The organism is Mycobacterium sp. Dal123C01, from assembly GCF_052566995.1.
Window position 1 is genome coordinate 2386997 of record NZ_CP199580.1, and the last position, 115343, is coordinate 2502339.

Here is a 115343-nt window from a genome sequence, read left to right on the forward strand (position 1 = left end):
AACCCTTCCTGCACCGGGTCGAGAGAACCGTCCGACCCCGCTAGCCCTTCTACGGTCCGCACGCTGTGCCCGGATGCCATCACCGCGAGCATCGTGCAGGACTTGACCGGCACGCCGTCGACATCGACCACGCACGTTCCGCAGTTGCTGGTGTCACAGCCCCAGTGAGTACCGGTGAGCCGCAACTGATCCCGTAGAAAGTGCACCAGCAGCATCCGTGGTTCGACTTCGCCGGTCACCTGTTCGCCGTTGACGGTCATATTCACTTGCATGGGCGCTCAATTCCTTTCTTGTGGCGACCCGCTGTGCCCGGCTACGCCGCGCTTGCGATCGCCACTAACTCCTTTGGTCGCGCACCCGCTGGGCAGCGGTGCGCAGCGTGCGGATTGTCAGTTCGCTGGCCAGATGTCGCTTGTACTCGGCGGTGCCGCGGACGTCGGTGACGGGTTCGCAGGCTTCACCGGCCCGGCGGCCCGCCTCGGCGAAGACCTCTTCGGTGGCCGGCTGTCCGACCAGGTCCGCGGCGAGCTCGGCCAGTGCCGCCGGGTCGGGATTGACCGCGGTCAGGCCCACCCGGGCGGCCGCTATCGCGTCACCGTCGAGGGTGATCGCTGCGCCCGCCGCCGTGACCGCCCAGTCGCCAACTCGCCGTTCTACTTTCGCGTAGGCGCTAGAGGTATGGTGCCGCAAGGGTATTCGGACTTCGATGAGCATCTCGTTGTAGGCAAGGGTGGTCTCGTACGGCCCAGCGAGGAAGTCGTCGATCGGTATCTCGCGCTCACCTGATGGCCCCCGTGCCAGGCACACCGCATCGAGCACAAGGCACACGGTCGTCAGATCCTCGGCCGGATCCGCTTGGCAGAGTGAACCGCCCAGGGTGCCGCGATTGCGCACCACCGGGTCGGCGATCACCCGCTCGGCGTCAGGGAAGATGGGGCACACCGCGGCCAGCGTGTCCGACTCCAGCAGCTCGCGGTGGCGGGTCATGGCGCCGATTCGAACCAGGGTCGGATCAGTGATCACGTATCCGAGCTCGAGCTCGAGGTCGTTGATGTCGACGAGGTATTCAGGGTTGGCGATCCGCAGCTTCATCATCGGCAGCAGGCTGTGCCCGCCGGCGACTACCCGCGCGCCGTCCCCCAACCGATCCAATAATCCGATCGCATGATCGACGCTCGTCGCGCGTTCGTATTCGAAGGGCCCGGGCACCTGCATGTGATGCACCTCACTAGCGAAGGGGAGCCCAGTGTGGGCCGTCGCGAGCCCCGGCGTCAATATCGAGTTAAGTGATCCTTTAACTCGCCCTCTACCTGCGCTTCATGGTGGATTCGCCCCACGATTTCGGCCAGCGGGCGGCCTCCGCCGCCCCACCGCCGGGCGATGATGTCGGCCGCGATGGAGACCGCCGTTTCCTCCGGGGTGCGGGCACCGAGGTCGAGTCCGATCGGGCTGGACAATCTGCTCAGCTCGGCCTCGGTCAGCCCCGCTGCTCGCAACCGGCCCATCCGGTCGTCGTGAGTCCGGCGCGACCCCATCGCCCCCACATATCCGATGTGCGGCAAGCGCAGCGCCAGCTCGAGCACCGGGACGTCGAACTTCGGATCATGGGTGAGCACACAGACCACCGTGGTCTCGTCGACGGTGCCCGATTCCGCCTGAGCAGCCAGATACCGGTGCGGCCAGTCGACGACGACCTCGTCGGCGGTCGGAAAACGTGTTCGGGTGGCGAACACCGGGCGGGCGTCGCAGACGGTGACTCGATAGCCAAGGAATGATCCCTGCTGGGCGAGGGCGGCTGCGAAGTCGATGGCGCCGAACACCAGCATCCGCGGGCGCGGTGCATAGCTGGACACGAAGACCTCCATGCCGTCGCCCAGCCGCTGGCCGTCGGATCCGTAGTTGAGGACGTCGCTGCGGCCTACCGCGAGCAATCCGCGCGCGTCGTCGGTGACCGCGGCGTCGGCGCGGGCCGAACCCAGCGATCCCGCCACCGCCTCCGGCCGGATGACCAGCCTGCGGCCAATCCACTGCGCATCAGGGTGGGCGATGACGGTCGCGACAGCTACCGCACGGTGGTTGCTGACGTCGTCGGCTACTTCATCAAGGTCGGGGAAGGTCGCCCGCGATACCGATTCGACGAAGATGTCGATGATGCCGCCGCAGGTTAGCCCGACCGCGAACGCATCGCCGTCGCTGACCCCATAGCGTTCCAGTCGTCGCGTCCCGGTTTGCGCCACCTCGGTGGCCACTTCGTAGACGGCGCCTTCGACACAGCCACCCGAAACTGATCCGCTCACGGAACCGTCCGGAGCTACCAGCATCGAGGCTCCGGGTGGCCGAGGCGCCGAGTGGAAGGTCCGCACCACCGTTCCGAGGCCCGCGGTGTCACCGGCGCGCCAGATAGACATCAGCTCGGCAAGCACGTCACGCACGTATCCCAAAGTAGGCTCATATTCATGACTCCGGCTCAACTTCGGGCCTATTCGGCGGTGGTCCGTTTGGGTTCGGTTCGGGGCGCCGCCGCGGAACTGGGCGTATCCGATGCCGGAGTCTCGATGCACGTGGCAGCGCTGCGCAAGGAGCTTGACGACCCGTTGTTCACCAAGACGGGTGCCGGACTGGCGTTCACGCCCGGCGGACTCCGGCTGGCAAGCCGCGCAGTCGAGATCCTGGGACTGCAACAGCAAACGGCGATAGAGGTCACCGAGGCCGCCCACGGGCGTCGGCTGCTGCGGATCGCGGCATCCAGTGCCTTCGCCGAACACGCCGCGCCGGGCCTGATCGAGCTCTTCTCGTCGCGGGCCGACGACCTGTCTGTTGAGTTGAGCGTGCACCCGACGAGCCGATTCCGCGACCTGATTAGTTCGCGCGCCGTTGACATCGCGATCGGCCCGGCAAGTGAAAGCTCTTTCGTGTCTGACGATTCGATCTTCGTGCGGCCCTTTCTGAAATATCAGGTCATCACCGTCGCGGCTCCGAATAGCCCACTGGTCGTGGGTGTTCCAACGCCCGGGCTGCTGCGACAGCAGCAGTGGATGCTCGGACCGTCAGCCGGCAGCGTGGGCGGCGAGATCGCAACCATGTTGCGTGGCTTGGCAATTCCGGAATCACAGCAGCGAATCTTTCAAAGCGAGGCCGCCGCGCTCGAGGAGGTTCAGCGGGTTGGGGGCGTCACGTTGACCATCGGTTTCGCGATCGCCAAAGACCTGGCCGCCGGGCGGTTGACGCACGTTTCGGGGCCCGGGCTGGACAAGTCGGGCGAGTGGTGTGTCGCGACTCTGCCACCGTCGGCCCGTCAGCCTGCCGTGTCCGAACTGGTCAGGTTCATCACCACTCCGAGGTGTATCCAGGCGATGATCCGGGGCAGCGGGGTCGGGGTGACGAGGTTTCGCCCCAAGATTCACGTCACGCTCTGGAGTTAGCGCCACAAGCGCACACGGGATGCCCAGGCGCGTTCAGCTGCGCGAACCCGAGCTGAGCCGTAACTTGTCGGGTATGACCGGCGATCCGCAGTCCGATAGCCGTGCGGCTGCCCACACTCGCCCGGAGTCGTTGCTCGACCAGCGTGGCCGCCCACCCGTCCTGAAGCGCTCCGTCGATCTCGAGGACTGGGCCGGCGGGATAATCCAGGAGCACGCGAGGGTGCCGGCGATTCGGGTCAACCGGCGCTGGGTCAATACGCTGTGGCTGATCCCTATCGGTGTGGCCGGGCTCGTTGTCGCGATCGCGCTGGCGCAGCAGCTCCGTCAGTACGGCTGGATGCAGAACTTCATCGAGACCTATCCGGGAACCTCGACAGCGTATGCGCCGCCGGTCACCTCCGGATTTCCGGCATGGCTGCGTTGGCAGCATCTGTTCAACATCATTTTCATGATGTTCATCATTCGGGCGGGGATGCAGATTCTCGCGGATCATCCACGGCTGTATCTCAATTCAGGCTGCCGCCCCGGAACTGAATGGTTCAGAATGCGCGATCCGGTTCCGGCGGACCGCATGGACCAAGAGGATGCCGCGCGCGTGTGGACGGCGAAGGATGATGCGGTTGCCCTGCCGAAATGGCTTGGCATTCCTGGCATTCGGCACACGATCGGGCTGGCGCGGTGGTGGCACTTCAGCTTCGATCTCTTATGGCTGGTGAATGGCCTTGTCTTTTACGTTCTCCTGTTCGCGACTGGCCAGTGGCGCCGGATTGTCCCCCGATCTTGGGATGTCTTCCCCAATGCGCTCTCCACAGCTGTTCAGTACGCATCGCTTGATTTCCCGTCAAACGCGGGTTTCACGAATTACAACGGGATGCAGATCACCGCCTACTTCACCACCGTCTTCGTCGCCGCGCCGTTGGCATTCCTCACGGGACTATTGCAGGCGCCGGCGATTGCCGCGCGGTTCGGTTTCGGGCGGGGCGTTTTCAATCGCCAGGTCGCGCGGACCGCTCATTTCGCGATTCTGGTGTGGATGGTGTTCTTCATCTTTGTCCACACATTGATGGTGTTCACCACCGGACTCGTTCCGAACCTGAACCACATCGTGTTGGGTACCGACACAAAATCCTACTGGCCCTTGCTGATCTACATCGTGGCGATGGTCGTCATCACCGGCATGTGGTTAAGTGCGTCTCCCCTCACGCTGCGTTACCCCGGTGTCGTCCAGATAGTCGGTCGCTGGACCGTGGGATGGCTGAAGGACATCCTGGAACGACTCCACCCCAACGCCACCTATTCTGAGAAAGACATTTCGCCCTACCTCTGGCCCAACGGCACGCTGCCGACCTCCGGTGATTATCGGCGTTTGCAAGCCGATCACTGGAAGGGCTATTCACTGAGAATCGAAGGGCTCGTGGAGAATTCAGTCACGCTGACCTACGACGAACTTCGTGCCCTGCCCAAACACGAAAAAATCACCCAGCACTACTGCATTCAAGGGTGGTCCGGTGTCGCCAAATGGGGAGGCGTCCGCATGTCGGACATTCTCGAGATGGTGCACCCCCAGCCGTCGGCTCGCTGGGTGGTGTTCTACTCCTTCGCCGACGGTGCCGGCGGGACACAAGAAGGCCGGTACTACGACTGCCACAAGATCCAGCACATGAGTGAACCGACGTGTCTGCTTGCCTACGAGATGAATGGCGAGCCGCTCAACGAAGCCCATGGTGCGCCGCTGCGGCTGCGAAATGAGCGCGAGATCGGCTTCAAACAGGTCAAGTGGATCGAAGCAATCGAGTTCGTGGACAGTTTCGCCCACCTCGGGTTCGGGCAAGGCGGGTACAACGAAGACCACGAGTTCTACGGCTATCGGATGCCGATCTGACCTTCCCGCGCCGCTACGCGGCGCTGGGGTTTTCCAGCACGACGGAGACGCCCTGGCCGGATCCGATGCATACTCCGATGACGCCGTAGCGGGCGCCGCGCTCACGCAGTTCGGTGGCCAACGTGAGCACGTAGCGGGTTCCGGTGGCGCCGAACGGATGTCCTATCGCGACGGCGCCGCCGTTGGGCGTCAGCTTGTCGTCGGGAATCACGAAACCGTCGAGCTGGTTGGGGAGTTCGCGCAAGACACCGAGGGCCTGGGCGCTGAATGCTTCATGGACTTCCCATACGTCGATCTGCTCAGGGGTCAGACCTGCTCGGCGGATCGCCATCGGAATGGCCCACGCGGGCGCCAGTCCCATCACAAGTGGGTCGATCCCGTAGACGGCGCTGGACACCACCCGGGCCAGTGGTTTCACTCCGAGTTCGGCTGCTCTTTCGCCGGAGGCGACGACGACCGCGCTCGCGCCGTCGGTCAGCGGAGTGGAGTTGGCTGCGGTCATCTGGGTGGTGCCCGGTTGGACGGGCAGCGCGGCAAGTGTTTCGGCAGTGGTGTCATCGCGGATGAATTCGTCATGCTCAGCCAGCCGTGCGGGGGTCTTTTTCGTCGCCGGGATGGGCACGCTCATGATCTCTTTGGCGAACCGGCCGCGGTCGCGTGCGGCTTTGGCATGCTGCTGGGACCGTAGCGCGAAAGCGTCTATCTCCTCGCGGGTCAGCGAGTAACGGTCGGCGACGTTTTGTGCCGTCTCGATCATGCCGATGTAAGCGTTGCGGGCGAGCAGGGCCGGGTTGGGTGGTCCCCCTCCGCCGGCCCACATGGTGTCGAGCATGAGCACCGGGCCCCGTGGGCTGAACGGTGCGTCGCCTTTCATCAGCGCCCACCCCGACCGTGACATCGATTCGACACCGCAGGCGATTCCTACGCCCAGATCGCCGGCTTTGATGGAATGACTGATGCTCGCCAAGGCACTGAGCGACGAGCCGCAGTACCGATTAAGCGTTGCTCCGGCGACGCTGTCGGGGAATCCCACCGCCAATGCGGCCCAGCGGGCGATGTCACCCATTCCTTCGTGCGCGGGGTTCACGCAGCCGGCGACGATGTCTTCCACGGCGTCCATAGGCACTCCGACGCGTTCGCAGGCGCCTTTCATGGTCATGCCCAGCAGCTCGTCGGTGCGGATACCCGATAACGTGCCGCCGTAGCGGGTGAACGGTGTGCGCACTCCACCTAGGACGTAAGCCTCAGTCATCATTGACCTTTCAGATAATCCGGCGGCACCTGATCCGTGAAGGATAGGCGCTCTGGAGGCGCGTTTCGCCTGCGGGCTGGCCGGGACGGGCCAGTAGTCGTAACGTCGCGTCCGTGACCCTTCCCGAAGTCGAGCGTTTGATGCGCTGCGGGAACTTTGCGTCGGCAGTCGAGGTGCTGCAGCAGATCGTCGAGCAGGAGCCTACTTTTGAAGCGCTGTGCCTGCTTGCTTCGTCGTATCTCGAACTCGGAGAACATGAGTCAGCACTTCGCCACGTTTCGGTCGCGGTGCAATCGGAACCATCCTCGGCACCGGCCAGGGCGCTGCTTGCGCGGGTCAATGTGGCTTTGGCGCGTTACCCCGCCGCCCTATCAGATTTCGTCGCCGCGGCCGAGCTACGTCGTCAAGAGCATCCGCCGGAGGAGTATTCGATTCCAGCGCACTTCGCCTTGCACAATATTGAACAACTTGACCACCTGCTGGCCATCGGTTCTGACGACGTGCACGCATTCCCAGACATCTCAGCCCAGGAAATTCATGGCCTTCGCCGTCAGCTCACGGACATCATCGACCGAGCAAAAACCAAACCGTCGTCGGTGTCCGTCCGGGGCAGCAACGGTCGGATTCTCGCCGACCTGCCGTACGTACGGGTTGCTGAGCAGAAGCTGGCACGCTACCTGAACCCGGATGTCAATTACGGACAGATACAAGAAGCCTTCTTGACCGGCGGACAGAAGATACAGGTCATCGACGACTTCCTTACCCCATCCGCGTTAGATCAAGTGCAGAAGTTCTGCCTGGAGTCCACGGTGTGGCGCCACCCATACCAATTCGGTTATATGGGCGCGTTTCCCGAAGATGGATTCGCCAGCATCTCGCTTTTCGCCATCGCTGAGGAACTTCAAACAACCCTCGGCGAATTACTGGATGGCCATCGCTTATCGCAATGGTGGGGATTTGCCTACGATGCGAAGCTGCCAGGAACCGATATCCACGCTGATGATGCCGACGTCACCTTGAACCTGTGGATCACCCCCGATTCCGCGAACCTCGACCCGACTACGGGCGGCATCAAAGTGTGGAACCAACGGGCGCCGAAGGATTGGAGCTTCGACGACTACAACTCCGGAGGAGACCGAGTCAGGCAGTTCCTCCGGGATCAACAGGCTGAGCCGACGGTCGTTCCCTATCGTGCGAACCGGGCGGTCCTGTTCGAAGGACACCTCTTTCACCAAACTGACGGCTTCACCTTCGCAAGCGGATTCACTAATCGGCGACGCAACTTGACTTTTCTATTTCAACGCCACAACCGCTGACGATGGACCACCATGCCGTGCTCGATCGTGAAAGCGATTGTGCCTGAACGCAACTAGCGGGTCTCAATTGCTTTGCCTTGCTTTGTGAGTCCAGAGATGATGCTTGCAGAGCTGCCCCGGCAGCGGGACGTCTTCCCATTGCCCCAGCTCTACCCAATCCCGAAGGGCCGCCGCGTCAACGCTGTTGGTGATAGGGCCGATCCACCAGGGCCGTCCGCAAGCCACCTGATTGTCTGTGCAAGGTTGCAGCAGGGCCATCACGCCGCATCCCGTCGGCCGAGCGGCGCAGCTCAGCGGCCCGAGCATGCATGCCGCGGAAACGAGCATGGCACGCGCGCAGCGTCGGATGGTCGGACGTAGTTCGTCGACGATCGACAGGTCACGCTCGGCCGCACACGCGGTACAGACGAAGATCGCGAACGGACGATCGGTGGCGCCGTGCGGGGAAGTCAAAGCCAATTCCCTGTCTACGTGGTGGTCTGGGGCACAACATGTTTCGCGGCCTGGTCGCCTGCGCCGCAGCCGTTATTGAAAATGATTGTCGACAACGCTTGGGGGAGACGGTACCGTATGGATCGCTCTAATGAAAACGATTATCAAGAAGAAGGCTGGAGGAGACCGCGGATGAAGCCCGGTATTCACCCCGACTACCACCCCGTGGTCTTCCAGGACGCCACAACTGGCGCGACGTTCCTCACCCGATCCACCGTCACAAGTTCACGCACGATCGAGTGGCAGACGCCGCAGGGCGTGCAGACGTATCCACTTGTGGTTGTCGAGGTCTCCTCGGATTCACACCCGTTTTGGACCGGGGGGCGTCGAATCCTCGACACCGCAGGGCAAGTGGAAAAATTCCACCGCCGCTACGGCAAACGGCGCTGAATCGAGCATCAGGGACGTCAATAGGGTCTTACCCGCCACCGGGGGGCCTGAGCAGCGCATTCCAGTGCGCTATCGCCTCGGCGGCCGATGGCGTGGGATCGTCGCTGATGACGTCGAGCAACGCGCGCGAAACTCCTCCCAGCCCGACCCCAGTTGTCCGGGTGGCACACACCAGCGCCTCCGATGCCTCTTGTTGCGAACAACGCCGAACGCCCATGAGAACGCCGATTGCCATATCGATTTCGCGTCGGGACCGGTGGTCCGCGGGCCGGTAGCTGTGCGGGTGGGCCATCGTTGTCTGCGGCTGTCGTCTAATGGGCATGAGCGACGCTCCACGGTGGAAGCGGATCGGTGTACGCGACCCATCGCTGCGGGCCTTCGGCCAGCTCACTGTCGGTCAGCAGCGCCGAGGTCATCAGGCCCAACACTTGGTCGCGGTCGAGCTTGACCCCGATGAACACGATTTCTTGGCCGGGGCGGATGTCGGTGCTGAGCCAGTATTGCGCCGGCTCGATCACCAAGTTGGGTCCGGACTGCGACCAAATCGCTGCCAGGTCGGGCCGGCTGGCGATCCAGCAGAAACCCTTGCTGCGCAACAATCCTCGCAACTGCTCGAGCGCCGCATCCAGACGCTGCGGGTGAAACGGGCGCTGCGCGCGGAACGTCACACTGCTGATGCCGTATTCCTCGGTTTCGGGCGTGTGACCGCCACTGATCTCCTGATCCCAGCCGGGCGCCTCCGCGGCGAGATCGGGGTCGAACATGCCCGTGCCCAGCACTTCGGAGAGTGGCACCCGGCCCTGGTGGGTGGGCACGATGCGCGCCGACGGATTCAGCCGCCGTACCACCGCGGCTACCCTCGCGCAGGCCTGCTCGCTGACCAGGTCGGTTTTGTTGAGCAATATGACGTCGGCGAATTCCACCTGGTCAACGAGCAGATCGGCGATCGTGCGGATGTCGCTCGCCAGCGGCGAGGTCGCGCGCCGCTAACGCGTCGCCACGCACAAGGTCGCGCAGGAACGTCTGCGCATCGACCACCGTGACCATGGTGTCGAGCCGCGCGACGCTACCAAGACTGAATCCGCTCTCGAATTCCCAACTGAAGCTCGCCGCGACCGGCATCGGTTCGGAGATGCCGGTCGACTCGATCAGGAGGTAATCGAAACGACCCGTCGATGCCAGACGAGCTACCGACTCGATCAGGTCTTCGCGCAACGTGCAGCAAATGCAGCCGTTGGTCAGCTCGACCAGCTTCTCCTCGGTGCGGTCCAGATAGCCCGTTCCCGCGACCAGCGCGGCGTCGATGTTCACCTCGCTCATGTCGTTGACGATCACCGCTACCCGTAGGCCTTCCCGGTTCGCCAGAACATGATTCAGCAGCGTGGTTTTTCCGGCTCCGAGAAAGCCGGACAGGACGGTTACCGGAAGCAGATCCGAGCGATGCGGCGTCATGTCTTAATGATAATGATTTTCATTAAGTGGGCAAAGGGTGACGTCAAGCCGCCGCGCGGCCGTGAGTCTGATGTGGTCCCAAAATTTAGCTGAACATTTGATAAGACAGCGTGGCGGCGTCGGATTAGATACGGTCTCGGCTCTAAAGTCAGCTGGATGAGTACCAACTACTACCTGCAGAGGGTTCCCGTCGAATCCGTCCGACCAGGCTTCTCGCTGGCCGTTCACGAAGCCGGCGACTACCGGTTGTTCCAAGTCGAGTGCACGCAGATGTCGCAGCGGGCGGGTTTGCCAGTGATGTTCAAGCTCACCTCCGAGCCCGTCAACGGCGGTGATCCGTGGGAACTGGAGTGCGAAGAAGGCACGCCGGTCGTTCGGATCCTCGCCGTGGCCAAGGCGGCGTCCTAGCGCCTCAGCCAGGCTTTCCGGCGACAACGAATTGCACCGCGCGCTGCGTCTGTTGTTCGATGTCGCCCAGCCCGGCCGACGAGAACAGGTCGACGAAGTCGCGTCGGCCGAACATCGTGAGTCCGATGGTGCGCGCGCTCGCGGTCATCAGCTGCCGCAGCGGCTCCGCTTCGGAGGCATAGCTGGTCAGGATCGCGACCCGGCCCCCAGGCTGCAGCACCCGCACCATCTCGGCGGCCACCCGGAACGGCTCGGGCATCAGGTACAGCGCACCGAAACAACAGACAGCGTCGAAGGTTTCGTCATCGAACGGCAACATCCGGGCATCCCCGCGGACATAGCACGTTCGGGGCCCGCTGTTGTCGGCGACGGCGCGCGTCAGCATCGACTCGGAGATATCGAATCCGACCGCCAGGCCGCCGTCCGGCAGTTGCGCGGCCAACGGACTGGTGAAATTGCCGGGGCCACAGGCAACGTCGAGCAACCGCCCCGCGGTCGACAGATGCAGGGCCGCGGCCGCGCGCCGCTGTTCGGCCCGGTGGGTGAGCCCGCTGGCCGCGTAGAAGGCGGTCGGACGCCACAGCCGCTCGTAGACCGTCGCGACGAACGGGCTATTCATGGCACGCTGCGCGACCGTCGGAACCGGCGCGCTCGTCGATTCCCCCAACACGTCGAGAAAACCGTGCCGCAGCTCGGCGGTCTGGCTCATCAGGCCGCGGGTCAGCTCGACCGGATCCTGGCTCATCGCGTTGCAGGCTAGTTGACCGCGCCGCGATGGCGGTGGCCCGGGTGCGGACGCCGGCCCACCCCAGTGATAATCATTTTCATCAACTGTCATCAGATTCCAGGCCGGGTGGATTAATGAGGGCCGAGCGTCGACCGCGTTTCGGCTCGATGGAAGTCCTCGTCTTCGGTTTGGTGGGCTTCGCGATCGCGGGGACGTGGCTGCGCGCCGTGGTCGCGAACACCGCCGCGCTGGCCACCGCGGGCACCGTGTTCTGTGGAGTCTTCGTCCAGGCCCTGCCCTTCCTGGGGTTAGGGGTGGTGGTCAGCGGATTGATCGCGGTGTTCGTGTCGCCCGAGCGGCTGGTGCGCTGGCTGCCCCGCCGGCCCGTGGCGGCGGTCCTTGCCGCCGGCGTCGCCGGGGCGGCGCTGCCGGGATGTGAGTGCGGCTCGGTGCCGGTGGCGCGCCGGCTTTTTGGCGACGGCGGGGTGGCCGGGGCGGCGGCTTTGACGTTCATGCTCGCCGCGCCCGCCATCAATCCGGTGGTGGTCGTCGCGACGGCCGTCGCCTTCCCGGGTCAGCCGAAGATGGTCATCGCCCGGGTCGCCGCGTCGCTGCTCACCGCAGTGGTGATGGGCTGGGCGTGGTCACGGTGGGGCCGCACCGAGTGGATCACCCGCCGACTCCCGCCGCACTCCGCGCACCAATCCGCGAACGGGTCGGCATCGAAGTGGCTGGTGTTCTGCGAAGTGGCCCGGCACGACTTTCTGCAGGCAGCGGCCTACCTCGTGGTGGGAGCCGCGGCGGCGGCGGCGTTGCACGTTCTGGTGCCGCCGTGGATCTTCGAACACGTGGGCGCGCACTTGGTTCTCGGTGTCATCGTGATGGCGGCGCTGGCGGTCACCCTGGCGGTGTGCTCGGAGGCCGATGCATTCGTGGCGTCCAGCCTGACGATGGTTCCGTTGGTCCCGCGGCTGGTGTTCCTGGTGGTCGGGCCCGCCGTCGACGTCAAGCTGCTGGCGATGCAATCGGGCTTGTTCGGGCGGCCGTTCGCCACCCGGTTCGCCCCCGCAACGTTGGTCGTTTCCACCGCGGCGGCGACCCTGATCGGCGTGCTACTGCTGGGCGGGTCTCGATGAAGCGCGAAACCGAGAACACGATCCTGCTGCTGGTGGGGCTGAGCGTTGGGCTGATCGTGGCGACCGGCGTGTTCACCCGCTACGTGAAACCCGCGCTGTTGCCGTGGCTGGTGCTCACCGCTGCGCTACTGATCGGGCTCGCGCTGATGGGCATGGTCTCCGACATCCGCCGGGAGAAGGCGGGCCATGATGCCGACGACGGGCATTCCCACCGCGGCGGCGTGGTGTGGTTGCTGGCCGTGCCGATCGTGGTGCTGATCTTTGTCACGCCCCCGGCGTTGAGGCCGCAGGCCGCCACTGGGTCGGTGGCCAATGTCTCCAACGACGCGCTGCGAGAGGCGTTTCCGCCGTTGCCGCCGGGGCGGGCTCCGGAGGTCTCGCTACCGGAGGTGGTGATGCGGGCGGCCAACGACTCCTCGGGGTCGCTGACCAACCGGCTGATCTCGGCGACCGGTTTCGTCCTCAACGAACCCGGTGGCATCGACCTGGCCCGCATCGTCATCATCTGTTGTGCCGCCGACGCCCAACTGGCCCGCATTCATCTGCGCGACCATGACGGCGCCAGCAGCTTGCATTTCCCCGACAACACCTGGCTGCGGGTGGAGGGGGTCGTGACTCCCGCCGAGCGGCAACCCCATACGCCCCCGATCCCGACGCTGCGGGCCATCTCGGTCACGCCCGTCGCGACCCCGGCAAACCCCTACGCGTAGGGCCCAGGAGTCCGGGCCGAAGAGAGACAAACCTGCTGGTTAGCCTGTTAGGCTCGCGTCGGCCGGCGAGCGAATCACGATCTCGACGGCAAAGATTGGATGGTAAATGTCGAACTGGTTGCGGGACGTCGCGACGGACGTCAACTCGGAGCGGTCGTTGTCCGGACGTGCCCGCGCTCGACGATGGCAGCACCTGATCGAGGCTTTCCCGTCGTTCTCGGACATGAGAGTGCTGGACCTCGGTGGGACGCCGGAGTCGTGGCAACTCGCTCCCGTGCGTCCGAAGGCACTCACCACGGTGAACCTAGAGCCGCTGGAGTCGTGGAGTCCTCAGATCACCGCAATCCAAGGGAATGCCTGCGACTTGCCGAATTCAGTTGCGCGCGATCACTTTGACCTTGTCTTCTCTAATTCAGTGCTCGAGCATGTCGGCGGTCATGTAGGGCGTCAACGATTGGTCGATAACGTTCACTCGCTCGCCGACCGCCATTGGGTGCAAACGCCCTACCGATATTTCCCGATTGAGCCGCACTGGCTTTTCCCCGGCTTGCAATGGTTGCCCTACGAGGCGCGGGTACAGGTATCGCTGCGCTGGAACCGCGGACACATTCGGACGCACACTCGCGCGGAGGCGCAGGATCAGGTCGACGAGATTGATCTGCTCGGTATTTCGCAGATGCGGCGATACTTCCCGGCATCGGTGATCTGGTACGAACGGTTCGCCGGATTAATAAAATCGCTTGTCGCCATCCAGACCTGACTCGACGTCAGGGGGAGGCTTCTCAAATCTCGTCGACCCGTCGTTATTGCCGCGTCAGCAGCGGACGCCATAACCTAAGCGAGGTCGGACCGCAAGATGGGCAGTGAGCCTGTCGCGGGTGGGACGAGAGCAGGGCGGCGAGTTCATGGCTGTGCGGGCACCGCGAGTCCCGTGCCGAAACTCCGGGATCCGCGGGAAATCGCCGTGGCCGAATTGATCGGTGCGCGGGCGGGGGAACTCGCCGCGATGGACATCTTCGAGGGATGCGCCATCGAAGACTTGGAGCCGCTGGCGGCCTGTGTCCAGCCGCTGCGCGCCGTGGCGGGTCAGGTTCTGATGCAACAGGGCGAGCAGGCCGTTTCGTTTCTCCTCATCTCCTCGGGCACCGCCGAGATCAAACACGTCGGCGCCGACGGCGCGGTGTACATCGGAGAGACGTCGGCCGGCACGATCATCGGAGAGATCGCCCTGCTACGCGACAGCCCCCGGATCGCGACGGTCACCACGACCGAACCGCTGACCGGCTGGATCGGAGACAACGACGCGTTCACCCGGCTGGTGCACATCCCCGACATCATGCCCCGGCTGCTGCGGATGGTGCGCCAGCGTCTTGCCGCCTTCGTCACGCCCATCCCGATACGGATGCGCGACGGCACCCACCTGCTGCTGCGGCCGGTGCTGCCCGGCGACGATGTGCGGACCGTACACGGTCATATCCAATTCTCCAGCGAGACGCTCTATCGGCGGTTCATGACGGCGCGGCTGCCCTCCCCGGCATTGATGCACTACCTGTCCGAGGTCGACTACGTCGACCACTTCGTGTGGGTGGTGACCGACGGGAGCGACCCGGTGGCCGACGCGCGATTTGTCCGCGACGAAAGCGATCCCACGGTCGCCGAGATCGCGTTCACCGTTGCCGACGCCTACCAGGGCCGGGGGGTCGGGAGCTTTCTGATCGGTGCGCTGTCGATCGCCGCCGAGGTCGACGGAATCGAAAGATTCTCCGCGCGAATGCTTTCCGACAACCTACCGATGCGCACGATCATGGACCGCTACGGCGCGGTCTGGCAGCGCGAAGACATCGGGGTCATCACCACCGTCATCGATGTGCCGCGCCGGCGCGACCTGCCGATCGGGCGTGAGATGGCCGACCAGATCAAGCGCGTTGCCCGCCAGGTGATCGAAGCGCTCGGCTGACTCGGTGTCTCGTGATATCAACGGGCATGCGGCCGTTCTGGATTGGCCCGGTGCTCATGGTGTTGGTGGCGGCATGTGCACATTCGCCGGCGCACCGACCGTCGGCTTCGCCGTCGCCGTCGGCACATGGCACCGCCGTAAACCCCGCCAATATCAAGCGAGTTGTGCGTGACCTGCCGTCCAACTATGAGGCCACCAGTGGCATCCCCAGCGGGGCCTCGCCCCGGGTGATCTGGGGTCTTGACGCCGACGTGACGTCCAAGCCCGCGCTCTGCGCCGCCCTGGCCGATCCCGGCAAGGGACGCGACCAATCGGCGCAGGGTCTGTCCGCCTCGGGTCCGGGCGGCATCATCAACGTCGTGGTGGTGGCTTTGCCAGACCCCGTGGACCTGGACCCGAACGTCGTCGACGCATGTGGCCAGTGGACGATGACCGCCGAGCACACCACGGCCACTGTCCGGCTCACCGACCCGCCGCATGTCGATGATGCGGAAACCATCGGTATGGTCGTCGACATCAAGTCCACCGTCGAGTCAGGCACCGAAATCGATTCGCGGGCATACGCATTCATCGCTTACCTGGGCAGCTACTACGCATTCACCACACTGGCCACCGATCCGGGTTCGGCGCAGCCGACACTGCCGGCGCAATTCGCCGCCGATCTGTTGGTCAAAACGGTGTCCACGTTGCGCAGCTGAACGTCTAGCTTTGGGTAGATTAGCCACGATGTCCAAGCTGGTATGCGCGTTCGCAGCGGTGTGCGTGCTGGCCGGTTGCTCGTCAAATACCGATACCGCCGCGACGAGTACCGACATCGCCAAGGTCGTCGGGGTGAAGTCGAGCTTCGGGCCAGAGTTCAAAGTCACCGACGTCTCGGAGCGGGCGGTCGATCCCAAGCTGCTGTCCGCCCGCAAGCTGCCCGAGGGGCTGACTTTCGATCCCGCGAACTGTGCGAAATTGGCGTCGGGGCCGGACATGCCGCCGGATGTGCAGGGCAACATGGCCGCGGTGTCCGCCGAGGGTAATGGCGACCGGTACGTCGTCATCGCGCTGGAGACCTCCAAGCCGCTGCCGGTCAACGACCCGGGGAAGGACTGCAACAAGGTCGCATTCGCCGGGGCCCAGGTGCGGGGCGGCCTCGAGGTCGTCGACGCGCCGCGCATCGACGGGACACACACGCTGGGCGTGCACCGCGTCCTGCAGGCGATCCTGGCCGGCGGCACCCGCACCGGCGAGCTCTACGACTACTCGGCGCAGTTCGGCGACTATCAGGTGATTGTGATTGCCAATCCGCTCGTGGTGCCCGACCAGCCGGTCGCCAAGGTCGACACGCAGCGTGCCCGCGACTTGCTCGTCAAAGCGGTGGCGGCGATCCGCCCCTGACCTATCAGCGCACGTCGCGCGGCCGGAACTGAATGCTGACGCGTGGGCCGGTCCGCGACGTCGTCTTGGGGACCGCGTGTTCCCAGGTGCGCTGGCACGATCCGCCCATCACCAGCAGGTCGCCGTGCGACTGCGGCAACCGCAACGACGGGCCGCCGCCGCGCGGCCGCATCGCGAAGGTGCGGGTGGCGCCGAGGCTGAGGATCGCCACCATGGTGTCCTCGGCGCTGCTGCGGCCAATCGTGTCGCCGTGCCAGGCGACGCTGTCGGAGCCGTCGCGATAACAGCACAACCCGATCGTGGTGAAGGGCTCGCCGAGCTCGCCCGCGTAGATGTCGTTGAGCCGTCGCCGCAGCCGTCCCAGCAGCGGGTGCGGAGGGTCCTCGACGGTCAGGTCGTGAAAGCTCACCAGCCGCGGCACGTCGACCACCCGGTCGTACATCTGGCGGCGCTCGGCCCGCCACGGGACGGTCGACAACAGCGCGTCGAGCAGGTCACCGTCGTCGTCGAGCCAACCTGCGCGAATCTCGATAAAGGCACCGTCACCGAGGTGCCGGCGTTGCGTGTGCTCGAACAGCGAGCCCTGTACCGCGGTCCCCACGGCGCCAAGTCTATCGCACACCCGTTCGATTGATCGGGACGCGCCGGGCTACCAGGACGCCACCGGTGTGACGCGACGACCACGATCGGCGCGGCTACGGTTTAGCTGTGGGTGTTATTGAGCTGAGCACCAATTCCGAGGTAGGCACGCTACGGATCGCGATCCTGCACCGGCCCGGCGCCGAGCTGCGGCGACTCAACCCGGGCAACAATGACCAGCTGCTTTTCGACGGGCTGCCATGGGTCGATGGCGCGCAGGAAGAGCACGACCAGTTCGCCGGGCTGCTGCGTTCGCGCGGGGTGGAAGTGCTGCTGCTGTCCGACCTGCTGACCGAGGCACTCACCCACAGCGGGGCCGCCCGGATGCAGGGCGTTGCCGCCGCCGTCGACGCGCGCCGGCTCGGAGTGCCGCTGGCGCAGGAGCTTTCGGCATACCTGCGTGGCCTGGACCCGGCCAGGCTGGCGCATGTGCTGATGGCCGGCATGACGTTCAACGAGTTGCCGCCCGACGCCCGGACCGACGTGTCGCTGGTGCTTCGGATGCACCACGGCGCGGATTTCGCCATCGAGCCATTGCCGAATCTGGTGTTCACCCGGGACTCGTCGATATGGATCGGCCCGCGGGTGGTGATCCCGTCGCTGGCGCTGCGGGCCCGGATTCGCGAGGCGTCGTTGACCGACCTCATCTATGCGCACCACCCGCGGTTCACCGGGGTGCGGCGTGCCTACGAATCACGCACCGCTCCCGTGGAGGGTGGCGACGTGCTGTTGCTTTCCCCCAGCGTGGTTGCGGTCGGGGTGGGGGAGCGAACCACCCCCGCCGGTGCGGAAGCGTTGGCGCGCAGCCTTTTCGACGACGGTCTGGCGCACACGGTGCTGGCCGTGCCGATCGCGCAGCGGCGCGCGCAGATGCACCTTGACACCGTGTGCACGATGGTCGACACCGACACCGTGGTGATGTACGCCAACATCGTCGACAAGCTTTCGGCCTTCACGATCCAGCGCACAGAAGACGGTGTGAGCATCAGCGATGAAGCCCCGTTCTTAGAGGCGGCAGCCAAGGCGATGGGGATCGACAAGCTGCGCGTCATCGACACCGGTCTCGATCCCGTCATCGCCGAACGCGAACAGTGGGACGACGGCAACAACACGCTGGCGTTGGCGCCCGGCGTCGTCGTCGCCTATGAGCGCAACGTGCAGACCAACACTCGCCTGCAGGACGCCGGCATCGAAGTCTTGACGATCGCGGGGTCCGAATTGGGCACCGGCCGTGGCGGTCCGCGGTGCATGTCCTGCCCGGTCGCCCGCGACGCGCTTTAAGATTGCCGTGAAACTGTAACTAGCAACGCGTTTCACGAGTAGAGCCGTCGTTAGTTGCAGTCTCGCGGCGGCGAGGCCAGGGCCATACCAGCAATCTCGGCGTCGGCAGGTGCAATCAGCGCCAGCTGGGCAGCCAGATCTCCATGTCCCAGGTCTGCTGTGAGATGGGCAGGCCGGTGAGCACCGGGAACAGCCAGGCGAAGTTGGTCACCACTAACGCGACATAAAAGCTCACGATGATGAGTCCCAGCGTCCGGCGTTCCGGCGTTTGGCCCGGGCGATAGAGAATGTCGCCGCCGATCAATGCGATCGCCATCACCAGGAACGGCGCCATCGTCGCCGCGTAGAAGAAGTACATCTGCCGGTCGATGTCGGCGAACCACGGCAGCCAGCCGGCGCAGTAGCCGACCAGGACCACGGCGTAGCGCCAGTCCCGACGGATCGCCGATCGCCAGAGGGCGTAGAGCAGCACCGGCACCGCCAGCCACCACAGCGCGGGCGTGCCGACCAGCATCTCGGCCTTCACGCATGACTGCGCGCCGCATCCGCCGACGTTCTGCTGATCGATGGCATACAGCACCGGCCGCAACGACATCGGCCAGCTCCACGGTTTGGACTCCCACGGGTGGTAGTTGCCCGCGGAGTTGGTCAGGCCCGCATGGAATTGCAGAGCCTTCGCGCTGTAGTGCCACAGCGAACGCAGCGCATCGGGCAGTGGGATATCGCTGTGCGGGCCGATCGTCTGGCCCACCTCATGGCGTTCGATCGCGGTCTCGGACGCAAACCAGGGCGCATAGCTGGCCAGGTACACCGCGATCGGGATCAGTCCCAGCGCGTATCCGGTGGGCAGCACGTCACGCCACAACGTTCCGACCCAGGGCCTCGTCACCTGGTACTGCCGCCGGGCGGCCACGTCGAACGCCAGTGACATCGCTGCGAAGAACACCACGAAGTAAAGGCCGGACCACTTTGTGCCGCACGCCAATCCGAGGAGCACCCCCGCGCCGAAGCGCCACCAGCGCACACCCAGCCGCGGACCCCAGGTGGTTTCGGCGCTGCGGCCTTCCAGCAGCGCGACGTGCATTCGCCGGCGAACCTCGTCGCGGTCGACGATCAGCGCGCCGAACGCGGCCACCACGAAGAAGGTGAGTAAGCCGTCGAGCAACGCGGTGCGCGCGGCGACGAAGCTGACGCCGTCGCAGATGCACAGCGCGCCGGCGATCGCGCCCACCAGCGTCGAGCGGCTGATCCGCCGCACGATCCGCATCACCAGCAGCACCATCACGACGCCGAGCAGCGCGCCGGTGAACCGCCAGCCCACTCCGTCGTAGCCGAAGATCGCCTCGCCGAGCGCGATCAGTTGCTTGCCGACCGGCGGGTGGACCACCAGACCGAACCCGGGGTTGTCCTCCACCCCGTGGTTGTGCAGCGTCTGCCAGGCCTGCGGCGCGTAATGCTTCTCGTCGAAGATGGGGGTGCCGGCATCGGTTGGCGAGCCCAGGTTGACGAACCGGGTCACGGCCGCCAGCAGGGTGATGATGCCGGTGACCACCCAGCCGCGGATGTGGTCGGTGGGCCCGAAATCCGCGACCGGAACCAGCGGCCCCGGGCTGACGACGGGGACGACGCGCTCCGGGACGGCACTATCCACGGTCAGGGAGGCTTCGCTGGGCGGGGCGGACATCGGTGTCGATCGTAGGCTGTCCGTCATGACCTACGGTCGCCTGTTGCTCGGTGCGACCCCGCTGGGCCAGCCGTCGGATGCCTCGCCGCGGCTGATCAAGGCGCTGGGCGATGTCGAGGTGGTGGCGGCCGAGGACACCCGGCGGGTTCGAACTCTGGCGAAAGCCCTCGGCGTTGCCATCACCGGACGGGTGGTCAGCATGTTCGACCAAGTCGAGGCCGCGCGAGTGCCGGCGCTGGTCGACGAGATCAAAGCCGGTGCGACGGTGTTGCTGGTCAGCGACGCCGGGATGCCGCTGATCAGCGACCCCGGCTACCGGATGGTGGTGGCGTGTGTCGAGGCCGGGATTCCGGTGACGTGTTTACCCGGACCGTCCGCGGTGACCACCGCGCTGGCCGTGTCCGGTCTGCCGTCGGAGAAGTTCTGCTTCGAGGGTTTCGCCCCGCGCAAGAGTGGGGCGCGCAAAACGTGGCTGGCCTCGCTGGCCGACGAGCGGCGCACCTGCGTGTTCTTCGAGTCGCCGCGCCGGTTGGCGGCGTGCCTGCTCGACGCCGTCGAGCAGCTCGGCGGTGCGCGTCCCGCCGTGATCTGCCGGGAGCTGACCAAGGTGCACGAGGAAGTGGTGCGGGGGTCGCTCGAGGAGCTGGCGGCGTGGGCGGCCGACGGCGTGCTCGGCGAAGTCACGGTCGTGCTGGCGGGCGCGAGCCCGGCCGCCGACTTCCCGTCCCTGGTGGCACGAGTGCAGGACCTCGTCGCCGAGGGGGCGCGTGTCAAGGACGCCTGCACGGAGGTGGCCGCGGCCCATCCCGGAGTGCGGTCGCGCCAGCTGTACGACGCGGTCCTGCAGTCGCGCCGCGAGGGCTAACCGACCGAAGCTGCCGCCGCGGGACGCGGCAGTCCGACGACGGGAGCGGCCTTGTGCAGGCACTCCTCCCATTCGGCGTCGGGGACGGAATCGGCGGTGATCCCGCCGCCGACGCCCAGCACGGCGGTGCCTGCAGCGTCGAACTCGACGGTGCGGATCGCGACGTTGAGCTCGCACCCGGCAATCGGCGATGCCAAACCGACTGTGCCGCAATAGACTCCGCGATGATGCGGCTCCCACTGCGAAATCAGTTGGCGGGCACGATGTTTGGGGGTGCCGGTGACCGAGGCCGGCGGGAAGGCGGCGTCCAGCAGCGCCGACGTGGGTAGCTCGACGGGGATCTGCGCCGACACCGTCGACACCAAGTGCCACACGCCCGGCGCGCGTCGCACGACCAGCAGCTCGGGTACCTTGACCGTGCCGGTGACCGCCACCCGGCCCAGGTCATTGCGCACCAGATCCACGATCATGATGTTCTCGGCCACCTCTTTTGGCGAGGCGCGCAGCGCCGACGGCCAGGCGTCCAGGGGCAGGGTCCCCTTGATCGGGCTCGACACCACGAGGTCACCGCGGCGGCAGAGGAACAGTTCGGGAGACAGCGACGCGACCGCACCCCACGGACCGGCGACATAGGCCGCGCGGGCCGGTGACGTGCGCGCGACGCCGTCGATGAAGAAGTCCAGCGGGGCCCCGGTGACCGTCCCGGTAAAGCGGGTGCACACGCACGCCTGATACACCTCGCCCGCGCGAATCGCCTCCAGGCAGGCCAGCACCGCGCCGCGGTGTGCCTCCCGGTCGGCCACGTCCCAGTTGATCCGGCAATCGCGGGCCGGGCCCGGGGCCGCGGTCAGCGCGGCGGTCAGCCACTCGGGCATCGCCGCACCGGAGAGGCTTTCGTACCACCACTGTCCGTCCCGATCGCGGCGCAGCACGCAGTCGGTCCAGCCACCGGCGGCCTCGGGGATCCGGTGTCCCCGCCCGTCGGCGCCGGCGTCGGGATAGGACAGATAGCCGAACCAGCCACCGCCTACCGCGGGGGACTGCGGGGCGCCGAGCTGGACCTCGAAGGCGTCGGCGACATCGACCGGCCGCACCGCCAGACTCGGTGCGATAACCGCCAGCGCACCGAACCATTCGCCGGTCAGCGCCGCGGGCGGTGGCAGATCGAGCCGGCTGGCGGCGTCACCGATCGCGCGCAGCACACGGTGTGCCTCGCCGAGGTTACCGAGCCCGTCAATTCGCACTGCCCTAGCTTGACAGAAGGGTGGATTTTCGCACCCCATGCCTCTGCCGCTCAGCTGCGGCTGATGTCGCGGGCGCTCGCCAGGGCGGCCAGCTTGTCGGGGTTTCGCATCACGTAGAAGTTGGTGATCTTGTCGCCGGCGATCTCGAGTGTGACCACCATCGCGAGCTCGTCGTCGAGGTAGAACAACACCGCCGGGGCACTGTTGCAGGTAACCAGCTCGACGCGCGTTCCGGTTCCGGCCTTGCGCATCAGCCCGGTGATGGCCCTGGCCACCTTGCCGGCACCGACCACGGGCCGCCGCGCTGCCGACACCTTGCCGCCGCTGTCGGCCATCCAGGTGGCGTCCGGAGCGAGCATCGCCATCAGCGCTTCCACGTCGCCGCTGGCCGCGGTCGCCAGGAACTGCGTGGTGATCGCGGCGTTGCGCTCCGGGTCCACGTTGTCGAAGCGCTTACGGCGCGCCCGCACGTGTTCACGTGCCCGGTGCGCGACCTGGCGAACCGTCGGCGCCGGCTTGCCCACCGCGTCGGCGATCTCGCCGTAGTCGAATCCGAACACCTCGCGCAGGACGAACACCGCCCGTTCGTCGGGACTCAGCGTTTCCAGCAGGACCAGCATTGCCATCGAAACCGATTCCGCCAGAACGACATCGGTTGCCGGGTCCTGATCGTCGAGCAACAGCGGCTCGGGCAGCCAGGGCCCGACGTACTCCTCACGGCGACGGGCGCCGGCCCGCAACGTGTTCAGCGCCTGACGGGTCACCAGCTGGGCCAAGTACGACTTGGTGTCGTGCACCGTCGACAGGTCGACGTCGGCCCACCGCAGATAGCTGTCCTGCAACACGTCGTCCGCCTCGGTGGCCGAGCCGAGGATTTCGTAGGCGATCGTGAACAACAATGGGCGCAGCAGGGTGAACCGTTCCGCATGCTCACCGGCCGCGATCATGGGATCGCGATCTGCTGATCTGTCGGTTGCTCGGCCGGTTGAGCCGGCCGGCTGCCGCCCTTGAGCCAGAAGTACGAGCCGGGTTTTGCGGCCTCGCGCCGGATGGCCCACATCGTGCCCTTGCAGATCGTTTCCTTGATCGCGGCGGTGGGTCGACCGCCGATGGCCAGGTTCACCGGGCTGTCGTCGGTGTGCGCGAACTGCAGCGTGGCGTGCGTGCGGCCGATGCTGATGCACTGCCCCGTGAACGCCTGGTTGAGCGCCGCGGGGGTGTCCCCGGCGATCCGGGCGAGCACGGTCTCCGCGGCCTGGGCGCCCAACGGCTCGGCGGCCTGGCAGCTCATCCGCAAGGGCTCACCCGACGGCGCGGCGGCATCACCCGCGGCGACGATGCGATCGTCGTCGATGCTGGTGAGCGTCTCGTCGGTGAGCAGTCGGCCCACCTCGTCGGTGCGCAGTCCGCTGCGGGCGGCCAGATCCGGCACGGTGAACCCCGCCGTCCACACTGTTGTCGCGCTGGGCAGCACCGCGCCGTCGCTGAGCACCACGGTCTCCCAGCGGACCTCGCTCACGGCGACGGACTCCAGAATGTTGACCTCGAGTTGGCGCAGTTGCTTGGCCACCGAGCGCCGGCCCCGCTTGCTCAGCGACGTCCCGAGCGTGCCGCCGCACACCAGGGTCACCGGGCGGCCCTGCTCGGCCAGCTCGGAGGCCGTTTCGATGCCGGTCAATCCGCCGCCGACCACGGTGACGGGTGCGCCCAGCGGCAGGTCGGCCAGCGCGTAGCGCAGCCGCTGCGCGCTTTCCAGGTCGGAGATCGAATGCGCGAATTCGGCGGCACCGGGCACCGATAGCGGGGTGGGCACCGCGCCCGTGCTGCCGACGGCATAGATGAGGTAGTCGTAATCCAGCGCGGTGCCGGAGGTCAGCACGAGGCGCCGGGCGCCGGCGTCGATCCGCTCGACGGCGTCGACGACCAACTGGATTCCCTCACCCAGCAGCGTGCCGTAATCGGCTGTCGCGGCGCCGGAGTCGGCGACCAGCTGGTGCAAGCGGATTCGCTCGACGAAGACCGGACGGGGATTCACCAGGGTGATGTCGATGTCCGGCCGCTGCCGCAGGCGATTGGCCGCCAGGGTGCCGGCGTATCCGCCGCCGACAATGACGACGTGCATGTTCTCGGTCATTGCTGTCTCCTATTCTCGTGGGGCTTGTGCCCTGGAGACACCGCAGGACGGCCAGGCGTGACAGTTCGTCCGCCGAATGTGAGCTGAATCACTCGAGGCCGAACCGGACGCTCAACCGCCCTTGGGGAAGAAAGCGAAGTTGTTGACGTAGACGCCATCGGTCACGCAGCCGTCTTCGAGGCTGGCGATGGCCGCCGGGTTCTGATGTTGGGCTGGGTCGAACTCAGCTATCGGTCGCTGAGTGTCATCGAGTTCGAAGTAGCCTGCGTAGCCGAGCCCAGCCAGCAATTCGGCGATTTCGGTGACGGCATTGGGGTGATGGCGTTCTTCGGCCTCCACCACCAGCACTGGTTGGTTGCGCGCGAGTGTGTCTGTGGCGCCGAGCAACACGGCCAGTTCGTGGCCCTCCACGTCGACCTTGATCAGGCCGACGCCGTCCAGGTTCAGATCGTCGAGGCGCTTGACCGGCACGTCGATGCTCTGGACGACGCCGCCGTCCACGTCGCTCAGGACGTTGTCGGTGTCAATCGTGCTGCGGCCCGGCTCCGACTCCACCACTCGCATGGTCGTCACACCGGGCTTGTCCGACAGCGCAACCGCTTCCACCCTGACCGGGACGCCGACCGCGTCGAACATCGACGCCAAATCGTGCGCTTGGGCCGGCCGTGGTTCGAACGCGATCACCGATCGCGACGACGCGAGCATCGCGATCGTGAATTCGCCGACGTCGGCCCCGATGTCCAGGGAGACGCGGTTGGGATCGCACAGCGACGCAACCAGCCGCACGTCCGGACGGGTTTGGCCCAGACGTTGCAGGATGCGGTATTTCCGCCGCCAGAACAAGCGCGGTGCGACAGCCTTCGCCGTCGGGGCGAGCCAGTGTCTGGCCGAGCGTGCGACCGGCATCTTCGGTGCCTCCAGCAGTGTGCTTCCTGGCGATCGCAAGCTCGGCAGAGCCGGGTGCAGCGGGTCGCTGATAGTGCGCGTCAAGAGCACTCAGCGTAGTTGACGCACCCAGGCACGAAAGTTTGCGGGACTCAGGTCTCGGCTGCGTTGCGATCAGGTCGACAACCGGCCCGGGCCGGCCGCTGCGTGATACCCTGCGCTAACGCCAACTCGTGGCCTGTCACCGGCCAAAACACCACCAAGACAAGCCGCGAAGTACGGCGCCCAGCTGGGACATGTGCCCCGTATCGGAGGAGCCCGTGCCACGCAGCAGCCTGGACCTGGTCGTCACCTCCGTTGCCGCTCAGTTGATGGAAGTCACAGCGTCTACGGCGACCGAGGTGAGTCAAAAGGTTCTCGCGCAGCTGGTCGAGCAATTCGATGTGGACGCCAGCTTCTTGCGGCACCGCGACGAGATTTCCCGCGCCTCCGTGCTGGTTGCGGAGTGGCCACCGCGAATCGAAGTTCCGGATTCGGATCCGACGGCCGTTGTGCACTACACCGGCGCCGACTCGCTGCTCACTCGATGCGAGCAGGGCAGGAAACCGATCGTGATATCGCCGGACCAGCCCCGCCGTTCGTGGTGGCGGTGGCTGGGGGGACCCAAGCAGCCCACCGCTCCTTCGGTGGCAGCCGCACCGCTGGTCTCGGGCGAGGTGACGACCGGCGTGCTTGGATTCGTCAAGTTCGGCGCCCGCAAGTGGAAGCAAGCCGAGATCAACGCTCTCGAGGCGGTCGCCGCCCTGTTCGCGCAGCTGCAAGCTCGTATTTCGGCCGAGGAGAAGCTTCGCTATCTGGCCGAGCACGACGATCTGACCGGCCTGTACAACCGCCGCGCGCTTGTCGCGCACTTGTCCGAGCGGCTTGCCGCCGGAAAGCCGGGGCCCGTCGCAGTGCTGTACCTCGACCTCGACCGGTTGAAGCCGATCAACGACTATCTGGGCCATACCGCGGGCGACTGGTTCATCCGGGTGTTCGCGCAACGCATTCAGGCCTGCGCCGGAAGCCAAGCCATGATCGCCCGGCTCGGCGGTGACGAGTTCGTCGTCGTGCCCGAGCAGTCGATGTCGCCGGAGACCGCGGAGTCGTTCGGCCGCCGCTTGTCGACCATGCTGTGCGAACGGCTGGCCATCGGCGGCCACATGATCAGCCGCACCGTCAGCATCGGGCTGGCGGTCGGGATGCCGGAGCGCGACAACTGCACCGCTCTGCTGCGTCGTGCCGACGAGGCCGTGCTGACCGCCAAGCGCGCCGGCGGCAACCAGATCGCGGTATTCACCGACGACATGTCGCTGAAAAGCGCGTTCCGCAACGACATTGAGATGCATCTCCAAGGCGACATCGGCAGCGAGGCGCTGCTGCTGCACTATCTGCCCGAGGTCGACTTGTGGACCGGGGCGGTGGTGGCGGCCGAGGCGCTGGTCCGCTGGCGGCACCCGATCTGGGGCCTGTTGCTGCCGGACTCGTTCATCGGGGTGGCCGAGTCGACCAACCTGGCCGGCGAGCTGGGCCACTGGGTAATGCGCACCGCCTGCGCCGAATTCAGCCGGTGGCGCGCCAACGGCGTGGGGTTGGGTGCCGTCCTGCGCATCAATGTCTCACCCGTCCAACTGATCACCCGCGGCTTCGTTCGCAGCGTCGCCGAGACCATCGAAGAGTTCGGCATCGATGCCGCATCGATATGTCTGGAAATCACCGAGCGCGCCGTCGTACACGACCTCGAAACCACGTGCGAGACCCTCGCGGAGCTCAAAGAGGTCGGGGTGCAGCTGGCCATCGACGACTTCGGTACCGGTTATGCGGTGCTGTCACACCTGAAGTCGCTGCCGGTCGACATGCTGAAGATCGACGCCGGATTCGTGCGCGACTTGGGGTCGAACGCCGGCGACCTGGCCATCGTTCGTGCCATCATCGGGCTCGCCGAGGCATTCGGTCTGCAAGTCGTCGCCGAGGGCGTTGAGACACCTGCTGCCGCACTGACTTTGATGCAGCACGGATGTCACCGGGCGCAAGGGTTCTTGTTGTCGAAACCCGTACCCGGAGATGCCATGGAGGCGTTACTGTCAGCGCGCTGGATGCCGATGCCATTCCTCGCTGATCGTGAGGCGTTGTCACTCGGCACGATCTAACTGAAGAAGAGAATGGTCCGCAAAATTAGCAAGAAAGCACTTGCCGTTGCCGTGTTCGCAATGTTGGTACTCAGCGGATGTGGCGGTCAGAAGCCGACCAGTCCGCTGAGCGCGATGGTCAGTCCGGTCATCCCGTCGAACACGCTGGAGATTCCCAACCCGCTGCGCGGCCAGTACGAAGATCTCCTGCAACCCCTTTTCCCACAAGGCGATCCCGCGCAGCAGCGATATCAGCCGTGGCCGGCGTCCTACGATGCCCATCTGCGTATCTCATGGCGGCAAATACAGCCGGCCGACCCGCGCACGTTGCCACCCGACGCTCCTGACGATCGCAAGTTCGACTTCAGTGTGATCGACGATGCGCTGGCGAAACTGGCCGACCGCAATATGCGGCTGACACTTCGCGTCTTCGCCTACAACTCCTGCTGCGACGATACCTACCCGAACAACACGAACAGTGGGGTTCCCGACTGGGTGCGTGCCACTCCTGGTGCCACCACCAACTATGCCGATCCATCAACCGGGCCCGCAGCCGGTGTGACGCAGGTGGTGCCGAACTGGAACGATCCCAATTACCTGCACGCATTCGAGCAGCTGCTTGGTGCGCTCGGTCGTCGATATGACCGCGATGAGCGGCTCAGCGTGTTCGAGTTCTCCGGCTACGGCGATTTCAGCGAGAACCACATATCGTATTTGCGCGACACGCTGGGCGCCCCGGGTCCGGCGCCTGACGATAGCGTCGCAAAGCTGGGGTATTACAGCCAGTTTCGTGACCAGAGCATCACCACCGCGTCCGTTCGGGAGCTGGTGGCAGCGAATGTCAACGCCTTCCCTCATACGCAATTGGTGACTGCGCCGGACAACCCGGAAATCGTGCGCCAACTGCTCGCGGACGACGTCACGAAAAAACTGTCCGCGCCGGTGGGCATCCGTGCCGATTGCCTCGGGGTGTACTCGCCGTTGCCGACGTGGGTCGAGTCCAACGACTCTCAATACGTGCGGTCCAACGATGCGGTCGTTGCCGCGATCAAGCAACGGTTGTCCTCGGCGCCGCTGATCACGGAATGGTGCCAACTGCCCACCGGAACCGATCCTCGGACGTACTACGAAAAAGGTCTGCACGACGTCGTCAGATACCACGTGTCGATGACGTCGAGCTTCAATTTCCCAGACCGGGAATCGAATTCGGCGATGGACCCCAAGCTGTACGTACTGTGGGCCCAGGCTAACGCGTCGGCCGGCTATCGTTATTCGGTCGAGGCGCGGAGCGGATCGCAATCGCTACAGGGCAACACGGCAACGATTTTGACGGTGTGGACGAACTACGGATCCGCGGCCATGACCGAGAATTGGTCGCCCGGCTACAAGCTGGTGGATTTCTCCGGAGCCGTGGTGCGGACGATACCGGCAACGGTCAACCTCAAATCGCTCGTCTCCGACGACACCAGCCAATCACGCGAGCAAGCGGTGCCGACGTCGGCCACCGAGACGGTTCGCGTCGACCTGGCGGGCTTGGCGCCGGGACACTACACGCTGCGCGCGTCCGTCGACTGGCAACAGCACAAGCCGGGTGCCACGCATGTGGTGAACTACGCGCCCATGCAGTTGGCACGCGATGGCCGTGACAACTCCGGGTTGTATCCGATTGCGACACTTGATATTCCGCGCGAAACCCTGATCTCCCCCAGCGGTAAATAGCGTGTCGGATCCCGCACACACAGGCCTTCGGGTGCTGTGGCTCTCGCCCTGGATGCGGCCGCTGGCGCGTGTTCAGGTGGAGGCGCTGCAGCGGCGTGGCGCCGACGTGTTGCTGGTGACCTGCGACCTGCACCCGGAGTCCGACGGGCCCCGCGATTACGAGCTGGTGCTCGATCCGCGGTTTCGCACGGCCGCGACCTGGCCCGCCAGCATCGCGGCGTGGCGGCGCATTCGCGAGTATCGGCCGCACGTCGTCGTCGCCGAGCTGGTCCGCGATCCGCGGTGGATCGCGTTGGCCGGACGGGTCCCGCGCGTTCAGCTGGTACACGACGACCGTCCCCATGACGCGATCGAAGAACGGCCGGCATACGAGCGCGCGGTGTTCGACCGGTGGGGCGCCCACTCGGCGGCCACGATCGTCTACAGCGACTATGTCGCCGCGACGATCGCCGGCCGGCGCGATGTGCGCGGTACCCGCGTACACGTGTTGCCGCTCACGAGCGACTTGGACCCGAATCTGGTTCCCCCGTTGGTGGGCCCCGAAGAGCGTCGTGACTTTGTGATGGTGGGCCGGCTCCATCCTTACAAGAACATCGAGCTGGTGCTCGAGGCGTGGCATCAGCACGTGGCCGGCGGCGGGTGGCGCGGTGACGATCTGGTGATCATCGGCGACGGCTCCTGTGATGTGCGCGCCCTGCCCGAACATGCTCGGCGGCGCACCGGCAGCTATCGATACGACGACATCGTCGGGAACCTGGCCGCCGCGAAGGGTTCGATCGCCCATTACCGGCGTGCTTCGCAAAGCGGGGTGCAAGTGCTGTCGATGCAGCTGGGCGTCACACCGATCGTGTCCACGGCCGGCGGCCTACCGGAATACCAACCGCCGGGCTGCCCGCCGGTCGGTATCGATGACGTAGCCGGCCTGCTGAGCGCATTCGACGAGCTGGCCGACCCGGCCATCGCGGCGCAGCGCGGAGCCGCGGCGGCGCGTCACTACGCGCAGCGATGCACCGTCGACTACGTTGCGGATCGCTTGTTGGGTGTGCTCACCGAAGTGGTGGCGAGTCGGCGCTGACCGGGGCCATCGCCCGGCACGTCTCCTGCGTCGGTGCGACGCAGGATCAAACGGCCAGGTCTTCGCGCTCTAGATCCGCTTCGAGATCCAGCACCGGGACAAAGGTTCTGCGGATGCGGCTGAACCGGCTCAGGAATACCAGATTTCCGGCCGTGTACCGGTGGAACAGCCGCTTCGGCTCATTCAGCAGACGGAAGACCCATTCCAAGTGAACTTGGCGCATCCACAGCGGTGCCCGTTTGGCCTTGCCGCCGATGAAATCGATCAGCGCACCTGCGTTGATGAGTAGCGGGTTGTAGCTGACATTCTCTCTCAGGTATGCGGCAACCAGTTCCTGCTTGGGCATGCCCATGCCGAGGATGATGATCTTCGGTCGGTGCCGTTCGATGAGCGCCAGATACGTCGTCTGGTCCTGAAATCCGTCTTCGGTCACGACCACGTTGTGACCGGCCTGCTTGAACTGGTCAGCGGCACTGGACAGATACGGTTCCGCGGTGCCCAGGATGCCGAGCGACTGGCCTTTCGCGCTGTCCAGCAAGCGGGGGATGAGGTCGGTGCCATTCATATTCAGCCCGCCATCGATCTTCAACGCCTTGAAGAGCAGCTGCATGCCGATGCCGTCACGCAAGATGATGTCCGACTGCAACATGGCGTCGGCAAACGCTCGATTGCGGTTGCACATGTTGAATGCATGCGCGTTGACGAAAGAGATGATCCGACTCGATCGGGAAGCAAGGCAGTCGTCGATCAATGCGTCGACGTCGTCGTCATTCTTCACCAAGGTCATGCTGTTGATGATTCTGTTCGGCATCTGGTCATCCGTCCGGACTTGTGGCGGCGCGATCGTCGCAACTGCGCCACCAGCCTCACGTCGAGGACGCGGAAGGCTGTGAAGTTCTGTGGACCATCCGCCGACGACGTCGCTGCTAAGGGGTTCGAGGCAGAGAGTCGAAGACGAACTGGAAGCCTGCATAACAGAGATAATACATGCGATAGGTATGTACTGACTACAGAAACAAACTGTGAGTTAGCTAATAACTGACCGCCGCGGCCCCGGGCGCAGCGATACGTACTTTCGGGTCGGCGTCAGCGCGACTGCGATGAATGCCTGGACGTCCCGGACGCAACGGCCGTACCGCCGACCAGCACAGCCGGACCGCTGACCAGCACCGGGATCGGTTCGGTCGTCACGCGGTCCGCAGCCATCCCGTCATCGAGGCCCGCACCGCTGGGGTCACCCGGCCGCTTGCGTGCCAAGTTGGCGAATCCCATCGTCGCTCCGAGGACCATGCCGAACACCACGGAGTCGGGGGTGTCTTCGATATTCGGACCGACAATGTTCAACACCAGCAAGCCGGCGCTGACGGCGGCGGCGATCTTCGCCGGCGTCGACGCGCAACGCAGCGCACGGATCACCGGCCTGAGGGCAAACCACGCGAAGACGGCCATCCCCACCGCCCCGGCTTTGACGAGCCACCACAGGTAAAAGTTGTGCGCGTAGGTAGTTCCCAGCAGCACGGTGAAACTGTCAAACCCGAACGCATCGTCGGATCCCTCGTCGCCAAACGGCAGTCGATAGGCGTATCCAATTCCGTGGCCGAACAACGGCGCGTTGGAAATCCCGCGAATCAGGTTGCCATTTTCGACCAGCCTGTACTGGGTCGAGTCGTCCACGGCGAGCGAACTGGCCGTGACGCCGCCGAGCACCCGGTGATTGAAGCCGGCGAACTGGTGTCCCAGCCAATCTCCAGCCGACGAGTGCTGCAACAGGAACAGTGCGCCCGGCACCATCACGGCTAATAGCGCCGCGCTGGTGACGGCAAACGTGGCTGAGCGTCGCAGCGCTTGCCAGCCCGGGCTGGCAAAGAACGCAACGACAGCGGCGACCGCGATCGCGATCAACGTGCCCCGGGAAAACGCCAGCAGCGAAATGATCAACGCGGGCATGCCCATTGCGAAGAACGTCGCGGGTCGAACCCGGCCAAGGACCTGAGCGGCGACAAGTGCGGCCAGCACCGCGAGAGCCGGCGCGGTGGTGGGGATGATCAAGCGGGTCACCGAGCCGCCGGACGTCGACTCGCCGATGCTCTCGAAACGGCCGGTCAGGCGCATGCCCAACGACGAGCTGACGATGGCCATCGCCGCCGAAAACCACAGCGTCACGATCAGTGTCTGCGTCGCTCCCTTGATGTAGTCGCCGTAGACGATCAACAGGGCCAGCATGTACCCGGCGACCATTTCGAACAGGCAGGCCACTTCGTGGAGGATCGCCTCGGGGGCATGTCCAGCCGAGAATCCGACCGCGGCAAAGAACACGACGGTCAAGACGAACAAGGCCGGCGCCAGGTAATCGGAGAACCGCGGCCGCACCAATTGGATCAGGTAGAAGATCGCCAACAACACCACGACATGCCAGACGTAGATCGTGGTCGGGCCGATCACCTTGCCGATATACAAACCGATGGGCAGCGCGCCGAAGGTGTAGAACAAAGCCATCCACACCATGGCCTCGGGTCTCGCCCAGTACACGACCAGGCTGAACATCGCGCCGACGAGCACCGCACCTTCGTAAGGGTCACGCACCGACGCCACACCGAAGGCCCAGCATCCCAACAGGTACACCGTCACGACCATCGCGGCCACCGCCAAGCGGTAGCGAGTCCGCAGGTAGCGGATCACGCCGATCCGCCGAGCTTCGCCCGGTAGGTCCGGGCCGCGGCCCGGGTATGCCGGGACACGCGGGCGTCGGTCAGCACCGTCCCGACGACGCGGGCCCCGGCCGCGTGTAGCGCGGTCAAAGCGTCGGTGAGTTCTTCCTCCGTGGTGCGCCGCGCTCGGACAACCAAGACGGTGGCGTGTGCGGCGCCGGCCAGCAGGCCGGAGTCGGCCGTCGCCAGCACCGGCGGGCCGTCGATCACCGTGCGGGTAAAGGTGGCGGACAGCTCCTGCATCACGTTGTCCAACACCTCCGGCAGGTATGCGCTGCAAGGCAGGGTGTCACGGCGGGCGGCGCGCGGCGCAAGCATGAAGAGCTTGGCGATCGGCGTGGGCTTGACAACTTCGACCGCGATTTCGGGGTTGGCCAGCGCACTGGCCAGTCCTTCTCCCGATTCGACTTTCAGCAAGCTGGCGATCACCGGCCGACGTGTATCGCCCTCGACGAGCAGAACATCCTCGCCGGCTTCGGCGGATGCCTTCGCCAGATTCAGCGCCGTGGTCGTGGTTCCCTCGCCGCCGAGCGGTGCCGTCACCACCACGCGGCTCGCTCCGGGTCCGCCCGCCCGGAGTAGACGTGCCCGCAAACCTCGGACGGCGTCGTCGAATGAGATGTCGGTGCCGAATCGCGGCGCGGTGCCGCGCTTTCCCGGCAGCTCAGCCAATGTCGGCAGCTTGGAAAGCAGTTCCAGCTTCTCGCGATCCCGCACGGTGTGGTCGGTGGCCTCGCGGGTCAACGCCACACCGACGCCGAGGAGCACCCCGGCAACCAGTCCCAACGCCATGTTCCGGATGGGCACCGGACTGGTCGGATAGCGCGGCACGGCGGCCGGCTCCACCACCGTCGCCCGAGCCACGATCGTCTCGGGTTGCTGGGTTTGCGCAGGAGGCTGGTCGCCGCTCTGCTGCGGGGGCGGTGCTCCCTTGGGAGCCCCGCCCAGAGACGCGACCACCGTGACGAACTCGTCGGCGATGGCTTTCGTCAGTACCGCACTGCGATTCGCGTCGGTGTCGGTGACGGTGATGGTGAACAGCAGTGATTTCGGCGTGTACTGGACGTGAGTCTTGCTTGCCAGGGCATCGGCACTGATCGGGAGGTCAAAGTGTGCGACCGCGCGCTCGGCCACCGCGCGTCCGCCGGCGATCGCCGCGTACGACGAGAGCCGATCTTGTACCGCCTGCGTCCCGTAGTACAGCTGGGACGGGTCGGTCTGGCCGGGGAAGGAGATAAGCACGGTGGCCGACGACTCGTAGGTCTTCGTTTGAAACGCCGTGACAGCCGCGGCGCCGGCCAGACAGGCCAAAAATGCACCGGCGATCAGCTTCCAGTGGACGTTAAGCGTCCTGGCAAAGGTACGGAAATCCATCGGGTGATACCTCTCTATGCCCTACGCGGGCACTCTCTATCTAAAGCGCGCCTGAATCCGTCGTCGCTGCTCATCGCCGATTCGCTGATTCAGACCGAGTTTCTGCGGGCCCGGTACAGGAGCACGCCCCCGCCGACCGCGGCAATCGCCACCCAGGCGCCGCCGACCCACCACGCCCACGTGTAGTCGTCCTCGTGCTTCGACGCTTGCGCAGCGACATCGGAGGGCGGATTGGCAACCGTGATGGGTTCACTGCCCGGGACGGAGATGATCATTCGGCCGTCCAGTCCGAACCACCGGCCCTGCTCTGCGGACAACCACCGCAGCAATTCGTCGAGCTGCCCGGGTGCCCCGTTGGAGGTTGCGATCAGAATCGAGCGGTGACCATCGAACACGGTCTGCAGCGAGCCGAAGTGGATCGATGGATCCAGCGTCAGCGTGGTGGACTCGCCCCCGGCATCCAAACCCTCGATCGTAATGCTGCCCTGTTCCGCGTTGAAGGGCAGCGCGATTGCCTGCACCGGCCAGGCGCCGGCCGAAATCAGGACCGCAGGGTCGTGGCTGTCGATCGCCTGCTTGAGGCTGGTCACCTTGGTCGGCAACGGCACCGCGCTCAGCTGTTGCAGGCCCACCGCGATCGACACCGCCCGTGCGGTGTCGTTGAATACGTCGTCGCTGATGCCGAATTGAATGCGTGGCATCAATGACTGCGGGATGGACGGAAAGCCTTTAGGGATAGGCGGATTGGCGCGACCAGTCTGGACCTCGGTCTTGGGGTCGATCTTCAGGCTGATCGGAAGGTACTCGCCGCAATGTCCGGCGTCCCCGGTGGTGCGCACCTTGATCGAGAGGCTGGTGGCACGGGTGAGCAACTTGTCCGGAATGTCCACCCAATGATCGATCGTGCCGTTGGCCTCGGCCGGCCAGCGGTTGATCGTCTGCCCGGCGACCGAGGCGAGCACCTCACCGCCGAAATTGTTGGGAAGCGGTGTGTGCGAACCGAGCACATGCACTCGGATGTGGTCGAGCGAATGACCCCAGCGGGTCTGCTCCAGGCTGATTCCCACGTCGGGCCACAGGTCGTCTGCACTGAGCCCGGTCTGATTCAGTTGTTCAAGCGTGGTGGTGTCGCCGACCAGCTTCTGCTTGTTCGGCAGCTGCCCGGCAACAGCGGAGGGACCCTGGGCGAATTTCAACGAGGGATCCGACAGCAGGCGCGTCTGGTTGGTCAGCTCGTCACCGGCCCCCGAGATGAGCAGCGCGGGAACGCCTGTGGTGCCCTGCAGCGAAAGGCCCTTATCCGGGCCCTCTTTGATGATGATCTGCCGTTCCAGGGGGAGCGACGGGTCTACCACCGTGGTGCCGCGATCGTAGAGGGCTTCGACGGCCACTTGCGGATTTTGCCCGCCGTAGCGATCCTCCATTGCCGCTGCTAACTGCACCGCCGCGTCGGACTCCTGTTGCGTCGGCTTCGGCGGCAGGAAGATGGTCAGTTTGCGGAGCACCGGAGGCAGGAAGTCGGCGATGGTCTTCGGGGCGACTTCGCCGCCGGCAAACGTAATTGATCCGTTGACGAGTCGTATCGGGGTCTGCGGATCCCAGCAATAGTTGTCGAGCGGGAGCACCGTCGACGTCAGGGTGAGGCTGACCGAATTGCCGGTGACCTTCGTTCCGGCCAGCGGAATGACCATCGGGGTCTGGTCCTTGGGCGGTAACTCCATCCGGCTGATCGTGCGATCGTCCTGGGTGACCGTCAGGTTGCCGAACCGGAGATTGACCGGGATTTCGAGCGTCGCGTTCAGCGACACCGGATTCAGTCCCTCGGGCACCGCAAACGTCAGACCGGTGATGGAGAGCTCGCGGTGCGGATAGAACTCGATCGTGTTCTGCGCGCCAAGATTGGCCAGCGGGATGGTCGGAGCTTCGATGACGGCCCCGCCACTGGCAGCCGGGTCCGCCGCCGCGGGCGGCGACGCCAGGATAAGCATCGCGATCACACCGGCAAGTGCTCCGAGGCGGCGCGGCAGACTCCGTTTCATCGCTGCATTGTAGGCAGTCGGGCCGGCTCGAACCCCGCGCTTACGCCGTATTTCCGCGCGCCGTGGCAGCGAGGAATGACCCCGGGCCGGAAGCTCGCGAATCTGCTTGTGGCTGATCTTAATTCCCTTCGGGTACTCGGTCGGCACGAGGCGAAACCGGTTCGTTCACAGTATTGCGTCGATCGCGTCGAGGTATGCGTCGGTCATCGCTTCGACGGTGTAGTGCTTGCGCATGCGCTCGAAGCCACGCAGTCCAACCGACGGCAATGTGGCGGGGTCCGCCAGGATCTCGGCCAAGTGTTCTCGCCATCCCTGCACCGACACTGGCTCGACGAGGTAGCCGGCCTTTCCGAAGTCCAGCATTTCCGGGACGGCGCAGATCGCCGACGCGGCAACGGGTATCGCCCGCGCCATCGCCTCGAGAATTACCAACGGAAATGCCTCGGAGCGGCTGGGCAGGCATAACAGGTCGGCTTCGGCCAGCGCGTGCTCGGGACCGGGCGACCAGCCGCGCCAATGCACTCGGTCGCGTAACGCGGCGGGCGTACGGGCCTCGAGTTTCGCCCGGTCCGGGCCGTCGCCGAATATCGATAGCGTCCACGGGAATTCCGTTAGGCCACTGAGCGCGTCGACCAGCACATGGGGGTTTTTGTGCTCGACGATCCGTGAAAGGACCACCAAATGCACCGGAGCGCCGTCGGGGCGGATCCGCTGGCTCGGCTGGCCCTCCATCGTGACGCCGTTGGGTGCCACGAAGCGCCGTCCAGTCAGCCGATGGTGGGCGGCCAGCATTTCCCAATGCCGTTGTGCCAGAACAACGAAGCCATCCGCCCGGGACATTGCGGCGGCGAGTGGCCGCGAGTAGATCGGGCCATCCTCCTCCGGCGGGGTGTGCGGGGCGACCAGCCAGCGTCGGTCGCGGCCGGCGGCCCGCCAGAGCGTGCCAAACCCCGTCTCGGTGTTGGTGTCGCCGCTGATCAATACCGCCGGACCTGCGGGCCGATCGACGGCCGGCGCCCACCATGGTTGTCGCACCACCCGCACGCTGCGTGGGATCTCGTCGATCATCGGGCCGAACCGTTGCACGCAGACGATGGTCACCGGATAGCCGCGGCGGGCCAATTCGGCTGCCAGCAACGCCTTCTGCCGCTCGGCTCCTCCGTACACCAGGCGGTTGGTGGCGATCACGATCGCCGGTAGACCGTTGCTTCGGTTGCGCTGCGCCCCACGGCGGGCGGCACGCTTGCGCGGCTGTATCCGGTCCAAAAGCGTTGTGCCGACGAGATATACGTCCGCGTGGTGAACGCTGGTCTGATGCTCGAGGACCAGGGCGGTATTGGCGCGCAGCATATCGCGATCGCGACGGAGTTCGTCGGCCGAAACGTCGCCGTCGGGCAGTGCGTCGGCTCCGAGCGCACCGAAGTCGGCCACCGGACTGCCGTGACCGAAGCCAACTTCGTCGGCGAGCAGAATGCGCCATCCCGCCGCGCTGGCGCGGGTCTGCCAGTCGACGGCCACCCCGTAGCCGAAGAACTCCTCGTCGAAGCCGCCGACGGTGTTCCAGGCCGCGCGGCTGATCGCTAGGCAGCCACCGTCGACATAGCCGTCGATGCCCTGCGATTCGGCGGGCTGGTGGGTGTACCGGGGCGAAATCGGGGTTCGCCGTAGCGAATTCGAGTGGCCGGTGGCCGCCACCAGCGCACGGAGCAGGGTGGGGCGGCGCATCGCGAGGTCCCACGGGGCCGGGTCAGATGCGGCATCGCCACGCGCCATCGGCGATACCGCCGCCACCGTGGGCTGACGAAGTAACTCTCTGGTGCGCGTCAACGGTCCCCGCAGCTCTGCGGTGGGATTCACCAGCAGCAGATCGGAGTTGGGCGGCGCGTGCTCCACCAACGCGTTGAACGCCGCGCCGACGCCGAGGTGTACCAGCCCCAGCACCCAATGGGCCGACGGATACCGGGCGGCTAGTTCCTCGCGATCGGGATATCCGGCGCCGCTGTTCTCATAGACATAGACGGGCAGCTCAGGCAGCTGCTCGGCAACGCTGGCCAGACATTTCTCTACCAGGACGTGGTTCTTGTCGGCCACGATCAGCACCGCGAGCGGTCGCGCCGACGGCAACGCGGCCGCCTCACCCGTCGGGCGTTTCAGATATGCCCGGTCCCTTTCGCGGCTCATGCCGGCATCTTTTTCCGGGTGAGCGAGGTCAACATCGACCAGTTGACGGGCCCGATCGCCATGTTGAGCGCGAGGTAGACAACGGCCGCAATGGCCAGCACCAATACCACGTGGACGCCGGGGAGCAACAGCACGACCGCGACGCTGGCCGCGGTCGGCAGCAGCACCCGCAGCAAGAACTTCACCGGCGTGCGGTAGCCGCACCGGCGTCGCAGCTGCCAGCTCGCGACCAGCATGCCCAACAGTTCCGTGCACACCAACGTGACACCAGCACCGACAGCGCCGAACCGGCCGGCCAGAACGACGTTCAGCACGATGTTGAGCACCAGCGTGACGACCCAGACCCGGAACAGGAATCGCTGTTGATGAGAGGCGAACAAACCCTGGCCGAGGGTGCTGGTGATGCACCGCAGCGCGGCAGCGACCAACAGCAATGTCAGCGTGGGGGTTCCGCGAGCGACGAAGGCCTGGTCGCCGAGCAACCCGATCAACGGCCCGGCCAGTAGCGCGCCGATGACGGCGACGGGCACCATCAGGAAATACATGAGTTCGACGCTGCGGCGCAGGAAGTCGGCGAAAGCGCCGACATCGCGGGAGAACAACTCCGTCGCGGTCGACAGCGACGACCTGAGGAAGAAAAGTGCCAGCACCTCGGTATTGAACGCGAGGGTGTAGGCCAACCCGTATACGCCGACCTCGGATTGGGTGCTCAGCAAGGACAGGATCACGCCGTCCGCGCGCCAGTACACGAGTGCGACCACCATGACGCCCATCAGCGGCAGGCTCTCCCGCAACAAATCAGCGGTCTCCCGCCACGCGAAGATGGGCCGCAGCGAGACCTGTCGCGCCGCGGCGGTGCCCTGGATCAGTAGTTGTAGAGCCGGCGGGATGAGCTGGACTACCGCGAACCAGATCACGTCTGCGTGGCTCGTCACCAGCCAGGCGACCGCGCCCAGCACGGCTAGCCTGCTGACAACGTCGGAGATGGCTACCGCGGAGAACTTGACGGTGGCCATGAATACCGGCTCGAACCGCGTGGTCATCGTCATCATCAGCAGCTGCCCGGACAACACCACGAGCATCACGCGCACGTCGGCATCGTGATAGACGAGCAGCCCGGAGATTGCTGCCGCGGCAGCCAGCGGCACGCAATACAGCAGGGACAGGCCGCTATTGACACGAACGAGTCGCTCCAGCTCGCCGCGGCCGGACGTCACGCGTCGCACGATGACGGTTCCAATGCCGAGATCGGCCAGGCTGGACCACATCCCGATGAAGACGACCGCGATCGTGAGCAGTCCATAGAGACCGGGACCCAGGTAGTGGGCGGTCATCGCCACCGAAACGACCGACGCCAGCATCCCCAGTGCACGGCAGACCAGCTGGATAGCGTAAGCGTGAGCGATCTGCGACAGCGGCACCGTCGGTACAACCGCAGGGTCGGTTACCGGTTCTGTCATCGCCGTTTCATCAGTAGGCCCCATCGCCTACCAGGACGACCTTCAATGTTTTGGCGACGATCATCAGATCCCCCGCCATTGACCAGTTATCGACATAGGACAGATCCAAGCGGACGGACTCTTCCCATGAAAGGTCTGAACGGCCACTTACTTGCCACAATCCGGTGACTCCCGGCTTGACCAGCAGCCGGCGTTTGGCTTCAACGTCGTAATTCTCCACCTCACGTCGCAGCGGCGGCCGTGGCCCGACGACGCTCATATCCTGCTTCAGCACATTGATGAATTGCGGCAACTCGTCGATGCTGAGCTTGCGGAGCACCCTCCCGATGGGTGTGACGCGGGGGTCTCGGCGAATCTTGAACAGCATGCCCCCGGCAGAGTCATTGTGCGTTAGCAGACGCGCGATTTGGTTGTCGGCGCCTTCCACCATGGTGCGGAATTTGAGCATCGTGAAGGGCTTGCCTTCGAGCCCAATGCGTTCGGCCCGGTAAAACACCGGTCCCTTGCTTGTCAGCTTGATTGCGATGGCGCATGCGATCATGACCGGCGTTATCGCAATGAGTGCGGCCAGTGCGAAACAGAAGTCGAAGGCCCGTTTCTGAAAGCGGTTGGTCTCTTCGTATTGGGGCTTTTCCACGTGCAGCAGCGGGAAACCCGCGTACGGCCGCAGGGCCAGTCGGGCGTTAGCGACGTCCATAACCCCGGGGGACACCACCAGGTCGATGTCCGTGGTTTCCAGCTGCCACATCAGCTCTCGGATGCCCTGTACCCCCAAGTGCTCAGTCCGGGCCACCGCCACGGTGTCCGCATCGCAGCCCCCGATCGCGGGCGCCGCATAGCTCTCGTCACCAAGAATCGGGATCGCGTGCCCATTAACCTCTAGCGTCTCGCCGCGGGGCAGTCCGTATCCCGGAATGCAGACACCGACCACGACGTAGCCGTTTTTGGGGTTGCGCTCCAGTTCGTGCGCAAGATGTGAGACACCAGAGCGGTCTCCGATCGCCAATACCTTGGTCTGGTATTCGCCCTGGGCTCGCTTCCGGCCGACATACCGGCGCCACATGTTGCGGCTCGTCAGCAATCCCATGGTGCCGACGGGAAGCGCGACCGCCAGGTAGCCCCGGGCCAGATCGATCTTGGCGAGCAGCGTGATGATCGCGATGATCCCGAAAGTCTGGAACGACGCGTGGGCGATGCGCCGGTACTCGTCGATTCCCGCTCCGATGACTCGCGTCGACCGGGTTTGGAATATCGCCAGCGACGACAGCCAGAGCGCCGCGAAGAGAGCCGAGAACATCGTCATCACGTCGCCGGCATAACCGGAGGCGGATGGCGAATCTCCGAACCGGGCAAACTGTGCCAGCGTCACCGATCCGGCCACGATTGCCGTGTCGGTGATGCGTACGCGGTTCGCATACTTCCTTTGCCAGCGCCGGTGCTGAGAGCCGCCGGTGGTTGGCAGGGGAAGCGCCGTCGCTGGCGCGCGGATTGCTGGGATGTACTGCAAGGCGGTGATACTTACCCGCTCTCTTGCTGGCACGCGCGCTCGTCGGTGCTGAACCTCGTCCCGGATGGCGTGGCGTATTCGCTGAGATGGACTGGCCGGCGTGCCGGTGCGATACGCGCCGGGACAGCGGATGAGTCGTGGGTTGATCGTTCGGGCAACTGTCGGTCGACGCCCAGCATCATGATGACGTCGCCGTCGACGCTGTCCGACTTCGGCCAGGTGGCGTCCTCTTCGGAAATGACCGTCACCGGCAGCGGCCATTTAATTCCGAATTCCGGTTCGTTGAACCGGAATCCCTCTTCGCCGGCAGGCGTCGGGGAACCGCTGACCTGAGAGCTGACTTCGGTGTTGTCCCTGAGGGTTTGGAAGCCGTGGGCGACATAAGGCGGCACGAACAGCGCCCGGTGGTTGTCTTCGCTCAACTCCACCATGACGTGGCTGCCGTAGGTCGGCGACTCGGGGCGGACGTCCACCACGACGTCGGCAATTGCGCCGCGGGTGCAGCGAATGAGCTTGGCCTCGGCGTGCGGCGGCGCCTGACGGTGCAAGCCTCGCACCGTGCCCCGGGTGTAGTTGAAGGAGATATTCGTCTGCACGATATCGGCGAACAGCCCGATTTCGGCGAACTCCTGGGCGGAGAAGGACTGTGAGACGAAGCCGCGATGGTCGCGGGTGGGCTCGATGTCGATGATCGTCAGCCCCGCGATAGTCGTGGGCGTGTACTTCACTTACGTCTCCTTCCAGAACGGACGCTCGTCGGGACCAGGTAGTCGTCGCTAAAGATTCGTCCGGTTATCCGTATCCGGCGGACGGCGGCTGTGACATGACGGTGGGGACCAGGCCATATCGCGGACCGGCGGTGGGCCCGGCCCCGGACGTCGGCGCCCGTAATGGGACTCCGCCCAACATGCTTGGTGGAGCCGCACCTGCAGCGCCGTTGGGCAGTGCCGAAACGGCGCCGCCTAACGGTGACGGCGGAACCACGCTGGTCCAGCCCTGCGGCACCGACATCGGCCCCAACGAGGCAGCCGAGCCCATGCTGCCGAGCACTCCGCCCCCCGCGTTTCCGAGCCCGGCCGCGCCGGCCTCGGCCGCACCCGCCGCGGCCGCCGCTCCGAGGTCGGCGCCGACGGCGCCGGTGGCCGCGCCCATGGATTGGGCGCTCTGGGCGATGCCAAAAAGGCTGGACAGCGCGTACAGCGGGGTGGGCAGCGCCATGATCCAGATGGCCGAGATGTTGCTGAGCGCGGAAATGGTGTCCGAGTCGAACAAGCTTCCCAACCCAGTGGACGTGTCCGCGACAAGACTCGACGACATGACTCCGGTGGGCGTTGACATCGCGTCCAATGTCGGCGAAACCTGTGCGACCAGACTCTGCAGCGCCGCTTGCTGTCCGCCCGAGAGGCCGGTGGCCTTGGCAACCGCGATCTCCTGCGAGGACACCCCGCCCTCATCGGTCACGTCTGGCGCCGGGGTGAATGGCGTCACGTCGGTCGCGACCGACGAATTCGCGGCGTACGCGTACATCGCCGCGGCGTCCTGCGCCCACATCTCGCCGTATTGGGCCTCGTTTACCGCGATCGCCGGCGAATTCTGCCCGAAGAAGTTGCTGGCGGTCAGCGAGGCGAGTTGGGCCCGGTTGGCGAAAACCATCGGTGGCGGGACGGTCATCATGAAGGCGGCCTCATAGGCCTCCACGGCAAGCCTGGCTTGACCCGCCGACTCGGCGGCTCGCGCGGCCGCCCCCGTCGTCCACGCCACATAGGGGCCGAACGCGGACGCCATGGACAGCGACGAGGGCCCCAGCCACCGCCCGGTGGTCAATCCCGCGATCACTGTTCGGTAAGCACTTGACACAAAATGCAGCTCGGCGGCCAGATGGTCCCAGGCTGTCGCGGCGGCCGACAGGGATAGCGGGCCGGGCCCGGCATACATCCGCGTGGAGTTGATCTCCGGTGGTAACGCGCCAAAATCGATCACTTCAGTACCTGCGCGTCAGTGGGCCGTGGCCGCGTTGGCGGCGCGTGAGCTGGACACGATTCCGTCGGTACAAGCCGTCGCTGGCGAGCCTCCGCGGTTCATCGCGGAGTCGGTACCCCACGATGTGCAGGCCAACGCGGTCAGGCCACCTGGCCGCGTGGTGACCAGCGACATGTATTCCCCCTCAACCGACGTATCAAACTGACAACCTCATAATAGCGTATAAAACATACTTTTAGTTCACATAACTAGGGTGAGCCTTACTACAGGTATCTCGCCTCGTCGGCTTGCGGACACGAAGGTGGGCTCTGCGGCGGCTGCTAACCTCAGTAGTGGTCAAATGTCGCTTGAGACACTCGTTCGCTCTGGACCGCTGAAGAAGCGAGGTGCGTGCCCTGCTTGACGACGGCATCAATACCGTGGAGGCGATCGACCCCTCGGACGCTGGCCCGGCCAACGGCGATCGCCGATGCGCGGCACCGCGAAGGTGAGTTCTGCGACCCGATGAATTCTCAATCCCACGATGGCCGCGCGGATGCGACGCGCCGACAGATTTTGCGAGCTGCCTCACATCAGTTCGCGCGACGGGCCTACCACGACGTTGGTCTCGACGACATTCTCGCGGACGCCGAACTGACCAAGGGCGCGATGTATTTCCATTTCAAGTCGAAGCACGCGTTGGCGGTCGCGATCATCGACAAGCAGACCGCCGCGGGCTCGAACGCAGTGCAAGACCTGAAGAAGCGGGGACTTTCGGGCCTCGAGACCCTGATCGACTTCTCGTATCTCATAGCCGTCGGGGACATCCAGACGGATGCCGTACGTGCGGGACTTAACCTCATCGAGTCGGTTGGTCGGACGCAAGGGCTGCAGGAGAGGTTGTTGGGCAGCTGGGCCGAAGCTTTAGCCGGCGTCGTTGAGCAAGCCATCGCCGAAGGTGACATCGATAAACGGTGTGATCCCCTGGATGTGGGCCGCATGTTGGTGTCGCTGCATATGGGACTGCGACAAGCCAGCAGTCTGGATCACTCGGAACAGTTCCTGCTCGATGTGGAAAAATCCTGGACCTTCCTCCTGACGGGGATACTGCAACCGGACCGGTTCGAGTACTTCGGCCAATTCCTCAAGCGCCGTGCCGCGCTCGCGATCAACTCCATTGCCAGTAGCGCGGAGTCGCCGCAATAAGAACGACTCGGTCTAACCGATCGGCATAGCGGTTAACGGCTGTTAATCTGCTTGCGAGGCAAGGTGAGACGGGATCAAGGAATCGGCGCACCGATGAGAGTCCGGAGGCATGAGGGCAATGGCGCGCCAGGTTCGATCTGAAGCGACTCGGCGAAGGATTCTCACCGCCGCGATCGAGGTGTTCGGCGAGGTCGGGTATGCAGCCGCTGGATGGAGCGCGATCATCGAGCGGACGGGAATGACCAAGGGCGCCCTCTATCACCACTTTGATTCGAAAGAAGCGTTGGCCTCAGCCATCATTGAGGAAGGTTCAGACAAGCTCCTTAGCGCCTTCCGGAATGTGTGCGGGTCATCATCGCCGGCGCTGGAGAACTTGCTGCATGGCACCTTCACGATCGTCAAGGTGCTGAGTTCCAACGAAATTGCCAACGCCGCTGAGCATTTGATCGCTGCGCTGGGTGGCTTTAACACGGCTGCCGGACGCTTCTGCACGGACCTCGTTGCGTTGGTGGCTGCCGAGGCCCAGCGGGCAATCTCCCAAGGAGACCTACGCGGCGACGTTGATCCAGAAGTGATCGGCGAGTCGATCGTCGGCGCCATCTTCGGAATGCGCTTGCTATCCAACACAATATCCGGGCTCGACGGAAACGGCGTCGTTGTCGGCGATGGCATCGAGCGCCTGACTCGGATCTGGGAACTTTTTCTCCCCGGGATCGTCTCGGAAGCGTCACGGGCCTATTTCGGGCAATTCCTTGGCCGCGAAGCAATGCGCCATGCTCGGACCGCCGCAACGACGACGGCGGTGCAGCCGCCGGAAACGGGCTAACTCAGGCTAGTGCTCTTCTCCCCACAACTGCTCGGTCAGATCCTGGAACGTCGCGAGGGCGAATTGGTCGTCGACCCGCATTCCGACTGACTTGCTCATCAGCGCGCGCACGACCGAGCCGTCCTTGTGTGCCAATTCGACGACCATGTTCGCGAGGGCATGAACGACCGGCAGCAGGGATTCCGAGTCGGCGGTCTGATGGAAAATCTCACGGAATCGCAGCGCCAAGACTTCGTCCGGCTCGTAGCCCACCATTTCCGCAAATGCCGTGTTGGTGAACAAGATCGTGCCGTCGTCGCCGACTGCCAGCACCGGAACCGGAATCCGTTCCAGCACCACCAAGGCAGGGAGCTGCTTCAAGGTGGTCATCGGCGATTGGATGTTCTGGTGCCGGTTCTGTCGTCGTTCCACAGGCCGATTATGGTCTATGTCAGAGGTCACGTTGGCCACTATTTCCTAACGCACTCGCTGACGGCCGTTTGCTTTCACTTCTTCTCATCTTCGGAAGCCGGATTCTCGTCTCGTTCCCGTCACTCACTGCGTTCGTTCCGCTCACTCGTCTTCGGAAGCCGGATTCTCGTCTCGTTCCCGTCACTCACTGCGTTCGTTCCGCTCACTCGTCTTCGGAAGCCGGATTCTCGTCTCGTTCCCGTCACTCACTGCGTTCGTTCCGCTCACTCGTCTTCGGAAGCCGACTGGTATCGCGGGAACACGCCGGTGGGCGGCGGCAATACCGTGCCAGGGGTCAGCCGCGTGGCGATGGCGGTAAACGTTCGTTGGTCTTCGGCCTGTCCGAGCAAGTCCAGCAGCTTGCCGGCCGATTCCGGCATGACCGGCGCAACCAGCAGGGCCGCGATCCGGACCGCCTCGCAGGTGACGTAGAGGACGGTGCGGAACCGCACCTGATCCGCGTCGGACTCGCTCTTGCGCAGCACCCACGGCTGCTGGGCCGAAAAGTACTTGTTGGCCTCGCCGAGCATCAGCCAGATCGCCTCCAGGGCCAAGTGCATTGCCTGTTCGTCGAACCTGGCGCGCACCCGCTCCAGCAAGGCGTCGGCAATCGTGAGCAGCTCGGAGTCGGCGGCGGTGAGCTCGCCGGGTTCGGGCAGCACCCCGTCGAGGTTTTTGGCAATCATCGACAACGACCGCTGCGCCAGGTTCCCCAACTCGTTGGCCAGATCGGTGTTGATCCGGTTGATGATGGCCTCTTCGCTGTAGCTGCCGTCCTGGCCGAACGGCACCTCGCGCAGCAGGAAGTAGCGCAGCTGGTCGACGCCGAACGCGTCCGCCAGCGCCACCGGGTCGATGGTGTTGCCGACCGACTTGCTCATCTTCTCGCCGCGGTTGTGCAAGAACCCGTGTGCGAAAACCCTTCGCGGCAGCTCGATTCCGGCTGACATCAAAAACGCCGGCCAGTAGACCGCGTGAAACCTGATGATGTCCTTGCCGATCATGTGCAAATCGGCGGGCCAGTAGCGGCGGAACGACTCCGAGTCCATGTCGGGGAAGCCGGCGCCGGTGAGGTAATTGGTCAGCGCGTCGACCCAGACGTACATGACGTGGTCGGGATGCCCGGGCACCTGCACACCCCAGTCGAACGTGGTTCGCGAAATCGAGAAATCGGTCAGGCCGCCAGAGACGAAGCTGACCACCTCATTGCGACGGACCTCGGGTCCGATGAAATCGGGGTTGGCGTCGTAGTGCGCCAGCAGCTTGTCGGTGTATGCCGAGAGCCGGAAGAAGTAGGTCTGCTCCTTCTCGCTCCAGGTCACCGGTGCGCCGGTTTCGGCGGCGATGCGGGTGCCGTTGACCACCTCGGTCTCGGAGTCGGTGAAGTACCGCTCGTCGCGCACCGAGTACCACCCGGAATAGGTAGCCGAATAGATGTCTCCGGCGGCCTCCATGCGCCGCCAGATCTCCTTGGACGCCTCGTGGTGGTCGGGATCGGTGGTGCGGATAAAACGGTCGAACGAGATGTTCAACGCCTCCTGCATGCGCTGGAACACATCGGAATTACGCCGCGCCAGCTCGGCGGTCGGCAGCCCCGCGGCCGCCGCGGTCTCGGCGACCTTCTGGCCGTGCTCGTCGGTTCCGGTCAGGAAGCGCACGTCGAAACCGTCGAGCCGCTTGAATCGGGCGATCGCGTCGGTGGCGATGTATTCGTAGGCGTGACCCACGTGCGGCGCACCGTTTGGATACGCGATCGCAGTGGTGACGTAATAGGGCCTCATTGAGATTCACCCTATTGTGTGCGCGTGAGCTCCAGCCGACCCGGTAAACGAGAAGCGCCGCCCGCCCCGGAGCCGTTGGCTCCCCTGATCGATGCCCACACTCACCTCGACGCATGCGGTGCCCACGACGCCGACGGGGTGGTGGCCGTCATGGAGCGTGCCGCCGCGGTCGGAGTGGGCGCGGTCGTCACCATCGCCGACGATCTGGAGTCGGCGCGCTGGGTCACCCGGGCCGCCGACTGGGACCCCCGGGTGTACGCGGCGGCGGCGTTGCACCCGACGCGCGCGAATGCCCTCGACGACGAGGCCCGCGCCGAGATCGAGCGGCTGGTTGCCCACCCCCGAGTGGTGGCCGTCGGTGAGACGGGTATGGATCTCTACTGGCCCGGTCGGCTGGACGGCTGCGCTGAGCCCGACGTGCAGCGGGAAGCCTTCGCGTGGCATATCGACCTGGCCAAGCGGTGCGGTAAACCGCTGATGATTCACAACCGGGAGGCCGACGCCGAGGTGCTCGACGTGTTGCAGGCCGAGGGTGCTCCCGACGCCGTGATCTTCCACTGCTTTTCGTCCGACAGCGCAATGGCCCGCCGTTGCGTGGACGCCGGGTGGTTTCTCAGCCTGTCCGGGACGGTCAGCTTCCGTAATGCGCGCGCGCTGCGGGAGGCCGTGCCGTTGATGCCGGCCGAGCAGCTGCTGGTGGAGACCGACGCGCCGTTTTTGACGCCGCATCCTTATCGTGGCGCGGCCAATGAGCCGTATTGCCTTCCTTATACTGTTCGGGCGATCGCTGAACTCGTCGATCGCCCGGCAGAAGAACTGGCGCGAATCACCACCGACAACGCCCGGCGCGTCTACCGACTGGCCGCGCCGACCAGGTGATTTCAATAACACCTTCGCGCCAGAGTTGCCCCACATTGGCCGGTTCGTTACCGTCTTGTGATCGAATCGTTGGTTTATTGCACTGTTGTCAATTGCTGCTGGATAGGTCGTTAAGTGCTTACTGAGGTCGGGGTAGACGCGCGTTGACTGTATTGAGAAAACTTCATCAGACCCCATCACCGATGTTGCGGCTCGTAGTCGGAGGGCTGCTTTTAGTACTCGTCTTCGCCGGCGGCTTCGCGGTCTCGGTGTCCAAGACCCTGACGTTGACCGTCGACGGCATCGCGATGCGGGTGACGACGATGAAGTCGCGAGTGATCGACATCGTCGAAGAAAACGGCTACGTCATCGATCAGCGCGACGATCTGTATCCCGCCGCTGATGTCCAGATTCACAATGCCGACAAGATCGTGCTGCGGCGCAGCCGGCCGTTGGAGATCTCGCTGGACGGCCGCGACACCAAGCAGGTGTGGACGACGGCATCCACCGTGGACGAGGCGCTGGCCCAGCTCGCGATGACCGACACCGCCCCCGCCGCGGCCTCGCGCGGCAGCCGAGTTCCGCTGGCCGGAATGGCACTGCCGGTGGTCAGCGCTAAGACCGTCCAGATCAGCGACGGCGGCACGATACGCATGGTGCACCTGCCGGCGCCCAACGTGGCGGGACTGCTCAACGCCGCCGGCGTGCCGCTGCAAGACAGCGACCAGGTGGTGCCCAGCGCGACGTCGCCGATCGCCGACGGCATGCAGATCCAGGTGACGCGTAACCGCATCGAGAAGGTCACCGAGCGGATTCCGTTGGCGCCCAACGCGCGCCGGGTCGAGGACCCCGACATGAACATGAGCCGCCAGGTGGTCGAAGACCCGGGTAGCCCGGGCACGCAGGACGTGACCTACGCGGTGGCCAAGGTCAACGGTTTGGAGACCGGTCGGCTGCCGATCGCCAACATCGTGATCGCGCCGGCCCGTGATTCCGTGGTCCGCGTGGGCACCAAACCCGGTACCGAGGTGCCCCCGGTGACCGACGGGTCCATCTGGGATGCCATCGCGGGCTGCGAGGCCGGTGGCAACTGGGCGATCAACACGGGTAACGGGTATTACGGTGGCGTGCAATTCGACCAAAGCACTTGGGAGCGCAACGGCGGGTTGCGGTTTGCGTCCCGTGCCGACCTTGCCAGCCGGGATGAACAGATCACCGTCGCCGAGGTGACGAGGGAGCGCCAGGGATGGGGCGCCTGGCCGGTGTGCAGCGGAAGAGCTGGTGCCCGCTGACCATCCGGCTGCTCGGGCGCACCGATATCAGGCGGCTGGCCAAAGAACTTGAGTTTCGGCCACGAAAATCGTTGGGCCAGAATTTCGTCCACGATGGCAACACAGTCCGGCGGATAGTTTCGACTTCTGGAATCGGCCGCACCGACCATGTCCTGGAGGTTGGCCCGGGCCTCGGCTCGCTCACGTTGGCGCTGCTCGACCGCGGCGCCACGGTCACCGCCGTCGAGATCGACCCGGTGCTGGCCGAGCGGCTGCCGCAGACCGTCGGTGAGCAGTCGCACAGCGAAATCCAGCGGCTGACGGTGCTCAACCGCGACGTCCTGACGCTGAGGCGCGACGAGCTGGCCGTTGAACATGGCCAAGCGCCCACCGCGGTCGTCGCCAACCTGCCCTACAACATCGCGGTCCCGGCGTTGCTGCATCTGCTTGCCGAATTTCCGTCCATCCAGGTCGTGACCGTGATGGTGCAGGCAGAGGTCGCGGAGCGGCTTGCCGCCGAGCCGGGTGGCAAGGAATACGGCGTGCCCAGCGTCAAGGCGCGCTTCTTCGGACGGGTTCGCCGGTGCGGCATGGTGTCGCCGACGGTGTTCTGGCCCGTGCCCCGCGTCTACTCCGGGCTGGTTCGCATCGACCGGTACGACACGTCGCCGTGGCAAACCGACGACGCCTTCCGGCGGCAGGTATTCCAGCTGATCGATATCGCCTTCGCGCAGCGGCGCAAGACATCCCGTAACGCATTCCTGGAATGGGCGGGCTCCGGCAATGAGTCGGCGAATCGATTGCTGGCAGCCAGCATCGATCCGGCCCGGCGCGGAGAGACGCTGTCCATCGAAGACTTCGTCCGATTGCTGCGTCGTTCCGGCGATCCGGCGCAACCGAAAGCTTCCGGTAGCTGAGCCCGGCGTTTGTCAGGCGTCGCCGGGCGGCGTTGCGTGTAGTTGGCTGCCGGCAGCGATAGTCTGCTGCGGTGGCGGTGGTTTGCAATGTCTGACGGCAACACCGCTACGCAATGGGAGCCCACCGGGTCGATCACCGTTCGCGTGCCCGGCAAGGTCAACCTGTACCTCGCGGTCGGCGATCGCCGTGACGACGGTTATCACGAGCTGACGACGGTGTTTCACGCCGTCTCGCTGCTCGACGAGGTGACGGTGCGCAACGCCGACGTCCTGTCGCTCGAACTCGTCGGCGAGGGTGCCGACAAGCTGCCCACCGACGAAGGCAACCTGGCCTGGCAGGCCGCCGAGCTGATGGCCGAACATGTGGGCCGCGCCCCCGATGTCTCGATCATGATCGACAAATCCATTCCGGTGGCCGGCGGGATGGCGGGTGGCAGCGCGGACGCGGCGGCGGTGCTGGTCGCGATGAACTCGCTGTGGGAACTCAACATGCCGCGCCGCGATCTGCGCATGCTGGCCGCGCGGCTGGGCAGCGATGTGCCTTTCGCGCTGCACGGTGGCACCGCGCTGGGCACCGGGCGCGGCGAGGAGTTGGCCACGGTGTTGTCCCGGAACACCTTCCACTGGGTGCTGGCCTTCGCCGAGGGCGAGCTGCTCACTCCGTCGGTGTTCAGCGAGCTCGACCGGCTCAGGGATGCCGCGGACCCGCCCCGGCTCGCTGACCCCGGCCCGGTGCTGGGCGCGTTGGCCGCCGGTGATCCACAGCAGCTGGCGCCGCTGCTGGGCAATGAATTGCAGGCGGCGGCGGTCAGCCTGGATCCGGCGCTGCGGCGTGCTCTGCGCGCCGGTAAGGAGGCGGGTGCGCTGGCCGGCATTGTGTCCGGCTCGGGCCCGACGTGCGCGTTTTTGTGCACTTCAGCGGCCTCGGCGGTCGATGTCGGCACTGACCTGTCGGGGGCGGGCGTCTGCCGCACGGTGCGGGTCGCGAGCGGTCCGGTGCCCGGCGCCCGCGTGGTCCCAACACCCATGACCGAAGCCTGAACAAACTGTGAAATCCAACTCAAATCGCCGAATTGTTGGGTTGTTACTTAAGAGGAGTTTAAGATAACTCGCGGTGACGACTATTGATCAGGAAGAGCATTCGGCTTGGCCGTCCGCCCGGAGCCACGGCGGACGGTCGATTGGTGGACGCCGGACGCGTCCGGCGCGCCGGGCTCATGCTGATCAGGCAACCGGACACGGGGTTGCTGTTCCATCACTATTTCGAGATCTAACCGCTTCCCAACTGTGCTCGCGCGCCTGCTGCAAACTGCTGCCCAGCGAGCGGAACATGAAAACCCGGGTCTTGGGGACCACACCGGAACCGAGGAGGTTTGCGTGAGCAGGTTTACCGAGAAGATGTTCCATAACGCCCGCATTTCGAAGAAGGGCATGGTCACCGGTGATCCTCACGCACCCGTCCGCCACACCTGGGCCGAGGTCCACGAGCGCTCTCGCCGCATCGCGGGCGGCCTGGCCGCCGCCGGCATCGGCCTCGGCGACGCCGTCGGTGTGCTTGCCGGCTTCCCGGTGGAGATCGCCCCGACGGCGCAGGGCCTGTGGATACGCGGGGCCAGCCTGACCATGCTGCACCAGCCCACCCCGCGCACGGACCTGGCGGTGTGGGCCGAGGACACCATGAACGTCATCGGCATGATCGAGGCCAAGGTCGTCATCGTCTCCGAGCCGTTCCTGATCGCCATCCCGGTGCTGGAAGAGAAGGGCATCAAAGTCCTCACGGTCGCCGACCTGCTGGCCTCGGAGCCGATCGACCCTATTGAGGTCGGCGAAGACGATCTGGCGCTGATGCAGCTGACGTCCGGTTCCACCGGCTCGCCCAAGGCCGTGCAGATCACTCACCGCAACATCTACTCCAACGCCGAGGCGATGTTCATCGGCGCCCAGTACGACATCGACAAAGACGTGATGGTCAGCTGGCTGCCCTGCTTCCACGACATGGGCATGGTCGGCTTCCTCACCATCCCGATGTACTTCGGCGCGGAGCTGGTCAAGGTCACGCCGATGGACTTCCTGCGCGACGCGCTGCTGTGGGCCAAGCTGATCGACAAGTACAAGGGCACCATGACCGCGGCGCCCAACTTCGCCTACGCGCTGCTGGCCAAGCGGCTGCGCCGGCAAGCCAAGCCCGGCGACTTCGACCTGTCGACCCTGCGCTTCGCGCTGTCCGGCGCGGAGCCCGTCGAGCCCGCCGACGTCGAGGACCTGCTCGACGCGGGCAAGCCGTTCGGCCTGAATTCCTCCGCGATCCTGCCGGCGTACGGCATGGCCGAGACGACGCTGGCCGTGTCGTTCTCGGAGTGCAACGCCGGTCTTGTCGTCGACGAGGTGGACGCCGACCTGCTGGCTGCCCTGCGCCGGGCCGTACCCGCGACCAAGGGCAACACCCGCCGGCTGGCCACCCTCGGTCCACTGCTGAAGGACCTCGAGGCCCGCATCATCGACGAGCAGGGCAATCTGATGCCCCCGCGCGGCGTCGGCGTCATCGAGCTGCGCGGCGAGTCGCTGACGCCGGGCTACCTGACCATGGGCGGCTTCATCTCGGCCCAGGACGAGCACGGCTGGTACGACACCGGTGACCTCGGCTACATCAACGAAGACGGCCACATCGTGGTCTGCGGCCGCGTCAAGGACGTCATCATCATGGCGGGCCGCAATATCTACCCCACCGACATCGAGCGGGCCGCGTGCCGCGTCAACGGTGTCCGGCCCGGGTGCGCCGTGGCGGTCCGTCTTGACGCCGGCCACTCCCGCGAGACGTTCGCCGTCGCGGTCGAGTCCAACGCCTTCCAGGACCCGGTCGAGGTGCGCCGGATGGAACACGAGGTCGCTCGCGAGGTGCTCAAAGAGGTCGACATGCGGCCCCGCAACGTCGTGGTGCTCGGTCCCGGGACCATCCCGAAGACGCCGTCGGGCAAGCTGCGGCGGTCCAACTCCGTCACCCTGGTCACCGGGTAACGGTTTTTCCGCGAATTACCAGGCGTGCACGCGGTTTTGCGCGGGCTCTAGCCCCAGTTCGATGAGCAACTCGGTCGCGTCGGCGGCCTGCTCACAGATCGTGGGAATTTCGGGGCGCTCGCTGGCGGCGAAATTTTCCAGCACGAAGGCGGCCGGGTCCTTGCGGCCGGGTGGACGCCCGATCCCGATGCGCACCCGCTGAAAGTCTTTGGTGCCCAGCGCCGAGGCCACCGAGCGCAGCCCGTTGTGGCCGCCTTCGCCGCCACCGATCTTGAGCCGGACGCGACCGAATTCGAGATCGAGGTCGTCGTGGATGACAATCATGTCGGCCGGCGGCACGGAGTAGAACTTCGCCAGCGGACCGACCTGGCGGCCGGACTCGTTCATGTAGCAGCGCGGCTTGGCCACCAGCACCGAGTGCCCGGCGAGTCGGCCGCTGACCACTTCGGCGCCAGAACGCTTGTGCACCTTGAACTTTGAGCCCAGCCGGGCGGCAAGCAGGTCGGCAACCATGAACCCGACGTTGTGCCGGGTGCGGGCGTAGTTGTCTCCGGGATTGCCCAGGCCGACCACCAAGAGGGGTTCGGCCACGTCGACGCTCGCCTACTCGGACTCTTCTTCGGAGGCCTCGGCGTCGCCGGCCTCTTCGTCTGCCGGAGCTTCCTCGCCCTCGGTGGTCTCGCCGGCGCCCTCTTCCTCCAGGTCCTCGGCGGTCGGCGCGTTCACCACGTTGACCACCAGCAGTTCCGGGTCGGAAATCAGGCTGACGCCCGACGGCAGCGTGATCTGTCCGGCGGTGAACTGGGTGCCGGGCACGGCGCCTTCGACCGACACCGTCAACTGCTCGGGAATCGACAGGGCCTCGGCCTCGATCTCGATGGTGCTGGTCTCCTGGGTGACCAGGGTGTCAGGTCCGGCCTCGCCCTCGACGATGACCGAGACCTCGACGACGACCTTCTCGCCGCGACGAACGACCAAGAGGTCGGCGTGCTGAATGTTGCGCCGGATCGGGTGGATGTCGAGCGCTTTGGTCAGTGCGAACTGTTCCTTGCCGGCGATGTTCAGGGTCAGCACGGCGTTGGTGCCCGAGTGCCGCAGGACGGCCGCGAAGTCGCGTCCGGGCAATTCCAGGTGCTGGGGGTCGGCGCCGTGGCCGTAGAGAACGGCGGGAATCTTGCCCTCGCGCCGGGCCCGCCGGGACGCGCCCTTGCCCGTCTCGGTTCGGACGATGGCCGTGAGTTGGTTGGCTGCAGACTTAGCCATTTGTGTCGCTCCTGTGTGCTCGGTACCTAGGTTTCAAGGCACGGCCAGGATCGCGACATGTGTCGGTCTCCGTCGATAACGGTGCTGGCTAAACGCCGGCTACCCTCGCCGTGACGCCCGGCCAGGGTAGCGCATGATCTCCTCAGAGCGGAAATTTGGTGGCGGTGAGCTGCTCGGATACGTCCCACAACGCGGTGGCGGTCGTCGGATCTTGGGCCCGTCGGCTGCGACTGACCGGTTGGGTCCGGCCGATCCAGCCGAATCTGGGGCCGATGAACGTGTCGCCCGGCAAGTCCTGCGACGCGGCGTACAGCGTTTGCTGTGCGCCGAAGTCGGCGCTGGTGGCAACCACCCGGGTGGCGGCCGACATCAGTGCGTCGCCCATCTTGCGGCCGGAGGCTCCTTGCAGGTTGGTGTGTGAGTAGCCGGGGTGGGCCGCCACTGAGCGCAGCGGAGAACCGGCCAAGTTGAGGCGTCGCTGCAGCTCGCTGGTGAACAACAGGTTGGCCAGCTTCGCCTGGCTGTAGGCCAGCCAGGCCGAATATCGCCGGGTCTTCCAGTTGAGGTCGTCGAAGTCGATCCGACCCGGCCAGTGCGCCATCGATGTCAGCGTCACCACCCGGTCGGTGAGTTTGGGGAGCAACTGGTTGGTCAGCGCGAAATGACCGAAATGGTTGGTGCCGATCTGGCTCTCGAAGCCGTCAGCGGTCAGCGCGAAGGGGGCGGCCATGATGCCGGCGTTGTTGATCAGTAGGTCGGCTTTGTCGACCCCGTCGGCGAATTGGCGTACTGACGACAGATCCTGCAGATCCAGCTGGCGCACCTCGATGTCGCCGGTCATCTGGCGGGCGGCGGCCTCACCTTTGCTTGGGGTGCGGACGGCCAGGATGACTTTGGCGCCTTTGCGGGCCAACTCGCGGGCGGTGATCGCGCCCAGCCCACTGTTGGCGCCGGTGATGATGACGGTGCGCCCGGCGAATGACGGCAGATCGGCGGCGGTCCAGTCGGTCATGCCCTCAATGTCTACTAGTGCCCGGGGTCGAACTCCAGCGGCAAGGTGGTGGGGCCGGTGATTCCGGCCATGCCTTTCCATGGGCTCGGTCCGGTCTGGCGGGCGTTGGGCATGCGTTGGGTGATGATCCGAAGGCCCTCAGTCAGTTCCAGCCGCGCCAGGTGAGCGCCCAGGCAGTAGTGCACGCCACCGCCGAAGTTCAGGATCGGCGCCGCGCTTTGACGGGTGATGTTGAGTCGGTCCGGATCGTCGTAGACGCACGCGTCGCGGTTGGCAGCGGCAGTGTTGGCGGCCACCAGGGTGCCGCCCGGGATGCGGATGCCAGCCAGGTCGACGTCTTCGGCGGCTCGCCGGATGGTGCCGAAAATGATTGGGCGGTAACGCATGAGCTCGTCGACCGCGGCGGGCGCCAATTCCGGATGCTCTGCGAGCAGGGCCCATTGGTCGGGGTGGGCGCAGAGCGCCCCCACGGCCGCGGCCAGCTGGTTGCGGGTGGTGTCGGTGCCGGCGCCGAGGAGGGTGGCGCACAGCATCAGCAGTTCGTCGTGGGTAAGCCGGTTGCCGTCGTCTTCGGCGCGGATCAGTTCGGAAATCAGATCGTCGGTTAAAGACGTTCGGCGTTGGGAGATCAGGTCTTCGAGGTAGGCGTCGAGTTGGTCCCACGCCGCGAGGATCGCGGGCGTGTCATTGACGACGTCCCACTCCAAGAGTTTCTTGATGTCGTCGGTCCAGTCGGAGAAGAGCTGCCAGTCTTCGGCTGGGGCGCCCAGTAACGCGCAGATGACCGGCGTCGGGTAGCCGCGGGCGATGTCGGAAACCACGTCGCAGTGTCCGACCGTGGTGAGCGGTTCGACTAGCCCGCTGATGATTTCGACGGCGACGGTTCGCAGTCGCTCGGCGGCGCGAGGCGCGAAAGCCTTTGACACCAGCCGACGCAGGCGATGATGCGCGGCGCCGTCGAGGCCGAGGATGTTGGCGGTCGCCCGGTCCCACAGCGGACCCGAAGTGATGCCCTGCGCATCAAGTCCCAGGCCCTGGGCGGTGACGAACCGGTTGTCGCGCAGCACGGTGCGGACCGCCTCGAAGCTCAACACCTCGGGTCCGTAACGGCCGATCGCGATGGGGGCCCGACTTCGGGCGTCGGCCAGGATGCGGTGTGCCTCCTCGGGATCGGCGAGGTGGTCGTAGGCAATTGCGGGCAATCCCGCGTCGAAAACGCTCGGGCGGTCGCTGATGAGAGTGGTCATGGCAGTCGACTATCCGGCGCCAGAGGATCAAGACCATCCGCCAGAGCGCGCAGATCTACGCGCTCCCGGTCGTAGATCCGCTCGGCCGCCCATGCGCATCTACGCGTTCTGGCCGATGTTTTGCCTCGGCGAGGCCGCGATGCTGGCTACCATGAGGCAGAATGCGGAGACACCGTCGCTGACTTGGAGCGATTTGGGCGTGAGCGAGTTGCTGCCGACCGGAACGGTGACGTTGCTGCTGGCCGATGTCGAGGGTTCGACGCGGCTGTGGGAAACCGAGCCGGAGAAGATGACGGCGGCGCTCGCATTGCTGAATCGCACCGTGAACGAAACCGTCGCCGCGCACGACGGCGTGCGACCGTTGGAGCAGGGCGAGGGTGACAGCTTCGTGGCCGCGTTCGCCCGCGCCAGTGACGCGGTCGCGTGCGCGTTGGCGTTGCAGCGCGCTCCGCTGGCGCCGATCCGGATCCGTATCGGCATCCACACCGGCGAGATCCAGCTACGCGACGAATCCAACTACGCCGGCCCCACCATCAACCGCACCGCACGCGTCCGCGATCTGGCCCACGGCGGCCAAACCGTCATGTCAGGGGTGACCGAGTCGCTGGTCGTCGACCGCCTGCCCGACGGAGTGTGGCTGACCGAGTTGGGCAGCTACCCGTTACGCGGTGTGCCGCGCCCCGAACGTGTGGTCCAGTTGTGTCATCCCGATCTGCGCAACGAGTTCCCACCACTTCGGGTGGGTCAATCGGTGGCGTCGCACAACCTGCCGGCACAGTTGACGAGTTTCGTTGGGCGCCAGGCCCAGCTGGCCGAGTTGGGCCAGACGGTCACCGCCAGCCGGTTGGTCACGTTGACCGGCGCCGGCGGGGCGGGCAAGACCCGACTCGCCGTCGAAGTCGCCTCCCAAGTTGCCACCGAATTCGGTGACGGGATCTGGTACGTCGATCTGGCACCCATCACCAATCCGGTGGTGGCTGCACTGACGGTCGCGCGCACGCTTGGCCTGCCCGATCAGACCGGCCGCTCCACCCTTGAACTGCTGGTGCGGTTCTTCAGCGACAAAACCATGTTGCTGGTGCTCGACAACTGCGAGCACCTGCTCGACGCCTGCGGAAGCATGGTCACCGAACTACTCAGCGCCTGCCCGAACCTAACGATTCTGACCACCAGCCGAGAGCCACTCGCCGTGCCCGGCGAATTGAGTTGGCGGGTACCGTCATTGCCTCTCGCCGATGAGGCCATCCAACTCTTTACCGACCGCGCCCGCCTCGTCCGCGCCGAATTCATTGCGGGCGAAGACAATAAAGCGTTGGTTCAAGAGATCTGCGAGCGCCTCGACGGCATGCCGTTGGCGATCGAGCTTGCCGCAGCACGCGTTCGAGCCCTGTCACTGACCCAAATCCTGGACAGCTTGCATGACCGGTTCCGGCTACTGACCGGCGGCGCACGCACCGCGGTACGTCGCCAGCAGACCTTGCGCGCCTCGGTGGATTGGTCGCATGCGTTGTTGACCGAGCCCGAGCAGGTGTTGTTCCGCCGGCTGGCGGTCTTCGCCGGCGGCTTTGATCTCGACGCCGCCCAAGCCGTCGGCGCCAGCAGCAACGTCGAAACCTACCAGCTGCTGGACCAATTGAGCCTGCTGGTCGATAAATCGTTGGTGGTTGCTGACGACGCCGGTGACGGCATGCGCTACCGGCTGCTGGAAACGGTGCGCCAATACGCGCAAGAAAAACTCGGCGAATCCGGTGAAGCCGACGATGTGCGCACCCGCCACCGCGACTACTACACGGACACGGTCGCGGAGTTGCATTCCCGACGGCTGGCCGGCGTTGAGACTCTGATGCGGTGGGTGGGCGTCGAGATCGCCAACCTGCGCGCCGCATTCACTTGGAGCCGGGAGAATTCCGACCTCGAGGCGGCGTTGCGGCTCCTGTGCTCGTTGCAGCAGTTCTGGGTGCGCGATGGAAGTTTCCGCGAAGCACTCGCCGGATTCGACGCGATATTGACCGACCAGCGTCCTGAGACGGTAGCACCGGATGTGTGGGCATGTGGGGTGGCCGACCACACCACCATCGCGGCGTGGATTGCGATGCCCGCGAACCTGGATCGAACAGAAAACGCCCTGGCGATCGCGCGCCAGCTCGACGACCCGGAACTGCTCGTCCGACTGTTGCTTTCGTGCGGGATGATCGCTTTTTACAACGCCGAGGTTGCTGGGGAGTACTTGGCCGAGGCGATCGATGTGGCCCGTGCGTCAGGCAATGACTGGATCCTGGGCCAACTCTTCAGCTACCTGGCGGCCACAATGGGCGTCGCCGGTGAGCCAGTCGCCGCACGGGCGTCCGCCGAAGCGGGACGTGACCTTGCGGACGCGCTCGGCGACCAGTTCGTATCCAGGGGCTGTCGAGCGTGGCTGGGTGTAGCGCTATCGATAATGGGCGATCTCGATCAGGCCGCGGAAGCCACGCGTCGCGCGGCCGACGATGCGGAGGCGGCCGGGGACGTGCCTATGCAGGCCTTCAGTTACTGCGGCTACGGCTTCACGATGGCACATCAGGGGCAGCCGGCCGCCGCGCTTGCCGCCGCGCAATCCGCACGCCAAGCCGCAGAAGCGATGGGTTGGGTCTACGAGGATGCGGTGCATGCGATGTTGGCCATCGCCGCGCTCGCGGGTGGCGAGGCCGCGGCGGCCAGACAGGCAGCCGAAGAAGCGTTTCAGCACACCGTTCCGGAACGCTTTCTCTTCACCAGCAGCTTCACCCCCACGGCCGAAGCCGCATTGGCGTGCGGCGATCTCACCGCGGCTCGGCAGTGGGCCGACCAAGCCGTCGCGGTGGTACCTGGCGCGCACCAAGTAGGCGCGCTAACGGTTCGTGCGTTTGTCGCGATGGCGCAGGGCGAACCGGAGCAGGCCGAGCGCGACGCCCACGACGCCCTCGCCGTCGCCGCCCGCACCCAGGGATACCTGCGCGTCCCCTACGCCTTGGAGTGCCTGGCCCAATTGGCGGCCGACGACGGCAACCACCCGTATGCGGCGCGACTGTTGGGTGCGGCGGATGCTATCCGGCAGCACACGGGGCATGTCCGCTTCCCGATGTATCAGGCCCGCTACGACGCGACTGTCGCTGCAGTCCGGGAGGCATTGGGGCAGAAGGGCTTTGATGACGCATGGGCCGAAGGCGCTGCCCTGAAGACGGAGGAAGCGATCGCCTACGCGCAACGCGGTCGCGGCGAGCGTAAACGCCCCGCCAGTGGCTGGGGCTCGCTGACGCCGATGGAGAACGACGTGGTGCGGCTGGTCACCGAAGGATTGGGTAACAAGGAGATCGGCGGGCGGCTTTTCATCTCACCGCGCACCGTGCAGACCCACCTCACCCACGTCTACGCCAAGCTCGGTTTGACGTCGCGCGTTCAGCTCGTCCAAGAGGCCGGCCGCCACGCTTGATTACTTTGCGGCGACGACGAATCCGTGGATTATCGTGTCGATATCGGTCGATTGCGCGGCAGCCTGGTCGGCCAGACCGGTGATCGTGAGCTGAACGAAGTAGCGCTGTTTGGCCGGCGGCGACCCGGTCGGCAGCACTATCCGGTTCCAGCTGTGTAGCCGGGTGCCGTTTTCACTGTTGTAGCTGCCCTGGATCATCGACGAGGGATAGCCGTTGTAGGGCGCCATCGAGGCGTCCAGTTGTTTGAAGTTGTCGAACAATTGGGCATCGTCGTTGCCGTGCTTGATGACTTGCGCCGGGTCGAAGTCCCCGTTCAGGGCGAACACCACGAGCCGCGCGGTCGGGTACTTCTTGTCCTTGGCCAGTATCACGGTCTGCGGCGCGATGTGTGGATCGGTGAACGGCGTCCAGCCCGGCGGCGTCGGTATCGATACCCTCAGATCGGTCAGGGAACTCGGCGCCACCTGCTTGCCACTCACGCCGATGCTGTTCAGGTACTGCGACAGGGGGACGGGTTTGTCGATGGTCGTGGTGGTCGTGGCCGTCGCACTCGTCGTCCAAACCGAGGAGTAGTCAGGAGTTTTGGGTCCACAAGCGACCGCAGCCAGCGTCAGTGCGGCGATCGTGACAGCGGCCGCGAGCCGTCTCACAGAATCTCGCGGACCGCGTCGATCGGACGGGCCAGCCGGGTGCCCTTCGCGGTGACGACGAACGGCCGTTCGATCAGAATGGGATGTTCGGCCATCGCGTCGAGCAGTTGATCATCCGTCGCGTCGGCGAGATTGAGTTCGGTATAGAGCGATTCGCGCTTACGCACCGCGGTGCGCACATCGACGTCCGCGTCGCGAATCATTTTCACCAACTGGGCGCGCGACGGTGGCGTCTTCAGATACTCGACGATCTCGGGTTCTGAACCGTTGTCCCGCAACAAGTCCAGCGTCTTACGGGAGGTAGTGCAACGTGGATTGTGATAGATGATTGCTTTGTCTGGCTTGCCAGCCATCTAGGCGTCTCCGTCGAATAGCCCTGTGACTGAGCCATTTTCGAATACGGCGCGAATGGTGCTGGCCAGCAGCGGCGCGATCGACAACACCGTGAGTTGCGGGAAGCGCTTGTCCTCGCCGACCGGCAGCGTGTTGGTGACGATCACTTCCCGGGCGCCACAGGCGGCCAGCCGCTCGGCGGCCGGCTCCGACAGCACGCCATGGGTCGCCGCGATAACGACGTCGCTGGCGCCGTCTTCGCGCAGCAGCTTCACCGCACCGGCAATGGTGCCGCCGGTGTCGATCATGTCGTCGATCAACACACAGGTGCGGCCTTCGACCTCGCCGACGACGCGGTTGGACACCACCTGGTTGGGCACCCGTGGGTCACGGGTCTTGTGAATGAAGGCCAGCGGAACGCCACCCAATGCGTCGGCCCACTTCTCGGCGATGCGCACCCGGCCGGAGTCGGGGGAGACCACGACCATATTGCCGTCCTGATAGTTGTCCTTGATGTAGGTGGTCAGGAGGTTCTGGCCGCGCATGTGGTCGACGGGCCCGTCGAAGAAACCCTGGATCTGATCGGTGTGCAGGTCGACGGTCACGATCCGGTCGGCTCCGGCGGTCTTTAGCAGGTCGGCGACCAGCCGTGCCGAGATCGGCTCGCGGCCGCGGTGCTTCTTGTCCTGGCGGGCGTAGGGGTAGAACGGCATGACGGCGGTGATCCGTTTCGCGCTGCCTCGCTTGAGGGCGTCGATCATGATCAGCGCTTCCATCAGCCAGTTGTTCACCGGGTCCGGGCAGGATTGCAGGACGAAGGCGTCGCAGCCACGTACCGACTCGTCGAAGCGCACGAAGATCTCGCCGTTGGCGAACTCCCGCGCCGTCTGCGCGGTGACGTGGACGTCGAGTTCCTTGGCGACCTGCTCGGCCAGCTCGGGATGTGCCCGGCCAGAGAACAGCATCAAATTTTTGCGATTATCGGTCCAGTCGTGGCTCACCGTGCTGCCCTCGCCGTTTCGGGGTCGAGATCTGGAATGGAAATGCCCATCGTACGTAGCGAATGGTACGGAATGATTGCCGGGTTGCCAGAGACCAAATTCATGGTGTCTATTCGGATTCCGACTGTGGAGTGGCCGTCGGGGCTTGCTGGGCGGCCTTCTCCGCGGCCTGCGCGGCGGCGCTGCCTGGACGTTTGCGCTGCACCCAGTTCTCGATATTGCGTTGCGGGCCGGCGGAAACCGCGAGCGCCCCGGGCGGGACGTCGTCACGCAGCACGGTGCCCGCGCCCGTGTAGGCACCATCGCCGACGGTCACCGGAGCCACGAACATGGTGTCGGAACCGGTGCGGACGTGCGAGCCGACGGTGGTCCGGCGTTTGGTCGTGCCGTCGTAGTTGACGAACACGCTGGACGCACCGATATTGCTGTGCTCGCCGATGTCGGCATCTCCGACGTAGGTCAGATGCGGCACCTTGGTACCGGTCCCGATGTCGGAGTTCTTGACCTCAACGAACGCGCCGAGCTTGGCGTCGGCTCCCAGCACGGTGCCGGGCCGTAGGTAGGTGTACGGGCCGACCGTGGCGCCACTGCCGATCGACGCCGACTCGCCGTGCGTCCGGATTACCGACGCGCCGTCGGCGACGATGACGTCGGTCAGCGTGGTGTCCGGTCCGACGACACAGCGGCCACCGATCTGGGTGCGCCCGAGCAGCTGGGTCCCGGGTTGGATGACGGTATCGCGGCCGATCGTCACGTCGACGTCGATCCAGGTGGTGGCCGGATCGATCACGGTGACGCCGGCCATCTGGTGCGTGGCGACAATGCGGCGATTGAGCTCGGCAGCCAATTGGGCGAGTTGGACGCGGTTGTTGACGCCGGCCACCAGCGCGCCGTCGTCCACGTGCTGGGCGTGAACGGTCTGCCCGTCGCCGCGCAAGATGGCGATGACGTCGGTGAGGTAGAGCTCTTGTTGGGCGTTGTTGGAGCTCAGCCGGCCCAGCGCGGATCGCAGCGCGGTGACGTCGAACGCGTACACGCCGGCATTGACCTCGCCGATCTTTCGCTGCAACGGAGTCGCGTCGGCTTCCTCCACAATCGCCATCACTTGGTCGTCCTGGGTGCGCAGGATGCGGCCGTAGCCGAAGGGATCGCGCAGCGTGGTGGTCAGCACCGTCGCCGCGGCCGACACCGCGTTGTGGGTCGCGATCAGGTCGGCCAGGGTGTCGGCGTCCAGCAGTGGGGTGTCGCCCGAGGTGATCACGACGACGCCGGCGTAGTCCTGTGGCAGCGCGGACAGGCCGCACAGCGCGGCGTGGCCGGTGCCGCCGGGGTGGTCCTGCAGGGCGACGTCGATGGTGCGTCCGAGGGTGTCGGCGAGTTCGGCGACGAGGGGCGCGACGCGCTGGTGCTCATGGCCCAGGACCACGACCAGTCGCTGAGGTGCCACCTTGGTGATCGCGTGCAGCGAGTGCGACAACATGCTGCGGCCGGCGAGGGTGTGCAGCACCTTCGGGGTGTCTGAGCGCATCCGGGTGCCGGGCCCGGCCGCCAACACCAGGACCGCTGTGTCAACGCGAAACGACATCAACTCTCCTCGTGCTTTGTCCCGTGCGGGGCGGGAGCCCGAAGCGCCGCCACGCCCTCAAGACTGTCATTTCACCTGCACTGATGGCAAAAATCCCATACCCGTGTCCCCTGGGGTGCCTGGGTAGACAAGCAGCCGAAGCTCCGTCGCCAGGACTCGAACCTGAACTATCTGAACCAAAATCAGAGGTGCTGCCGATTACACCACGACGGACTGCAGATCACGGGCGAAGGCGGTTCAACCGCCAACCGCGCCACCAAGACTTTAGACGGTGTGGGGTTCATCAGCGGGCCCCAGGGAAACTCGGGCAATTTCACCTGCGCAAACCGATACTCTGAGTGACGTGGCAGCCCCGGATAAAGAAGTGCGGGCGCCCCGCGCCCGGATGACCGGCAGCGAGCGGCGACACCAACTCATCGGGATCGCACGCTCGCTGTTCGCCGAACGTGGTTATGAAGGCGCCTCGATCGAAGAAATCGCGCAACGCGCCAACGTGTCCAAACCGGTCGTCTACGAGCATTTCGGCGGCAAGGAGGGCCTCTACGCCGTGGTCGTCGACCGGGAGATGTCGGCGTTGCTGGACGGCATCACCTCGTCGCTCACCAACAACCGGTCCCGGGTGCGGGTCGAGCGCGTCGCCCTGGCGTTGCTGACCTACGTCGAAGAACGCACCGACGGCTTTCGGATCATGATCCGCGACTCGCCCGCCTCGATCAGCGCGGGCACCTATTCCAGCCTGCTCAACGACGCCGTCAGCCAGGTCAGCTCCATCTTGGCCGGCGACTTCGCCCGCCGGGGCCTGGATCCGGATCTGGCGCCGCTGTACGCCCAGGCGTTGGTGGGCTCGGTGTCGATGACCGCGCAGTGGTGGCTGGACACCCGCGAGCCGAAGAAGGAAGTCGTCGCCGCCCACCTGGTCAACCTGATGTGGAACGGCCTGACTCATCTGGAATCCGATCCCCGGCTGCAGGACGAGTAGCTCCGCGAGCCTAACCGCAGTGCGATTTTCGGCCTGATTTTTCGCAGTGCCGTTAGGCTCGGCGACCGACTTGACGAAAAGGAGTGGCCCCGCGGGGCCACAGTCAACCGCAGTCGCGAGACAGCAGGTCCGCGATCGTCTCGCGGCGAACCAGTTGGCGGGCCCGACCGTCCTTGACCGCTATCAGCGGCGGCCGGCAGACCATGTTGTAGTTCGACGCCATGTTGTGGTGGTAGGAGCCGGTGCAGGCCACGGCCAGCAGGTCGCCGGGATGCAGGTCCACCGGTAGCTCGATATCGCGGGCGATCTCGTCGCCCGCCTCGCAGTGCCGGCCGGCGACCGTGACCCGCTGCTTGGGTCCCAGCGAATGCCGGTTGGCCAGAGTGACCGTGTACTGGGCGCCGTACAACGACACCCGCGGGTTGTCGCTCATGCCGCCGTCGACCGCGACGAAGGTGCGCCCACCCGGTTGCGTTTTGACCGAGCACACCCGATACAACGTGACGCCGGCCCGGGCGCTGATGGCGCGACCGGGTTCCACCACGATGGTCGGCCGCGGGAAATGTTCGGCGGCGCAGGCCTCGTCCAGCGCGTCTTCGATGACGACGGCGAGCTCGTCGAGCTCGAGTTCGCGATCACCCGGTACGTAGGGGATCGCGTGGCCGCCGCCGATGTTCAGCTCGGTGAGGATGACGCCGTGCTGGGCGCGGATGTCGGCCATCGCGGCGATCATCCGGTGGATGGCCTCGCCGTACAGGGCCGGGTCGGTGACCTGCGAGCCGATATGGCAGTGCAGCCCGACGAGGTCGAGGATCGGATGCGCCAGCACCCGCTTCACCGCGTCGGCGGCCTGGTCCTCGGCAAGGGTGAACCCGAACTTCTGGTCGCTGATACCGGTGGTGACCGCCCGGTGCCCGTGGATGTCGATGTCCGGGGTCACCCGGATGAGCACCGGCTGGCGCTTGCGAGCGCAGCCCGCCAAGTAGGCGATCTCGATGCAGGAATCCAGCACGATCCGCCCGACCCCGGTACTTACCGCCTCTTGCAACTCGTCGGGCGATTTCGCGTTGCCGTGCATGATGATCCGGGCCGGGTCCACGCCGCCGGCCAAAGCGACGGCCAGCTCGCCGGCCGAGCAGACGTCGACGCCCAGGCCTTCTTCGCGCGCCCAGCGCGCCACTGCCGTGGTCAGCAGGGACTTTCCGGCGTAGACGATCTCGACGCCGCGCAACACCTTGCGGTAGCGACGGGCCCGGTAGCGGAAGTCGGTTTCATCGATGACATAGGTGGGGGTGTGGAACTCGTCGGCGATATCCGAAAGGGGTATGTCGCCGATGCAGAGCCGGCCCTCCTCATCGGAATGTGTAGTGACAGGCCAGATCGCGGGATCCAGCCGTCGGGGCGCCGCCCGACCAATGGAGGGCAGCATGTCAAGCAGTGTCATGACTTCACCGTGCGCCCGGCCAGCGCTCGAGTGGGCGATCCTAACGATCCTTTGACGGCCCCGGGCGCAATATTGACGTCGTTCGGCGCACCTAGAATGGGTGCATCATGACCGCACCGGGGCCTGCTAGCCCAGAAACCCCGATTGCGGGGCTCGTTGAATTGGCGTTGACGGCGCCGACCTTCCAGCAGCTCGTCGAGTCCACCGCTGGCGTACCCGCCGAATTGAGCCTGGTGGGCCCGGCCAGCGCACGGCTGTTCGTGGCCAGTGCGCTGGCACAGCAGGGTTCCTTGTTGGTGGTCACCGCCACCGGACGTGAAGCCGACGACCTCGCCGCCGAACTGCGCGGTGTCTTCGGCAGTGCGGTCGCCGTCTTCCCGTCCTGGGAGACCCTGCCGCACGAGCGGCTCTCGCCCGGCGTTGACACCGTCGGCACCCGTTTGATGGTGCTGCGCCGGCTGGCTTACCCCGACGACACCCGGCTGGGCCCGCCGTTGCGGGTGGTGGTGACCGCAGCGCGTTCGCTGCTGCAGCCCATGGCACCGCGGCTGGGGCACCAGGAACCGGTAACCCTTCGCGTTGGTCAAGACATCGGCTTCGAAGAAGTGATTGCCCGACTGGTCGAGCTGTCGTATACCCGGGTGGACATGGTCGGCCGGCGCGGCGAGTTCGCCGTCCGTGGCGGGATTCTCGACATCTTCGCCCCGACGGCCGAGCATCCGGTGCGCATCGAGTTCTGGGGCGACGAGGTCACCGAGATGCGGATGTTCTCGGTCGCCGATCAGCGCTCCATCGCGGAGATCGAGGTCGAGACGCTCGTCGCGGTCGCCTGCCGGGAATTGCTGCTCACCGACGACGTGCGGGCTCGGGCCGCCGAGTTGGTCGCACAGCATCCTCCCGGCGCGAACGCGATCACCGGCAGTGTCACCGACATGCTGGCCAAGCTGGCCGAGGGCATCCCGGTCGACGGCATGGAGGCACTGCTGCCCGTGCTGCGGCCCGACGACCACGCACTACTGGTCGAACAGCTGGCCGAGGGGACGCCGGTGATGCTGTGCGACCCGGAAAAGGTGCGCACCCGGGCCGCTGACCTGATCAAGACGGGGCGCGAATTCCTCGAGGCGTCCTGGTCGGTCGCCGCGCTGGGCACCGAGGCTCCCATCGACGTCGAGCAGCTGGGCGGGTCAGGATTCGCCGAACTGGACGAGGTGCGGGCCGCGGCGGCCCGGACCGGTCATCCATGGTGGACGTTGAGCCAGCTCAGCGACGAATCGGCGGTCGAGCTGGATATCCGGGCGGCGCCGTCGGCGCGTGGTCATCAGCACGACATCGACGGCATCTTTGCGATGCTGCGCGCGCACGTCTTGACCGGCGGGCACGCCGCGATCGTCGCACCCGGGACCGGGACCGCCCATCGGGTGGTGGAGCGGCTGGCCGAGTCCGACACCCCGGCGGCCATGTTGGAATCCGGCGCCGCTCCCAAGGCGGGCGTTGTCGGGGTGCTCAAGGGTCCGCTGCACGGCGGCCTCGTGATACCCGGTGCCAACCTGGTCGTCATCACCGAAGCGGATCTGACCGGCAGCCGGGCCACCGCAAACGACGGCAAGCGCCTGGCGGCCAAGCGGCGCAACACGGTCGACCCGCTCGCGCTGACGGCCGGTGATCTGGTGGTGCACGATCAGCACGGAATCGGGCGGTTCGTGGAGATGACGGAGCGCACCGTCGGTGGCGCCCGGCGCGAGTATCTGGTGCTCGAGTATGCGTCCGCCAAGCGGGGTGGCGGTTCCGACAAGCTCTATGTCCCAATGGATTCCCTGGATCAGCTGTCCCGGTATGTGGGCGGCCAGGCCCCGTCGCTGAGCCGGCTGGGCGGCAGCGACTGGACCAACACCAAGACCAAGGCGCGCCGCGCGGTGCGTGAGATCGCGGGCGAGCTGGTGTCGCTGTACGCCAAGCGGCAGGCCAGCGCCGGACACGCGTTCGCGCCGGACACGCCCTGGCAGGCCGAGATGGAGGACGCGTTCGGTTTCACCGAGACCGTCGACCAGCTGACCGCGATCACCGAGGTCAAGTCCGACATGGAAAAGCCGATCCCGATGGACAGGGTGATCTGTGGCGACGTCGGCTACGGCAAGACCGAGATCGCGGTGCGGGCGGCGTTCAAAGCGGTGCAGGACGGCAAGCAGGTCGCGGTGCTGGTGCCCACCACGCTGCTGGCCGACCAGCATCTGCAGACGTTCACCGATCGGATGACCGGCTTCCCGGTGACCGTGAAGGGGCTGTCCCGGTTCACCGACCCCGCCGAGTCACGCACCGTGATCGACGGTCTGGCCGACGGGTCGGTGGACATCGTGATCGGCACGCACCGGCTGCTGCAGACCGCGGTGCGCTGGAAGGATTTGGGCCTGGTCGTGGTCGACGAGGAGCAGCGGTTCGGCGTCGAGCACAAGGAACACATCAAGTCGCTGCGCACCCACGTCGATGTGCTGACCATGAGCGCGACTCCGATCCCGCGCACCCTGGAGATGAGCCTGGCCGGAATCCGCGAGATGTCGACGATCCTGACGCCGCCCGAAGAGCGCTACCCGGTGCTGACCTACGTCGGCCCGCAGGAGGAAAAGCAGATCGCCGCCGCGTTACGGCGCGAGCTGCTGCGCGACGGGCAGGCCTTCTACGTGCACAACCGGGTCAGCTCGATCGACGCCACCGCCGCCCGGGTGCGCGAGCTGGTGCCCGAGGCGCGGGTGGTCGTCGCGCACGGGCAGATGCCCGAAGAACGGCTGGAACGCACCGTAGAGGGGTTCTGGAACCGCGACTACGACATCCTGGTGTGCACCACGATCGTGGAGACCGGCCTGGACATCTCCAACGCCAACACCCTGATCGTCGAGCGCGCCGACACCTTCGGGCTGTCCCAGCTGCACCAGCTGCGCGGCCGGGTCGGACGCAGCCGCGAACGCGGTTACGCCTACTTCCTCTATCCGCCGCAGGTGCCGCTGACCGAGACGGCCTACGACCGGTTGGCGACCATCGCGCAGAACAACGAGCTGGGCGCCGGCATGGCGGTCGCGCTGAAGGATCTCGAGATCCGCGGCGCCGGCAATGTGCTGGGTGTCGAGCAGTCCGGGCACGTCGCGGGCGTCGGCTTCGACCTGTATGTGCGGTTGGTGGGCGAGGCCGTGGAGGCGTATCGGGCGGCCGCCGACGGAGAAACCGTCACCTCCCCCGAAGAGCCCAAGGATGTGCGCATCGACCTTCCGGTGGACGCGCACCTGCCGCCGGACTACATCGCCAGTGACCGGCTCCGGCTGGAGGGCTATCGGCGCCTGGCGGCCGCATCCGACGACGCGGCCGTCGACGCCGTCGTGGAGGAGCTCACCGACCGCTACGGGTCGCTGCCCGAACCGGCGCAGCGGCTGGTGGCCGTGGCGCGGTTGCGGTTGCTGTGCCGCGCCTCCGGCATCACCGAAGTATCGGCCCCATCTGCGGCAACGGTACGGCTGTCGCCGATGACGCTGCTAGATTCTGCGCAGGTGCGGCTCAAGCGGATGTATCCAGCCGCCAACTACCGCGCCACGACGTCCACGGTGCAGGTTCCGATTCCGCGAGCCGGCGGCGTGGGCGCGCCGCGGCTCCGCGATGTCGAGTTGGTGCAGATGGTGGCCAACTTGGTGACGGCCCTGCAAGGGAAACCGCAGCAAGAGATTGGTATAACGGGTTCGTCACCTGCAGCGATGACGAGGGAGGAGCGACAAGCGCGATGATCGTCGTCTTGTTCGACCCCCGCCGTCCGTCGCTGGTGCCCGTCGAAGCGATCGAGCACCTCACCGGCGAGATCCAGTACACCGAGGAGATGCCCGTCGCGGTGCCCTGGTCGCTGTCGTCCGCGCGTCCGGTGCATACCGGAGAGGATGCGCCGGTGCTGCTGTCGTCGGACCGCGACCACCCCGCGGTGACCGCCCGGTTGGCCGCGGGAGCCCGGCTGATCTCGGCGCCGGAAACGCCCCGCGGTGAACGACTGGTCGATGCCGTCGCGATGATGGACAAACTGCGTACCGCTGGGCCGTGGGAAAGCGAGCAAACCCACGACTCGCTGCGCAGGTTCCTGCTCGAGGAGACCTACGAACTGTTGGACGCGGTTCGCAGCGGCAATGCCCACCAGCTGTGCGAAGAACTCGGCGACGTGTTGCTGCAGGTGCTTTTCCACGCCCGCATCGCCGAGGAAGCGCGGCAGTTCCCGTTCGACATCGACGACGTCGCCGCCACACTGATGCGAAAGCTGGGCAACCGGGTGCCGGGAGTGCTTGCGGGTCAATCGATTTCACTCGAAGAGCAACTCGCCCAATGGGAAGAGCGCAAAGCGGCCGAGAAGCCGCGTAATTCGGTGATGGATGACGTCCATACCGGCCAGCCGGCGTTAGCGCTGGCGCAGAAGGTGATTCAACGCGCCCACGCTGCCGGACTGCCTGCTGACATGATTCCCGCCGAGATCACCGCGATCTCCGTGCTGACCGACGTCGATGCGGAAAGCCTGCTGCGCACCGCGGTGTTGGAGTTCGTGGACACGGTCCGTGCGGTCGAGAGGTCGATCGCCGCCACTCGCCGCGGGGACAGCGTGCCCGAAGAGTTCGATGTGGCTCGGCTGGGCGTGATCACCGAGGAGGAGTGGCGCAAGCACTGGCCATCCGACGCGGTCGACGATGTCGGGCCGCCGGAGTCCCAAGGTTCCGGCGACACGGCCGCGGTTGGCGAGGCGGGCGAGGCCGAGGTTGACGACGAGGCCGAAGCCGACGACGAGGTCGATGACGAGGCCGAAGCCGGCGATGAGCGCGAGGACGTCGGGACCGCCGGCGATGAGCCCGGCAAGGAGTCCAAGGGGTCCGGTAAAGGCTCGAAACGGGGCCGAGGCCGAGGCTAATGCCGGTTAGATCGCGCGCGGGTTGCCTGTCAGCGATCGCCCTAATGTTTGCCGTTGTACGCTGCGGCGACGGGTAATGTGGCTTGTGAGTTGGCGAATCCCGGTGGTCAGCGTTGTTCGTGCTTTGCTAGCCACGCTAGCCGGCAGCTCATCGATAAAGTAGCTGAAACCGGGCTTGCCGATTCGACGCGACCGGCCACGGCGAAAGGTCATGGGACGATAATCAGTGGGTGACGTTGGTGTAGGGGAAGTTAAGGGGTACGTGGTGTCGCCGAGGCGTTGGTTGCGCGCGGCCGCCGTGATCGGCGCGACCGCGATGCTGATGGCCTCCAGCTGTACCTGGCAGCTCAGCCTCTTCATCCCCGAAGGCGTGCCGCCCCCGTTCGGGGATCCGGTGCCGGCAGTGAACACTCATGCGAGCGGTCGGCCCGCGGACCAGTTGCGGGACTGGGCGTTGCAGCGCTCCGCGATCTTGGAGATTCCGGTGATTGCTCTGGAGGCCTACGCGTATGCCGCCCGGGTCGCCGAGGTCGAAAACCCGAAGTGCCATATCGCGTGGACCACGCTGGCGGGCATCGGGCAGGTCGAGAGCCATCACGGCACCTACCGGGGCGCGACGCTGTCGCCGAACGGGGATGTGAGTCCGCCGATCCGAGGGGTTCGGCTGGACGGCTCTGGGGGCAACCTGCGCATTGTCGACGCCGAAGAGAACATGACAGACAGCGAGCCGGCACTGGCCCGCGCGATGGGGCCCATGCAGTTCATTCCGGAGACATGGCGGTTGTACGGGGTGGACGCCCACAACGACGGCCGCGTCAGCCCGGACAACATCGACGACGCAGCGCTTGCGGCGGCCGGTTATTTGTGTTGGCGCGGAAAGGATCTCGGGACACCCCGGGGATGGATAACCGCGCTACGGGCCTACAACAACTCGAGTGTCTACGCGCGGGCCGTCCGAGACTGGGCGACCGCTTACGCGGCGGGTCACCCGCTGTAGAAGGATGAATCGCTGACCCAGGCTTTAGGCTAAAGGCGGCCCGGGGCCGGCATCAGCTACCACGCAAGGAGATCCTAGTGCCGATTATCGAGCAGGTCGGGGCCCGCGAGATTCTCGATTCCCGAGGTAACCCGACCGTCGAGGTCGAGATAGCCCTGATCGACGGAACCTTTGCCCGCGCCGCGGTGCCGTCCGGCGCGTCGACGGGTGAGCACGAGGCCGTCGAGCTCCGCGACGGCGGCAAGCGCTACGGCGGCAAGGGCGTACAAAAAGCGGTGCAAGCCGTGCTCGACGAGATCGGCCCGGCCGTGATCGGACTCAACGCCGACGATCAGCGGTTGGTCGACCAGGCGCTCGTGGACCTCGACGGCACTCCCGACAAGTCGCGGCTGGGCGGCAACGCGATCCTGGGCGTATCGCTGGCCGTCGCCAAGGCGGCGGCCGATTCCGCCCAGTTGCCGCTGTTCCGCTATCTCGGCGGGCCGAACGCGCACATCCTGCCCGTGCCGATGCTGAACATCCTCAACGGCGGCGCCCACGCCGACACCGCTGTCGACATCCAGGAGTTCATGGTGGCGCCGATCGGCGCACCGAGCTTCGTCGAGGCGCTGCGCTGGGGTGCCGAGGTGTACCACTCGCTGAAGTCGGTGCTCAAGAAGCAGGGCCTGTCCACCGGCCTGGGCGACGAGGGCGGCTTCGCCCCCGACGTGGCCGGAACCACCGCGGCGCTGGACCTGATCGGCTCGGCCATCGAGTCGGCGGGTTTCACGCTGGGCACCGACGTGGCCCTGGCCCTCGACGCGGCAGCCACCGAGTTCTACACCGACGGCACCGGGTACATCTTCGAGGGCGCGACCCGGACCGCCGAGCAGATGACGGAGTTCTACGCCAAACTGCTCGACGCCTACCCGCTGGTGTCCATCGAAGACCCGCTGTCCGAAGACGATTGGCAGGGCTGGGCGGACCTGACATCGGCGATCGGTGATCGGGTGCAAATCGTGGGCGACGACATCTTCGTCACCAATCCCGAGCGGCTCGAGGAGGGCATCGAAAAGGGTGTCGCCAACGCGCTGCTGGTCAAGGTGAACCAAATCGGCACGCTGACCGAGACACTCGACGCCGTCGCCCTGGCTCACCACAGCGGATACCGCACGATGATGAGTCACCGCAGCGGCGAGACCGAAGACACCACGATCGCCGACCTGGCGGTGGCCGTCGGCAGCGGGCAGATCAAGACGGGCGCGCCCGCACGCGGCGAGCGGGTTGCTAAATACAATCAGCTGCTGCGCATCGAGGAAGCGCTTGGCGACGCCGCCCGCTACGCCGGCGATCTGGCATTTCCGCGCTTCGCACTGGACGTGAAATAGTTTGACAGCCAACGGGAAACGCGGCTAGATCTCCGATGCCCGACGCGAAACGGCCAGACCCGAAGCGCCGCTCCCCGGCATCGCGCCCGGGGAAAGCCGGTGATTCGGTTCGGCGCGGTCGCGCTGCCAAACCGTCGTCCAAGCCGTCGTCGCGCCAGTCGAAGCTGGCGCAGAGCGCCTCGGCTGCTCGGACGACGGCCGAGCACATCGTCGAGCCGATCAAGAGGCAGATCGCCGAGTCCGTCGAGCAACGATCCGATCAACGGCTGGGATTCACCGCCCGGCGCGCCGCAGTCCTGGCCGCGGTGGTCTGCGTGCTGACTTTGACGATCGCGGGCCCGGTGCGCACCTATTTCGCGCAGCGCACCGAGATGTCCCAATTGACCGCCAGTGAAGCCGCGCTGCGCCGTCAGATCGCCGACCTCGAGCAGAAGAAGGTCAAGCTCGGTGACCCGGCCTACATTGCGGCGCAGGCCCGCGAGCGCCTGGGGTTTGTGATGCCCGGGGACACGCCCTTCCAAGTCCAGCTTCCGGCGGCCGCGGCGGTGTCCCCGCAGCCGGGAGGCGAGACGGCCAAGCCGGCCAGCAGCGCCCCCTGGTACTCCTCGCTGTGGCACACCATCGCCGACGCCCCGCACCTGCCACCGGCCGCCCCGGCTGAACCTGGACAGCCAGTGCCCGCGCCGCCGGAATCACCGAAGCCCGCGACTCCCGGTGGTTGATCGTGCCGACCTCGACGCGGTGGCACGCCAGCTTGGACGCGAGCCGCGCGGTGTGCTGGAGATCGCCTACCGGTGCCCCAACGGTGAGCCCGGCGTGGTGAAGACCGCGCCGAAACTTCCTGATGGCACACCGTTTCCGACGTTGTATTACCTGACGCATCCAGCGCTCACCGCGGCTGCGAGCAGGCTGGAGACGACGGGACTGATGCGGGATATGACCGAGCGACTGCGCACCGACAGCGAATTGGCGGTTGCCTACCGGCGCGCCCACGAGTCGTATTTGGCCGAGCGTGACGCGATCGAGCCGCTCGGGACCACCTTCTCGGGCGGAGGTATGCCGGAGCGGGTCAAGTGCCTGCACGTGCTGATCGCGCATTCGCTGGCCCAGGGGCCCGGGGTTAATCCGTTGGGCGACGAGGCGTTAGCGTTGCTTGCCGCCGAGCCGGGCATGGCCGCAGTGTTGGATGGTGAGTTGTGGCGTTGAGGGCGGCCGGTGTCGACTGCGGCACCAACTCGATTCGGTTGCTGATCGCCGACGTATCGGACTGGCGGCTTCGCGACGTGCATCGCGAGACCCGGATTGTGCGATTGGGCCAGGGCGTCGACGCCACCGGTCAGTTCGCGCCGGAGGCGATCGAGCGGACCAGGGCCGCGCTGGTCGACTATGCGGACCTGATGAGAGCCCATGGCGTCGAGCGGGTTCGGATGGTTGCTACGTCGGCCGCCCGCGATGTCACCAATCGCGATGTCTTCTTTGCGATGACGGCCGACGTGCTGGGCAGTGTGCTTCCCGGCGCGGTCGCGGAGGTGATCACCGGAGCCGAAGAGGCCGAGCTGTCGTTCCGCGGCGCCGTCGGCGAATTAGACAGTGCTCGTGGGCCTTTCGTCGTCGTCGACCTGGGTGGCGGCTCAACCGAGATCGTGCTCGGCGCAGGCGAGGTGGAGGCGAGCTACTCGGCGGACATCGGCTGCGTCCGGTTGACCGAGCGCTGCCTGCACTCCGACCCGCCGACACCGCAGGAAGTCGACGCGGCACGTCAGATGGTGCGCGATCGGCTCGAGCCCGCACTGCGGGCCGTGCCCGTCGAGCAGGCTCGGACTTGGGTCGGACTGGCCGGCACGATGACCACGCTTTCGGCGTTGGCGCACGATATGACGACGTATGACGCTGCGGCCATTCATCTTTCGCGGGTCGCCGGCGATGACCTGCTGGCGGTGTGCGAGCGCCTGATCGGCATGACGCGATCCCAGCGTGCGGGACTGCCGCCGATGCACGAGGGCCGGGCCGACGTGATCGGGGGCGGCGCGATCGTGGTCGAGGAGTTGACGCGCGAACTGCGCGCCCGGGCGGGTATCGACGAGCTGACGGTCAGCGAGCACGACATCCTGGACGGCATCGCGCTGTCGATTTGCCAGTAGCCGGTTGCTTAGGCCTCGAAGCGGTAGCCGTTTTCGAATGTGCGCTGCGGGCTTCCGGTGTGCGGTGAAGGCGGTGTTTTCGCGAAATCCCCGCCCTGGACGCACACTCGACGCCCTGGATGCACGCTCAGGCCTCGAAGCGGTAGCCCATACCCGATTCGGTCAGCAGGTGCTTGGGATGTGACGGGTCGTCTTCGAGCTTGCGCCGCAGCTGTGCGAGATACACACGCAGATAATGGGTTTCGGTGGCATACGCCGGACCCCACACCTCTTTGAGCAGTTCCTCGCGGCCGACCAGCTTGCCGCGATTGCGGACCAGCACCTCGAGCATGCCCCATTCGGTCGGGGTGAGGTGCACCTCGGTGCCGTTCTTGGTGACCTTCTTGGCGGCCAGGTCGACGGTGAAAGCATCGGTTTCGATCACCGGCTCGTCCGTTTCGGAGGCCGCGGCATTGCGGCGGACCGCGGCCCGCAGCCGAGCCAGGAACTCGTCCATGCCAAATGGTTTCGTGACGTAGTCGTCGGCCCCGGCGTCCAGCGCCTCGACCTTGTCGGAGGAGTCCGTGCGTGCCGACAACACGATCACCGGCGCCGTCAACCAGCCGCGCAGACCACCGAGCACCTCGATGCCCGAAATGTCGGGCAGGCCGAGATCGAGGACCACCACATCGGGTTTGTGTTCGGCGGCGGCGCGCAGGGCGCCGGCCCCGGTCGCCGCGGTGACGACCTCGTAACCGCGCACCGAGAGATTGATGCGCAGCGCGCGCAGGATGTGCGGCTCGTCATCGATCACCAATACCCGGGTCATCGGACACCAATCAGTTGCGGCGGTGCGGCCAAGTCTACGACGACGGTGAGTCCACCCCCCGGCGTATCGCCGGCCTGGATAGTCCCCCCCATGGCTTCGACGAAGCCGCGCGCAACCGACATCCCCAGTCCCACACCGGTGGTGTTGTCGTGATCGCCCAGCCGCTGGAAGGGTTCGAAGAGCTGATCCTCCCCGCCGTGGGGGATTCCCGGGCCTTCGTCGATGACGTTGATCAGGGTGCGATCGCCAACCCGCCCCGCGTTGACCCTGACCACACAGTTGGGCGCGTAACGCAGCGCATTGTCGATCAGGTTGGCAAAAACCCGTTCGAGGAGCCCGGCGTCGGCCATCGCCACGGCGTCACTCACGTCGACCTTGACCCGGTCGATCGCTGATCGGTAGAAACCGGTGGCGCCCTTGCCGATACTGACCAGCGCGCGTTGCACCGTTTCCTCCAGATACACCCGGCGCAGATCCGGGCGGACAACGCCGGCGGCCAGCCGCGAGGAATCGAGCAGATTTCCGACCAGCGCGGTCAGCTGGTCGATCGACTCTTCAATGGTGGCCAGCAATTCCGCGGTGTCCTCAGCGGAAAAAGCGACGTCCTCGGCACGCAAGCTGGACACCGCCACCTTGGCCGCGGCCAGTGGCGTGCGCAGGTCGTGGCTGACCGCCGAGAGCAATGAGCGCCGTAGGTCGTCGGCCCGCACGATCGCCTCGGCCCGGCTGGCCTCTTCGGCCAGCTCGCCCTGTCTGATCAGACCCGCGGCTTGCCTGGCTACCGCGCCCAGCACCCGGCGATCGCGGGCGGAGAGCTTCTTGCCCGCCATCAGCATCCAGAATTCGTCGTCACCGACCTCGATCGCGGTGTCCGCGGAATCAACGGTCACACAGGGATCATTGCCCACACAGGCGACGATGTAGCTCTTCTTGCCATTGGTGCGGTCTTCGTCGCTCGGCTCGCGCAAGATGCTGACCGCGCGCTGTGCGTAGGTCTCGCGCACGCGTTCGAGCAGCGCCTCCAGATCGGCGCCGCGCAACACCGAACCCGCGAACAGGGTCAACAGTTCGGCCTCTTGGGAGGCCAGTCGGGCTTCGCGGGCTCGTTTGGCTGCGCCGTCGACCAGAACCGCGACTGCGACTGCTATCAGCAGCAGCACCAACTCGGTGATGGCGCTGTTGGGTTCGGCGATGGTGAAGCTGTGCCGCGGAGCTATCAGGAAATAGTTCAGCAGCAGCCCGGACAGCACCGCCGAAAGAGCCGCCGGGGCAACGCCTCCCAGTAAGCCGACCAGCAAGACCCCGACGAAGAACAGTGCGCTCTCACCGCCGGTGTCCAGATAGGCGTCCAGCATCGTCACTGTGATGGTGCAGATCACCGACGGGATGATGAAGGCTGCCAGCCAGGACGCAACGCGTCGCTCGCGGGGCACGAGCGACGCGAGGTGAAAACCGCGTTTGGATTCGTCGTGGGTGACGATGTGCACGTCGATCTTGCCGGACCGCTGCACGATGGCCGGCCCGATGCCCTCCTCGAATACCCGCGCCCAGCGGGACCGTCGTGAACTGCCGATCACCAGCTGGGTGGCGTTGATCTCGCGGGCGAAATCCAGTAGCGCAGCTGGTATGTCGTCACCGACCACGGTGTGCACGGAAGCGTCCAGGCTGCTCGCCAACTCACGAATCTTGCTCATCCGGGGCTCCGAGAGGCCGGCCAGCCCGTCGCCGCGTATCACGTGTACCACCATCAGCTCGGCGCTGGACTTCGATGCGATCCGGGATGCCCGCCGTACCAACGTCTCCGATTCCGGGCCGCCGGTGACCGCCACCACGACTCGCTCGCGCGCTTCCCACATGTCGGTGATCTTGTTGTCCGCGCGGTACTTGGCCAGCGCCGTATCCACCTGGTCGGCGAGCCACAGCAGCGCTAATTCCCTTAGTGCGGTGAGGTTTCCGCGGCGGAAGTAGTTGGACAGCGCCGCGTCGATTCGTTCCGAAGTGTAGACATTGCCGTGGGATAGCCTGCGGCGCAGCGCCTCCGGCGTGATGTCAATGAGTTCGACCTGCGCAGCCTCGCGCACGATGGAATCCGGCATCGTCTCCTTCTGTTCGATGCCGGTGATCTGGGCGACGACGTCGTTGAGGCTTTCCAGGTGCTGGATGTTGACCGTGGAGATCACGCTGATCCCGGCGTCCAGCAGCTCCTCGACGTCCTGCCATCGCTTTTGGTTCTTGCTTCCCGGCGTATTGGTGTGGGCGAGTTCGTCGACCAGGACCACCTGCGGATGCCGTTCCAGCACGGCCGGCACGTCGAGTTCGGGAAAGCTGCCGCCGCGGTATTCGAGGTAACGGGGCGGGATGATCTCGATGCCGTCGAGCATCTCCGCGGTTTTCCGGCGGCCATGGGTCTCGACCACGGCGGCCACCAAGTCGGTGCCGCGTTCCAAGCGCCGGTGTGCTTCTCCAAGCATCGCGTACGTCTTGCCGACACCCGGAGCCGCACCGAGGTAGATGCGTAGCTCCCCGCGCTTCGGATGGTGGTCAGTGACGGTCACGTCAACCATCATCCCCCCGCGACGCTAGCTTGTGACCGGATACCGGTGGTCGAGCTCGGTGTTGAGTTGCAGGACATTCACTGTCGGCTCACCGAAGAACCCCAGGGCACGACCGGCAACGTAGTGCGCGAGGACCGCACGTATCTGATCCGGGCTGACATGCCGGGCCTTGGCCACCCGACCGATCTGAATGTCGGCGTAGGCCGGTGAGATGTCCGGATCCAAGCCGCTGCCGCTGGCAGTGACCGCGTCGGCGGGCACCTGCGGGTCGTTCGGGGCGCCGCCGCGAATGGGCACGATCTGGCCGTTCGAATAGTCGTCACCGAACGTGGCGCACTCGACCCGAACGCCTTCGTAGAAGTTCAGGAAGGGCTGTTTCGTCGTCGCGCACGGTTCGTTGACGCTGACGACCCTGGTCGGGTGGACGACGTAGCCGCGCGAATCGCGGGGGCCGATCACCGACAGCACCGCCCCGACACCGCCGCCGGTGCAGAACGGGCGTGCGCCGTCGACACCTTCGAGCCGTCCGATCGATGTACTGCGCGTACACACCTGCGTCAGCAGGCTCGGCTTGAACCCGGCATCGGACGCACTGGCGCCGGAGGCAAGCTTGGCCGGGTCACCGGGTGTGTCGACAACGCTTTCGGGCCCAAGGTTGCTGCCACCGCTGGACGTCGGGTCATATCCGTTGCTGCCCGCGGCCGACGGCCGGCTCTGAAAGTACTTCGGCAGCGGGTTGCCGGACGAGTCGGTGAACGACTGCCCAATGATCCTGCTGCCGACGGGTTTGCCGCCCGCGGTGAGGATCGAACCCTCCGCCTTGTCGTGCAGCCCGGGAATCAACGCCACCAGCCAAATGAGCAGCGGGTAGCCCAAACCCAGGATCACGGTGAAGACGAGCAGCGCGCGTAGCGCGGCCCAGTGTTGGCGAACCGTGTTAGCGATGTTCATGTCAGGCCATCCCAGGAAGAAGTTGAACCAGCAAGTCGATGAGCTTGATCCCGACGAACGGGGCAACGATGCCGCCCAATCCATAGATATAGAGGTTGCGGCTGAGCAGTTTCGATGCCCGGCTCGGCGTATACCGAACGCCGCGCAGCGCCAGCGGAATCAGGGCGACGATGACGATCGCGTTGAAGATGACCGCCGACAGGATCGCGGATTGTGGGCTGTGCAGCCGCATCACGTTGATCAGGTCCAGGCCCGGGAAGATTGCCACGAACATCGCCGGGATGATCGCGAAATATTTGGCGATGTCGTTGGCGATCGAGAACGTGGTTAACGCTCCACGAGTGATCAGCAGTTGCTTGCCGATCTCCACGATCTCGATGAGCTTGGTGGGATCGGAGTCCAGATCCACCATGTTGCCGGCCTCTTTGGCCGCCGACGTGCCGGTGTTCATCGCGACTCCGACGTCGGCCTGTGCCAGTGCCGGTGCGTCGTTGGTACCGTCACCGGTCATCGCCACCAGGCGTCCGCCCTGCTGCTCCTTTTTGATCAGCATCATCTTGTCTTCCGGCGTGGCCTCGGCGAGGAAGTCGTCGACCCCGGCCTCATCGGCGATTGCCTTGGCGGTCAACGGATTATCGCCGGTGATCATCACCGTCCGGATACCCATCACGCGCATCGCGTCGAATCGCTCGCGCATGCCCTGCTTCACCACGTCCTTGAGGTGGATGACGCCGAGCACCTCGGCCGTGTCGCCGTTGATCTGTCCGACAACCAACGGCGTTCCACCGGCTGCCGAGATGCCGTCGACGATCTCGCCGAGTTCGACCGGGACGTTGCCGCCGTGACCGCGGACCCAATCGGCTACCGAGCTGGCCGCGCCCTTGCGCAGCTGTCGTCCGTCGAGGTCGACTCCCGACATCCGGGTCGTCGCAGTAAATTCCACCCAGCTAGCGTTCGCCAGCTCGCCAGGATGCCGCGCGCGCAGCCCGTAGCCCTCTTTGGCGTAGACGACGATCGAACGGCCCTCGGGAGTCTCGTCGGCGAGACTGGACAGCTGGGCGGCGTCCGCCAGGTCCGCGTTTGTCACCCCGGTCACCGGAATGAACTCCGACGCTTGACGATTCCCGAGCGTGATGGTGCCGGTCTTGTCCAGCAGCAGGGTGTTGACGTCACCGGCCGCTTCGACCGCGCGGCCCGACATGGCCAGCACATTGCGTTGCACCAGCCGGTCCATGCCGGCGATACCGATCGCGGACAGCAGCGCGCCGATCGTGGTCGGAATCAGGCAGACCAGCAGTGCCACCAGGACGATGCCGCTGATGCCGTCGGAGCTCAGTGCCGAGGTGTCGGGCACACCGGGGTTGTTGACCTTGGAGAAAATCGCGAGCGGCTGCAGCGTCGCCACCGCGAATACGAAGATAAGGGTCAGTGCTGCTAGCAGAATGTTGAGCGCGATCTCGTTGGGCGTTTTCTGCCGGTTTGCGCCCTCGACGAGTGCGATCATCCGGTCCACGAAGCTCTCGCCGGGCTTCTGGGTGATCTTGACCACGATGCGGTCCGAGAGCACGGTAGTCCCGCCGGTCACCGCAGAGCGGTCACCGCCGGATTCGCGGATCACTGGCGCGGATTCACCGGTAATGGCCGATTCATCAACCGAGGCAATGCCTTCCACGACATCCCCATCGCCAGGGATGACTTCACCGGCGGTGACCACCACGAAGTCGCCCTGCTGCAGTAAGGGCGCCGCGACCTCTTCTTCGGGGGTGTCCGAAGAAGAGCCGGGTGACCAACTCTTGAGGCGGCGTGCAACGGTGTCGGCCTTGGATTTGCGCAGCGCGTCGGCCTGTGCCTTTCCGCGTCCTTCGGCGACGGCTTCGGCGAGGTTGGCGAAAAGCACTGTCAGCCAGAGCCAGAACACGGTGAGCCAGCTGAACCAGCTATTGTCGCCGAACGCAAGCACCGTCGACCAGACGGCGCCGATCTCGACGATGAACATCACCGGGTTGCGCCATAGGGTGCGTGGATCGAGCTTGCGCAATGCGTCCGGCAGTGCCTTCAGCAGCAGCGCGGGGTCGAGCAGCCCGCCTTGCATCTTTTCGCCGGGTGCGTGGGCGGTACGCCGTTGTGTTGCGGAATCAATTGTGGTCGTCACGGTTTCAGTGAATCCCTTCAGCGAGCGGCCCGAGCGCCAGCGCGGGCAGGAAGGTGAGGGCAACCAGAATGACCGTCACACCTACCACCAGGCCTACGAATTGAGGTTTATGCGTGGGCAGGGTGCCACTCGACTCGGGTGTCATGCCCTGACGCGCCAGCGAACCGGCCAGCGCGAGAACCAGCATCATCGGCAGGAATCGACCGAAGACCATCGCTAGTCCCAAAGCGGTGTTCCACCAAACGGTGTTAGCCGACAGACCGCCGAAGGCGGAACCGTTGTTGTTGGCGGCTGAGGTGAATGCATACAGCACCTCGGACAGGCCGTGCGGCCCGGTGTTCGCCATACCGGCGCGCTCACCCGGCAGCGCCATCGCGATGGCCGTGCCGAGCAGCACGATGAGCGGGGTGATCAGGAAATACCCTGAGGCTAGCTTCATCTCGCGCGGATTGATCTTCTTGCCGAGGTATTCCGGTGTCCGGCCGACCATCAAGCCGGCCACGAACACCGTGATGACGGCAAGGATCAGGATGCCGTACAGACCCGAGCCGGTACCGCCGGGTGCGACCTCACCCATTTGCATGTTGAACATCGTCATCATGCCGCCCAGGCTGCTGTACGAGTCGTGCGTGGAATCGACTGCGCCGGTTGAGGTCAGCGTGGTCGCGTCGGCGAAGACCGCAGAGTCGGCGACGCCGAAGCGCTGTTCGACCCCTTCCATTGTCGCGCCCGTCGCAGTCGGGACGGTGCCGTGGTGCTGCAACTGGAACAGCATCATGAAACTGACGCTGAGGATGGACAGGACGCTGACGATCGCGGCAATCGCGTAGCCCTGCTTCTTGCTGTTCACCATGCGGCCGAAGGTGCGGGGCAGCGAGAAGCCGATGACGAGTAGCAGGAAGATCTCAATCCAGTTGGTCCACGCGGTCCCGTTCTCGAAGGGATGGGCCGAGTTGGCGTTGTAGAAGCCACCGCCGTTGGTGCCCAACAACTTGATCGCCTCTTGGCTGGCGACCGGACCACCGGGGATGGTCTGCTGGGTGCCGGCCAGCGTGGTGACGACTTGGTCGTAGAGGTGGAAGTTCTGGATGACGCCGCCGGCGACGAGGACCAGCGCGCCGATGATCGAGATCGGCAGCAGGATGCGCAATGTGCCCCGCGTCAGATCCACCCAGAAGTTGCCCAATTCATTGGTGCGGTGGCGGGCGAAGCCGCGGACCAGCGCGACCGCAACGGCCATGCCGACCGCGGCGGAGACGAAGTTCTGTACCGACAGACCCGCCATCTGAACCAGGTGGCCCATGGTCGATTCGCCGGCATAGGCCTGCCAGTTGGTGTTGGTGACGAAGCTGATCGCGGTATTCCACGCCAGCGCCGGCGTCATCGGCGTTGCCGGATTTGCAAGGTGCAGAGGCAATTTGGACTGCACGAGCTGCAAGACGAACAGGAACACGACGCTGACCGCCGAAAAGGCCAGCACGCTACGGGCATACGTCTTCCACGTCTGCTCCGAGTCTGGGTTGGCGCCGATCAAACGGTAGACGAATTTCTCAGTGCGCGAATGCTTTTCGGCGCTGTAGACCCGGTACATGTAATCGCCCAGCGGCACATGGACCACCGCCAGCGCAAGAATGAGTAGCGCGAGGAACACCACACCCGCCGCGGTGCCGCTCACTAGAACCGCTCCGGAAACATCAAGGCGGCCCCCAGCAACAGTGCAATCAGGACGGACAGAATGAGGCCCACCGTGTTGGCGGTGCTCACGATCCCAGCCTCAGCGTTAAGCCGAGTGCGGCGAACACTGCCACAGTCAGCAGGAGGTAAATCACCACAGACATTTTTGTCTCTCGTTCGATGATCGATTTATGCCTGATCGTTCTCGGGCAACGGTAACCTGACCTCGGGTGAGGAGGATATGTTCGAGGCTAAGCTCGGCTGCCACCCAAAGCCTTCGCCCTTAACGCTTTCTTTACGTATTGACCGCCACTTTTGCGGTCTTCCTGACCTTTGCCGGGCCGCTAGCCGGAGTTCGGACTGTCGATCATCGGTAGTCGCACCCGAAAGACCGTTCGGCCGTTCGCGGATTCGGCGCTGACCGAGCCGTGGTGTGCCTTGACGATCGAACTGACGATGGCCAGGCCCAGTCCGATGCCCGACCCGTCGGACCGGGAGGTGCTCGCGCGGACGAATCGCTCGAACAACCGGGGGAGCAGATCCGCGTCGATGCCGGGTCCATCATCGGCAACGGTCAGTTCGGCATGGGGCGCATCGGGATCGCTGCGGTGACAGGCGATTGCGGTGGTGACCGTGACGCCGGGCGGCGTGTGCAACCGGGCATTGCTGTGCAGGTTGCTGACCAGCTGATGCAGCCGGGCATGATCCCCACGGACCCAGACCGCTTCGTCGGGCAGCACTTTGACCCAATGGTGTGTCGGCGCCGCCGCCGCGGCGTCGTTCACCGCGTTGATGACCAGTTCGGCCAGGTCGACGTCTTCGCTCTGCAGGTCCTCACCCTCACCCAGGCGCGAGAGCAGTAGCAGTTCCTCGACGAGCAAGGCCATCCTGCGTGCTTCCGATTCGATGCGGGCCAGTGCGTACTCGGTCGTCGGCGGTAACGCCGAACTGTCCTGGCGGGTCAGCTCGGCGTAGCCCTGAATCGCCGCCAGCGGGGTCCTCAACTCGTGGCTGGCGTCGGTGAGGAATTGCCGCATGCGCATGTCGGAATCGACCCGATGTGCCAGCGCGCTATCCACGTTGTCCAGTAACCGGTTCAGCGTGTGTCCGACGATCCCGACCTCGTTGTCCGGGTCGGTGTCTTCCTCGCGGACCCGGACGCTGATCCGGTGGTCGTCGCCGGTCAGCGGCATCGCCGCGACTTCCGCGGCGGTCGCGGCGACCCGGCGCAGCGGGCGAAGTGTGTAGCCGACCACCCACACGGTGAGCGCCGCGGTGATCATCAGAGCGGCCGCGACCAGCAGGCTGGTGGTGATGTATTTGCGGGCCATGATCTGGTCGGCCAGCTTCACCGACATCCCGACGATCAGGAGGTCTGATCCGTCGGCGCGGCTGTCGACGCGGTAGGCGCCGAGGCTGCCGAGCCGTACCGTGCGGGGCGGCGCGTCAGCCCAGCCCTGCGCTTCGATGGCGCGAATGACGTCGGGCGGCGCGGGTTTTGGTTGGTCCTCGGAGAACACCGCGGAGCCGATGACGACGCCGTTGTGCACAACGGCGATCAGGTTGCCCGGCGTTTGCCCGGTGAACTCGAGCATCGCCTCTGCTATCGGCGGAGTGCGGCGGTGCGCCGAGGTGTGCTCGCCGTTTTGGTATCGCATGTACGAGTTGTGCAATGCATCAAGGGATTCGGCGACATCGGCGTCGCTGAGCGCGGTGACGTAGCCGCGCAGGCTGAGTACCGAGACCACACCTACGGACACCAATACCACTGTGACGACGGCCAATACGCCGATCAGCAATTGACGGCGTAGCGACCGGGGCAACCAGAAAGGGGTGTTGCGCTCGCCTGTCATTCCGATGGTCGCAGCATGTACCCAACACCGCGGACGGTATGGATCATCGGCTCCCGGCCGGAGTCGATCTTTTTTCTCAGATAGGAGATGTACAGGTCGACGATGCTGGTGCGCCCGGCGAAGTCGTAGTTCCAGACCCGGTCAAGGATCTCGGTCCGGCTCAGTGCGCGGCGCGGATTACGCATCAGGAAGCGCAGCAATTCGAACTCGGTCGACGACAGCGATACCGGCGCGCCTTCGCGGGAGACTTCGCGACTGGCGGTGTCGAGTCGAAGATCGCCGACCTTGAGCGCCTCGGCGGCCGGTGGAGACAGCTGACTGGAGCGGCGTAGCAACCCGCGAAGTCGCGCGACCAGTTCCTCGAGGCTGAACGGCTTGGTCATGTAGTCATCGGCACCGGCGGTGAGACCGGTGACCCGGTCCATCACCGAATCGCGGGCGGTGAGGAACAACGTTGGCGTGTAGACGTCGGATTCGCGGATCCGCTGCAGAATGCGCAGGCCATCCATGTCGGGAAGCATGATGTCCAGGACCAGCACGTCGGGGGTCGCCCGCTCGAATTTGGCCAGCGCTTCGCGTCCGTTGTGGGCGATCTCCACCGCCCAGCCCTCATAGTGCAGCGCCATCTTGACCAGGTTGGTCAGCGCCGGCTCATCGTCCACCAGCAGAACCCGGATCGGCGATCCGTCGGCACGATAGATCCTGGGCAGCTGCCCAAGAATGGCTTGGCGCGGTCGCTGGCTTCCTGCGTATCCCGACATTGCGGTCATGTTCTTGAAGTCTCGCAAAGCACACATGCACTTGTCACGGGGTTCATAGAGTTCTCAAATGTGGCACCGGCCCGGATCACGCGCGCGGCCGTTGGTTCAAGTCACCAAGCGTGCGTCTGACTCATCACCGACTCGTGCCGCACAAACAACGAGGCCGCACACCAATCGGTGTGCGGCCTCGGTTGAAGCTAGGGGTGTCAGGCCCAGCTGGACCCAACGGCGCTGTCCGTGCTGGCCATGTTGTTGCCGGCACTTTGCACCTTCTGCCCGTGCTGGTTGGCCTGCTCGTAGATCACCTGGAAGTTCCGACCCAACTGGGTGATGAACTCCTGGCAAGCCACCGAACCGGCGCCGCCCCAAAAGTCACCGGCAGCAAGCACATCGCGGACGATGGCCTGGTGCTCGGACTCCAGCGAAGCGGCCTGCGCGCGGATCAGCGCACCGTGGGCGTCAACATCTCCGAACTGGTAATTAATGCTCATTGTATAAGTCCTCCTGAGTTGAAAGTGTTGGGGAGAAGCAGTTTTGGCGGTTAGTGGCTGAGGATCTGCTGCGACGCCTGCTCTTGCGTCTCGTAGTTGTTGGCGTCACGGACCAAACCGTCGCGCACGCTGTGCAGCATGTTGACAATGTTGGTGAACGCCTGGTTCATCTGACCCATGGTGTCGTACGAGGTGGCCTGGGCCTGACCGCTCCAGCCAGCCCCGGCGATGTTCATCGAGGACGACCACATCTTGCGAGCCTCGTCCGACACCGTCTGGGCGTGCATCTCAAAGCGGCCCGCCATCGACCGCATTGCGTGCGGGTCAGTCATAAAACGTGTTGCCATGTTGTCTTTCTCCTTTTTCCGGTGATGCCTTCAGATCGTGGAAGTCTTTGCAATTGGTATCAGTGCGGCGGTAGCCGCGCAGCGGATAGATTACGGCTCAGCGGTGAACTGCCAGCCTCGAACGCGTTACATGTGGCCCCTTTTTTCGCGCCTCACACCACGACCTGTTTGGGCATGACGATCGGCTTGAAGCCGTACCGCGGCCCCGAACCGAAGGAGCCGGCGCCCTTGGCGCCTCCCACCATTCCCGGCATACCGGGCGCACCCATGGCCGTCCCGGTTTCCTCGGTGGCGACGGTCCAGCCCGAGCCCTCGAGCGGAGCGGTGGCCGCAGCCAACTCTGCTTGCACCGGCGCGGCCGAGGACCACGTGGCCGGTACCGAGAGTTTCCCGACGGTGGTCGCCTGGCCCAGACTGCCCGTCGCCCCGCCGCCGTAGCCCATACCTGCCATCGGCGTCACCGATCGCACCACGGTCCCTTCCACCACGCCGGCCGAGCCGGCTTCGGGTACCACGTCGCTGACCGCGGCTGCCGGCACCGCGGCGCCGGCCAGCGTGTGGCCCAGCGATACGCCGGTGGTGATGCCGTTCGTGACGAACCACGCCGCGGTGTTGACCGCACCGTTGATGCCATTCAAGACCGCCGGGGTGCCGAGGAAGCCGTCGATCGACTGCAGCAGGCCCGTGCTCTGGAACGGCAAGGCTGCTGCTGCGAGGGACGTAATCGGATCCGCAAAGGGCGTTACGGCGTCGGCGGCTGCGAACGATTGCGCACCCGGGTCGATGGTCGTCGCCAGCGGCGTCACCGGGGTGAGGGCGCTCGCCGCCGTCGAGGCGGCCGAGTAGGTGGCCATCATGGTCGCATCCTGGACCCACATTGCGGCGTACTGGGCATCGAGTGCCGCGATCGCGGGTGTGTTCTGGCCGAGCACGTTGGTTGCGACGAGCGCCGCCTCCGTTGACCTGTTGATCGCGATCACCGGAGGGGGCACCGTCGCTGCGAACGCCGCCTCGTAAGCCGCCGCCGACGCCGTGGCCTGGGCGCTCGCCTGCTCGAGTGTCGTTGCCGTCTCGGTCAGGTAGCTCACGATGGGCTGGGCCGCGGTTGCCGCCGCTGCCGACCCACCACCCGTCCACTGCTCGGTGGTCAGCAACGAGATGATCGACTCCCACTGGGATGCGGTGGCGCTCACCTCGGCGGCCAGGTTGGCGTACGCCGCCGCGGCTGCCATCAGGGGCCCGGCGCCCGCGCCGGAGTACATGAGCGATGAGGTGATCTCCGGGGGCAACGCTGCAAAATCAATAGCCATTTCTGTATCCCACTCCTTCTATCTGTCCGAATTTGGCTTCTGGTTGCGTGACCGTGCCGGCGCCTAAACGGCCGTCAGTTTCGGCATGACGATCGGCTTGACGCCGTAGCGCGGTGCGCCGAAGCCGCTGGAGGCGCGTCCCGCGCCCGTGACCATGCCGGGCATGCCGGCCATGGGCGTGCCAGCACCGGCTTGCGGTGCAGCGCCGGTCCAGCCCACGGTGTGCAGCGGCGTGACGCTGGTGCCGGCCATCGGAGTGACCTGGCCGCCGGCCCACGTCGGCGGCACCGCCAACTGGCCGACTAGGGTGCCCTGGCCCAGGCCCGCGACCACCGGCATTCCGCCCATGCCCGCCATGCCGCCGATCGGCATCGGCGTCACCTGGCTGGCGAGGTCCGCGGCGCCTGCGGCGGCGGCGGCGTCGCCGATGGTGTCGCTACCGGCGGGAAGCAGGCCACCGCCGGCCATGCCGACCAGGTTCGACGCGGCCGAGGCCCAGTTCCCAGCACCGATGTTCAAGATGTTGGCCCCGTTACTCGAAAGGCCGAAGACGCCGCCGAGCATGGTCGGGTTGGTGAAGTTACCCGTGCCACCGAGGAGGTACTGGAGAATGTCGAGGAGGCTGCTGCCGGGACCAGGCGCAGCGGCAGCGGCAGCAGCATCTGCCGGACTCACCGCATCGGCCAGAACGGCCGAGGCCGCGTTGGCCGACTCGGCGTCGCCGTAACTGTTGGAGCTGAGGCCCAGGTTGGCCACATAGCTTTCCAGCTGTGACTGCGCTTCGCCGGCGAGTCCCTGGTACGTGGTGCCGTACGTCGAGAAGGTGGCCGCCTGCTGAATCGATACCGGGTCGGCGGCCGCAGGAGCGACAATGGTGGTCGCCGCCGCGGCGCCCGCGTTTTGCGCCGCCAGGTTGGTATTGACCCCACCTAGCAGTGTTTGCGCGGCAAGCAACTCTTCAGTTGCTGTTGTCAGGAATGACATCCCTCGCTCCTCTAGTGTTCGAACCGTGTCAACCCAAACGCTGGGTCAACCCTGAGTGGTGGCGTACGAGCCCCTGTGTATTCGCGTAAGGCTAATTTCCCCACTGACCAAGTTCCCGATCGAAAGGCCGAGGGTGACGGGCGTTTACGGCGTTTTAACGCTGACGCCGACAGTTTTAACAAGGTCCTGTCGACCGACATAGGCGTGTCATCTGACAGCGAGGGGTCATACAGGTATAAGTTGCGCGGCGCGCGGATCTTACGCGAAGCGCAGCCGGCGCGCACGTCCAGAATCGGGCCGAATTCGGGTGGGACGCGGTGTAGGCGACCTGGGTCCCGCGCGCTAGATTCGCCGCCGGGCCCCCATAGCCCAATTGGCAGAGGCAGCGGACTTAAAATCCGCCCAGTCTGGGTTCGAGTCCCAGTGGGGGCACGGTATGTGGGTTGCTAGATGGCGGTCATGCGGCCGACGTTCGTCAGGCTCGGTCCCGGACGGCGATTTCCGACATTCCACCCTGGTAGTAGTCGATGATGTCGGCCTCGGTGATCGAGACTTCGCTCTTGCGGCCGAGGAAGAACACGCTACTGGCGCCGTCGATCGTGTGCCTCGGGTCGAGGATGCGGTCGATCCAGCTGAGCCAGAAGAAACAGAGCACTGCGACTCTGCCGAGCCGGCGGGAACGGGTGAGGGCCCGGACGAAATAGTCGATCGACCAACGCAGCGCGGTGCCCGCGCCGGCCACACAGCCCGAGTCGATGCGTTCGAACCTGCGGAACAAGTAGCGCTGCCCGCTATCGGTGAAACGGGTCAAGTCGTATGGCCCCTCGCTGACCTGCTGGATGAAGGGCGAGTCGGCGTAAACGATTCCCCGGCTACGCAGCACCCGGTGGATCTCCTTTGCCACCACCGTCGGCTCGAGCACGTACTGAAGCACCGCCTGGACGATCACGCCATCGAGGGAGCCGTCGGCCAGCGGGATTGCGTGGCCGTCGCCGACGAATTGCACCATCGGACCGGCGTAGATGTCGAAGGAGATGAGATCGACATCCGGGTCTGCGTAGAGCTGCGCCAAGCCGTCGCCCTGGGAGCCGCCCCCAATCACCAGAATCCGGGGCCGTCGCCCGGTTGCGGCAGCGTCGGCCCCGAGTAGCTCCAGCATCCGGGCCACGCTGTCGGCGGCGGTGGTGTTCGCGGGGTGTACCAGCGCACCCAGCGCGCGGTTGAGCCCCGACCGGGTGACCTCCGAGGCCCCCTCGGAAGCGCTCAATCGGTCGGCATCCAGGACGCTGTGCTCGAAATCGACAAGCGCCGGTATCCCGGAGACGACCGGGAACGGCTCTTCGGCGTACCGACAGGACGTGTTGCTGCATCGCCATGAACAGGCTTCGAATCGCACCGGGTTGGAGCAGCGCGGACAGATGAAAAGATTTTCGCGGACCATCGTGTCCAGGGCGAGCACCGATACACCTTAGCTCTTAGCTCGCGGCTGTTCGGTGGAAGCGGATTGCGTCGCCGTGATTGCGCGGTTGACCTACATTTTGCTGCGGTTTTCCGGGCAGTAGTTCGCAATAGCCGCACCGATAATGCTGCCGGCACCCGGGTTGCTCACCCCGAGCGCTTTTTTCACGTCGCCGACGGTTTGGCCCATCGAGTCCCCGCCGTCAAAATCCTGACAAACGGCGTGCCCGACGTTGATCATCGTTTGCTCCTGGCCGTTTGCCCAGCTGAGCCCCCGCTGTTGCAGCGTTTGCAGGTAAGCATCATCCGCTGGGTCGGCGCTCGCCGTCGGAGCGACAGCGATGGCAAAAAAACCGGCCACAGCGGCAGCGATCGGGCCGGCCAACCGTGCCATGTTCTTCATTCGTCGACTCCTCGGTCTGGATTACCCTCGTGCAGGACTCGAATCTTAACGTCGTCTCGACATTATGTCTTGCCCACAGCAATTCCAGCCGACCTCGAGCCGATAACCGCCGCGTGCCCAGGCTTTCGAACTTTATCCGGCTTTTGGTGCGAGATACGTTCCGGTACAACCCATTACACGCTGCTATTGGTTCGCGGCGATGGCCATCGCCAGGAAGTCCAGACGCCACAGCTCCTGAAACAGTTTGCGAGCAAAGTCCTGCGCCTCGCCCGTGGTGGCGCCGCCGCGTTGCGAAACGCTGGCAGCGATCTCACCGATGCTGCGGCGGCCGTCGACGAGTTGCGCGAAGGGTAGATCAGCCGGGCTGAGCCGCAGCCGGGCGCCGGGTCCGATGAGGTCGGCTCCGGACAGCATGCACGCGGTGCGCGACACCGGAACGTAGTCGAGAGCCTGGGGCGACGAGAAATCGATCGTGTATTGCGCTGGCGGACGCTCCGGGTGACAAGCCATGAAGAAATGTGTGGCGTTCAGAGTTTGCAGCCGTTCCATCACCGACCACAGTTTGATGTCCGGCAATTTTGCTAGATGATGCCCGAATTCGCTTGATGGCGCGAGGATTTGGTGCGGATAGTACGGCGACTTGTGGAACCACCCCTGAAATGCGAGCCTGGCCGAGGCGACGAGATCAAGGCAGTCTTCGACGGTATAGCTTCGCTGGCGACCGTGTAAGAACGTGTCGACGAGTGCGCCGTCGGTCTGCAAATCGCGAGCCACCGCCAGGTAGGTCCGGACGGGATGATCCGCGGGCAGCACCGCGACGATGTCTTTGACTGCCTGCACCGATGCGTCGTCCTGAGATAGCCCCAAGTCACGAAAGACCGATTCGAGCAGCTCCACCCCGGTCCGGCCGTACTTGGCGTAGAGCATGACCCCGATCGCACCGTCGCGCCGCACGCAGCTCGCCAGCGCCTTCATGCCGGTCAGCGGATCGGCCATGTGGTGCAGGACGCCGGTGGACACGATCAGGTCGAAGTCTTGTCCCAGCGCCGACACCTCTTCGATCGGAAGTAGATGCAATTCCAGGTTGTGCAGGCTGTGCCTGTCTTTCAGATATTGCTGATGGTCCAGTGCCGCCTGGCTGACATCGATCGCCACGACCTTGGCGGCGCGGTTGGTGAAGGCGAATACCGCCGCCTGGTTGGCGCCGCACCCCGCGATCAGGATGTCCAGGTCGGGGCGGTAGTCCCGGTCTGGCCATAACACCCGGTGCGCCCGGAACGGGTCGAACCACTCCCAGTTGTTCTTCGAGTAGGTCTCGAGGTCCTGAATTGGCGGCGGGTACTGCCATCGGTCGTATTGCCGAGAGACTTTGTCGTTGCGCGGATCGTCGTTCACTACAGACGCAATGTAATGGCTTTGCCCGGTTGCCGCAGGATGCCGACTCGCCGCGACGCGACGGTAGTTGCCGCGCAACGTAGCGGCACTCATACACTGACCCACTGTGGGCATGCTGTTTGGATTCGCGCCGTGGCTCATCTACTGGGTGCTGGTTGGCAACGTCCCTTTCAAGACTGCGGTGCTGGTCGCGCTCGCGATCGCCGTCGCCGCGTTTGTGATCGGGCGCCTGCTGGGTAAGTCGGGCGGCACACTGGAGTTCGGGGCGGTCGCCACGTTCGCGGTGCTGACGATTCTGACGTTCACGTTCAGTGAAACGTTCATGCACCGGTGGATACAGCCGCTCAGCAGCGGCGGGATCTTTCTCGTGGCCCTCGTCGGCCAGCTAATCGGCAAGTCGTTCGTGCGTGAGTTCGCCGCGGCGGAGCAGCCCCCTGACGTGGTCAAGACCGAGCTGTTCGACCGGATCACCGATGTGTTGTCCTGGATCTGGATCGCCGCGTTCGCCGGCATGACGGTGTCCTCCGCGATTCCGCCGATCCTGGAAGAATTCGGGGGCCAAGAGGCCACGATCCTGGACACCAAGACTCCGTTGCTGTTCATCTGTTATTGGGTCATCCCGTACTCGTTGCTGGGTCTGGCGGCGCTGGCGTCACGGTGGGTGCCGGAGCGGATGCTGCTCGGGATCGAGGACCTCGCCAGAGAAACCTCGTTCGTCGCGTATGACGAAGCGACCATCGACGAGCTGTATTACCTCGCCCAGGAACATGCGAATCGCGAGGTGGGTGCGGGCAAGGAGGCCTACAACGTGAAGGTCGGTGGGATCGGAACTCCACTGACCGGGGACGAGTCGCGAAAGTCGTGGCCTTCGACCTACAAGGTGCGCGACAAGTAGCACTAGGGCGCGAGGTCTGCCCGCGCGGCATTCAGCAGCGAGGCTGCTTCGACTGTGCGTCAACGGCTTTGAGTGTGCGTTCACGGCGGAGCTGATCGGCGTGTTGCCGCCCTGGGTGCACGCCCAACGCCCAGGACGCACACTCGACGAATGCGGGGCTGAGGTTCTTGCCGGCGCGCACCCGACACCGGCCAGCGGTGAAGTTCGGATACGTTGGTGTCCGGCGGGCGCACCCCCCACAAGCACCCGGACAAGCCGCACGCGCTCCGCACTTTATTGCGGCCAAGCAAGGAGCATTTCGATGAACGCGGTCAGCCCAGATGCCATTCGCGCGGAGACGATCACCATCACCGGCCACGGCGGCGATGAGATCGAGGCCTACCGCGCGACGCCGCTCGCCGAAGGATCGCGCGGCGCAGTCGTCTGGATCCATCACATGCCCGGCTATGACCGGGAAACCAAAGAATTCGTTCGCCGGCTTGCCGTTAGCGGCTATCACGCCGTGGCGCCGAATCTGTACTCCCGCGAGGCACCGGGCGCCGCTCCCGACGATGCGGCCGCGGCCGTGCGTGCGGCGGGCGGGGTGCCCGACGAGCGGCTGGTCGGTGATGTCGCGGGTGTGGTCGAGCACCTGCGGTCCTTGCCCGGCGCCAACGGCAAATTCGGCGTCATCGGTCACTGCTCCGGCGGGCGGCACGCCTACCTGGCCGCCTGCTCGCTGCCGTTCGACGCCGCGGTGGACTGCTATGGCGGGCGCGTCGTCGAGGATGCCCGGGAGGGAATGCCCAAGGCCATGAAACCGATCCTGCACCTGGCGCCCAACCTGGGCTGCCCGCTGCTGGGCCTGTTCGGGGCCGACGACGTGTTCCCGACGCCCGCTGCGGTGGCTACGCTGGACGCCGAGCTGACCAAGCTGGACAAGCCGCACGAATTCCATTCCTACGACGGCGCCGGCCACGCGTTCTTCTCCGTCGATCGACCTTCGTACCGGCCCGAGGCCGCGGTGGACGGCTGGCGGCACATCGACGAATTCTTCGCCACCCACCTGAAAGGCTAGGTGCAGCAAGCCATGTGCACACATCTCACCGAGCACGTCGAGATCGACGGCAGCGGCAAGGGCCCGGCGGGCTGGTTCGGCGCCCACCGTGCGACCGTCTACGTCGACCATGCCGTGCATGCGCCCTACACCCACACGGTCAACATCGACGTGATCAACCCGGAGCTCGGTCCGTCGGCGCGGGTCGCTCTCGAACTGACCGAGGAGAGCGCGCTGGCGCTGGCCGACGCGATCCGCGCCGCGATTTCGCATGCGCCGGTCGGCCTGGCGTCCAAGGACCAGTAGGTGACTCATGACGAACGACCATGACTACCCCCAGATGGCCGCCGCGCGGGGAAGGATCGAGCCCGCACCGCGTCGGGTTCGGGGTTTTCTGGGTGACGAGCTGGTCTTCGACACGACAGCGGCTCGCTATGTGTGGGAAGTCCCTTATTACCCCGCGTATTACGTGCCGCTGGCCGACGTGCGCGCGGAGTTGCTGCGCGACGAGAACCACGCGCAGACAGTGCAGTTCGGGCCCTCGCGGCTGCACGCCCTGGTCGGGGCCGGCCAGACTTCCCCGTCGGCCGCGCGGGTGTTCGACGCCGACAGCGACAGCCCCGTGGCGGGCACCGTGCGTTTCGAATGGGATGCGCTGCGGTGGTTCGAGGAGGACGAGCCCATCTACGTCCACCCGCGCAACCCCTACTCGCGGGTCGACGCGCTGCGCTCGCACCGGCACATCCGGGTAGAGCTGGATGGCGTCGTGCTGGCCGATACCCAGTCGCCGGTACTGCTCTTCGAGACCGGTTTGCCCACAAGGTATTACCTGGACCCCACCGATGTTGCTTTCGGGCATCTGGAGCCCAGCTCGACACAGACGCACTGCCCGTACAAAGGGGTGACTTCGGGCTACTGGTCGGTGCGCATCGGCGACACCGTGCATGCCGACCTGGCGTGGACGTATCACTACCCGCTACCGGCGGTCAGCCAGATCGCGGGCCTGGTGGCGTTCTACAACGAAAAGCTCGACATCGTCGTCGACGGTGTCACCCTGGCTCGGGCGCAGACTCAGTTCAGCTAATTGACTGTCGACATACCGAGCCGGCAAATGTGACATTTACCTCTTTTTGCTGATTAATCTAATGAATTCTTATTCGGGTACCCACTCACCGCGCCTCGCTGAATTAGCCATAACTCGCTAATTACCAGTTGAAGCGGCTCACCCTTGTTTGCCATCGGGTGGCCGTGTATATACTTGGTCACTGGCACCTGAGCGGATCCTGAGTCCGCACGGTGATTTCGCCGACAGTGCCGATTTTGATGCTTTTCGGCCGAAATTCGGCCGGTAAAATTTGTGCAGATCAGCGCATTTTGGTGCTGAAATGCGGTTATCACCAGCCGCCAGTATCGCCTCGGGAATTGGGGCGGCTGACGTGCACGTGGATGGCCGACAACAACTGCGAAGGCGGTGCGCACGTGAGCGAACTGAACGGCCGGGAGGCCGCCCGCGAGAACGTCGAGATTGACGCCACACCGGTAGCCGTCGGGATCGCGGTCCACAACGGCCCGATCAGCGGCATCGCCGTGAGTAGCGACGGCAGCCGACTGCTGGTGAGCAACTACGGGGACAACAGCGTCTCGGCCATCGACACCGACACCTTCCGGGTCCTCGAGACGGTCGACGGCGTCGACGAGCCGTTCGCCATCGCGATCGGCGGCTCGGGAACCGACCAGGCATACGTCAGTACCGTGTCGGCGGCCTACGACTCGATCCAGGTCATCGACACCTCCGCGAACGCGGTGGTTGCGACGTATCCGCTGGCACTGAGCGTGAGCGACCTGGCGGTCGATTCCGCGGGGCGGCACGTGTACGCCAGCCGCAACGCCGACGGCGTTGCCGACCTCGCCGTCCTGGACACCGCGACCGGCCGGATCCAAACGATCGATGTCGCGGCCGCTACTCACGCGCCCGGGACCACCACGGAGTGCGTGCGCGTCAGCCCCGACGGAACCCGGGCGTATGTGGGCATCAACGGGCCCTCCGGTGGGCGCCTTGTCGTGATCGGCACGAAAGCGCAGTCCGGTGCGGCCGCCGGCCGCGTGCGCTGGCGGCACAAGCGCCCCACCGGCCAGCAGACCGCGTTGCGGGTGATCGACACCGTGGAGATCGGTTTGCCCGTCCGTGACGTGGCGCTGAGCCCCGGCGGTGCGATCGCCTACGTGGCCAGTTACGCGCGCGAGGTGGGAGTCGTGGTCGACGTCGTCGACACCCGGACCAACAAGATCACCAACACGCGCAAGGTCGGCGACACCGGCGGCATTCTCACCGGGATGACGCTGTCCGCCGACGGCGATCGCGCCTACCTGGTCAGCGACGAGAATGTCACCGTGCTGTGCACGCTGACCTACGACGTCGTGGCCACTCTCGGCGCGGGTACACACCCGTCGTGCGTGGTGGAAAGCCCGAATGGAAAGCGCCTGTACATCGCCGACTACTCCGGTGCCGTCACCGTCACACCGCTCGCCTCGACCAATCCATTGGCCATCGAGGCCGCCGCGGCCGACAGCGAGCTGTCGACGGCCGGCTGGCTGATACCCGACCTCGTGCCGCACGAGCCGGTGCTCGCCTGAGTTTCGTCAGGTCGTGGATACAACACGCTTTCTCGGGGGAACCCGTTTCCCATGATGTAGCGCGGCGATACCATTCGCCCGACCGACCATGAGCCGGTGCTGCGCCGAGACCCTAAGGCGGTAGATCGATGGACGGCACAATGCAGGACTTTCCGCTGACGATCACCGCAATCATGCGGCACGCCTGCGGTGTCCACGGGGCCCGAACGATCACTACCGCAACCGGCGACGGCTACCGCCACACCACCTACCGCGAATTGGGTCAGCAGGTCGCCCAACTGGCGAACGCGTTGCGGCGCCTGGGTGTGACCGGGGACCAGCGCGTCGCGACGTTCATGTGGAACAACGCCGAACACCTGGCGACTTACCTCGCGGCGCCCTCCATGGGTGCGGTGCTGCACACCCTCAACATCCGGCTCTTCCCCGAGCAAGTCGCCTACGTCGCCAACGAAGCCGAAGATCAGGTCGTGCTGGTCGACATGTCACTGGCCAAAGTGCTCGCCCCGATACTGCCCAACCTCGAAACGGTGCACACCGTGATCGCGGTCGGGGACGGCGACACCGCCGCACTGCAGGAGTCGGGCAAGACGGTGCTGCGGTACGCGGAGCTGATCGAGGGCGAGGCGACCGAATTCGACTGGCCACAGATCGATGAGAATTCCGCGGCCGCGATGTGCTACACAAGTGGCACCACGGGAGATCCCAAAGGCGTTGTCTACAGCCATCGTTCGAGCTTCCTGCACGCGATGGCCACCTGCAGCACCAACGGGATGGGGGTTGGGGCCTGTGACCGGGTGCTGCCCGTTGTGCCGATGTTTCATGCCAACGCGTGGGGGCTGCCGTACGCGGCGTTGATGGCGGGCGCCGACTTGGTGCTGCCCGATTGCCACCTCGACGCCCCATCGGTGATCGACATGATCGAGAAGCTGCGGCCCACCCTGGCCGGCGCGGTGCCGACCATCTGGAACGACGTGATGCGTCATCTCGAAAAAGATCCCGACCACGACATATCGTCGCTGCGCCTGGTGGCCTGCGGCGGCTCGGCCGTTCCGGTGTCGATGATGCGCACCTTCGAAGACAAGTACAACGTCCAGATCCGCCAGCTGTGGGGCATGACCGAGACATCGCCACTGGCCACCCTGGCCTGGCCGACGGTCGGAACCCCGCCGGAGCGGCACTGGGCCATCCGGGGGACCCAGGGCCAACCGATCTGCGGCGTGGAGATGCGCATCGTCGACGACGCCGACTTGGTGCTGCCCAACGACGGCCAGGCCGTGGGTGAGGTGGAAGTCCGTGGCCCGTGGATCACCGGCTCCTACTACCGCGGGCGCGACGAGTCCAAATTCGATTCCGGCTGGTTGCGCACCGGCGATGTCGGCCGCATCGACGAGGAGGGCTTCCTCACCCTCACCGACCGCTCCAAGGATGTCATCAAGTCCGGCGGGGAGTGGATCTCCTCGGTCGAGTTGGAGAACTGCCTGATCGGTCACCCGGATGTGCTCGAGGCCGCGGTCGTCGGAGTTCCCGACGAACGCTGGCAGGAACGACCGCTGGCCGTCGTCGTCCTGAACGAATCCGCGTCAGTCAGCGCCAGCGAATTGCGAAAGTTCCTCGCGGACAAGGTCGTTCGTTGGTGGTTGCCCGAGCGGTGGGCTTTTGCCGACGAGATCCCGCGCACCAGCGTGGGCAAGTACGACAAGAAAGCCATCCGATCCCGCCACGCGGACAACGCATACCAGGTCACCGAGGCGCGCGACTGAACTGGCTCATGGTGTAGAACGAGTTCATGAGCCTGCCGGTCATACGAGTTATTCAGTGGGCAACCGGATCGGTCGGCGTAGCGGCGATCAAGGGCGTGCTGGATCATCCTGACCTCGAACTCACCGGCTGCTGGGTGCATTCGGAGGCCAAGAGCGGCAAAGACGTCGGTGAGATCATCGGCACGTCGCCGCTCGGGGTGATCGCGACGAACAGCATCGACGAAGTGATCGCCCAGGACGCGGACGCGGTGATTTACGCGCCGCTGATGCCCAACGTCGCCGAAGTCACCGCCCTGCTGCGTTCGGGCAAGAACGTCGTCACACCGCTGGGCTGGTTCTACCCGGGCGAGAAGGAAGCCGCTCCGCTGGAGGTCGCCGCGCAGGCCGGCAACGCCACCTTGCATGGCGCCGGCATCGGGCCGGGTGCGGCCACCGAGCTGTTCCCGTTGCTGTTGTCGGTGATGTCGACCGGCGTGACTTACCTTCGTGCCGAAGAGTTTTCAGACCTTCGCACCTATGGCGCGCCGGATGTGCTGCGCCATGTGATGGGCTTCGGCGGAACGCCGGACAGCGCGTTGACCGGGCCGATGCAAAAACTCCTCGACGGCGGTTTCATCCAGTCCGTCCGGCTGTGTGTCGACCGGCTGGGTTTCGCCGCCGATCCGAAGATCCGCACCTCCCAGGAGGTCGCCGTCGCGACCGCCCCGATCGACTCGCCCATCGGGGCGATCGAGCCCGGCCAGGTCGCCGGGCGCCGCTTTCATTGGGACGCGGTTGTCGGCGACGCGGTCGTCGTCCGGATTACCGTGAATTGGTTGATGGGTTCCGAAAACCTCGATCCGCCTTGGTCATTCGGCCCCGCCGGGGAGCGCTACGAGATTGAAGTGCGCGGAAACCCAGACACCTTCGTGACGGTCAAGGGATGGCAGCCCGAGACCGTGGCGGCCGGGCTGGTAAGCAACCCGGGGATCGTGGCGACGGCCGCGCACTGCGTGAACGCGGTGCCCGCCACCTGTGCCGCCCCGGCCGGTATTCAAAGCTTCTTCGATCTGCCGCTCATCACCGGCCGGGCCGCCGGCCACTTGCGCGCCGACAGCTGAAAGGGTTACGTCCATGGCACATTCGCGTGTCGTCGAGCAATCACTGGTCATCCCGGTTCCCGTCGAGCAGGCCTTCGGCCGCACGCTGCCGGCACCCCTTCCGGAGCTCTTCAACCGCCGGTACGGGCCCTTCCCGCCGATCAAGGAGGTGCGCGAGCAGACGGGTGCGTGGGATGCCGCGGGCCAGACCCGCACCGTGTTGTTGGCCGGTGGCGGCAGCACGCGCGAGGAGCTGACCAGCGTTGAACCGCCGCGATCCTTCGGTTACCGGCTCGGCGACGTCACCGGCCCGATGGCCTTGCTGGTGGACCACGTGCTGGGCGAGTGGATCTTCACCCCGGCCGCCGGCGGCACCGAGGTCACCTGGCGCTGGGACATTCACCCGCGCTCGGCGCTGACCGCATTGGCACTTCCGTTGTTCGCCACGATGTGGAAGGGCTACGCACGCCAGGCGCTGCGCCAGCTGTCGGTGCTGCTGACGCGCTGACCCCGCAACCGCATTCGGTACCGTCGAGCCCATGTGTCGACTCTTTGGCCTGCACGCCGGAACGCGCGCTTGCACCGCGACCTTTTGGCTGGTGGACGCGCCGGACAGTCTGTCCGAACAGAGCAGGCGGAACCCGGACGGCACCGGCCTGGGTGTCTTCGATGCCAACGGTCAACCGCAGCTGTACAAGGAGCCGATAGCGGCGTGGCAGGACGCCGACTTCGCGACCGAAGCACACCGCACGAGCGGTACCACGTTCATCGCTCACGTGCGCTACGCGACGACCGGGTCGCTCGACGTCCGCAACACCCACCCGTTCTTGCAGGACGGCCGGATCTTCGCGCACAACGGTGTGCTCGAGGGCCTGGACGTTCTCGACGAACGGCTGCGCGAGGTCGGCACCGATGACCTGGTACTGGGCCAAACCGATTCGGAGCGGGTGTTCGCGTTGATCACGGCCTCGATCCGCGCTGCCAACGGCGACGTATCCGCCGGCCTCGCCGACGCGATGAACTGGCTTGCGGCGAACGTGCCGATCTATGCGGTCAACGTGCTGCTGAGCACGGCCACGGACATGTGGGCGCTGCGCTACCCGGAGACCCACCAGCTCTGCCTGCTGGACCGGCGCCACGAGGCCGCTGCACCCGATGCGGAGTTCGATTTGCGTACCAAGCGAATCCACGCGCAATCCGAGTCGCTGTGCACGCGGCCTTCGGTGGTGCTGGCCACCGAACCGATGGACGACGACCCGCGCTGGTGTCTGTTGCACCCCGGCGAGCTGGTGCACGTCGACGGCGCGCTGCAGATCAGCCGAACGCTGATACTGCCGGACCCGCCCCGGCATCTGCTGCGTCGCGCGGATCTCAGCGTGCCGGTCGAAGACGCGCAGCACGCGCTGCCGAACACCCGGCGGTTGTGACGTGACGACTATGCGCGCACTTGTGCTCGCCGGCGGGGGAATAGCCGGAATCGCTTGGGAGACAGGTATTCTGCAGGGCATCGCCGACGAATCTGCGGATGCGGCGCGGCTGCTGCTGGATTCGGATGTGCTGGTCGGAACCTCGGCGGGGTCGGCGGTCGCCGCCCAGATCGGCGTCGGCGGCACGCTGGCGGCGTTGTTCGATCGCCAAGTCGCCGAGACGTCGAGCGAGATCGATTCGGGCGTCGACGTCGAAACCATCACCGAACTTTTTCTTGCCGCCCTGGCGGAGCCGTACGACGAGCCGCTGGCCAAGACGCGTCAGCAGATGCAGCGGATCGGGGCCGTGGCGCTGGGCGCCAAAACCGTTGCCGAGCCCGTCCGCCGCCAGGTGATCGCGCAACGTCTGCCGTCGCACGACTGGCCCGACCGCACGCTGCGGATTACCGCGATCGACACGGCCACCGGTGAATTGATGGTCTTCGACCAAGATTCGGGTGCTGAGCTTGTCGATGCGGTGGCGGCCAGTTGCGCGGTGCCGGGGGCGTGGCCGGTGGTGACGATCGCGGGCCGGCGGTACATGGACGGCGGGATTGCCAGCTCGGTGAACCTCGGTGTCGCCCGCGACTGCGACGCGGCCGTGGTGTTGGTGCCCTCGGCGCCCGACGCCCCGTCGGCGTTCGGCGACGGGCCGGCTGCCGAGATCGCGGCGTTCGAGGGCGCGGCATTCGCGGTGTTCGCCGACGCTGAATCGTTGAAGGCGTTCGGGCCCAACGTGTTAGATCCCCGCTGCCGTGTCAGCTCGGCCGTGGCCGGACGTGAGCAGGGCCGTCGCGAAGCGCAGGGGATCGCGCGGTTCTTGGGCGTCTGATCAGCCCTCGATAGCCGGCGGTGCGGGTTCCTCAGCAAGAGGTTCGAGCGCATCCAGGGCCTGGTCGGCCAACATCCGGCCGACGTCAATCACCTCTGCTGCCCGGTGAAAATCCAGGCTCCGGCACGCCGAACGCGGTACCTCGATCAATAAGTCGGGCGGGTAGGCCGACAGGATATGGCGCGTGAGCGCCGATTGGGCGATGTCGAACGCTCGGTACATCACCTCAAAGCTGCCCAGCTTCGGAACTTCGAGCGCCTCATCGAGTTCGCCCTCGCCCGCGGAGGTTTCTTCGTCCGATTCCTCCGACCAGGTGTCCGCACCGAATCGGCTCAACACGGCTCGCGCGGTCGGCCGGTCGAGCAGCGCCCGGACGGCGGACGTATCGAGCAGCGCGGAAGTGCTGCGCACCATGCGGTTGAGCAACTCGACAGTGGCGCCCGGCTCCGGCTCGCGTTTAGCGATCACCTCGCTGCCGCTGACGCCCACGGCGATCGTCAGATCGGCGTTCACCGCGGCGAGCGGCGCCATCGGCAGCGGATCCAGGATGCCGCCGTCGGCGAGCAAGCGTCCGCCAACTTTATGCGGGGCGATCACCCCCGGAATCGCGATGGACGCCCTGATCGCCTCGTCGAGCGGGCCGTGCTGAAACCACACCGATTTGCCGGCCAACAGGTCGGTCGCCACCGCGGTGTAGGGGATCGGTAGTTGCTCGATGGTGACCGGACCGAGGATGTCGCGCACCGCTTCCAGGATTCGCTCGGCCCGCAGCACGCCGGCCGCGCTGATAGACGGATCGAGCAGGCGCAGAATGGTGCGTTGCGTCAACGACTTCGCCCAGTCGGCGAACTCGTCGAGTCGTCCGGCTGCTTGCAGACCGCCGATCATCGCACCCATCGACGAGCCGGTGATCCCCACGATCTCGAAGCCGCGGGCCTGCACCGCCTCGATCACCCCGATGTGGGCGTAGCCCCGGGCGCCACCGCTACCGAGTGCCAGCGCCACCCGAGTCGGAGATGATCGACGCGCGACAGCTTCGCCAGACACCCCCACATTTTGCGTGGCGGTACGGACCCCCGCGGGACCGGGGTGGCACTTTTTTCATCCGTGATCGCAATTGCGCAGGAGTTCGAAGCGCGGCCCCGTGGCGCTAGCCACATTCGTCGTTGGCGGCCGCCCGCGCGGCGGTGATCACCGCCGCCTGCCGGGCCGGTGTCAGCTCCGCCCAGCGGGCGTTCCAGCTGCCCGCGGTGCCCGAGGGCGAGGTCTGGACCATCGCCAAGTAGGGCTCGAACAGCGACTCACCGGTCTTGGGCTGGGCGTCCATCCACACCTTTGCGGCATGACAGGCCTGGTAGTACTCCTCTTCGGTCGAATTCGCGGGGACGTCGACCTTGGTTGTCACACCCGCGGGGGAGAGCCCGATCGCGTCCGGTGGCGCCGAACTCGGGCCGTGCGGGGCGGCCGACGACTGGGTGGGTGACGACGTGATCTTGCCGCCCGGGCCGCCGCCCGGCGAGCACCCCGTGACCGAACACAGACCGGCCAAACCGGTCGCCACAACGAACGCGCCCCATAGCAGGGGCCGATGATTGCACCAGCGCACAGCCTCAAATCTATGCAACACTGGCGGCCGTGATGGAGCGCTTCGGATTTTGGGAGTGTTGTCGGCCCTAAGGCGCCGCCGCTTACCCCATCCGTTCTCTCTGGAGCTCTGCCAATGTCCTTGCCTGTCGCCAGTTCCGTTGCGTTGCGTTCACCGACTATCGCGTCGCCCTCCGCAGGGCCGACGCGGCTGCGGGTTCCCGACCTGCTGCACGCCACCGATCAAGCCGCCGACGATGTGCTCAGCGGCCGTTGCGACCACCTGCTGCCCGCCGGTGGGATACCGGAGTCTCGGCGCTGGTTCACCCGCATCCACGGGGACGACGAACTCGATGTCTGGCTGATCAGCTGGGTTCCCGGTCACGCGACCGAGTTGCACGACCACGGCGGGTCACTGGGTGCGCTGACCGTGGTGTCCGGGTCGCTCAACGAATTCCGTTGGGACGGGCGGAGCTTGCGGCGTCGCCGCCTCGATGCCGGTGATCAGGCCGGGTTCCCGCTCGGCTGGGTGCATGACGTGGTGTGGGCGCCCAGGCCTGTTCCAAGCCCTGTCCCGGGAACCGTCACTACGATCAAGGGACCGGTTGCGCCGACGCTGAGCGTGCACGCCTACTCGCCGCCGCTGACCGCGATGTCGTACTACCAGGTCACCGACCACGACAGATTGCGCCGACAGCGCACCGAACTGACCGATCAACCGGAAGGGATGTGATGAGCCGTATCGACGTTGTCTTGAGATCCGCTCGACGCCGTTTTCGCCGGCTTGGAGCCGCCGAGGTGCCCGATGCACTGCGGCGCGGGGCGGTGCTCGTCGACATCCGGCCGCAGGCACAGCGATTCCGCGAGGGCGAGGTGCCGGGCGCACTGGTGATCGAACGCAATGTCCTGGAATGGCGTTGCGACCCGTCCAGTGATTCACGCCTGCCGGAGGCCGTCGGCGACGACGTCGAGTGGGTGATCGTGTGCTCGGAGGGTTACACCTCCAGCCTGGCGGCGGCCGCGCTGCTCGACATCGGCCTGCACCGCGCCACCGACGTCGTCGGCGGCTATCACGCGCTGGCGGGTGCCGGTGTGCTCGCCGAGTTGGCCGGCGATTCCCTCAACCCGGCAGCGCTGGCGAACACCGGCGCGACTGGCCGTCGCTGGATCTAGCTAATCGTTGGCATGCAACAACGGCCGTAGCCGCTCGGTTTTCTCCGGCGTCCACCCGGGCGGCGACAACACCGCTGCCCAGCCGTTAGCGACATCGGCAACGTAGCGGTGACCGTGCCCGTCCGGCACATCCACGGCAACCGCCATGTCCGCCGACACTTGCAGGAAGGTCACCACCGGGATCCAACGCGATTGTGGCAGCACGTCGTAGCCCCGCCTTTCGCGCAGCCAATCTGGTTCGCTGAACAGCAGATCGGGCGTCCACCAGGCGATCGGGTCGGAAGCGTGCTGCAAATACACCACCCGCGGCGCACCCCATGGGTCCTTGGGGCGGTCCAAATTGCCTGGGCGAGCGACGAATCGGACGTTGCGGCCGTCGTCGTATATCGGCAGCCACTCCGGCGAACCGGCGTCTCGGGTGGAGGTCAGGTCCGTCCAGATGGTGTTGTTGAAAGTCGGTCCGCTGAACAAGGCACCGTCGGTGCGGGCCAGGACGTTGTTGAGGCTCAGGAACGGCGCCTCGCCGCCGAACGAGCCCAGGCTTTCGCCGAACACGACGAGCTTGGGGCGTTGTCCCTCAGGCAATTGCCGGATCAGTTTGTCGATGGCCTCGAACAGTGCCTGGCCGGCGTGCCGGGCGTTCTCCTTGTCCACCAGAAACGAGAGCCAGCTCGGCAAAAACGAGTACTGCATGCTCACGATCGCGGTGTTGCCGTTGTACATGTACTCCAGCGCTGAGGCTTCCGCCTCGTTGATCCAGCCGGTCCCGGTGGTCGTCGCGACAGCGACGACGGCGCGCTGCAGGCCGCCGGTGCGCTGCAGTTCACGTGCCGCGAGCTCGGCGGTCGCCGTGATGCCGTCGGCGGACTTCAGCCCGGCATAGGCGCGGACGGGTTCGGTGGCCGGAGCCCCGTTGAATGTGGTCAGCTCGTCGACTCGGGGACCGCCCTTGATGAAGATGCGCCCCTGATGGCCCAGCGATTCCCAGGACACCAACGACTGCGGGCCACCGGACCGTAGCGGGGTTGTCGGCTGCGTGGTATCCGGATTCATCTCGTTGTTGACCGAGGCGAAGGTGTTATTCATGGTGCGCATCGCGAACTTGATGACCACCCCGTTGAGCACGGTGATCGTCAAAACCACCAGCAGAACCACCACAATGGTGGCCGAGAGACGGAACGGCACGATCCGATCGAGTTGGCCCACAAGGAATCTGACCAACATGCGAACGGCCTGCCCGATTTCGACCACCGTGAACAGCGCGATGAGCGACAGGATCGCGGTCAGTGGGTAGTCGTACCACTTCAGATGCGCCACGCCCATCAGGTTGCGCACGTCGTCCTGCCACACGTGGAACCAGATCGCCATCAGCACCTGGCCCACCACCGCAATCGGGATCAGTACCTTCCACGCCCAGCGCGGTGGCGGCGGGCTGGACTTCTTTTCGCGCATATACCGCACCAGCCAGACGGAGAAGACGCCCAGCCCGTAGCCGATGGCGCCGGAGAACCCGCTGACCAACGCCTGGAACAGCGGGCCGCGCGGCAGCAGCGACGGCGTCATCGAGAACCAGATGAAGATCAGGCCGACCGTGGTGCCGGTGAAGGTGTAGTGGCGCACCCAAAATGGCTTGGTCGCGATCTCCACGAAATCGTAGGAAGCATCCGGGTTTTCGGCAGCCGCCTCGGGTTTGGTGGCCACACCTGCCGGCGGCGCGTCTGGTGAGCCCGCGAGTTTGTCTGCGCCGACAGCTGATTCGTCGTCGGTGCCGGTCGCAGAACCTGGCTGGCTCATGGGGCGTCCTACCGGTGAGTGAAGTTGGGGGCACGCTTCTCGACGAATGCCGCCATTCCCTCGGACTGATCTTCAGTCGCGAAAGTCGAATGGAACAACCGGCGTTCGTAGAGAAGTCCTTCGGCCAGGGTGGCCTCGAAGGCACGGTTGACGGCTTCTTTGGCCATCCGGGTCGCTGAGAGCGACATCTGCGAAATGGTGGTGGCAACGGCTTTGGCCTCGGTCAGCAGGTCGTCGGCCGGCACCACTCGCGAAACCAGACCGCTGCGTTCGGCTTCTTCGGCGCCGATGGTGCGTCCGGTCAGGATCAGGTCCATCGCCTTGGCCTTGCCGATGGCGCGGGTGAGCCGCTGCGAACCACCCATGCCCGGCAGTACGCCGAGTTTGATCTCGGGCTGACCGAACTTCGCGGTGTCGGCCGCGATCAGCAGGTCGCACATCATTGCGAGCTCGCAGCCGCCGCCGAGCGCGTGCCCGGCCACCGCGGCGATCGTCGGGGTGCGCACGGTCGCCAGTTTGCCCCAGGTGGCGAAGAAGTCGGCGCCGAACGCATCGGCGAACGTCAACCCGGCCATCTCCTTGATGTCGGCCCCGGCAGCGAACGCCTTGGCAGAACCGGTGATGATGATCGCCCCGATGCCCGGATCGTTGTCGAATTCGATTGCCGCGCTGGTGACTTCCTCCATCACCTGGCTGTTGAGCGCGTTGAGTGCCTGAGGCCGGTTCAGTGTGATGGTCCCGACCCGCTGATCGCGCTCGACCAGGATGGATTCGTAGCTTTTTGGGGTGTCCTCGCTCATCCAAACCGCCTTTCTAGAAACTCAAGTCGTCGTCGACCGGCGCGAAATACGCGTCGATGTCGGCTGCGGTGACCTCCGCCAGGTTTGCCGGCGACCACTTCGGATTGCGATCTTTGTCGATGATCTGCGCTCGGATGCCTTCCACCAGGTCGTGTGAACTCGCCGCTGTCGACGACACCCGATAGTCCTGGACCAGAACATCTTCCAGCGCTTCGGCCTTGGCGGCCCGGCGCACCGCCTCCAGCGTCACCGACACCGCGATGGGGGATCGGCCGGCGATCAGCTTCGCGGCGTCCTGCGCCGGCCCGGCGTCATGCCCGCGCAGCGCGGCGATGATGTCCGCCACGGTCTCACCGGCAAAGCACTCGTCGATCCAATGGCGTTGCGCGGCAAGGTCACTGGCAGGCGGCTCAATGGCGTGGGCGGCCAGCGCGCTGTCGATGCCGTCGTCGACGATCGCTCGGGTGAACGCGTCAAGCTGGGCGTGCGGGACGTAGTGGTCGGCGAATCCCAGCAGGATGGCGTCGGCTCCGGAAAACGGTGCTCCGCTCAGCCCGGCGTACAGACCAAGCGCGCCCGGCGCCCGGGAAAGCAGAAACGTCCCGCCGACGTCGGGAATGAACCCAATTCCCACCTCCGGCATTGCCACCTTCGAGGTTTCGGTCACCACGCGGACGCTCCCGTGTGCGCTGACCCCGACTCCGCCGCCCATCACGATTCCGTCCATCAACGACACGTACGGCTTGGCGAACCGGCCGACCTGACCGTTGAGCAGATACTCGTCACGCCAGAATTTCCGAACCTCGACGCCGTCCTTGCGGGCGCTGTGATAGACCGCGACCACGTCGCCACCGGCGCACAACCCGCGCTCGCCGGCTCCGGACAGCACCACCGCGCCCACCGCGTCGTCGGCTTCCCAACGGGTCAGCAGGGGCCTCAGCACGTCGACCATCGTCTGATTCAGCGAGTTGAGTGCCTTGGGGCGGTTGAGCGTGATCAAGCCGACGCCGTTGTCCACGCGGGTCAAGACCTCGTCGGTTTCGGAGTCGGATTCCTCAGTCACGCCTTCGGTCACGCCCTAGCCTCCCATTGCCGGAATCCGTGCCCGCAGGTCGCCTCGGCGGGCCTTGACCAGCAATCTAGATCGTGACAACAGCAGCGATACCCGCGGGTAAGGATTATGTTTAAGCCGACGACAGCCTCCGATCCCGGAGATACCCTGAAAACCCCAGCTCCGCTGGGAACTTGGTAAGGCGACTGATCGTTGAGCAGGTGTTCGCACAGCTCCAAGCCACAGTCTTAAGAGAGGATCCGACGGTGCGGGAGACAAGCAACCCGGTATTTCGTTCGCTGCCCAAGCAGAGCGGCGGATATGCACAATTCGGCACTGGCGCGGCCCCGACGCAGCAGGGCTACCACCAGGCCGACCCCTACTCGGCTCCATACCAGCAGGCCAAGGCCACCCGGCCGATGACCATCGACGACGTCGTCACCAAGACGGGCATCACGCTCGGCGTATTGACGGTCGCGGCGATCGTTTCCTATTTCCTCGTGGAGTCCAACCGCGCCCTGGCGGGGCCGCTGGCCCTGATCGGCGCGCTCGGCGGTTTGGGGCTGGTGCTGGTCGCGACCTTTGGTCGCAAGCAGGACAACCCGGCCATCGTGCTCAGCTACGCGGTGCTCGAGGGGATGTTCCTCGGTGCCATCTCGTTCATTTTTGCGAACTTCCAGGTGTCGTCGGCCAACGCCGGTTCCCTCATAGGTGAAGCCGTCCTGGGCACCTTCGGTGTGTTCTTCGGGATGCTCGTCGTCTACAAGACCGGGGCCATCCGGGTCACCCCGAAGTTCACCCGGATGCTGGTCGCCGCGATGTTCGGCGTGCTGGTCCTGATGCTCGGCAATTTCGTGCTGGCGATGTTCCATGTCGGTGGCGGCACCGGCCTGGGCCTGCGCAGCGGCGGGCCGATCGCGATCATCTTCTCGCTGGTGTGCATCGGTATCGCGGCCTTCAGCTTCCTGATCGACTTCGACGCAGCCGACCAGATGATCCGCGCCGGAGCACCCGAGAAGGCGGCGTGGGGCGTTGCGCTCGGCCTGACCGTAACGCTGGTCTGGCTGTACCTCGAGATCCTGCGTCTGCTCAGCTATCTGCAGAACGATTAGTTTGCTTCACAGAAAAAGCCGGCGTGCCCATGGGCGTGCCGGCTTTTTCGTGCGCTATGCGGTGCTTACCGCTAGCTGAGCCGCTCGATCACCATCGCCATGCCCTGGCCGCCGCCAACGCACATGGTCTCCAGGCCAAACGTCTTGTCGCGGGTCTGCAGGTTGTTGATCAGCGTGGTGGCGATCCGTGCGCCGGTCATACCGAACGGGTGGCCCAGCGCGATCGCTCCACCGGAGACGTTCAGCTTGTCCTCGTCCATGCCCAGCTCGCGCGCCGAGCCCAGCACCTGAACCGCGAAGGCCTCGTTGATCTCGTACAGGTCGATGTCGTTGATCGACATGCCAGCCCGTTCCAGCGCCTTCTTGGATGCCTCGATCGGACCCAGCCCCATGATCTCCGGCGAGAGGCCGCTGACGCCGGTGGACACGATGCGGGCCAGCGGGGTCAGGCCCAGCTCCTTGGCCTTGGTGTCGCTGGTGATCACCAACGCCGCCGCGCCGTCGTTGAGTGGGCAGGCGTTGCCCGCGGTCACGGTGCCGTTGGGCCGGAACACCGGCTTGAGCTCGCTGATCTTCTCGTAGGTGGTGCCGGCACGTGGGCCGTCGTCGGTGCTGACCGTGCTGCCGTCGGGCAGGGTGACCGGGGTGATCTCGCGCTCGAAGAACCCGCTCTTGATCGCCTCCTCGGCACGGTTCTGGCTGCGCACGCCCCAGCGGTCCTGGTCTTCGCGGGTGATCCCGCTCAGCAGTGCGACGTTTTCGGCGGTCTGGCCCATCGCGATGTACACGTCGGGCAGGTTCCCGTCAGTCCGGGGGTCGTGCCATTCGTCGGCGCCGGCGGCCAAGGCCGCGGACCGCTCCTGCGCCTCGCCGAACAGCGGGTTCTTGGTATCCGGCCACGAGTCGGAGTTGCCCTTGGCGAAGCGGGACACGGTCTCGACACCCGCGGAGATGAACGCGTCACCTTCGCCGGCCTTGATGGCGTGAAACGCCATCCGCGTGGTCTGCAGCGACGACGAGCAGTACCTGTTGACGGTGGTGCCGGGCAGGAAGTCATAGCCGAGCTCCACGGCAACGACGCGCGCCATGTTGAAGCCGGACTCACCGCCCGGCAGACCACAGCCCAGGATGAGGTCGTCGATCTGGTGCGGGTTCAGCGCCGGGACCTTGTCGAGGGCCGCGCGGACCATCTGGACGGCCAGGTCGTCGGGTCGCATGCTGACCAGCGACCCCTTCATGGCGCGCCCGATCGGCGAACGGGCGGCGGAGACGATGACGGCTTCGGGCATGACGGTTCCCTCCAAGGCGATGCGGGCTCGCGTGACGAAGGGTGGGACACCCACCCCGACGGGCTAAAGCAAATCTAGTCGGTGCCGATTGGTCAGTTCGACGATGGGGCTGCCGAACTCCGCCACAGCCGCGACATGGCACTCAGCGGCGTGTGGCCGGCGCTGAGCATGGGTGTCTCGGCGCGCGCCGCCAGATTGAGTACCGGGCTTTCGACCTCTTGGCCCAACACGTCGCACAGCGCCACCAGCAGCTGCGCAGCCGCCAGGGCGTACGCGGTCGCCGAGGGGTGAAAGCCGTCGGCCGAGAACATCAGCTCGGGTGTGGCGCGGAATTGGGGAGCCAGGAGGTTGGCCAGCGGCACCGGCACACCGCCAGACGACCGCACCGCCGCGGCCTGGGCGCGAGCGAGGTGTCTGGTTCGCGTGCGTGCCAGCGAGCGAAGCGGCTGGGGAATCGCAGTGATCACACCCAGATCCGGGCAGGTGCCAACGACCACCGCCGCGCCCCGCGAACCCAACTTACGCACCGTTTTGCCCAGCCGCCGCGCGGACTGACTGATCCCGTTGAGGGCGGTGACGTCGTTGGCGCCGATCATCATCACGGCCACGTCCGGCGGCGGCCCGGCCACGAACATCGCATCGACTTGCCCGCTCACACCCTTCGAAGTGGCGCCGACAATCGCCTTGGTGCTCAACCGAATACGCTTGCCGGTCTGCTCGGCGAGCCCGCGCGCGATCAGCACACCCGGCACTTCTTCGGCGCTCACGCATCCGTACCCGGTGGCGGTCGAGTCCCCGAAGATCATCAGGTGCAGGTCCGCGGACACGCCGCGCTGCCACCGTTCCACCGGGCCGCCGCCCGGGCTGTACACGCCGTCGGCGCGGGGCGGGATGTCCCAGGCCTTGGGGATGACGGTGCGCGCGCGCGTCGCCTGGCCGACCAGCAGGTTGCGTGCGCCCAGATAGGCCGTCCCTGTCGAGGCGAGTGCGCCCGCTGTGGCCAGGGCGATTGTCGAACTACGTCGCACCCAAGTCACGGGATCAGTTTAGATCGGCTGTCGTGTTTGCGCGGACACCCGAGGAACAATGCGGTCACGTTGTGAATCAAATGTGGTATCAATTCAGACTCTTCAAACGTTCTCTTAAGAAATGCCTGCGAAGCTAAGTTTAACGGGTTGGCTGAACGACTCGGCGCACGAAATGAACTGGGCGCTTGGCTAGCTCGTCACATGCTGTATCGCACTACAACGGCGTAGGAGTGTCGAGCATGACCGCACCCAGCAAGGTTTCCGGTGCACCCCGGAATGCCGCGCACTTACGTGACGTGCTCAAGTCACGGAGGGCCGAGGCCCGCAAATTTGCCATCAGTGATGGCGCACCGGTCGAGGTCTTAGAATCCGGGCCCAGCGTCCCCGCACGAGTAGCCACTCTGGCCTCACGCGTGACGATCCGGCCAATTCTGGCGGCCGGCAGCTACGCACCCAACATGCCATGGCCGTGGGGGCTCATCGACCTCGCGGCCCGGGTCCTGCTGCCCGTCTCCGCCACCGTCCGCGAGACCGTGACGTTGCCGAATGCGTCGGCACAGTTAGTGCGCGCCCCCGGGGTGCTGCCCGCGGACGGCACCCGGCGGATGGTGCTCTACTTCCACGGGGGAGCCTTCCTGACGTGCGGAGCAAACTCGCATGGCCGTGTGGTCGAAGCGATCTCGAAGTTTGCTGACTCGCCCGTCCTGGTGGTCAATTACCGGCTGTTGCCGAAGCATTCGGTCGGTATGGCGCTGCAAGATTGTCACGACGCCTATCAATGGCTGCGGCGGCGCGGCTATGAGCCGGAACAGATTGTTCTCGCCGGCGACTCCGCGGGCGGCTATCTCGCCCTCTCGCTCGCGCAACGGCTGCAGGAGGAAGGCGAGGAGCCGGCGGCGCTGGTCGCAATCTCGCCACTGCTGCAGCTAGCAAAGGAATACAAGCAAACGCATCCCAACATCAAGACCGACGCGATGTTTTCCGCAAAGGCTTTTGACGCGCTGGTCGAATTGGTTGCTAGCGCGGCCGAGAAGAACATCGTCGGCGGCAAGGCCGAGGAGATTTACGAACCCTTGGAGCACATCAAACCCGGCCTTCCGCGCACGCTGATCCACGTCTCCGGGTCCGAGGTGCTGCTGCATGACGCGCAGTTAGCGGCAAGCAGGCTGGCCGCGGTTGGTGTTCCGGCGGAGGTTCGGGTCTGGCCCGGCCAAGTTCACGACTTTCAGCTGGCGGCGCCGCTGGTGCCCGAGGCGGTCCGTTCGCTGCGCCAGATCGGGGAGTACATCCGCGAGGCCACCGGCTAGCCGCTCGGTTCTTCGCCTCGAGCCCGGTTTCTCGGTCGCATCGAGAGTGGGTGTGCGCGGCCAGAAATGGCCTGACACGATGAACGCATGCGAATTGCGCGGCACATCAGTGACATCATCGGCGGCACCCCGCTGGTTCGCCTGAACTCCGTCGTCCCCGCCGGCGCTGGAATTGTTGCGGCAAAAGTCGAATACCTCAACCCGGGTGGCAGCTCCAAGGACCGCATCGCGGTGAAGATGATCGACGCCGCCGAGGCCAGCGGGTTGCTCAAGCCGGGCGGCACCATCGTCGAGCCCACCTCCGGTAACACCGGTGTCGGTCTGGCTCTGGTTGCCCAGCACCGCGGCTACAAGTGCGTGTTCGTCTGCCCGGACAAGGTCAGCGAGGACAAACGCAACGTGCTGATCGCGTACGGCGCGGAGGTGGTGGTGTGCCCGACGGCGGTGCCGCCGGAGCACCCGGACAGCTACTACAGCGTCTCCGACCGGTTGGTCGAAGAGATCGACGGCGCCTGGAAGCCCGATCAATACGCCAACCCCGAAGGCCCGGCCAGCCACTACGAAACCACCGGCCCCGAGATCTGGGCCGACACCGACGGCAAGGTCACCCATTTCGTCGCCGGCATCGGCACCGGCGGCACGATCAGCGGCGCGGGACGGTACCTCAAGGAGGTGTCGGCCGGCCGGCCAGAAGGACCGGTCCGCATCGTCGGCGCCGACCCCGAAGGGTCGGTCTATTCGGGCGGCAGTGGCCGGCCCTATCTGGTCGAGGGCGTCGGCGAGGATTTCTGGCCGGCGGCCTACGACCCCACGGTGCCCGACCAGATCATCGCGGTGTCCGACTCCGACTCGTTCGACATGACCAGGCGGCTGGCTCGGGAAGAAGCGATGTTGGTCGGCGGCTCGTGCGGAATGGCCGCGGTGGCCGCGGTGAAGGTGGCCGAGGAGGCCGGGCCCGACGCGCTGGTCGTCGTGTTGCTGCCCGACGGGGGCCGCGGCTACATGTCGAAAATCTTCAACGACGGGTGGATGTCGTCGTACGGCTTCCTGCGTACCCGCCTCGACGGCTCGACCGAGCAGCCGCACGTCGGTGACGTGCTGCGCGGGAAATCGGGCGCGCTGCCCGACCTGGTACACACCCACCCGTCGGAGACGGTGCGCGACGCGATCGGCATTCTGCGTGAGTACGGGGTGTCCCAGAT

102 protein-coding genes, 2 tRNA genes and 1 pseudogene (2 of these 105 running past the window's edge) are annotated in these 115343 nt (G+C 65.6%); 48 read left to right on the forward strand and 57 right to left on the reverse strand.

Annotation, left to right across the window (positions count from 1 at the left end; translation table 11 throughout):
* From ACTXG5_RS11505 to ACTXG5_RS11515, 3 genes are all read right to left on the reverse strand, one after another.
* A protein-coding gene (locus tag ACTXG5_RS11505) for a (2Fe-2S)-binding protein (RefSeq protein ID WP_445163768.1) crosses the window boundary here: on the reverse strand, nucleotides 1-272 show its 5' portion. It extends 208 nt beyond the left edge of the window; only the first 272 of its 480 coding nucleotides appear in the window; it begins with the start codon at nucleotides 270-272; its stop codon lies beyond the left edge, outside the window.
* Between the two features lie 64 nt (nucleotides 273-336).
* Nucleotides 337-1215, reverse strand: coding sequence for an FAD binding domain-containing protein (locus ACTXG5_RS11510; protein ID WP_445163769.1), 879 nt, complete (start codon nucleotides 1213-1215; stop codon nucleotides 337-339).
* Nucleotides 1216-1271: 56 nt separating this feature from the next.
* Nucleotides 1272-2432, reverse strand: coding sequence for an XdhC family protein (locus ACTXG5_RS11515; protein WP_445163770.1), 1161 nt, complete (start codon nucleotides 2430-2432; stop codon nucleotides 1272-1274).
* A 24-nt stretch (nucleotides 2433-2456) separates the two neighbouring features.
* On the opposite strand from ACTXG5_RS11515, the gene ACTXG5_RS11520 reads away from it, so the two are divergent.
* Both ACTXG5_RS11520 and ACTXG5_RS11525 read left to right on the forward strand, forming a co-directional pair.
* Nucleotides 2457-3422 (forward strand): LysR family transcriptional regulator, encoded by a 966-nt coding sequence (locus ACTXG5_RS11520; RefSeq protein WP_445163771.1) that lies wholly within the window; start codon nucleotides 2457-2459, stop codon nucleotides 3420-3422.
* A gap of 73 nt (nucleotides 3423-3495) precedes the next feature.
* Nucleotides 3496-5304, forward strand: coding sequence for a molybdopterin-dependent oxidoreductase (locus ACTXG5_RS11525; RefSeq protein ID WP_445163772.1), 1809 nt, complete (start codon nucleotides 3496-3498; stop codon nucleotides 5302-5304).
* A 13-nt stretch (nucleotides 5305-5317) separates the two neighbouring features.
* On the opposite strand, the gene ACTXG5_RS11530 is transcribed toward ACTXG5_RS11525, so the two are convergent.
* Entirely contained in the window at nucleotides 5318-6556 is a 1239-nt protein-coding gene (locus tag ACTXG5_RS11530; protein ID WP_445163773.1) for a thiolase family protein, read from the reverse strand.
* 113 nt (nucleotides 6557-6669) lie between these two features.
* On the opposite strand from ACTXG5_RS11530, the gene ACTXG5_RS11535 reads away from it, so the two are divergent.
* On the forward strand, nucleotides 6670-7872 hold the full coding sequence (locus ACTXG5_RS11535) for a tetratricopeptide repeat protein (protein ID WP_445163774.1): 1203 nt from the start codon (nucleotides 6670-6672) through the stop codon (nucleotides 7870-7872).
* Nucleotides 7873-8496: 624 nt separating this feature from the next.
* Complete coding sequence (locus ACTXG5_RS11540) at nucleotides 8497-8754, forward strand: type B 50S ribosomal protein L31 (protein WP_445163775.1); 258 nt, start codon at nucleotides 8497-8499, stop codon at nucleotides 8752-8754.
* 28 nt (nucleotides 8755-8782) lie between these two features.
* Here the strand turns inward: ACTXG5_RS11540 and ACTXG5_RS11545 are convergent, their stop codons facing one another.
* Together ACTXG5_RS11545 and ACTXG5_RS11550 are read right to left on the reverse strand one after the other, a co-directional pair.
* On the reverse strand, nucleotides 8783-9076 hold the full coding sequence (locus ACTXG5_RS11545; protein WP_445163776.1) for an ANTAR domain-containing protein: 294 nt from the start codon (nucleotides 9074-9076) through the stop codon (nucleotides 8783-8785).
* Nucleotides 9066-10206, reverse strand: a pseudogene (locus tag ACTXG5_RS11550) (GTP-binding protein). The gene ACTXG5_RS11545 and the pseudogene ACTXG5_RS11550 overlap by 11 nt, the downstream one beginning before the upstream one ends.
* A gap of 156 nt (nucleotides 10207-10362) precedes the next feature.
* On the opposite strand from ACTXG5_RS11550, the gene ACTXG5_RS11555 reads away from it, so the two are divergent.
* Nucleotides 10363-10614, forward strand: coding sequence for a hypothetical protein (locus tag ACTXG5_RS11555; RefSeq protein WP_445163777.1), 252 nt, complete (start codon nucleotides 10363-10365; stop codon nucleotides 10612-10614).
* 4 nt (nucleotides 10615-10618) lie between these two features.
* Here ACTXG5_RS11555 and ACTXG5_RS11560 read toward each other — a convergent pair whose 3' ends face one another.
* Nucleotides 10619-11359, reverse strand: a complete 741-nt coding sequence (locus tag ACTXG5_RS11560) for a class I SAM-dependent methyltransferase (protein ID WP_445163778.1) — start codon at nucleotides 11357-11359, stop codon at nucleotides 10619-10621.
* 116 nt (nucleotides 11360-11475) lie between these two features.
* Between ACTXG5_RS11560 and ACTXG5_RS11565 the strand changes: the two genes are divergently transcribed.
* The 6 genes from ACTXG5_RS11565 to ACTXG5_RS11590 all read left to right on the forward strand — a co-directional run bounded on the left by ACTXG5_RS11565 (nucleotide 11476) and on the right by ACTXG5_RS11590 (nucleotide 16527).
* Nucleotides 11476-12477 (forward strand): permease, encoded by a 1002-nt coding sequence (locus ACTXG5_RS11565; protein WP_445163779.1) that lies wholly within the window; start codon nucleotides 11476-11478, stop codon nucleotides 12475-12477.
* A complete protein-coding gene (locus tag ACTXG5_RS11570; protein ID WP_445163780.1) occupies nucleotides 12474-13187 on the forward strand; it encodes a TIGR03943 family putative permease subunit in 714 nt (237 codons plus the stop codon). The genes ACTXG5_RS11565 and ACTXG5_RS11570 overlap by 4 nt, the downstream gene beginning before the upstream one ends.
* Before the next feature lie 106 nt (nucleotides 13188-13293).
* Entirely contained in the window at nucleotides 13294-13947 is a 654-nt protein-coding gene (locus ACTXG5_RS11575) for a methyltransferase domain-containing protein (RefSeq protein ID WP_445163781.1), read from the forward strand.
* A gap of 246 nt (nucleotides 13948-14193) precedes the next feature.
* Nucleotides 14194-15144 (forward strand): GNAT family N-acetyltransferase, encoded by a 951-nt coding sequence (locus tag ACTXG5_RS11580; RefSeq protein WP_445164371.1) that lies wholly within the window; start codon nucleotides 14194-14196, stop codon nucleotides 15142-15144.
* A 26-nt stretch (nucleotides 15145-15170) separates the two neighbouring features.
* On the forward strand, nucleotides 15171-15842 hold the full coding sequence (locus ACTXG5_RS11585; RefSeq protein WP_445163782.1) for a DUF5642 family protein: 672 nt from the start codon (nucleotides 15171-15173) through the stop codon (nucleotides 15840-15842).
* A gap of 28 nt (nucleotides 15843-15870) precedes the next feature.
* Complete coding sequence (locus tag ACTXG5_RS11590) at nucleotides 15871-16527, forward strand: DUF5642 family protein (RefSeq protein WP_445163783.1); 657 nt, start codon at nucleotides 15871-15873, stop codon at nucleotides 16525-16527.
* Nucleotides 16528-16531: 4 nt separating this feature from the next.
* Here ACTXG5_RS11590 and ACTXG5_RS11595 read toward each other — a convergent pair whose 3' ends face one another.
* The gene (locus ACTXG5_RS11595) at nucleotides 16532-17128 is read right to left on the reverse strand and encodes an alpha-ketoglutarate-dependent dioxygenase AlkB (protein ID WP_445163784.1); all 597 of its coding nucleotides are present in this window, start codon (nucleotides 17126-17128) and stop codon (nucleotides 16532-16534) included.
* Between the two features lie 107 nt (nucleotides 17129-17235).
* On the opposite strand from ACTXG5_RS11595, the gene arcA reads away from it, so the two are divergent.
* On the forward strand, nucleotides 17236-18447 hold the full coding sequence (arcA, locus tag ACTXG5_RS11600; protein WP_445163785.1) for an arginine deiminase: 1212 nt from the start codon (nucleotides 17236-17238) through the stop codon (nucleotides 18445-18447).
* A 115-nt stretch (nucleotides 18448-18562) separates the two neighbouring features.
* Here the strand turns inward: arcA and ACTXG5_RS11605 are convergent, their stop codons facing one another.
* A complete protein-coding gene (locus ACTXG5_RS11605; protein ID WP_445163786.1) occupies nucleotides 18563-20131 on the reverse strand; it encodes a dolichyl-phosphate-mannose--protein mannosyltransferase in 1569 nt (522 codons plus the stop codon).
* Nucleotides 20132-20156: 25 nt separating this feature from the next.
* Here ACTXG5_RS11605 and rsmI point away from each other — a divergent pair, with 25 nt between their 5' ends.
* A complete protein-coding gene (gene rsmI, locus ACTXG5_RS11610) occupies nucleotides 20157-20996 on the forward strand; it encodes a 16S rRNA (cytidine(1402)-2'-O)-methyltransferase (protein WP_445163787.1) in 840 nt (279 codons plus the stop codon).
* Here rsmI and ACTXG5_RS11615 read toward each other — a convergent pair.
* The 4 genes from ACTXG5_RS11615 to ACTXG5_RS11630 form a co-directional block, all read right to left on the reverse strand.
* Nucleotides 20993-22240 (reverse strand): aminodeoxychorismate synthase component I, encoded by a 1248-nt coding sequence (locus ACTXG5_RS11615; RefSeq protein ID WP_445163788.1) that lies wholly within the window; start codon nucleotides 22238-22240, stop codon nucleotides 20993-20995. The two genes, rsmI and ACTXG5_RS11615, sit on opposite strands and share 4 nt — an antisense overlap.
* Before the next feature lie 50 nt (nucleotides 22241-22290).
* The gene (locus tag ACTXG5_RS11620) at nucleotides 22291-23187 is read right to left on the reverse strand and encodes an RNA polymerase sigma-70 factor (protein WP_445163789.1); all 897 of its coding nucleotides are present in this window, start codon (nucleotides 23185-23187) and stop codon (nucleotides 22291-22293) included.
* Complete coding sequence (locus tag ACTXG5_RS11625) at nucleotides 23184-24374, reverse strand: NAD(P)/FAD-dependent oxidoreductase (RefSeq protein ID WP_445163790.1); 1191 nt, start codon at nucleotides 24372-24374, stop codon at nucleotides 23184-23186. Before ACTXG5_RS11625 ends, ACTXG5_RS11620 begins: the two co-directional genes overlap by 4 nt.
* 111 nt (nucleotides 24375-24485) lie before the next feature.
* Nucleotides 24486-25280 carry an FkbM family methyltransferase gene (locus ACTXG5_RS11630; RefSeq protein ID WP_445164372.1) on the reverse strand — a complete coding sequence of 265 codons (795 nt, stop codon included), beginning with the start codon at nucleotides 25278-25280 and terminating at the stop codon, nucleotides 24486-24488.
* 299 nt (nucleotides 25281-25579) lie between these two features.
* Here ACTXG5_RS11630 and ACTXG5_RS11635 point away from each other — a divergent pair, with 299 nt between their 5' ends.
* The 3 genes from ACTXG5_RS11635 to ACTXG5_RS11645 are packed head-to-tail and all read left to right on the forward strand — an operon-like array spanning nucleotide 25580 to nucleotide 30221.
* Nucleotides 25580-27448 carry a putative bifunctional diguanylate cyclase/phosphodiesterase gene (locus ACTXG5_RS11635; RefSeq protein WP_445163791.1) on the forward strand — a complete coding sequence of 623 codons (1869 nt, stop codon included), beginning with the start codon at nucleotides 25580-25582 and terminating at the stop codon, nucleotides 27446-27448.
* 12 nt (nucleotides 27449-27460) lie between these two features.
* Entirely contained in the window at nucleotides 27461-29146 is a 1686-nt protein-coding gene (locus ACTXG5_RS11640) for a hypothetical protein (protein WP_445163792.1), read from the forward strand.
* A 31-nt stretch (nucleotides 29147-29177) separates the two neighbouring features.
* A complete protein-coding gene (locus tag ACTXG5_RS11645) occupies nucleotides 29178-30221 on the forward strand; it encodes a glycosyltransferase family 4 protein (RefSeq protein ID WP_445164373.1) in 1044 nt (347 codons plus the stop codon).
* 46 nt (nucleotides 30222-30267) lie between these two features.
* Here the strand turns inward: ACTXG5_RS11645 and ACTXG5_RS11650 are convergent, their stop codons facing one another.
* From ACTXG5_RS11650 to ACTXG5_RS11695, 10 genes are all read right to left on the reverse strand, one after another.
* Nucleotides 30268-31194: a WecB/TagA/CpsF family glycosyltransferase gene (locus ACTXG5_RS11650; protein ID WP_445163793.1), complete on the reverse strand. Its 927-nt coding sequence runs from the start codon at nucleotides 31192-31194 to the stop codon at nucleotides 30268-30270.
* 113 nt (nucleotides 31195-31307) lie between these two features.
* Entirely contained in the window at nucleotides 31308-32900 is a 1593-nt protein-coding gene (locus ACTXG5_RS11655) for an O-antigen ligase family protein (protein WP_445163794.1), read from the reverse strand.
* Nucleotides 32897-34303 (reverse strand): Wzz/FepE/Etk N-terminal domain-containing protein, encoded by a 1407-nt coding sequence (locus tag ACTXG5_RS11660; RefSeq protein WP_445163795.1) that lies wholly within the window; start codon nucleotides 34301-34303, stop codon nucleotides 32897-32899. The genes ACTXG5_RS11655 and ACTXG5_RS11660 overlap by 4 nt, the downstream gene beginning before the upstream one ends.
* A gap of 89 nt (nucleotides 34304-34392) precedes the next feature.
* On the reverse strand, nucleotides 34393-36342 hold the full coding sequence (locus ACTXG5_RS11665; RefSeq protein WP_445163796.1) for a hypothetical protein: 1950 nt from the start codon (nucleotides 36340-36342) through the stop codon (nucleotides 34393-34395).
* 165 nt (nucleotides 36343-36507) lie between these two features.
* Nucleotides 36508-38523: a glycosyltransferase gene (locus ACTXG5_RS11670; RefSeq protein WP_445163797.1), complete on the reverse strand. Its 2016-nt coding sequence runs from the start codon at nucleotides 38521-38523 to the stop codon at nucleotides 36508-36510.
* On the reverse strand, nucleotides 38520-39983 hold the full coding sequence (locus ACTXG5_RS11675; RefSeq protein WP_445163798.1) for a flippase: 1464 nt from the start codon (nucleotides 39981-39983) through the stop codon (nucleotides 38520-38522). Before ACTXG5_RS11675 ends, ACTXG5_RS11670 begins: the two co-directional genes overlap by 4 nt.
* A 10-nt stretch (nucleotides 39984-39993) precedes the next feature.
* Entirely contained in the window at nucleotides 39994-41481 is a 1488-nt protein-coding gene (locus ACTXG5_RS11680) for a sugar transferase (protein ID WP_445164374.1), read from the reverse strand.
* A 20-nt stretch (nucleotides 41482-41501) separates the two neighbouring features.
* Nucleotides 41502-42218, reverse strand: a complete 717-nt coding sequence (locus ACTXG5_RS11685; RefSeq protein WP_445163799.1) for a dTDP-4-dehydrorhamnose 3,5-epimerase family protein — start codon at nucleotides 42216-42218, stop codon at nucleotides 41502-41504.
* Nucleotides 42219-42282: 64 nt separating this feature from the next.
* Nucleotides 42283-43470 carry a PPE family protein gene (locus ACTXG5_RS11690; RefSeq protein ID WP_445163800.1) on the reverse strand — a complete coding sequence of 396 codons (1188 nt, stop codon included), beginning with the start codon at nucleotides 43468-43470 and terminating at the stop codon, nucleotides 42283-42285.
* A 15-nt stretch (nucleotides 43471-43485) separates the two neighbouring features.
* On the reverse strand, nucleotides 43486-43644 hold the full coding sequence (locus tag ACTXG5_RS11695; RefSeq protein ID WP_445163801.1) for a hypothetical protein: 159 nt from the start codon (nucleotides 43642-43644) through the stop codon (nucleotides 43486-43488).
* 330 nt (nucleotides 43645-43974) lie between these two features.
* On the opposite strand from ACTXG5_RS11695, the gene ACTXG5_RS11700 reads away from it, so the two are divergent.
* Together ACTXG5_RS11700 and ACTXG5_RS11705 are read left to right on the forward strand one after the other, a co-directional pair.
* Nucleotides 43975-44655, forward strand: coding sequence for a TetR family transcriptional regulator (locus ACTXG5_RS11700; protein WP_445163802.1), 681 nt, complete (start codon nucleotides 43975-43977; stop codon nucleotides 44653-44655).
* 118 nt (nucleotides 44656-44773) lie between these two features.
* Nucleotides 44774-45481: a TetR family transcriptional regulator gene (locus ACTXG5_RS11705; protein WP_445164375.1), complete on the forward strand. Its 708-nt coding sequence runs from the start codon at nucleotides 44774-44776 to the stop codon at nucleotides 45479-45481.
* Between the two features lie 6 nt (nucleotides 45482-45487).
* Here ACTXG5_RS11705 and ACTXG5_RS11710 read toward each other — a convergent pair whose 3' ends face one another.
* Both ACTXG5_RS11710 and metG read right to left on the reverse strand, forming a co-directional pair.
* A complete protein-coding gene (locus ACTXG5_RS11710) occupies nucleotides 45488-45850 on the reverse strand; it encodes a PAS domain S-box protein (protein ID WP_445163803.1) in 363 nt (120 codons plus the stop codon).
* A 305-nt stretch (nucleotides 45851-46155) separates the two neighbouring features.
* Nucleotides 46156-47712 (reverse strand): methionine--tRNA ligase, encoded by a 1557-nt coding sequence (metG, locus tag ACTXG5_RS11715; protein ID WP_445163804.1) that lies wholly within the window; start codon nucleotides 47710-47712, stop codon nucleotides 46156-46158.
* A gap of 18 nt (nucleotides 47713-47730) precedes the next feature.
* Here metG and ACTXG5_RS11720 point away from each other — a divergent pair, with 18 nt between their 5' ends.
* The 5 genes from ACTXG5_RS11720 (at nucleotide 47731) to ACTXG5_RS11740 (ending at nucleotide 53773) form a co-directional block, all read left to right on the forward strand.
* On the forward strand, nucleotides 47731-48591 hold the full coding sequence (locus ACTXG5_RS11720; RefSeq protein ID WP_445163805.1) for a TatD family hydrolase: 861 nt from the start codon (nucleotides 47731-47733) through the stop codon (nucleotides 48589-48591).
* A gap of 143 nt (nucleotides 48592-48734) precedes the next feature.
* Nucleotides 48735-49862, forward strand: a complete 1128-nt coding sequence (locus tag ACTXG5_RS11725; protein WP_445163806.1) for a transglycosylase family protein — start codon at nucleotides 48735-48737, stop codon at nucleotides 49860-49862.
* Nucleotides 49817-50758 carry a 16S rRNA (adenine(1518)-N(6)/adenine(1519)-N(6))-dimethyltransferase RsmA gene (gene rsmA, locus ACTXG5_RS11730; protein WP_445163807.1) on the forward strand — a complete coding sequence of 314 codons (942 nt, stop codon included), beginning with the start codon at nucleotides 49817-49819 and terminating at the stop codon, nucleotides 50756-50758. The genes ACTXG5_RS11725 and rsmA overlap by 46 nt, the downstream gene beginning before the upstream one ends.
* An 87-nt stretch (nucleotides 50759-50845) precedes the next feature.
* The gene (locus ACTXG5_RS11735; protein ID WP_445163808.1) at nucleotides 50846-51799 is read left to right on the forward strand and encodes a 4-(cytidine 5'-diphospho)-2-C-methyl-D-erythritol kinase; all 954 of its coding nucleotides are present in this window, start codon (nucleotides 50846-50848) and stop codon (nucleotides 51797-51799) included.
* Nucleotides 51800-52135: 336 nt separating this feature from the next.
* Complete coding sequence (locus ACTXG5_RS11740) at nucleotides 52136-53773, forward strand: fatty acyl-AMP ligase (RefSeq protein WP_445163809.1); 1638 nt, start codon at nucleotides 52136-52138, stop codon at nucleotides 53771-53773.
* Nucleotides 53774-53788: 15 nt separating this feature from the next.
* Here the strand turns inward: ACTXG5_RS11740 and pth are convergent, their stop codons facing one another.
* The 4 genes from pth to ACTXG5_RS11760 all read right to left on the reverse strand — a co-directional run bounded on the left by pth (nucleotide 53789) and on the right by ACTXG5_RS11760 (nucleotide 57295).
* Nucleotides 53789-54364 (reverse strand): aminoacyl-tRNA hydrolase, encoded by a 576-nt coding sequence (gene pth, locus ACTXG5_RS11745; protein WP_445163810.1) that lies wholly within the window; start codon nucleotides 54362-54364, stop codon nucleotides 53789-53791.
* Between the two features lie 12 nt (nucleotides 54365-54376).
* Nucleotides 54377-55036 carry a 50S ribosomal protein L25/general stress protein Ctc gene (locus tag ACTXG5_RS11750; RefSeq protein ID WP_445163811.1) on the reverse strand — a complete coding sequence of 220 codons (660 nt, stop codon included), beginning with the start codon at nucleotides 55034-55036 and terminating at the stop codon, nucleotides 54377-54379.
* A 142-nt stretch (nucleotides 55037-55178) separates the two neighbouring features.
* Entirely contained in the window at nucleotides 55179-56048 is an 870-nt protein-coding gene (locus ACTXG5_RS11755; protein WP_445163812.1) for an oxidoreductase, read from the reverse strand.
* 14 nt (nucleotides 56049-56062) lie between these two features.
* Nucleotides 56063-57295 carry a cytochrome P450 gene (locus ACTXG5_RS11760; protein ID WP_445163813.1) on the reverse strand — a complete coding sequence of 411 codons (1233 nt, stop codon included), beginning with the start codon at nucleotides 57293-57295 and terminating at the stop codon, nucleotides 56063-56065.
* 139 nt (nucleotides 57296-57434) lie between these two features.
* Between ACTXG5_RS11760 and ACTXG5_RS11765 the strand changes: the two genes are divergently transcribed.
* Nucleotides 57435-60743, forward strand: a complete 3309-nt coding sequence (locus tag ACTXG5_RS11765; RefSeq protein WP_445164376.1) for a helix-turn-helix transcriptional regulator — start codon at nucleotides 57435-57437, stop codon at nucleotides 60741-60743.
* Here ACTXG5_RS11765 and ACTXG5_RS11770 read toward each other — a convergent pair whose 3' ends face one another.
* The 5 genes from ACTXG5_RS11770 to ACTXG5_RS11790 form a co-directional block, all read right to left on the reverse strand.
* Nucleotides 60744-61394, reverse strand: a complete 651-nt coding sequence (locus ACTXG5_RS11770; protein WP_445163814.1) for an LpqN/LpqT family lipoprotein — start codon at nucleotides 61392-61394, stop codon at nucleotides 60744-60746. It lies immediately after the preceding gene.
* Entirely contained in the window at nucleotides 61391-61747 is a 357-nt protein-coding gene (gene arsC / locus ACTXG5_RS11775) for an arsenate reductase (glutaredoxin) (RefSeq protein WP_445163815.1), read from the reverse strand. The genes ACTXG5_RS11770 and arsC overlap by 4 nt, the downstream gene beginning before the upstream one ends.
* Entirely contained in the window at nucleotides 61748-62728 is a 981-nt protein-coding gene (locus ACTXG5_RS11780; RefSeq protein ID WP_445163816.1) for a ribose-phosphate diphosphokinase, read from the reverse strand. It abuts the gene before it with no gap.
* A 109-nt stretch (nucleotides 62729-62837) separates the two neighbouring features.
* Nucleotides 62838-64313 carry a bifunctional UDP-N-acetylglucosamine diphosphorylase/glucosamine-1-phosphate N-acetyltransferase GlmU gene (gene glmU, locus ACTXG5_RS11785; RefSeq protein WP_445163817.1) on the reverse strand — a complete coding sequence of 492 codons (1476 nt, stop codon included), beginning with the start codon at nucleotides 64311-64313 and terminating at the stop codon, nucleotides 62838-62840.
* Nucleotides 64314-64454: 141 nt separating this feature from the next.
* Nucleotides 64455-64526 (reverse strand) — tRNA-Gln (locus tag ACTXG5_RS11790).
* 172 nt (nucleotides 64527-64698) lie between these two features.
* On the opposite strand from ACTXG5_RS11790, the gene ACTXG5_RS11795 reads away from it, so the two are divergent.
* On the forward strand, nucleotides 64699-65292 hold the full coding sequence (locus ACTXG5_RS11795) for a TetR/AcrR family transcriptional regulator (protein WP_267735371.1): 594 nt from the start codon (nucleotides 64699-64701) through the stop codon (nucleotides 65290-65292).
* 103 nt (nucleotides 65293-65395) lie between these two features.
* Here ACTXG5_RS11795 and lysA read toward each other — a convergent pair whose 3' ends face one another.
* A complete protein-coding gene (gene lysA, locus ACTXG5_RS11800; protein ID WP_445163818.1) occupies nucleotides 65396-66736 on the reverse strand; it encodes a diaminopimelate decarboxylase in 1341 nt (446 codons plus the stop codon).
* A gap of 107 nt (nucleotides 66737-66843) precedes the next feature.
* Between lysA and mfd the strand changes: the two genes are divergently transcribed.
* The 7 genes from mfd (at nucleotide 66844) to ACTXG5_RS11835 (ending at nucleotide 76159) form a co-directional block, all read left to right on the forward strand.
* Complete coding sequence (mfd, locus tag ACTXG5_RS11805) at nucleotides 66844-70500, forward strand: transcription-repair coupling factor (RefSeq protein WP_445163819.1); 3657 nt, start codon at nucleotides 66844-66846, stop codon at nucleotides 70498-70500.
* Entirely contained in the window at nucleotides 70497-71654 is a 1158-nt protein-coding gene (locus ACTXG5_RS11810) for a nucleoside triphosphate pyrophosphohydrolase (protein ID WP_445163820.1), read from the forward strand. Before mfd ends, ACTXG5_RS11810 begins: the two co-directional genes overlap by 4 nt.
* Nucleotides 71655-71919: 265 nt before the next feature.
* Nucleotides 71920-72651 (forward strand): lytic transglycosylase domain-containing protein, encoded by a 732-nt coding sequence (locus tag ACTXG5_RS11815; protein WP_445163821.1) that lies wholly within the window; start codon nucleotides 71920-71922, stop codon nucleotides 72649-72651.
* 77 nt (nucleotides 72652-72728) lie between these two features.
* Nucleotides 72729-74018, forward strand: coding sequence for a phosphopyruvate hydratase (gene eno, locus ACTXG5_RS11820; protein ID WP_445163822.1), 1290 nt, complete (start codon nucleotides 72729-72731; stop codon nucleotides 74016-74018).
* Between the two features lie 35 nt (nucleotides 74019-74053).
* Complete coding sequence (locus ACTXG5_RS11825; RefSeq protein WP_445163823.1) at nucleotides 74054-74740, forward strand: FtsB family cell division protein; 687 nt, start codon at nucleotides 74054-74056, stop codon at nucleotides 74738-74740.
* Nucleotides 74733-75224, forward strand: coding sequence for a DUF501 domain-containing protein (locus ACTXG5_RS11830; RefSeq protein WP_445163824.1), 492 nt, complete (start codon nucleotides 74733-74735; stop codon nucleotides 75222-75224). Before ACTXG5_RS11825 ends, ACTXG5_RS11830 begins: the two co-directional genes overlap by 8 nt.
* Nucleotides 75215-76159, forward strand: coding sequence for a Ppx/GppA phosphatase family protein (locus ACTXG5_RS11835; protein WP_445163825.1), 945 nt, complete (start codon nucleotides 75215-75217; stop codon nucleotides 76157-76159). The genes ACTXG5_RS11830 and ACTXG5_RS11835 overlap by 10 nt, the downstream gene beginning before the upstream one ends.
* Nucleotides 76160-76286: 127 nt before the next feature.
* Here ACTXG5_RS11835 and ACTXG5_RS11840 read toward each other — a convergent pair whose 3' ends face one another.
* The 12 genes from ACTXG5_RS11840 to ACTXG5_RS11895 form a co-directional block, all read right to left on the reverse strand.
* The gene (locus ACTXG5_RS11840) at nucleotides 76287-76967 is read right to left on the reverse strand and encodes a response regulator (RefSeq protein ID WP_445163826.1); all 681 of its coding nucleotides are present in this window, start codon (nucleotides 76965-76967) and stop codon (nucleotides 76287-76289) included.
* Complete coding sequence (locus ACTXG5_RS11845) at nucleotides 76964-79534, reverse strand: ATP-binding protein (protein WP_445163827.1); 2571 nt, start codon at nucleotides 79532-79534, stop codon at nucleotides 76964-76966. The genes ACTXG5_RS11840 and ACTXG5_RS11845 overlap by 4 nt, the downstream gene beginning before the upstream one ends.
* 12 nt (nucleotides 79535-79546) lie before the next feature.
* Nucleotides 79547-80473, reverse strand: coding sequence for a potassium-transporting ATPase subunit C (locus ACTXG5_RS11850; RefSeq protein WP_445163828.1), 927 nt, complete (start codon nucleotides 80471-80473; stop codon nucleotides 79547-79549).
* A gap of 1 nt (nucleotide 80474) precedes the next feature.
* On the reverse strand, nucleotides 80475-82565 hold the full coding sequence (gene kdpB / locus ACTXG5_RS11855) for a potassium-transporting ATPase subunit KdpB (protein WP_445164377.1): 2091 nt from the start codon (nucleotides 82563-82565) through the stop codon (nucleotides 80475-80477).
* Between the two features lie 64 nt (nucleotides 82566-82629).
* Nucleotides 82630-84300 carry a potassium-transporting ATPase subunit KdpA gene (kdpA, locus tag ACTXG5_RS11860; protein WP_445163829.1) on the reverse strand — a complete coding sequence of 557 codons (1671 nt, stop codon included), beginning with the start codon at nucleotides 84298-84300 and terminating at the stop codon, nucleotides 82630-82632.
* On the reverse strand, nucleotides 84300-84389 hold the full coding sequence (locus ACTXG5_RS11865; protein ID WP_108924426.1) for a K+-transporting ATPase subunit F: 90 nt from the start codon (nucleotides 84387-84389) through the stop codon (nucleotides 84300-84302). The genes kdpA and ACTXG5_RS11865 overlap by 1 nt, the downstream gene beginning before the upstream one ends.
* A gap of 254 nt (nucleotides 84390-84643) precedes the next feature.
* On the reverse strand, nucleotides 84644-86152 hold the full coding sequence (locus ACTXG5_RS11870; RefSeq protein ID WP_445163830.1) for a sensor histidine kinase: 1509 nt from the start codon (nucleotides 86150-86152) through the stop codon (nucleotides 84644-84646).
* Complete coding sequence (locus ACTXG5_RS11875) at nucleotides 86149-86922, reverse strand: response regulator transcription factor (protein WP_445163831.1); 774 nt, start codon at nucleotides 86920-86922, stop codon at nucleotides 86149-86151. The genes ACTXG5_RS11870 and ACTXG5_RS11875 overlap by 4 nt, the downstream gene beginning before the upstream one ends.
* 197 nt (nucleotides 86923-87119) lie before the next feature.
* Nucleotides 87120-87404, reverse strand: coding sequence for a WXG100 family type VII secretion target (locus ACTXG5_RS11880; RefSeq protein WP_445160362.1), 285 nt, complete (start codon nucleotides 87402-87404; stop codon nucleotides 87120-87122).
* Nucleotides 87405-87454: 50 nt separating this feature from the next.
* Nucleotides 87455-87751, reverse strand: a complete 297-nt coding sequence (locus tag ACTXG5_RS11885) for a WXG100 family type VII secretion target (RefSeq protein ID WP_445163832.1) — start codon at nucleotides 87749-87751, stop codon at nucleotides 87455-87457.
* Between the two features lie 152 nt (nucleotides 87752-87903).
* Nucleotides 87904-89061 (reverse strand): PPE family protein, encoded by a 1158-nt coding sequence (locus ACTXG5_RS11890; RefSeq protein WP_445163833.1) that lies wholly within the window; start codon nucleotides 89059-89061, stop codon nucleotides 87904-87906.
* A gap of 63 nt (nucleotides 89062-89124) precedes the next feature.
* Nucleotides 89125-90045, reverse strand: a complete 921-nt coding sequence (locus tag ACTXG5_RS11895) for a PPE family protein, SVP subgroup (protein ID WP_445163834.1) — start codon at nucleotides 90043-90045, stop codon at nucleotides 89125-89127.
* Between the two features lie 358 nt (nucleotides 90046-90403).
* Here ACTXG5_RS11895 and ACTXG5_RS11900 point away from each other — a divergent pair.
* Nucleotides 90404-90477: transfer RNA gene (locus ACTXG5_RS11900), tRNA-Leu, on the forward strand.
* 43 nt (nucleotides 90478-90520) lie between these two features.
* Here the strand turns inward: ACTXG5_RS11900 and ACTXG5_RS11905 are convergent.
* The 3 genes from ACTXG5_RS11905 to ACTXG5_RS11915 form a co-directional block, all read right to left on the reverse strand.
* Complete coding sequence (locus ACTXG5_RS11905) at nucleotides 90521-91504, reverse strand: class I SAM-dependent methyltransferase (RefSeq protein ID WP_445163835.1); 984 nt, start codon at nucleotides 91502-91504, stop codon at nucleotides 90521-90523.
* A gap of 72 nt (nucleotides 91505-91576) precedes the next feature.
* Nucleotides 91577-91906, reverse strand: a complete 330-nt coding sequence (locus ACTXG5_RS11910) for a DUF732 domain-containing protein (RefSeq protein ID WP_445163836.1) — start codon at nucleotides 91904-91906, stop codon at nucleotides 91577-91579.
* A 183-nt stretch (nucleotides 91907-92089) separates the two neighbouring features.
* Nucleotides 92090-93301, reverse strand: a complete 1212-nt coding sequence (locus tag ACTXG5_RS11915) for a class I SAM-dependent methyltransferase (protein ID WP_445163837.1) — start codon at nucleotides 93299-93301, stop codon at nucleotides 92090-92092.
* A gap of 106 nt (nucleotides 93302-93407) precedes the next feature.
* Here ACTXG5_RS11915 and ACTXG5_RS11920 point away from each other — a divergent pair, with 106 nt between their 5' ends.
* The 10 genes from ACTXG5_RS11920 (at nucleotide 93408) to ACTXG5_RS11965 (ending at nucleotide 103003) form a co-directional block, all read left to right on the forward strand.
* Nucleotides 93408-94196, forward strand: a complete 789-nt coding sequence (locus tag ACTXG5_RS11920; RefSeq protein ID WP_445163838.1) for a hypothetical protein — start codon at nucleotides 93408-93410, stop codon at nucleotides 94194-94196.
* A 301-nt stretch (nucleotides 94197-94497) separates the two neighbouring features.
* The gene (locus ACTXG5_RS11925; RefSeq protein WP_445163839.1) at nucleotides 94498-95253 is read left to right on the forward strand and encodes a dienelactone hydrolase family protein; all 756 of its coding nucleotides are present in this window, start codon (nucleotides 94498-94500) and stop codon (nucleotides 95251-95253) included.
* 12 nt (nucleotides 95254-95265) lie between these two features.
* Nucleotides 95266-95538, forward strand: a complete 273-nt coding sequence (locus ACTXG5_RS11930; RefSeq protein ID WP_445163840.1) for a DUF6295 family protein — start codon at nucleotides 95266-95268, stop codon at nucleotides 95536-95538.
* A 7-nt stretch (nucleotides 95539-95545) separates the two neighbouring features.
* Nucleotides 95546-96316 (forward strand): DUF427 domain-containing protein, encoded by a 771-nt coding sequence (locus ACTXG5_RS11935; RefSeq protein WP_445163841.1) that lies wholly within the window; start codon nucleotides 95546-95548, stop codon nucleotides 96314-96316.
* 395 nt (nucleotides 96317-96711) lie between these two features.
* On the forward strand, nucleotides 96712-97866 hold the full coding sequence (locus tag ACTXG5_RS11940; protein ID WP_445163842.1) for a YncE family protein: 1155 nt from the start codon (nucleotides 96712-96714) through the stop codon (nucleotides 97864-97866).
* 128 nt (nucleotides 97867-97994) lie between these two features.
* Nucleotides 97995-99626, forward strand: a complete 1632-nt coding sequence (locus ACTXG5_RS11945) for a long-chain fatty acid--CoA ligase (protein WP_445163843.1) — start codon at nucleotides 97995-97997, stop codon at nucleotides 99624-99626.
* Nucleotides 99627-99652: 26 nt separating this feature from the next.
* Complete coding sequence (locus tag ACTXG5_RS11950; protein WP_445163844.1) at nucleotides 99653-100726, forward strand: NAD(P)H-dependent amine dehydrogenase family protein; 1074 nt, start codon at nucleotides 99653-99655, stop codon at nucleotides 100724-100726.
* Between the two features lie 13 nt (nucleotides 100727-100739).
* Complete coding sequence (locus ACTXG5_RS11955) at nucleotides 100740-101213, forward strand: SRPBCC family protein (protein ID WP_445163845.1); 474 nt, start codon at nucleotides 100740-100742, stop codon at nucleotides 101211-101213.
* A gap of 31 nt (nucleotides 101214-101244) precedes the next feature.
* Entirely contained in the window at nucleotides 101245-102132 is an 888-nt protein-coding gene (locus ACTXG5_RS11960) for a class II glutamine amidotransferase (RefSeq protein WP_445163846.1), read from the forward strand.
* A 1-nt stretch (nucleotide 102133) separates the two neighbouring features.
* Nucleotides 102134-103003 carry a patatin-like phospholipase family protein gene (locus ACTXG5_RS11965; RefSeq protein ID WP_445163847.1) on the forward strand — a complete coding sequence of 290 codons (870 nt, stop codon included), beginning with the start codon at nucleotides 102134-102136 and terminating at the stop codon, nucleotides 103001-103003.
* Here the strand turns inward: ACTXG5_RS11965 and ACTXG5_RS11970 are convergent, their stop codons facing one another.
* Both ACTXG5_RS11970 and ACTXG5_RS11975 read right to left on the reverse strand, forming a co-directional pair.
* Entirely contained in the window at nucleotides 103004-104008 is a 1005-nt protein-coding gene (locus tag ACTXG5_RS11970) for a patatin-like phospholipase family protein (RefSeq protein ID WP_445164378.1), read from the reverse strand.
* Nucleotides 104009-104153: 145 nt separating this feature from the next.
* Nucleotides 104154-104564: a lipoprotein LpqV gene (locus ACTXG5_RS11975; protein ID WP_445163848.1), complete on the reverse strand. Its 411-nt coding sequence runs from the start codon at nucleotides 104562-104564 to the stop codon at nucleotides 104154-104156.
* A 159-nt stretch (nucleotides 104565-104723) separates the two neighbouring features.
* Here ACTXG5_RS11975 and ACTXG5_RS11980 point away from each other — a divergent pair, with 159 nt between their 5' ends.
* The gene (locus tag ACTXG5_RS11980) at nucleotides 104724-105320 is read left to right on the forward strand and encodes a cysteine dioxygenase (protein ID WP_445163849.1); all 597 of its coding nucleotides are present in this window, start codon (nucleotides 104724-104726) and stop codon (nucleotides 105318-105320) included.
* The gene (locus tag ACTXG5_RS11985; RefSeq protein WP_445163850.1) at nucleotides 105320-105760 is read left to right on the forward strand and encodes a rhodanese-like domain-containing protein; all 441 of its coding nucleotides are present in this window, start codon (nucleotides 105320-105322) and stop codon (nucleotides 105758-105760) included. The genes ACTXG5_RS11980 and ACTXG5_RS11985 overlap by 1 nt, the downstream gene beginning before the upstream one ends.
* Here the strand turns inward: ACTXG5_RS11985 and ACTXG5_RS11990 are convergent, their stop codons facing one another.
* The 3 genes from ACTXG5_RS11990 to ACTXG5_RS12000 are packed head-to-tail and all read right to left on the reverse strand — an operon-like array spanning nucleotide 105761 to nucleotide 109417.
* The gene (locus tag ACTXG5_RS11990) at nucleotides 105761-107554 is read right to left on the reverse strand and encodes an alpha/beta hydrolase (RefSeq protein ID WP_445163851.1); all 1794 of its coding nucleotides are present in this window, start codon (nucleotides 107552-107554) and stop codon (nucleotides 105761-105763) included.
* A gap of 8 nt (nucleotides 107555-107562) precedes the next feature.
* Complete coding sequence (locus ACTXG5_RS11995) at nucleotides 107563-108354, reverse strand: enoyl-CoA hydratase (RefSeq protein ID WP_445163852.1); 792 nt, start codon at nucleotides 108352-108354, stop codon at nucleotides 107563-107565.
* 13 nt (nucleotides 108355-108367) lie between these two features.
* Nucleotides 108368-109417, reverse strand: a complete 1050-nt coding sequence (locus tag ACTXG5_RS12000) for an enoyl-CoA hydratase/isomerase family protein (protein ID WP_445164379.1) — start codon at nucleotides 109415-109417, stop codon at nucleotides 108368-108370.
* A gap of 254 nt (nucleotides 109418-109671) precedes the next feature.
* Between ACTXG5_RS12000 and ACTXG5_RS12005 the strand changes: the two genes are divergently transcribed.
* Nucleotides 109672-110517 (forward strand): Bax inhibitor-1/YccA family protein, encoded by an 846-nt coding sequence (locus ACTXG5_RS12005; RefSeq protein ID WP_445163853.1) that lies wholly within the window; start codon nucleotides 109672-109674, stop codon nucleotides 110515-110517.
* 71 nt (nucleotides 110518-110588) lie between these two features.
* Here the strand turns inward: ACTXG5_RS12005 and ACTXG5_RS12010 are convergent, their stop codons facing one another.
* Both ACTXG5_RS12010 and ACTXG5_RS12015 read right to left on the reverse strand, forming a co-directional pair.
* Nucleotides 110589-111806, reverse strand: a complete 1218-nt coding sequence (locus tag ACTXG5_RS12010; RefSeq protein WP_445164380.1) for an acetyl-CoA C-acetyltransferase — start codon at nucleotides 111804-111806, stop codon at nucleotides 110589-110591.
* A gap of 92 nt (nucleotides 111807-111898) precedes the next feature.
* Nucleotides 111899-112834: an SGNH/GDSL hydrolase family protein gene (locus ACTXG5_RS12015; protein WP_445164381.1), complete on the reverse strand. Its 936-nt coding sequence runs from the start codon at nucleotides 112832-112834 to the stop codon at nucleotides 111899-111901.
* 239 nt (nucleotides 112835-113073) lie between these two features.
* On the opposite strand from ACTXG5_RS12015, the gene ACTXG5_RS12020 reads away from it, so the two are divergent.
* Nucleotides 113074-114141, forward strand: a complete 1068-nt coding sequence (locus ACTXG5_RS12020; RefSeq protein ID WP_445163854.1) for an alpha/beta hydrolase — start codon at nucleotides 113074-113076, stop codon at nucleotides 114139-114141.
* 87 nt (nucleotides 114142-114228) lie between these two features.
* Nucleotides 114229-115343: the 5' portion of a cystathionine beta-synthase gene (locus tag ACTXG5_RS12025; protein WP_445163855.1), read on the forward strand. It continues 304 nt past the right edge of the window; 1115 of the gene's 1419 nt are visible here — the first part of the coding sequence; the start codon lies at nucleotides 114229-114231; its stop codon lies beyond the right edge, outside the window.

Coding starts and splice junctions, on each gene's coding strand:
- ACTXG5_RS11625 (WP_445163790.1), bottom strand. CDS start 24,374: ATGACCGAGAACATGCACGTCGTCATTGTCGGCGGCGGATACGCCGGC.
- ACTXG5_RS11735 (WP_445163808.1), top strand. CDS start 50,846: ATGTCTGACGGCAACACCGCTACGCAATGGGAGCCCACCGGGTCGATC.
- ACTXG5_RS11750 (WP_445163811.1), bottom strand. CDS start 55,036: ATGGCTAAGTCTGCAGCCAACCAACTCACGGCCATCGTCCGAACCGAG.
- glmU (WP_445163817.1), bottom strand. CDS start 64,313: ATGTCGTTTCGCGTTGACACAGCGGTCCTGGTGTTGGCGGCCGGGCCC.
- ACTXG5_RS11945 (WP_445163843.1), top strand. CDS start 97,995: ATGGACGGCACAATGCAGGACTTTCCGCTGACGATCACCGCAATCATG.
- ACTXG5_RS11795 (WP_267735371.1), top strand. CDS start 64,699: ATGACCGGCAGCGAGCGGCGACACCAACTCATCGGGATCGCACGCTCG.
- ACTXG5_RS11510 (WP_445163769.1), bottom strand. CDS start 1,215: ATGCAGGTGCCCGGGCCCTTCGAATACGAACGCGCGACGAGCGTCGAT.
- rsmA (WP_445163807.1), top strand. CDS start 49,817: ATGGGGCGCCTGGCCGGTGTGCAGCGGAAGAGCTGGTGCCCGCTGACC.
- ACTXG5_RS11660 (WP_445163795.1), bottom strand. CDS start 34,303: ATGGATTTCCGTACCTTTGCCAGGACGCTTAACGTCCACTGGAAGCTG.
- arsC (WP_445163815.1), bottom strand. CDS start 61,747: ATGGCTGGCAAGCCAGACAAAGCAATCATCTATCACAATCCACGTTGC.
- ACTXG5_RS11870 (WP_445163830.1), bottom strand. CDS start 86,152: ATGACAGGCGAGCGCAACACCCCTTTCTGGTTGCCCCGGTCGCTACGC.
- ACTXG5_RS12020 (WP_445163854.1), top strand. CDS start 113,074: ATGACCGCACCCAGCAAGGTTTCCGGTGCACCCCGGAATGCCGCGCAC.
- mfd (WP_445163819.1), top strand. CDS start 66,844: ATGACCGCACCGGGGCCTGCTAGCCCAGAAACCCCGATTGCGGGGCTC.
- ACTXG5_RS11895 (WP_445163834.1), bottom strand. CDS start 90,045: ATGTCATTCCTGACAACAGCAACTGAAGAGTTGCTTGCCGCGCAAACA.
- ACTXG5_RS11620 (WP_445163789.1), bottom strand. CDS start 23,187: ATGATCGCGGCCGGTGAGCATGCGGAACGGTTCACCCTGCTGCGCCCA.
- ACTXG5_RS11765 (WP_445164376.1), top strand. CDS start 57,435: ATGCTGGCTACCATGAGGCAGAATGCGGAGACACCGTCGCTGACTTGG.
- ACTXG5_RS12010 (WP_445164380.1), bottom strand. CDS start 111,806: ATGCCCGAAGCCGTCATCGTCTCCGCCGCCCGTTCGCCGATCGGGCGC.
- kdpB (WP_445164377.1), bottom strand. CDS start 82,565: ATGCAAGGCGGGCTGCTCGACCCCGCGCTGCTGCTGAAGGCACTGCCG.
- ACTXG5_RS11590 (WP_445163783.1), top strand. CDS start 15,871: ATGTCCAAGCTGGTATGCGCGTTCGCAGCGGTGTGCGTGCTGGCCGGT.
- ACTXG5_RS11565 (WP_445163779.1), top strand. CDS start 11,476: ATGAGGGCCGAGCGTCGACCGCGTTTCGGCTCGATGGAAGTCCTCGTC.
- ACTXG5_RS11545 (WP_445163776.1), bottom strand. CDS start 9,076: ATGCCCATTAGACGACAGCCGCAGACAACGATGGCCCACCCGCACAGC.
- ACTXG5_RS11640 (WP_445163792.1), top strand. CDS start 27,461: ATGGTCCGCAAAATTAGCAAGAAAGCACTTGCCGTTGCCGTGTTCGCA.
- ACTXG5_RS11875 (WP_445163831.1), bottom strand. CDS start 86,922: ATGACCGCAATGTCGGGATACGCAGGAAGCCAGCGACCGCGCCAAGCC.
- ACTXG5_RS11950 (WP_445163844.1), top strand. CDS start 99,653: ATGAGCCTGCCGGTCATACGAGTTATTCAGTGGGCAACCGGATCGGTC.
- ACTXG5_RS11935 (WP_445163841.1), top strand. CDS start 95,546: ATGACGAACGACCATGACTACCCCCAGATGGCCGCCGCGCGGGGAAGG.
- rsmI (WP_445163787.1), top strand. CDS start 20,157: ATGACCTACGGTCGCCTGTTGCTCGGTGCGACCCCGCTGGGCCAGCCG.
- ACTXG5_RS11955 (WP_445163845.1), top strand. CDS start 100,740: ATGGCACATTCGCGTGTCGTCGAGCAATCACTGGTCATCCCGGTTCCC.
- ACTXG5_RS11985 (WP_445163850.1), top strand. CDS start 105,320: ATGAGCCGTATCGACGTTGTCTTGAGATCCGCTCGACGCCGTTTTCGC.
- ACTXG5_RS11700 (WP_445163802.1), top strand. CDS start 43,975: ATGAATTCTCAATCCCACGATGGCCGCGCGGATGCGACGCGCCGACAG.
- ACTXG5_RS11990 (WP_445163851.1), bottom strand. CDS start 107,554: ATGAGCCAGCCAGGTTCTGCGACCGGCACCGACGACGAATCAGCTGTC.
- ACTXG5_RS11695 (WP_445163801.1), bottom strand. CDS start 43,644: ATGTCGCTGGTCACCACGCGGCCAGGTGGCCTGACCGCGTTGGCCTGC.
- ACTXG5_RS11570 (WP_445163780.1), top strand. CDS start 12,474: ATGAAGCGCGAAACCGAGAACACGATCCTGCTGCTGGTGGGGCTGAGC.
- ACTXG5_RS11560 (WP_445163778.1), bottom strand. CDS start 11,359: ATGAGCCAGGATCCGGTCGAGCTGACCCGCGGCCTGATGAGCCAGACC.
- ACTXG5_RS11930 (WP_445163840.1), top strand. CDS start 95,266: ATGTGCACACATCTCACCGAGCACGTCGAGATCGACGGCAGCGGCAAG.
- ACTXG5_RS11650 (WP_445163793.1), bottom strand. CDS start 31,194: ATGCAGGCTTCCAGTTCGTCTTCGACTCTCTGCCTCGAACCCCTTAGC.
- ACTXG5_RS11890 (WP_445163833.1), bottom strand. CDS start 89,061: ATGGCTATTGATTTTGCAGCGTTGCCCCCGGAGATCACCTCATCGCTC.
- ACTXG5_RS11675 (WP_445163798.1), bottom strand. CDS start 39,983: ATGACAGAACCGGTAACCGACCCTGCGGTTGTACCGACGGTGCCGCTG.
- metG (WP_445163804.1), bottom strand. CDS start 47,712: ATGAGGCCCTATTACGTCACCACTGCGATCGCGTATCCAAACGGTGCG.
- ACTXG5_RS11840 (WP_445163826.1), bottom strand. CDS start 76,967: ATGACCCGGGTATTGGTGATCGATGACGAGCCGCACATCCTGCGCGCG.
- ACTXG5_RS11520 (WP_445163771.1), top strand. CDS start 2,457: ATGACTCCGGCTCAACTTCGGGCCTATTCGGCGGTGGTCCGTTTGGGT.
- ACTXG5_RS11755 (WP_445163812.1), bottom strand. CDS start 56,048: ATGACCGACTGGACCGCCGCCGATCTGCCGTCATTCGCCGGGCGCACC.
- ACTXG5_RS11850 (WP_445163828.1), bottom strand. CDS start 80,473: ATGAACATCGCTAACACGGTTCGCCAACACTGGGCCGCGCTACGCGCG.
- ACTXG5_RS11880 (WP_445160362.1), bottom strand. CDS start 87,404: ATGAGCATTAATTACCAGTTCGGAGATGTTGACGCCCACGGTGCGCTG.
- ACTXG5_RS11925 (WP_445163839.1), top strand. CDS start 94,498: ATGAACGCGGTCAGCCCAGATGCCATTCGCGCGGAGACGATCACCATC.
- ACTXG5_RS11810 (WP_445163820.1), top strand. CDS start 70,497: ATGATCGTCGTCTTGTTCGACCCCCGCCGTCCGTCGCTGGTGCCCGTC.
- lysA (WP_445163818.1), bottom strand. CDS start 66,736: ATGACACTGCTTGACATGCTGCCCTCCATTGGTCGGGCGGCGCCCCGA.
- ACTXG5_RS11960 (WP_445163846.1), top strand. CDS start 101,245: ATGTGTCGACTCTTTGGCCTGCACGCCGGAACGCGCGCTTGCACCGCG.
- ACTXG5_RS11705 (WP_445164375.1), top strand. CDS start 44,774: ATGGCGCGCCAGGTTCGATCTGAAGCGACTCGGCGAAGGATTCTCACC.
- ACTXG5_RS11885 (WP_445163832.1), bottom strand. CDS start 87,751: ATGGCAACACGTTTTATGACTGACCCGCACGCAATGCGGTCGATGGCG.
- ACTXG5_RS11665 (WP_445163796.1), bottom strand. CDS start 36,342: ATGAAACGGAGTCTGCCGCGCCGCCTCGGAGCACTTGCCGGTGTGATC.
- ACTXG5_RS11605 (WP_445163786.1), bottom strand. CDS start 20,131: ATGTCCGCCCCGCCCAGCGAAGCCTCCCTGACCGTGGATAGTGCCGTC.
- ACTXG5_RS11710 (WP_445163803.1), bottom strand. CDS start 45,850: ATGACCACCTTGAAGCAGCTCCCTGCCTTGGTGGTGCTGGAACGGATT.
- ACTXG5_RS11760 (WP_445163813.1), bottom strand. CDS start 57,295: ATGACCACTCTCATCAGCGACCGCCCGAGCGTTTTCGACGCGGGATTG.
- ACTXG5_RS11910 (WP_445163836.1), bottom strand. CDS start 91,906: ATGAAGAACATGGCACGGTTGGCCGGCCCGATCGCTGCCGCTGTGGCC.
- ACTXG5_RS11630 (WP_445164372.1), bottom strand. CDS start 25,280: ATGCCGGTCGCACGCTCGGCCAGACACTGGCTCGCCCCGACGGCGAAG.
- ACTXG5_RS11585 (WP_445163782.1), top strand. CDS start 15,171: ATGCGGCCGTTCTGGATTGGCCCGGTGCTCATGGTGTTGGTGGCGGCA.
- ACTXG5_RS11845 (WP_445163827.1), bottom strand. CDS start 79,534: ATGATGGTTGACGTGACCGTCACTGACCACCATCCGAAGCGCGGGGAG.
- ACTXG5_RS11980 (WP_445163849.1), top strand. CDS start 104,724: ATGTCCTTGCCTGTCGCCAGTTCCGTTGCGTTGCGTTCACCGACTATC.
- ACTXG5_RS11575 (WP_445163781.1), top strand. CDS start 13,294: ATGTCGAACTGGTTGCGGGACGTCGCGACGGACGTCAACTCGGAGCGG.
- ACTXG5_RS11525 (WP_445163772.1), top strand. CDS start 3,496: ATGACCGGCGATCCGCAGTCCGATAGCCGTGCGGCTGCCCACACTCGC.
- ACTXG5_RS11995 (WP_445163852.1), bottom strand. CDS start 108,354: ATGAGCGAGGACACCCCAAAAAGCTACGAATCCATCCTGGTCGAGCGC.
- ACTXG5_RS11530 (WP_445163773.1), bottom strand. CDS start 6,556: ATGACTGAGGCTTACGTCCTAGGTGGAGTGCGCACACCGTTCACCCGC.
- ACTXG5_RS11825 (WP_445163823.1), top strand. CDS start 74,054: ATGCCCGACGCGAAACGGCCAGACCCGAAGCGCCGCTCCCCGGCATCG.
- ACTXG5_RS11670 (WP_445163797.1), bottom strand. CDS start 38,523: ATGAGCCGCGAAAGGGACCGGGCATATCTGAAACGCCCGACGGGTGAG.
- ACTXG5_RS11555 (WP_445163777.1), top strand. CDS start 10,363: ATGAGTACCAACTACTACCTGCAGAGGGTTCCCGTCGAATCCGTCCGA.
- ACTXG5_RS11580 (WP_445164371.1), top strand. CDS start 14,194: ATGGACATCTTCGAGGGATGCGCCATCGAAGACTTGGAGCCGCTGGCG.
- ACTXG5_RS11540 (WP_445163775.1), top strand. CDS start 8,497: ATGAAGCCCGGTATTCACCCCGACTACCACCCCGTGGTCTTCCAGGAC.